Source organism: Salmonella sp. SJTUF15570 (genome assembly GCF_043357055.1).
Taxonomy (GTDB): domain Bacteria; phylum Pseudomonadota; class Gammaproteobacteria; order Enterobacterales; family Enterobacteriaceae; genus Salmonella; species Salmonella enterica.
In genome coordinates this window covers 457,368-563,820 of record NZ_JBEUKJ010000002.1, presented here as the reverse complement: position 1 = coordinate 563,820, position 106,453 = coordinate 457,368, and the positions used below count along the sequence as shown (strand labels likewise).

Sequence of the window (106,453 nt, the reverse complement as noted above, 5' to 3'; positions counted from 1 at the left end):
CCCGCTTCCGGGATATTGGAGAGCAGGCCGCCGAAGCCAATCGGCAGCAACAACAACGGCTCGAACTTCTTCGCAATCGCCAGCCACAGCAGCAGGCTGACCAGCAGCATGATGGCCTGGCCTGCGCCAAGGTGCATCAGTCCCATGCCCTGAAGCAGGGCGTTCAGACTTTCCATTTCAGTTCTCCGTTACGCCAGCGTCATCAGGGTGTCGCCGACGGAAACCGCGTCCCCGGACTTCACCGCGATACCGCGTACCGTCCCGGCCTGCGCGGCGCGGATTTCGGTTTCCATCTTCATGGCTTCCAGAATCAGCAGCACGTCGCCTTCGGCCACGCTCTGGCCTTCGGTGGCAATCACCTTCCAGATGTTACCCGCCAGCGGCGCGGTGACCGGTGTGCCTGCGCCTGCCGGGGCGGCAGCCTGAACCGGTGCGGAAGACGGGGTGGCAGCAGTGAGCTGGCTGATATCGCCGCCGTCGCTGACTTTGACCACAAAGGCTTTGCCTTCCACTTCCACGGTGTAGACGCCGGAGGCGGCAGGCTTCTCTGCTTTTGCCACCGGCTGCGCGGCTTCCGCCTGCGGCAGTGGCTCAAACGCCGCCGGGTTGTGGCGGTTCTCAAGGAATTTGAGGCCGATTTGCGGGAACAGCGCCACGGTGAGCACGTCGTCGATGGCGTTTCCCGCAAGCTGAATGCCCTTCTCCTGCGCCTGGCGCCTGACGTCCGCTTCCAGTTCAGCCAGTTCCGGCTTCAGCAGGTCCGCCGGGCGGCAGGTCACCGGGGCAGCCCCTTCCAGCACGCGGGCCTGCAGTGCCGCGTTCACCGGCACCGGCGTGTGGCCGTACTCGCCCTTCAGTATCCCGGCGGTTTCCTTCGCGATGGTTTTGTAGCGCTCGCCGGTCAGGACGTTGAGCACCGCCTGGGTGCCGACAATCTGCGAGGTCGGGGTGACCAGCGGGATGAAGCCGAGGTCCTCGCGCACGCGGGGGATTTCCGCCAGCACCTGGTCGAGTTTGTCCGCCGCGTTCTGCTGCTTCAGCTGGCTTTCGAGGTTGGTGAGCATTCCGCCCGGTACCTGGGCCACCAGAATACGGCTGTCGTAGCCCTTCAGCTGGCCTTCAAAGGCGTGATACTTTTTGCGCACCTCGCGGAAGTACGCGGCGATGTTTTCCAGCTTCAGGATATCCAGCCCGGTGTCGTGCTCAGTACCTGCCAACGTCGCCACCAGCGCTTCGGTGGCCGGGTGGCCGTAGGTGGCGCTCATGGAGGAAATCGCCGTGTCCACGCCGTCAACACCCGCCTCGATAGCCTTCAGCAGGGCCATCTCCGCCATCCCGGTGGTGGCGTGGCAGTGCAGGTGCAGGCGCACGTCATAGCGTTTTTTGATTTCGCTGACCAGGTCATACGCCGCCACTGGCGTCAGGATACCGGACATATCCTTGATGGCGATGGAATCGACGCCGGTTTCCAGCAGTTGCTCCGTTAAATCCAGCCAGGTCTGCAGGGTGTGCGCCGGGCTGGTGGTGTACGAGAGCGTGCCCTGGGCGTGCGCGCCGTGGCTGCGCACCGCCTGCAGTGCGGCTTTCATATTGCGCGGGTCGTTCATGGCATCGAAGACGCGGAACACGTCCATGCCGTTTTTCACCGCGCGTTCGACGAAGCGTTCCACCACGTCATCGGCGTAGTGGCGGTAGCCGAGCAGGTTCTGGCCGCGCAGCAACATCTGCAGCGGGGTTTTGGGCATGGCTTTTTTGAGTTCGCGCAGGCGCAGCCACGGGTCTTCGCCGAGAAAGCGGATACAGGCGTCAAAGGTGGCGCCGCCCCAGCACTCCAGCGAGCCGTAGCCCACGTCATCGAGCGCGGCGGCAATCGGCAGCATGTCATCAAGGCGCAGGCGGGTGGCGAACAGAGACTGGTGGGCGTCACGCAGGACGACATCGGTAATGGCAATGGTCATGGATTCCTCCGGGAATTAAGGGTTAAGGCGGCGATGGTGGTGGATAGCGGCGGCAATCACCGGCTTGAGGCGGGCAAAGTCGTCCGCGGGCACGGCGGCGGCAGGTGCCAGTTTTGGCGCCGGAGCCGGTTCAGGGAAGAAACGGTTGACGGCGGCGGACATGCCGCGAATGGCGAAAATCAGCAGGAACAGAAACGCCAGTACGAACCCCATGCCGAGGAACATCAGAGTGAAGCCTTCACCTAATAGCACCGAACTATTCATAATAAAGTCTCAAATTTAATAATCTAAAATAGAAAAGTAATATCAGGCATTAATAGAAGGGATAAAATATCGGTAGTAAAATCATACTAACGATAAAACAAACCAAACTAATCGCCAATCCGGGTTTTAAAAAATCTTTAAATTTAACATTCCCCGGGCCAATAATCATTGAGTTTGCTGGAATAGCCATTGGGGTACAAACAGCAACACTACTCGCAATAAAAACAGCAATAACAACTGCACGAGGGTCTGCGCCAATAGACTGTGCGATAGTCCATCCTACCGGGCATAACAACGTACATGCTGCAGTGTTACTCATAACTTGAGTCAAAGCCCATGTAAGTATCCACAATGACGCCATAATAATCATAACGCCAGAATCTCCGGTTACTGAAATAACGGCATTAGCAATCATTTCTCCAGCACCAGTAGAATTAAGCGCGGCTCCTAAAGGCATCATAAACGCAAGCATGAAAACAGTTAGCGTTTCAAAAGAATTAAAAGTTTCCTTTTGTGTCAAAACGCCAGCAAATACAAGAACAATAGCCGCACAACACGCAATAATATGCATTGGAGGCAGAAACTTAATATAATCAGTTGCCACCATTCCAGCGATAGCCAGGATAAAAACGGCTAAAGTTAAATTTCTATGCCAGGCCGGAATTTGGCTATAATCCATTTGAGAATCAGATTGTGTATTTCCCTCACGATCTGCGATGAGTTTTGAACCGAAGAAATAGAGAAATATAGAGCATGCAATCAGCAAAGGAATACCAATTTTAGCGTATTCGAAAAATGGCACCGACAGACTTCCCTTACTAAAAGTTTCAATAGTATTTTTAGCAATCAGATTTCCTGGCGAACCGATAATAGAAATATCAGCACCGATTGTTGCCCCAAAAACCAGAGGCATAAGAAGTTTAATAGGCTTAATCTGACTACTGGCGGCAATACCTAAAACAATAGGAATTAGCACAGCAACTGTTCCGCTATTAGAAACAAAGGCAGACATAACTCCACCAATAAGAAAAATCAATACACTAAGGCTTCTTTCTGTTTTAGCATATTTTAGTAAAATTTTACTTGATTGCCATGCCAAACCTGTTTTAAAAAATGCCGCACCGAGTACACACATGGCGACGATAAGAATAACATTCGCATTTACGATTGAAGCAAAAATATCCTTAGCATCGATAACACCGGTAAAATAAAGTGCCATTGGGACCATAAATGCAACTAATCCCATAGGAAGACGATCGCTAACAAAGATAATTATTGCAACCACTAAAACCAACAAAGTAATAATCGCTGGTGACATGTATACGTCCTTATATTATTAGGGTACAAAAACAACTCATTACAGTCATGAATACAACTGCAACAAGCATAAATCACATGTTATACTAAAATTACATCTAATTAATTTCTATTGAGAAAGAATACACTCACATAAATAACAACACTTACCCGACAAAGGCATAACATATTCTTACTGCTTTTGTTTCTGTTTAATCAAATAATTTCCTCTTAAAATCTGTCTGTGTATAATGCTACTTATATAAATGAAACTCATCCAATGCTAATAAGGTTGCAGCTTATGCAATATCGGCATCACCTCGAACTAACATGGCTCGAAGACTGTCTGGCTCTAAAAGAAACGTTGAATTTCTCAAAAGCGTCTGCCTCAAGATATGTGACTCAACCCGCATTTAGTCGTCGGATACAATCTCTCGAAGAATGGGTGGGTACGCCCCTTTTTGAAAGAAGTAAACGGGGAGTCACCCTTACCAAGGCCGGAGAAGTATTTACAGACCAGCTTCCCGAACTGATCCACTCCTTGTACACATTGAAAAGTGATACCCTTGAGGCCGCAGGTAATAAACAACCTAGTCTTGTTTTTTCAGCAACGCATGCTTTGTCTTTCTCTTTTGTACCGCATTTGTTAAAACAGAGTGATAAAATTGCAAAATTTGGTTCATTTCGTCTTTTATCTGACTCATTGAATGCGTGCGAAAAAATGATGCGGCAGGGAGATTCACAATTTTTGCTGTGTCACCATCACCCACATATGCATCTAAATTTAAATAAAAATAACTTTATGAGCATTCGTCTTGGGTTTGATACATTAATTCCATTCAGTAAACCAGACTCAGAAACGTTAAAACCGTTGTGGAATATAAATAATAAGATTCAATTCCCTTACCTTTCTTTTTCATCACAATCAGGTCTGGGAAGAATAATAGCAAATACAGCTTCTATTAACAGAATTACCCATAATATAAATGTTGCCTTTGTGGCCGATCTGGCAGCAACACTATTGGCAATGGTCAGATCTGGCGATGGTGTTGCCTGGATACCTCAAAGCCTTGCCAGGCAAGATATAGAGGCTAAAACTATTGTTACTGCAGCGGAAAAAGAAAGCAATTTATGGGTACCCATAGAAATAAGACTTTATAGACCAGCCAAGAGAATGCCTCCAGATGCCGAAGAGCTATGGGAAATTTTTGTTGAAGAACAAATATAATTATTTAATTGTAAAATGTTCTTTAATATAATCCTCAATGAATTTAATTAACGCTCTGGTTGCATATGATAAATATTTATCTTTCTTCCAGGCCAAACCAATCGTAACATAAGTCGGCTCAGTCATGGCCTTGGTTATTACTTTTTCGGCTTTAAGATCGACAGCGTCCAAAATGAAAGAAATTCCTTCATTTTTAGCAACCAGATCTATGTTGGTTTGAATCCTGTTTGATGATAGAAAAATATGTGTATGAATTCCTCGCTTTGTACATTCTTCAATAATCGTTTTTCTATGCCAGGAATCTTTTTTCATTAGTATCAATGGCTCATATTGTAGATCTTCCCAATCGATACTATCCTTTTTTGCCAGAGGATGTTTATCTGACATACATACCACGTGCTGCTGAGTCATTAATGGTACCGTAACTAATTCTTTTGGACAGTCATTAATAATAACAATAGCAAGATCCAGCTCTCCAGCAGAAAGTTTATCATGTAAACCAAAAGTCCCCTCTTCAACAAGAGAGAGTTCCATCTCTGGATAAATCTCCCGGAAATGCTTGAAGAGCGGTGAAAAAAGAAACAAACTTATCATCGGTGGGATCCCCAAAGTTACTATGCCACCATTTTCATTACGATAATCTTTCATTTCCGCTACGCTATTTTTTAACGCAATAAGGATAGGTTCAATTTTTTGTAAGAAAAACATGCCCTCCTCAGTAAGGACAAGTTTATTTTTCTTTCTGTCAAATAATGTCACCCCTAATTCAGTCTCTAACTTCTTAATAGCAATGGTGATATTAGGTTGAGAAACAAAATGCCGCTCAGCAACTCTGGTTAAGTTACCTAACAAAGAAGCGCTTACAAAATATTCTAATTGTCTAATTTCCATCTATTTTCCACTACTATAAATAAAATTTATCATTTGATAAAAATAACATATTTCCTTCCTACAATGAATACGAATATCATGAAAATGTGATCAATGGATAAAACAATGCAACATAGCACTGGAGGGAGTATGAGTCGTATATTAAATACAGAAATTATCATTCCGGTTATCGAAAAACTTGTAAAAAAAGCTTGTTATGAACTGGATGATAATCTCATGTGTTCTTTTCGTAAAGCATATGATAAAGAAGAGTCAAAGATCGGCAAGGAAACCATTAAGATATTAATTGATAATGGAGAGTATGCAAAAAAAGAACAACTTGCATGCTGCCATGATACCGGCACTTGTATCGTTATAATGGAAATTGGACAACATGTATGCTGGGAAGGTAAGCCGCTTAAAGATCAGGTGAACCAGGGTGTTCGCCAGGGCTATGAAAATGGATACTTAAGAAAATCCATGGTTGCAGATCCATTAGAACGTATTAATACTAATGATAATACTCCTGCAATTTTACATACTGAAATTGTTGATGGTGACCGAGTGACAATTACCGTTATGCCAAAGGGCGGCGGTAGCGAAAATATGGGAACTTTTAAAACATTGCTTCCCGGCGATGGTATTGATGGTATAAAAGATTTTGTTCTGGAAACTGTCCGTCGTGTAGGAGGCAATCCATGCCCTCCTTATATTATTGGTATCGGCGTTGGCGGTACAATGGATCACTGTTCGTGGATGGCGAAGAAAGCATTATTACGCCCTCTTGGTGAGTTCAATGCTAAACCACTTTATGCCCAGCTCGAAGCTGAATTATTAGAGGCCGTGAATAATACAGGGATCGGCCCTTTAGGTATGGGCGGGCGTATTACGGCGTTAGGCGTGCATGTCGATTACTATCCTTGCCATATCACTGCACTGCCAGTCGCAATCAATTTCCAATGTAATGCAAGCCGCCACGCTAGTGAAATCATTTAATACCTGGAGAAGCTATGATGGAATTAACATTACCATTGACTAAAGAGAAAGCGAAAACTCTTAAGGTCGGCGATATATTATTTCTCACTGGATTTGCTTACACCTGCCGTGACGCCGCGCATAAAAAAATCGAAGTAGCGCTTAGTAACGGAGAAAAATCACCAGTCGATTTTCAAAACCAAACGATTTACTATGCTGGCCCCTGCCCTGCCAGACCTGGTTTACCTATTGGCTCCAACGGTCCTACAACGGCCGCGCGTATGGACCCATTTGTAGAAATGATGTTTCAACAAGGGGCAACTGCGTTTCTTGGCAAAGGCGATCGTGCTGATTATGTCGCTGAGCTTTGTAAAAAATACGGTGGGGTTTCGCTACTCGGGATTGGAGGAGCGTCTGCAATTAATACAAAACATGTTAAATCAGTAGAAATTGTTGCCTACGAAGAATTAGGAACAGAATCCATTAAGAAGTTATATTTTGACCGCTATAGAGTCATTGTAGGAATTGATTCGGAAGGAAATACTCTCCAGAAGCAGGAAGTACCTAAGTACGCCAAATAATAATACATTAATATTGGTAATATCGGTCCGGTAGACTGTTACCGGACCGATATGTTTTCTATCCTGCGCTTCACCACAGGATAGAAAATAAACTTAGCCGCGACGGGCTTTTACCGCTGCCGACAACTGACGAAGCAGCGCATCGGTATCTTCCCAGCCAATACAGGCGTCAGTAATGCTTTTACCGTAGGTCAGCGGCTGACCGCTTTCCAGACTCTGGTTTCCTTCTACCAGATGACTCTCTACCATCACGCCAATAATCGCTTTTTCACCGCCCGCTATCTGCTGACAGACATCGGCGCAAACCTCCATCTGCTTTTGAAATTGCTTACAGGAGTTGGCATGGCTGAAATCGATCATGACCTGCGGCGTCAGTCCCGCTTTGGTGAGGCCTTCTTTCACCTCAGCAACATGCTGCGCGCTATAGTTTGGCGCTTTACCGCCGCGCAGAATGATATGGCAGTCGCCGTTGCCGCTGGTATTCACAATCGCCGAATGACCCCATTTAGTGACGGAGAGGAAGCAATGCGGCGCGCCGGCGGCGTTGATGGCGTCAATGGCGACTTTAATCGTGCCATCAGTACCATTTTTAAAACCGACCGGACAAGAGAGGCCAGACGCCAGTTCGCGATGAACCTGGGATTCAGTAGTCCGCGCGCCAATGGCGCCCCAGCTCATCAGATCGGCCAGATATTGCGGCGTGATCATATCGAGGAATTCGCCGGCGGCAGGCAGGCCGCTGTCGTTAATATCCAGCAGCAGTTTGCGCGCAATACGCAGACCGTCGTTAATCTGGAAGCTGTTATCCATGTGCGGATCGTTAATCAGCCCTTTCCAGCCGACGGTGGTACGCGGTTTCTCAAAATAGACGCGCATGACAATTTCAAGCTCGCCTTGAAGCTCATCGCGTAGCGCCAGCAAACGGGCGGCATACTCTTTCGCCGCTGCCGGATCATGAATTGAACAAGGACCGATCACCACCAGCAGACGATCGTCATTGCCTTTGAGAATTTTATGGATGGCTTTGCGCGCGTGAGCAACGGTATTTGCTGCATTTTCCGTGGCGGGAAACTTTTCCAGCAGCGCGACCGGAGGTAATAACTCGTTGATTTCTTTAATGCGTAAATCGTCGTTCTGATAATTCATGTTTATTCCAGTGTTGCCGTACTTATCCCAATGAATGCAATCCCTCCAATCTATCTCTTCAATTAAATAGTGTAAACGGGCTTTTACACTTTGAACGGAATAATCCTGGAATTCAGGAAAAAAACGCACAAATGTAGCGAAAAATGGGATCTAACCTACACTTTTTAACTGTAACCACTCTGTTTATGAATTATTGCAAGATTCTCTGCTGCGTTAACCCGCGGCGGCGAACGCTTTTTATCCCTTATTTGAGGATTTGACTGACACGTGCACTGTTGGAAGAGGTTATCCGACATATCCACCATAACAGGAGCATCTTATGAAAATGACAAAACTGACTACGCTTTTACTCACCGCTACCCTCGGCCTTGCCAGCGGCGCAGCGTTAGCTGCTGAATCTAACGCGCAATCCAGTAATGGCCAGGCGAACTCAGCGGCAAATGCCGGTCAGGTTGCCCCGGACGCCCGCCAGAATGTTGCGCCGAATGATGTGAATAACAACGACATCAATACCAACGGCAACACTAACAGCACGATGCAGCATCCAGACGGTTCAACCATGAATCATGACGGAATGACCAAGGATGAAGAGCATAAAAATACCATGTGTAAAGACGGTCGCTGCCCGGATATTAATAAAAAAGTGGAAACCGGTAATGGCGTCAATAATGACGTGAATACCAAAACCGACGGTACCACACAGTAATGCAGAAAAAAGTCTGATAACGGGAGAGCTTTCGCTCTCCTTTTTATTTTGTCAGCGAAAAATCAGTATGATGTCTACAGTATTGATGAGAATAACAAAGGAATGACGTTATGGCGCACTCACACTCTCATGCCGATTCACACCTGCCGAAAGATAATAATGCTCGTCGCCTGCTTTTCGCCTTTATCGTCACTGCCGGATTTATGCTCCTTGAGGTGGTGGGCGGGATACTCTCCGGCTCTCTGGCGTTGTTGGCGGATGCGGGACATATGCTCACCGACGCGGCGGCCCTTCTCTTTGCGCTGCTGGCGGTTCAATTTTCCCGTCGTCCCCCGACTGTTCGCCACACTTTTGGCTGGCTAAGACTCACCACACTGGCGGCCTTTGTGAATGCCATTGCGTTGGTGGTCATTACCCTTCTCATTGTCTGGGAAGCGATAGAGCGCTTTTACACGCCACGTCCGGTGGCGGGCAATCTGATGATGGTGATTGCGGTCGCGGGTCTGCTGGCGAACCTGTTTGCGTTCTGGATTCTCCATCGGGGAAGCGATGAAAAAAACCTGAACGTGCGCGCTGCCGCGCTACATGTGATGGGCGATTTGCTGGGTTCCGTCGGCGCAATAGTCGCCGCGCTGATCATTATCTGGACGGGCTGGACGCCAGCGGACCCGATTCTCTCTATTCTGGTTTCGGTACTGGTGCTACGCAGCGCCTGGCGTTTGTTAAAAGATAGCGTCAACGAATTGCTGGAAGGCGCGCCGGTTTCGCTGGATATTAATGCCTTACAGCGCCATTTAAGCCGGGAAATCCCCGAAGTCCGCAACGTACACCATGTGCATGTCTGGATGGTCGGCGAAAAACCGGTCATGACATTGCACGCTCAGGTCATTCCGCCACACGACCATGATGCGCTGCTGGAACGTATCCAGGATTTCCTGATGCACGAATACCATATTGCGCACGCTACGATTCAGATGGAGTATCAAGTGTGTCACGGCCCGGACTGTCATCTGAATCAGACGCCATCCGGGCATGTTCATCACCATTAACGGGAAAGCGCGCGCGATCCTCGCTCCCGCGCGCTGTTTATCCACAGGCGGCTACCGTTCACGGCGATAAATGTCAGGATCAGATATTCCAGCGACATCGCATAGACGCCCTGCAAAGCAAAAATCACCACACTGATCACGTTGATTACCACCCACAGGAGCCAGTTTTCGACATATTTGCGTGTCATCAGAATCATCGCCGCGATAGACAGTACCATCATGCAAGAGTCCCAGAACGGGAAAGCGTCCGGTTGCAGTACAGGCATTGTCACCTGTAACCCCAGCATCTGCATAATGGCAACGGCCACGCGCGTCAGGACGGCGAATACGGGATCGATATATCGCGTCATCAAACCGATAGCTATCACACATATCGCCAGCCATGCCATTGCTTTTGGCAACGGCAGCCAGCGGATTTTAAGCTCGGCTTCATTATCCTTTGTTTGCCGCGACCACGCATACCAGCCATAAATATTGGCGGCAAAGAAAAAGAGTTGCAGCAACAGGCTGGCATAAAGCTGGATCTGAAAGAAAATAATCGCAAACAGGGTGACGTTAACCAGTCCAAAAAAGTAGTTGCTGATCTTCTCCAGACTGGCAAGCCAAATACAGAGCAGGCCGGCGATGGTTCCTACCGCTTCGATCCACGAGAGATCGTACCCGCCAGCGCCAATCGGAATATGAATCAGTATGTTGTGCGTACTAAAAAAATCCATTCTCTCCCCCCAAAGATTTCCGTCTTTACGCCCGAAGTGTAGTCGCAAAATCCAGCATCCGGTTGAGGGGCAGTAACGCGCCCTCGCGTAGCGCCGCATCAACCTGTATTTCATGCGCCGCGCCTCCCTGCTCCAGCCCTTCAGCAATGGCTTTCAGGCCATTCATCGCCATCCACGGACAGTGCGCACAGCTACGGCAGGTCGCCCCCTCGCCAGCCGTGGGCGCTTCAAGCAGCTCTTTTTCAGGCACCGCCTGCTGCATTTTGTAGAAGATGCCGCGATCGGTCGCCACGATAAGCTGTCTGTGCGGCAGCGTTTTTGCCGCCTTAATAAGCTGACTGGTGGAGCCCACCGCATCGGCCATCTCGACAATGGACTGCGGCGATTCAGGGTGAACCAGAAGAGCGGCATCGGGATAGATTTTTTTTAAACGGGTCAGCGCCTGGGTTTTAAACTCGTCATGCACGATACACGCCCCTTGCCAACACAGTACATCGGCCCCGGTCTGTTTTTGCACGTAATTCCCCAGGTGTCTGTCCGGCGCCCAGATAATTTTTTCCCCCAAACTATCCAGATGCTCAATCAGTTCTACGGCGATACTGGAGGTCACAACCCAGTCCGCACGCGCTTTAACAGCAGCCGAGGTGTTAGCATAGACCACTACGGTTCTGTCAGGGTGCGCATCACAAAAAGCGCTAAATTCGTCTATTGGGCAGCCTAAATCCAGCGAACATTCCGCCGCCAGCGTAGGCATAAGAATGTTTTTTTCCGGGCTGAGGATTTTGGCGGTTTCCCCCATAAACCGTACGCCCGCTACCAGCAGCGTGGATGCGGCGTGCTTCGCGCCGAAACGGGCCATTTCCAGTGAGTCGGAAATACAGCCGCCGGTTTCTTCTGCTAACTGTTGAATTTCCGGATCGGTGTAGTAGTGCGCCACCATGACGGCATTGCGCTCTTTGAGCAACCGCTTGATTTTCTCACGATAAAATTGCTTTTCGTCGTCGTTCAACGGCGTTGGTTTCGGCGGGAACGGGTAGATTGCGGCTTGTGGGTCAAACATTACGCTCATCGTGGCTTCTCGTTTTGCTGACTTAACGAAATAACCGAATGAAAGCGTAATAAACGCCACAATCGGTTAATTTGTTTTATATGCTAAACAAGATAGCTGATTCAATAAGGAAAGTCACAATAATTACGTAGCCCCGTATCTGATGGCGGCGTAACGTCTTATCTGGCCTACGTGAGCGGTGCCGTCTGTAGGCCTGATAAGCGCAGCGCATCAGGCAAGACCCAAACCTGCGGCAGGTTCGAATCTTCCATATTGCAGATAGCAAAAAGGCGCCGCCAGCGCCCTCTTTTACATTGATGGGTCGTGCAGGATGACTCGCTTCGCTCGCCCTTCGGGCCGTCGCCGTAAACGGCTCCGTTGTCTCACTGCGTTCGACCCGAACCTGCGGCAGGTTCGAATCTTCCATATCGCAGATAGCAAAAAAGCGCCTTTAGGGCGCTTTTTTACATTGGTGGGTCGTGCAGGATGACTCGGCTTCGCCTCGCCCTACGGGCCGTTGCTGACGCAACGTTATCCTTCACGTTCAACATCTGAGTTTGATGTTAAATTGGTGGGTCGTGCAGGATTCGAACCTGCGACCAATTGATTAAAAGTCAACTGCTCTACCAACTGAGCTAACGACCCCTTGGATAAGGGTTACTGCTTCAATCATTCAGGATGGTGGGTCGTGCAGGATGACTCGGCTTCGCCTCGCCCTTCGGGCCGTTGCTAAAGCAACGTTATCCTTCACGTTCTCTACCAGTTACCACCTTGTATATTGGTGGGTCGTGCAGGATTCGAACCTGCGACCAATTGATTAAAAGTCAACTGCTCTACCAACTGAGCTAACGACCCATACGGGTGCTGCCTGAAAGATTTTACTCGGACCATCTAAAGATGGTGGGTCGTGCAGGATGACTCGGCTTCGCCTCGCCCTACAGGTTGCTGACGCAACGTTATCCTTCACGTTCAACATCTGAGTTTGATGTTAAATTGGTGGGTCGTGCAGGATTCGAACCTGCGACCAATTGATTAAAAGTCAACTGCTCTACCAACTGAGCTAACGACCCGAGTGGTGGGTGATGACGGGATCGAACCGCCGACCCCCTCCTTGTAAGGGAGGTGCTCTCCCAGCTGAGCTAATCACCCGATACTACGCTGGATATTACTGACTAACCGTAGTTAGTGGTGGGTTGTGCAGGATGACTCGGCTTTGCCTCGCCCTACGGGCCGTTGCTGACGCAACGTTATCCTTCACGTTTTATTCTCGTTTCCACCGAACGATTGGTGGGTCGTGCAGGATTCGAACCTGCGACCAATTGATTAAAAGTCAACTGCTCTACCAACTGAGCTAACGACCCACTTTTGCGTTGCTTTCGAGTTGTTTAATATCCCGTGGCAACGGCGGCATATATTACTGATTTCAGATTTGAGCGCAACAAAAATTTCGACGCAGAGGGCTCAACTGCTTAGGAATCGCACGACGCGACCAGAAAAAAGGCGTTTTCTGGTCGCATGGTACGCATTACATCGCGTTAAGACGCTTTTGCGCCTGTTTCGCGCCATCAGTGCCAGGATATTTGTTAATCACCTGCTGATAAACCGCTTTCGCTTTTGCCGTATCACCTTTGTCCTGCATGATAACGCCAACTTTGTACATCGCGTCCGCAGCCTTCGGCGACTTAGGATAGTTTTTTACTACCGAGGCGAAATAATAGGCGGCATCATCTTTTTTACCCTTGTTGTAATTCAACTGGCCCAGCCAATAATTGGCGTTCGGCTGATAAGTAGAATCAGGGTATTTCTTGATGAAGTTCTGAAACGCCACAATCGCATCATCCTGGCGAGACTTATCCTGCACCAGCGCAATTGCCGCATTGTAATCGGTATTCGCATCGCCACTTTGTACCGGCGCCCCTGAGGTTGCCGTACCGGCATCCGGGGCGGGGGTCGCAGTGGTTGCCGTCCCGCTCTGGTCACCAGCTGCTGGCTGCGCTGCGCCGCCATTATTTAAGCTCCCCAGCTGCAGCATAATTTGCTTCTGGCGCTCCATCACCTGATTCAGTTGATACTGATTTTCCTGGATTTGGCCGCGCAAAGAATCGATATCGGACTGATTATCGGAGAGCTGCTGCTGAAGTTGGGTTAAAAGCTGGCTGTGAGCGTTAGAGATACGCTCAAGTTGAGTGACACGGTCTTCGACCGAGCCTGAGCCGACACTACTGATTGGCGCCTGAGCAAAAGCGGCCCAGGGGGCCGCTATGCCAACCAGTAACGACAGACTCAACAGGTGATGTCTGAAGTTACTGCTCATGCAATTCTCTTAGTAAACCAGTACAGCGCGACGGTTCTTAGCGTAAGCCGCTTCGTCGTGGCCCAGTACGGCAGGTTTCTCTTTACCGTAAGAAACGATGGAGATCTGGTCAGCGGAAACGCCTTTACCCTGCAGGTACATTTTAACGGCGTTAGCACGACGTTCGCCCAGGGAGATGTTGTACTCAGGCGTACCACGTTCGTCCGCGTGACCTTCTACGGTGACTTTGTAAGACGGGTTGCTACGCAGGAAGTTAGCGTGCGCATCCAGCATTGCCGCGAAGTCAGAACGGATATCGTACTTGTCGAGATCGAAGTAAACGATGTTGTTCTGTTGCAGCTGCTGCATCTGCAGACGCGCTTGCTCTTCAGATGACATGTTGCCGTTGCCGTTAGCGTCCATACCAGTGCCGGCGCCGTTCAGCATGCCGCCTTCGCTACCGTCATTGCTGGCGTTCTTGTTGGAAGAACATGCCGCGATTGCCATAACAGGCAGGGCAATCATCAGGCCCTTCAGCACTTTGTTCAGTTGCATTTCTTTAATTCCTTTAGTAATCAATTAATTATTATCACAGATACGGCGACCAGGCAGGCGATTTCACCTGACCATCAGTTGCCGGAAGACGCGCTTTGAAACGCCCATCTGTAGAAACCAAATTCAGCACAGATCCCATCCCCTGAGAAGAGCTGTAGATTACCATCGTGCCGTTAGGTGCCAGACTTGGCGTTTCATCCAGGAACGTTGACGACAGAACCTGTACGCCACCCGTCACCAGATCTTGTTTGGCAATGTGCTGCTGCCCGTTATTTGAGCTTACCATTACCATAAATTTACCGTCGCTGCTGACATCCGCATCCTGGTTTTGCGAACCTTCCCAGGTAATACGCTGCGCCGCACCGCCGTTAATGTTCATTTTATACACTTGCGGACGTCCAGCCTGGTCAGAAGTAAAGGCCAGAGTCTGGCTGTCCGGGAACCAGGTCGGCTCCGTATTGTTGCTACGCCCGTCCGTTATCTGACGAATCTGGCCGGAGGCGAGATCCATAACGTACAGGTTCAGACTTCCGGTTTTCGATAACGCGAACGCCAGTTTCGTCCCATCCGGCGAGAAGGCCGGCGCGCCGTTGTGACGCGGGAAGGACGCAACCTGACGCACTGCGCCGTTTGCCAGCGTCTGGATAACCAGCGCGGAGCGACCGCTTTCAAATGTCACGTAAGCCAGTTTTGAGCCGTCCGGAGACCACGCCGGAGACATCAACGGCTGCGGAGAACGGTGCACCACAAACTGATTGTAACCATCGTAATCCGACACACGCAGTTCATACGGGAACTGACCGCCGTTAGTCTGTACCACATAGGCGATACGAGTACGGAACGCGCCCTTAATGCCCGTCAGTTTTTCAAAGACTTCGTCACTGGCGGTATGGCCTGCATAACGCAGCCACTGCTTGTTCACTTTATAAGAGTTTTGCGCCAGTACAGTCCCCGGCGCGCCGCCAGTGTCAACCAGCTGATAAGCAACATTGTAGGAACCGTCCGGATTCGGCGTGACCTGCCCAACGACGACGGCATCAATACCCAGCGCAGACCATGCGGTAGGCTGAACTTCCTGAGCGGTGGCTGGCTGCTGCGGCAGTCGGGACCGGTCTAACGGATTAAATTTACCGCTATTGCGTAAATCTGCCGCCACGATGCCGCCGATATCTTCAGGCGCAGCGCCCGGCCCGGCCCATTTAAAAGGCACAACGCCAATCGGTCGCGCCGAGTCCACCCCCTGGGTGATCTCGATACGGACTTCTGCGTGCAGCACCGCCGCCCACAGCATCAGAAAACCAAATGCTACTCGTAATGCCTGCTTCATCATATCTCCCATACCTGGGCCTGCGACCCACGATAATTTAGCAGAATGTTAACAAACTCAAATACACAAAACCACCAGGACCAGTAACAACTCAACCGCTCCAACTTCCATAAAGAAAAGTATCTACAGTTTAAAGTCTAGTTTGGCATCCTTTATTTTCTCATAAACAGCCTGGCTTGGCGGTTTAGGAATTTTCGCGGTTTTTGCCGCCATTAACGCCGCCTGACAAAGCGCCGGATCGCCGCCCTCAGACGTAATGCTTTTTAATGAGCCATCCGGCGCCAGGCTAATATGCAAGACACATTGTTTGCCCTGATACAGGCTCGCATCATACAGACGGCTCTGAATGGCGACCTGAATCTGTTTCGCGTAGGCGCTGATATCAGCGCCTGTCGCCCCACCGTTAGCGCCCGATGTACCGCTATCTTTCGATGGCTGGCCATTCCCTTTCGCGCCGCCGCCGCCGGTTTTCGGCGCATTCTTACCCGAGCTGAGATCGCCAAGCAGATCGTCGACGCCTTCTGCGGCGGCCGCTTTTTCGGCAGCCGCTTTCTTCTTAGCGTCCGCCGCTGCTTTCGCCGCCGCGGCATCCGCTTTCTTCTTCGCCTCCGCCGCCGCTTTCGCCGCCTCGGCATCCGCTTTCTTCTTCGCCTCCGCCGCTGCTTTCGCCGCTTCGGCTTCCGCTTTCTTCTTCGCCTCCGCCGCTGCTTTCGCCGCTTCGGCCTCTGCTTTCTTCTTCGCGTCCGCCGCTGCTTTCGCCGCTTCGGCTTCCGCTTTCTTCTTCGCGTCCGCTGCCGCTTTTACCGCCTCGGCCTCTGCTTTCTTCTTCGCGTCCGCCGCCGCTTTCGCCGCCTCGGCCTCCGCTTTCTTCTTCGCGTCCGCCGCCGCTTTCGCCGCTTCTTCGGCCTGTTGCTGCTGCTGTTGCGCCAGTTTTGCCGCTTCTTCAGCCTGCTTTTGCTGCTCCTGAGCCGCTAAACGTTCTTTCTCAAGTTGTTTCAACCGCTCCTGTTCGGCAGCCTGCTTCTGCTGCAGCTCCTCTGCTTGCTGCTGTTGCAGCTTTTTACGCTCTTCTTCCGCGCGTCTGGCGCTGGCCTGTTGATCCTGCTGACGGTTGTACTGCTGCACAACGGCGCCAGGATCGACCATCACCGCGTCGATAGCGGAACCACCGCCGCCGCCGGCAGAAGCCTCTATATGCTCATCAAACGAACTCCAGATCAGCACTGCAAATAAGATGATATGCAGCACAGCTGAAATAATTATCGCCCGTTTGAGCTTGTCGTTTTGTTCGGTTGCCTTTGACACTCTCGGTTCCCAAAAAACTGTTCGCCTGTTACTCGCCGTCTTTCAAGCCAACGGGACGCAGACTTCAGATTGGCTGCGTCATTAAGCCAACCGATTTTACGCCCGCGCTGTGTAACAAGTTCAGCGCTTTAATTATTTCATCGTACGGCACCTCTTTCGCGCCGCCGATTAAAAAGACTGTTTTCGGATTAGCCTGCAGATGACGCTTTACTTCTGCGATCACCTGTTCAGACGGCAGTTGATCCATTCGATCTTTATCAACCACTACGCTGTATTGCCCTACTCCGGAAACCTCAATAATGACCGGTGGATCGTCGTTACTACTGACCGCCTGCGACTGATTCGCCTCCGGTAAGTCGACTTCCACGCTCTGGGTAATGATCGGCGCGGTTGCCATAAAGATCAGCAGCAGCACCAACAGTACGTCGAGTAGCGGTACGATATTGATTTCGGACTTAAGTTCGCGACGACCTCGTCCACGCGTTCTGGCCATGGCTTACCCCTTGTTGCTTTCGCTTACGGTAAACGCCTGGCGGTGCAGAATCGCGGTGAACTCTTCCATAAAGTTGTCGTAATTCAGTTCCAGCTTGTTCACGCGCTGATTCAGTCGGTTGTAAGCCATAACCGCAGGGATGGCGGCAAACAGACCAATCGCCGTGGCAATCAATGCTTCGGCAATACCCGGCGCAACCATTTGCAGAGTCGCCTGTTTCACCGCGCCCAGGGCGATAAACGCATGCATAATCCCCCATACGGTGCCAAACAGACCGATATAAGGACTGATAGAGCCTACCGTGCCAAGAAACGGGATATGCGTTTCCAGCGTTTCCAGCTCTCGGTTCATGGAGATGCGCATCGCACGCGACGCCCCCTCTACCACTGCCTCCGGCGCATGGCTGTTGGCGCGATGGAGCCGGACAAACTCTTTGAACCCGCTATAAAAGATTTGTTCCGAGCCCGACAGACTATCGCGTCTCCCCTGGCTTTCCTGGTACAGACGCGATAGTTCGATTCCGGACCAGAATTTATCTTCAAACGCTTCCGCCTCACGCGCAGCGGCGTTCAGGATACGCGTTCGCTGGATAATGATGGCCCAGGATGCTATTGAAAAACCAATCAAAATCAACATGATAAGTTTAACCAGAAGGCTTGCCTTCAGGAACAAATCAAGGATATTCATGTCAGTCACTGCTTAAACTCCGCGACAATAGACTTAGGAAGCGCACGAGGCTTCATTTTGAGTGGATCAACGCAAACAATCAGAACCTCTGCTTCATTTAGCAGCGTGTTCTCTGCGTTGACAATGCGTTGCGTGAAAACCAAAGCGGTGCCACGCATTGACGTAATTTCTGTTTGAACTTCAAGCATATCGTCGAGCCGCGCAGGCGCATAGTATTCCAGCGTCATCTTGCGCACCACAAAGGCGACCCGCTCCGCCAGCAGCACCTGTTGGCTGAAGTGATGGTGACGCAGCATCTCCGTGCGCGCTCTTTCATAAAAAGCGACATAGCTGGCGTGATAAACCACACCGCCGGCGTCCGTGTCTTCGTAATAAACTCGAATTGGCCATCGAAACATATACTTATTCATCCCTGCAGCCTCTTTGTTGGCGTCATCCGCTTGCCGCCGTAATGCCTCAAGAATGCCGTTGTATATCGCCTTGTATTCACTTTACATCCCGGTAATGCAACAAAAGTAGAGCTTTTAAACGTTGCTACTATACGCGTGGGAATGAGGCTTGGGAATGGGGGGAAGTTAAGGGAGAGTAAAAATATATGGGCTTATGCAAGCCCCTATATTTTTAAGGAGGTTTCTTATTCACAAGAAGAAGAAAATCAGGCCGACGATAAGGACGATATCCGCAAGGAGCGGACAAAAAATCCCTTGCCAGTGTACGGATTCAGGGCGAAAACCCACGCCGTGGATTATGCCTGCGCAAACCGCCCACATCAGCAATAATCCGTGCCAGATTTCAAGCGTGCTGGTCCTGGCGGCAAACCGTGACGGGTCCCAGAACATACATCCTGCCAGCACTATCGCCATCACGAAGGAAAGCGCCCTTAACGGGCGCTTGTCCATTACCGCATACAGTTTTGCGATAATATGGGTCATTAGCTTTCTTCTTGACCGGTTTTACCCGCTTCAACGTGCTCAAGCGCCAGGGCGGTAATGATCCCGAATGCACAGGCAAGAAGCGTTCCCAGAATCCATGCGAAATACCACATTTTAAGCTCCTTACTTAGTACAGAGAGTGGGTGTTGCTTTCAATATGTTCTTTAGTGATACGACCGAACATTTTCCAGTAACACCAGCTGGTGTAGATCAGAATGATCGGTACGAACACCGCCGCAACCCAGGTCATCAGGTTCAGCGTCATCTGGCTGGATGTCGCATCCCACATGGTCAGGCTGGCATTCATCATCGTGCTGGACGGCATCACAAATGGGAACATAGCGATACCCGCCGTCAGAATAATGCAGGCCAGGGTCAGCGAAGAGAACAGGAATGCCCACGCGCCTTTCTCCATACGGGAAGTCAGGATAGTCAGCAGCGGCAGAACCACGCCCAGAGCCGGAACCAACCACAGGATCGGAGCATTATTAAAGTTCACCAGCCAGGCGCCAGCTTCACGCGCCACTTCTTTAGTCAGCGGGTTAGAGGCGGCATGATGATCAATCGCGGATGTCACGACATAACCATCAATACCATACATTACCCAAACGCCCGCCAGCGCAAAGCACACTAATGTCACCAGCGCCGCAATCTGCGAGGTGGCGCGCGCGCGCAGGTGCAGTTCGCCAACGGTGCGCATTTGCAGGTAAGTCGCCCCCTGCGTGATGATCATCCCTACGCTTACGATACCCGCCAGCAGACCAAACGGGTTCAGCAACTGGAAGAAGTTACCGGTGTAGTACAGACGCAGATACTCATCTACATGGAACGGTACGCCCTGCAACAGGTTGCCAAAGGCCACGCCAATCACCAGCGGCGGCACAAAGCTACCGATGAACACGCCCCAGTCCCACATGTTGCGCCAGCGCGGGTCTTCAATCTTGGAACGGTAATCAAAACCGACCGGACGGAAGAACAAAGACGCCAGCACCAGGATCATCGCTACATAGAAACCGGAGAACGCCGCAGCGTAAACCATCGGCCAGGCAGCAAACAACGCACCGCCCGCGGTGATCAACCACACCTGGTTACCGTCCCAGTGCGGGGCGATAGAGTTAATCATAATTCGACGTTCGGTGTCGTTACGACCGAGGAAACGGGTGAGCATCCCCACCCCCATGTCGAACCCATCGGTGACAGCGAAACCAATTAGCAAAATGCCAACCAGCAGCCACCAGATAAAACGTAGTACTTCATAATCGATCATTTGACGACTCCTGTCTTAGCGTGCCGGCTGAGAAGTCACGGTGGACTGCTCAAAGTGATAGCGACCGGTTTTCAGGCTGCTTGGGCCAAGGCGTGCAAATTTGAACATCAGGAACAATTCTGCCACCAGGAACAGGGTATACAGGCCGCAAATCAGGAACATGGAGAACAGCAGATCGCCCACGGTCAGCGATGAGTTCGCCACGGCTGTCGGCAACACTTCGCCGATCGCCCACGGCTGACGACCATATTCGGCGACGAACCAACCTGCTTCAACCGCAATCCACGGCAGTGGAATACCGTACAGCGCCGCGCGCAACAGCCATTTTTTCTCACCGATGCGGTTACGAATCACGCTCCAGAAGGAAAGTGCGATGATCGCCAGCAGCAGGAAGCCGCACGCCACCATGATACGGAAAGCGAAGTACAGCGGCGCAACGCGAGGAATGGAATCTTTCGTCGCTTGCTGGATCTGCGCTTCGGTCGCGTCAGTCACATTAGGCGTATAGCGTTTCAGCAGCAGGCCGTAACCGAGATCTTTCTTCATGCTGTTAAACTGGTCGCGAACGGCCTGGTCGGTAGAACCGGCGCGCAGCTGCTCCAGCAGTTCATAGGCTTTCATCCCGTTACGGATACGCTCTTCATGCTGAACCATGAGATCTTTCAGACCAATAACCGGCGTGTCCACGGAACGCGTAGCGATAATGCCGAGCGCATAAGGGATCTGAATCGCCAGATGGTTTTCCTGTTTGTCCTGGTCAGGAATACCGAACAGGGTAAAGGAGGCCGGAGCAGGTTGCGTTTCCCATTCTGCTTCAATCGCAGCGAGCTTGGTTTTCTGCACGTCGCCCATTTCGTAACCGGATTCGTCACCGAGTACGATAACGGACAGTACGGCAGCCATACCGAAGCTGGCAGCAATAGCAAAGGAGCGTTTAGCAAAGGCGAAGTCACGACCTTTCAGCATGTAGTAAGCGCTAATACCGAGGATGAACATCGCGCCGGTGACATAGCCGGACGCCACAGTGTGAACAAATTTCACCTGTGCTACCGGGTTCAGCACCAGTTCAGAGAAGCTCACCATTTCCATACGCATGGTTTCGAAATTGAAATCCGCAGCGATTGGGTTTTGCATCCAGCCGTTCGCTACCAGAATCCACAACGCGGAGAGGTTGGACCCCAGAGCCACCAGCCAGGTGACGCACATATGCTGAACTTTACTCAGACGATCCCAGCCGAAGAAGAACAGACCTACAAAGGTGGATTCGAGGAAGAAGGCCATCAAACCTTCGATGGCCAGCGGCGCACCGAAGATGTCCCCAACATAGTGGGAGTAGTACGACCAGTTTGTCCCGAACTGGAACTCCATGGTCAAACCGGTAGCCACACCCAGAGCAAAGTTGATACCAAACAACTTGCCCCAGAACTTGGTCATATCTTTATAAATCTGTTTGCCGGAAAGGACGTATACCGTTTCCATAATGGCCAGCAGGAACGCCATACCGAGCGTTAGCGGCACAAACAGGAAGTGGTACATCGCGGTCAAGGCAAACTGTAAGCGCGACAGTTCGACTATATCTAACATCATGACTCCTTGCTCATCGCATGAAGACTCCGAGAGTGAACCCCGTTAGAAAGGGTCACACGCATGCCCCAATACAAATTTATTTGCGGCCTCTCATCGTACTATCCCCTCGGGAAGAAAACAGTAATGATGAAAAGTTACAAACATGTTAATAAAAAACCCAAATTGATCCCGCAAATATATTACGCCGTAAAACCCTTACAATAAACAGGTTTTTAGTGGGTCAGATTTGCTTTTTTCGACAGCGATCAATTTATGGCTAATCTATCGCTTTTCAGGGAATTTGATCACGGACAATTTAACCAGTTTTGATGCTCTTTTCCAACATTTAAATATTGATTAAAATCAATTTTTGAAGTTAATGTTAATAATGTTTATTCATTGAATGCATGGTGAATTTTTTGTTAACTTTTTGTTTTTGCAAAGAGTAATTTCAAACTCCCTGTAAAAAGAGGCTTATTCGGTAAGGCTAAACATTTTGTGCGTTTTTTACTGCCCCGCATCCAGTAAAAAACATTCCACATTGATGTTCAATTATTGCTAAATAGCTCACAGATTTTTTCTGTAGGTTATCAACACTTATTATTTTATACATTTAGTCTATTTTTATTTTACTTATAATTAACACCGCAAAGAAACTAGCTCATTGCACACGCGCCATCATCCCACCGGGATTACCCTGCCCCAACGTCCCTTTCCCGACGACTAACGGCCAGGATCATCTTGCCAGGTTATCGCCTTAATTATCGCTAATAAGCTTTCCAGATAGCCAGAAACAAACATTTTATTCGCTAATTTTTCTTTATTTTAATAACACCGTATTTGCCTCTCCATAATTATTATAGTGAAGATTCTGTTATCACCTTCACAGATTTACCCTCAATTTCTACGTCACTCATAGTAATAATTCTGTTTATTCGCAGCCATAAATACCCTTTAAACATGATTAATCACGAACGAATAGTGTCAATAAGTTCTTAATAATTTTTAAAGTTAACCTCTTTTAACCAGAAAAAGTTCATATGATTTATTAAACGATATCTTTAATACTTCAGGGAAATAATGCTGGTACTCTTATGATTAAAATAGCTGTTTTATTCTGCCATTAAACAAGCAGTCTGTGTAAGCGCGATACATCTGAGGAGACGTGTAGTTCGCGCTCAGGCAAACATGCGCGGCCACAGAGTCAAGCGTCAATTTACTATAGAGGTTAGCGTCAACATAGTGTAATGCTGCAATGCGTTTTTTTCATGGCGGAAAGCGCATAATCCGTCTCCAGTGAGGTCGGCAGGTCTTTCACTAAGACAGCATCTGTATTTGCTGAAAAAGAGTTAACCAGCAAACTGAGTAAATTTACTGCCGCAGCCAGACGGTTATTATCAATTATTTTTAGACTCCACCATGTTTTTTTAATGAGGCATTATTTTCCTATAGTTCAATATTTACAAAGCCAATAATTTTATATCCCGGATGCTTCACCCGTACTTTGCCACAAACAATAAAGCCATAAAAAAGGCCACCGTAAAGGTGGCCAACCATGTCGAAAACGGACATTTATCTGTTCCCGCAGGAACAGCGAGTTTTATTTTATAATTGCTTTCAGCGCTTCGCCGATATCGGCCAGGCTGCGAACGGTTTTCACGCCCGCGGCTTCCAGCGCGGCGAATTTTTCATCCGCAGTGCCTTTACCACCGGCAATGATGGCGCCCGCGTGGCCCATACGCTTGCCTTTCGGCGCGGTAACACCCGCGATATAGCCAACAACCGGCTTGGTCACGTGGTCTTTAATGTAAGCCGCCGCTTCTTCTTCTGCGCTACCGCCGATCTCGCCGATCATCACGATCGCTTCAGTCTGCGGATCTTCCTGGAACAGTTTCAGGATGTCGATGAAGTTAGAGCCCGGAATCGGGTCGCCGCCGATACCCACGCAGGTGGACTGGCCGAAACCGTAGTCGGTGGTCTGCTTAACCGCTTCGTAGGTCAGCGTGCCGGAACGGGAAACGATACCCACTTTACCCGGCTTATGAATGTGACCCGGCATGATGCCGATTTTGCATTCGCCCGGGGTGATCACACCTGGGCAGTTCGGGCCGATCATGCGCACGCCCGCTTCGTCCAGCTTCACTTTCACGGTCAGCATATCCAGCGTCGGAATACCTTCGGTGATGGTGATAATCAGTTTGATGCCTGCGTCAATCGCTTCCAGAATGGAGTCTTTACAGAACGGCGCCGGGACGTAGATAACGGATGCGGTCGCACCGGTGGCTTCTACCGCTTCGCGCACGGTGTTGAACACCGGCAGACCCAGATGCGTGGTGCCGCCTTTGCCCGGCGTTACGCCGCCGACCATTTGCGTACCGTAAGCAATCGCCTGTTCGGAGTGGAAAGTCCCCTGGCTACCGGTGAAGCCCTGGCAGATAACCTTGGTATCTTTATTAATTAAAACGGACATTATTTCCCCTCCACTGCGGCAACAACCTGCTGAGCTGCATCCGTCAGACTTTTCGCTGCAATAATATTCAGGCCACTGTCAGCCAGTTTCTTCGCGCCGAGTTCGGCGTTGTTGCCTTCCAGACGCACCACCACCGGAACGTTCACGCCCACTTCTTCCACCGCGCCGATGATACCGTCGGCAATCAGGTCACAACGGACGATACCGCCGAAGATGTTAACCAGAACCGCTTTCACGTTGTCATCTGAGAGGATGATTTTAAACGCTTCGGTGACGCGCTCTTTGGTTGCGCCGCCGCCCACGTCAAGGAAGTTAGCCGGTTCGCCGCCATGCAGCTTAACGATGTCCATGGTGCCCATCGCCAGGCCCGCGCCGTTCACCATGCAACCGATGTTGCCGTCCAGTGCGACGTAGTTCAGTTCCCACTGCGCCGCCTGCGCTTCACGCGGGTCTTCCTGAGACTGGTCGCGCATTTCGCGCAGATCAGGCTGGCGGAACAGCGCGTTGCCGTCAGCGCCCAGCTTGCCGTCGAGGCAAATCAGATCGCCCTGCTTAGTGATCACCAGCGGGTTGATTTCGATCAGCGCCAGGTCGCGCTCAAGGAAAATGGTTGCCAGGCCCATAAAGATTTTGGTGAACTGCTGCACCAGTTTACCTTCCAGACCCAATTTGAACGCTAGCTCCCGCCCCTGATACGGCATCGGGCCGGTCAGCGGATCGAGCGCGACTTTATGGATCAGATGCGGGGTTTCCTCCGCGACTTTTTCGATCTCTACGCCGCCTTCGGTAGACGCCATAAAGACCACGCGACGAGAACTACGGTCAACCACCGCGCCGAGGTACAGTTCTTTGCCGATGTCGGTCGCCGCTTCAACCAGAATCTGGTTTACCGGTTGGCCATTAGCGTCTGTTTGATAGGTCACCAGACGTTTGCCCAGCCAGTTTTCCGCAAAGGCGCGAATCTCTTCTTTGCTTTTTACTACCTTCACACCGCCCGCTTTGCCGCGGCCGCCAGCGTGAACCTGACATTTCACTACCCACGGGCCGGCACCGATTTTAGACGCGGCTTCTTCGGCTTCACGCGGAGTAGTACAGGCATAACCCACCGGCGCCGGTAAGCCATAGCGGGCAAAAAGTTGTTTTGCCTGATATTCATGTAAGTTCATGTGTTCTGTCCATCCTTCAGGTAATCGTTATCTTTAGACCTGTAGGCCTGAAAGCTGCGCGCCATCAGGCATTACACCATCGCCGGATGGCGGCGTGAACGCCTTATCCGGCCTACAGGTAGCAGGTGATGCTCTTGCTGACTACACGTCCAACAGCAGACGGGTCGGATCTTCCAGCAACTCTTTGATGGTGACCAGGAAGCCCACGGATTCACGACCATCGATCAGGCGATGATCGTAAGAGAGCGCCAGGTACATCATCGGCAGGATTTCCACCTTGCCATCCACCGCCATCGGCCTGTCTTTAATAGCATGCATTCCCAGAATCGCGCTCTGCGGCGGGTTGATGATCGGGGTAGACATCAGCGAACCGAATACGCCGCCGTTGGTAATGGTAAAGTTACCGCCGGTCAGGTCTTCTACGGTCAGCTTGCCGTCGCGGCCTTTGACAGCCAGTTCTTTAATTTTTTTCTCGATGTCAGCCATGCCCAGCGTATCCACGTCACGCAGGACCGGCGTGACCAGGCCGCGCGGCGTAGACACCGCCATGCTCACATCAAAGTAGTTGTGATACACCACGTCATCGCCGTCGATAGAGGCGTTCACTTCCGGATAACGCTTCAGCGCTTCCACTACCGCTTTCACGTAGAAGGACATAAAGCCCAGGCGGATACCATGACGTTTTTCAAACACTTCGCCATACTGCTTACGCAAATCCATAATCGGCTTCATGTTGACTTCATTGAAGGTCGTCAGCATGGCGGTGGAATTTTTCGCTTCCAGCAGACGCTCGGCCACGCGCTTACGCAGGCGGGTCATTGGCACGCGTTTTTCGCCGCGCGCGCCCAGAGCGGGTTGTGCTGCAGGTTCAACAGCGGGTGCTTTAGACTCGCCTTTCGCCAGATGTTTTTCCACATCTTCACGGGTCAGACGCCCACCCACACCAGTGCCTTTAATGGCGCTGGCTTCCAGATTGTGTTCAGCCAGCAGGCGACGGATCGCCGGGCTGAGCGCATCGTTGTTTTGTTCTTCCAGCGACGCCTGCTGGCGCTGTGCCGGCGTAGACGCTTTCTCTTCAGATTTCGCGCTGGTCTCTTTACCCGCGCTGTTGCCTTCACGCAGGCGACCCAGGATCTGGCGAGAGGTGACAGTCGTCCCCTCCTCTTCCAGAACCGCATCCAGAATGCCGTCCGCTGATGCCGGTACTTCCAGTACCACTTTGTCAGTTTCGATTTCTACCAGCACTTCGTCACGAACAACCGCATCGCCCGGTTTTTTATGCCAGGTGGCGACGGTCGCGTCCGCTACGGACTCAGGCAGGTCGGGAACAAGAATATCTACGCTACTCATTATTTATCCTTTATTTAATCGACGTTCAGCGCGTCATTAACCAGATCTTGTTGCTGTTTCTGGTGAACGGACATATACCCTACCGCCGGAGAGGCGGAGGCCGGGCGACCTGCATAACGCAGAGCGGCCCCAAACGGAATCACTTCACGGAAATGATGCTGGCTGCAGTACCATGCGCCCTGGTTGAGCGGCTCTTCCTGGCACCAGACAAAATCATGGACGTGAGCGTATGGTTGCAGCGCTTCCTGCACCGCTTTATGCGGGAACGGATAGAGCTGTTCGATGCGCACGATAGCGACATCTTTCTGGTCGTTTTTGCGACGTTGTTCCAGCAGGTCGTAATAAACCTTACCAGAACACATTACCACGCGTTTTACGGCTTTAGGGTCCAGCTCGTCAATTTCGCCAATGGCCGGCTGGAAGGAACCGTTCGCCAGTTCATCAAGCGTGGAAACCGCCAGCGGGTGACGCAGCAGCGATTTCGGCGACATCACCACCAGCGGACGACGCATCCCGCGCAGCGCCTGACGGCGCAGCATATGGTAGACCTGCGCCGGGGTGGACGGCACGCAAACCTGCATATTCTGCTCGGCGCAAAGTTGCAGATAACGTTCCAGACGCGCGGAAGAGTGCTCCGGCCCCTGCCCTTCATAGCCGTGCGGCAACAGCATCACCAGACCGCACATCCGGCCCCATTTCTGCTCGCCGGAGGAGATGAACTGGTCAATCACTACCTGCGCGCCGTTGGCAAAATCGCCAAACTGCGCTTCCCAGATAGTCAGGGTACGTGGTTCCGCCGTGGCATAACCGTATTCAAAAGCCAGTACCGCTTCTTCAGACAGCACGGAGTCCCAGACTTTAAACTGTCCCTGACCGCTGTGAATATGCTGCAACGGCGTATACGTTGAGCCGTTCGTCTGGTTGTGGATCACCGCATGACGATGGAAGAAGGTGCCGCGACCGGAGTCTTCCCCGGACAGGCGCACCGGAATGCCTTCATCGACCAGCGTGGCGTAAGCCAGATTTTCCGCACCGCCCCAGTCAAACAATTTCTCGCCTGCCGCCATTGCCTGACGGTCGCCATAAATTTTCGCCACGCGAGACTGCATTTCAATGGCTTCCGGCACGGTGCTGATACGTTTTGCCAGCTCCTGCAGACGCTTCATCTCAACTTTGTTCGGGTAGCTTTCGTCCCATTCGTGGTTGAGATATGGCGACCAGGTGAAGGAGTGCATGTTCATCGGACGCCACTCTTTCACTACGCACTCGCCAGCATCCAGCGCATCGCGATAGAGGTTGACCATTTCGGTGGCATCTTCCAGCGTTGCGACCTTATCAGCTTCCAGTTTGTCGGCGTAGATTTTACGCGGCGTCGGATGCTTTTTGATTTTCTGGTACATCAGCGGCTGGGTTGCGCTTGGCTCGTCGGCTTCGTTGTGGCCGTGACGGCGGTAGCACACCAGATCGATGAACACATCGCGTTTAAAGGTGTTACGGAAGTCCAGCGCCAGACGGGTCACAAAAGCGACGGCTTCCGGATCATCCGCATTGACGTGGAAAATCGGCGCCTGGACCATTTTACCGATATCGGTGCAGTAAGGCGTTGAACGCGCATCCAGTGGGTTAGAGGTGGTGAAGCCCACCTGGTTGTTGATAACGATACGTACCGTACCGCCCACTTCGTAACCGCGCGCTTTCGACATGTTCAGGGTTTCCTGAACCACGCCCTGGCCGGTCACCGCGGCGTCGCCGTGAATAGTGATCGGCAACACTTTGTTGCTGCTCGGTTCGTCCAGTCGGTCCAGACGGGCACGCACGGAGCCCATCACCACCGGGCTCACAATTTCCAGGTGCGATGGGTTAAACGCCAGCGCCAGGTGAACCAGACCGCCTTCGGTTTCGATATCTGACGAGAAGCCCATGTGATACTTCACGTCGCCGGTACCCAGATGTTCTTTATGTTTACCGGCAAACTCGTCGAACAGATCCTGCGGTTTTTTACCCAGTACGTTGATCAGCACGTTCAGGCGACCGCGGTGCGCCATCCCCAGCACCACTTCGCGAGTGCCGCTGTTACCCGCATGGCGAACCATCTCTTTCAGCATGGGTATCAGCGCATCTCCCCCCTCGAGCGAGAAACGTTTCGCACCCGGGAATTTGGCACCCAGATAACGTTCCAGCCCTTCAGCGGCGGTCAGTTCGTTCAGGAAGCGTTTTTTCTCGTCAGCGCTAAAGGCCGCACGACCGGATTCGATGCGCTGTTGGATCCAGCGTTTCTCTTCGGTGCTGGTGATGTGCATATACTCAGCGCCAATCGGGCCGCAGTAGGTCTGTTTGAGCGCGTCGAGCAGCTCGCCCAGCTTCATCGTCTCTTTGCCGCTGGCAAAGGAGCCGACATTGAAGGTTTCCTGGAAATCGGCCTCGGTCAAATCATGGAAAGAAGGATCCAGATCCGCCACGCGTTCTTGCTTCCACAGTCCCAACGGATCGAGGTTTGCATGTTGATGGCCACGGAAACGATAAGCGTTGATAAGCTGCAGGACTTTAACCTGCTTCACATTGGTGTCAGGGTCGGAAATCGTAGAAGAGTGACGTGAGCCAGCCAACGCCTGCCGCCGGAAATATTCACGTGTTTTTGAATGGAGTTGATCCGGTTTGACTCCGGTACCAGGTAACTGCTGGAACGTCAAACGCCAGTTAGCGTCTACCGAGTCAGGATCGGTTAAGAAGTCTTCATAGAGCTGTTCTATCCAGCTCTGATTCGAACCAGAGAGGTAAGAAGAGTCCAACCAGGCTTTCAAAGCGCTGTTCTGCATCGTGATCCCTTAAGCATCTTTTCTGCTTATTTAATACTCTAAATAGGTCACGTTTCAGGAAGGCGGCAAGCTTGCGAATCCCTCGGAGCTTACATCCAGTAAGTGACCGGGGTGAGCAAGTGCAGCCAATGCACATGCAACGTGAACTATGACGAGTATTTCGCCGTGGATACTAACCACGCATACGCTGTATGCGTGCCGGGGTTCACTTGTTGCGGACTGTCGTGTCATCTGCGTCCGCTAAGGAACCTTTAAAAACTGTCTAATAATCTTCGCTGTTCAGGCTACGACTGCTTTGCGGCCTTCGCTCACTCCGGTCACATAATTAACTATGCTCCCGAAGATTCGTTCAGACCGCGCCTTGTCTCGCTCTGAACATCTCGATTATTACTAATCATATGGCAGTTTTTAGAGGTTTCCTGCACTTCTATTGCCCGATGGCGCCTGGCTTATCAGGCCTACAGAATACGTAACCTGTAGGCCGGATAAGACGGTACGTCGCCATCCGGCAACCACTACAACTACTTATGCGCTACGCTGCAACAGCATCGACTTAATATGGCCGATAGCGCGCGTCGGGTTCAGTCCCTTAGGACATACACTGACGCAGTTCATAATGCTGTGACAGCGGAATACGCTGAATGCATCGCTCATCCCTTCCAGACGACTGTCAGTCTCGGTATCACGACTATCGATCAGGAATCGATACGCCGCGAGCAGCCCCGCCGGACCGATAAACTTATCCGGGTTCCACCAGAATGACGGACAGGATGTTGAGCAACAGGCGCAAAGAATACATTCATACAGCCCATCGAGTTTTTCACGCTGCTCCGGCATCTGCAGATGCTCACGAGCCGGTGGATTTTGCCCATTATTCAATAAGTAAGGCTTAATCTTCTCATATTGTGCGTAGAATTGCCCCATGTCTACCACCAAATCGCGGATCACCGGCAAACCGGGCAGCGGGCGAATCACAATCTTCTTACCCGGCTGAGTCAGCGCCGAAATAGGGGTAATACAGGCCAGACCATTCTTACCGTTCATATTCAAACCATCAGAACCGCACACACCTTCGCGGCAGGAACGGCGGAAAGAAAGGCTGGGATCTTTTTCTTTAAGCTGGATTAACGCATCCAGCAGCATCATGTCGCGCCCTTCTTCGCCTTCCAGGGTGTAATCCTGCATACGCGGAGCGTTATCGACATCCGGGTTATAACGATAAATCGAAAATTCGAGTTTCATCATCCTGTCTCCGCAATTAATAAGTACGAATCTTCGGCGGGAACGCCGGACGCAGTTTCGGCTCCATATTGACGCTTCGGCGCGTCATGGATTCCGTTTGCGGCTGATACAGGGTATGACACAACCAGTTGGCATCATCACGCTCCGGGAAATCGAAGCGGCTATGCGCGCCGCGGCTTTCCGTCCGGAAGTTGGCTGATACGGCAGTGGCGTAGGCGGTTTCCATCAGGTTATCCAGCTCCAGACACTCAACACGCTGGGTATTAAACTCGCTGGACGTGTCATCCAGACGGGCGTTTTTCAGACGCTCGCGGATCACTTTCAACTGCTCAAGCCCTTTCGCCATCGCGTCGCCTTCACGGAATACGGAGAAGTTATGCTGCATACACTCCTGCAACGCTTTGCGGATAGCCACCGGATCTTCGCCATTGCGGTTATTGTTCCAGCGATTCAGGCGCTCCAGAGAACCTTCAACGTCAGACTCGCTGGCGTCGCGCAGCACGCCCTGCTCGGCGATGGATTCCTGTAAATGCAGCCCCGCCGCGCGGCCAAAGACCACCAGATCCAGCAGTGAGTTACCGCCCAGACGGTTGGCGCCGTGAACCGATACACAGGCGATTTCGCCTACCGCAAACAGCCCCGGAATCACCACATCTTCGCCCTGCTCGTTCACGGTCAGCGCCTGACCGGTCACTTTAGTCGGAATACCGCCCATCATGTAGTGGCAGGTCGGGATAACCGGAATCGGCTCTTTCACCGGATCGACGTGAGCGAAAGTGCGGGACAGCTCCAGGATACCCGGCAGGCGAGATTCCAGCACCTCTTTACCCAGATGATCCAGTTTCAGTTTAGCGTGCGGCCCCCACGGACCATCGCAGCCGCGGCCTTCACGGATTTCGATCATGATGGAACGCGCCACCACGTCACGACCCGCCAGGTCTTTGGCGTTCGGCGCATAACGCTCCATAAAGCGCTCGCCATGTTTGTTCAACAGGTAACCGCCTTCGCCGCGGCAGCCTTCTGTCACCAGCACACCCGCCCCGGCGATGCCGGTCGGGTGGAACTGCCACATTTCCATATCCTGCACCGGGACACCGGCACGCAGCGCCATACCGACACCGTCACCGGTGTTGATGTGAGCGTTGGTGGTGGACTGGTAGATACGGCCTGCGCCGCCGGTCGCCAGCACCGTTGCGCGGGCTTTGAAGTACACCACTTCACCGGTTTCGATGCACAGTGCGGTACACCCCACCACCGCGCCATCCTGGTTTTTCACCAGATCCAGCGCATACCATTCGGAGAAAATCGTGGTGTGGTTTTTCAAATTCTGTTGATACAGCGTGTGTAGCAAGGCGTGACCGGTACGGTCAGCCGCCGCCGCGGTACGTGCCGCCTGCTCGCCGCCAAAGTTTTTCGACTGGCCGCCGAACGGGCGCTGATAGATACGTCCATCATCAAGACGGGAGAACGGTAGCCCCATGTGCTCCAGTTCCAGAATCGCTTCCGGTCCGGTCTTACACATATATTCGATGGCATCCTGGTCACCAATGTAGTCCGACCCCTTAACGGTGTCGTACATGTGCCATTCCCAGTTATCTTCATGGGTATTGCCGAGCGCCACGGTGATACCGCCCTGCGCGGAAACGGTATGGGAACGGGTCGGGAAGACTTTCGAGAGCAGCGCACAGGTTTGGCCGCTCTGGGAAATTTGCAGCGCCGCGCGCATACCTGCGCCACCGGCACCAATCACAACAGCATCAAATTCTCTGACTGGCAGTTTCATTACACACCCCACACCACAACAAATCCATAGATGACGTAAACCACCAGCGCAACAACAATAACGAGTTGCAGTATCAGACGCACTGCCAGTGGTTTAACGTAGTCGGTTAACACCTGCCACATGCCGATCCAGGCATGAATCAAGATGGAAAAAAGCGCCAGCAGGGTGAAGACTTTGGTGAAGGCCGATGAGAAGAAACCGGTCCAGGCTTCAAAGGTCAGTTCGCCGCTCGTGGCGAAAAAACCCACCATGTAGATGATGTATAACGTCAGAACGATAGCGGTAGCACGGACCAGGATGAAGTCATGTACGCCATTGCGTCCTAATGCGGAGGCGTTGCTTACCATACGAGGACTCCTGCGAGAAGTGAAAGCACGACAGTGATAACAAAAGAGATTTTGGCAGAGCGTTGACCCGCTTCGAATGTTTCTTCCAGATAGCCAAAATCCATTAACATGTGACGAATTCCCACGATGACGTGATACGCCAGCGCGGTAAGGATGCCCCACATGATAAATTTAACGATGAAGCCGTCCATGATATCGGCGGCCTGCTGGAATCCTTCCGGAGAAGAGAGGCTGGTGCCCAGTAGCCACAGTAGTATGCCGACGGCGATGAAAGTAATCACACCGGATACGCGATGGAGAATGGACGCTATCGCTGTGATGGGGAACCGAATCGTTTGTAGATCCAGATTGACAGGTCTTTGTTTTTTCACATTTCTTATCATGAATAACGCCCACATGCTGTTCTTATTATTCCCTTAAGACTTCGGTTACAGAGGTGAATCTACCTGTAGCCAGAAAGACGACGGGATTTCCTTCCTCCGGTCTGCGTGCGGGTCAGACAGCGTCCTTTCTATAACTGCGCGTCATGTAAAACACTGCTTCCAGTAGCTAAAACGACACGTTACAACGCTGGGTGGCTCGGGATTGCAGGGTATTCCGGAGACCTGGCGGCAGTATAGGACGTTCACAAAATCATTACAATTAACCTACATATAGTTTGTCAGGTTTTATCCTGAACAGTGACACAGGTCACGATAACAACATTTTTTTAATTTTCAATCATCTGATTTGACAAACATTAAACAAAATTGTTACAAACGACACCAGAAAAAGCATATAATGCGTAAAAGTTATGGGGTCACTCTTTCACCTGTTAATAAGTTATGCAACAGTACAATGATATTGACCCATTCTTTCAGGACAGTTATTAGTGATAGACAGGTTACATTACTCGGATTGCTACGTTCCTGATTTGCTGCTAATTCGAAATTAATCAAGCCGTTACCTGCAAGCGCCCATTGCTCTGTACCCAGGTCATCCCCTCTTTCACAGAGCGGCGAGCCAAATAACAAACTGGTAACGGTTGATTGATGCATACACAGAATCTTCCCTGCACTAACGACGAGGAAGATGACGTGGAGAAGGCAAGTCTGAGTTCCGGCAGTCTTAAGCAATAAGGCGCTAAGGAGACCGTAAATGGCTGATACAAAGGCAAAAATCACCCTTACTGGTGACACTGCTATTGAACTGGATGTGCTAAAAGGTACACTCGGTCAAGATGTTATTGATATTCGTAGTCTCGGTTCAAAAGGAGTTTTTACTTTTGACCCTGGTTTCACCTCTACCGCATCCTGCGAATCTAAAATCACCTTCATCGACGGCGACGAAGGCATTTTGTTGCATCGCGGTTTCCCGATTGACCAGCTTGCTACCGATTCCAACTATCTGGAAGTCTGTTACATCCTGCTGTACGGCGAAAAACCGACGCAGGAAGAGTATGACGAGTTCAGAACGACAGTCACCCGCCATACGATGATCCATGAGCAAATCACTCGCCTGTTCCATGCTTTCCGTCGCGACTCACATCCGATGGCGGTAATGTGCGGGATTACTGGCGCGCTGGCGGCGTTCTACCACGACTCGCTGGATGTGAACAATCCGCGCCACCGTGAAATCGCGGCGTTCCGCCTGCTGTCCAAAATGCCGACCATGGCGGCGATGTGTTACAAATATTCCATCGGTCAGCCGTTTGTTTATCCGCGCAACGACCTTTCCTACGCCGGTAACTTCCTGAACATGATGTTCTCCACGCCGTGTGAAACCTATGAAGTGAATCCGGTACTGGAGCGCGCGATGGACCGTATTCTGATCCTGCACGCTGACCATGAGCAGAACGCCTCTACGTCAACGGTACGTACCGCAGGTTCAAGCGGCGCCAACCCGTTCGCCTGCATTGCCGCCGGGATCGCCTCCCTGTGGGGACCCGCGCACGGCGGCGCCAACGAAGCCGCGCTGAAAATGCTGGAAGAAATCAGCTCTGTTAAACACATTCCGGAATTTGTTCGCCGTGCGAAAGACAAGAATGATTCTTTCCGCCTGATGGGCTTCGGTCACCGTGTTTACAAAAACTACGATCCGCGCGCCACCGTGATGCGTGAAACCTGCCACGAAGTGCTGAAAGAACTGGGCACCAAAGACGATCTGCTGGAAGTGGCGATGGAGCTTGAGCACATTGCGCTCAACGACCCGTACTTCATCGAGAAGAAACTGTACCCGAACGTAGACTTCTACTCCGGCATCATTCTGAAAGCGATGGGCATTCCGTCCTCCATGTTCACCGTGATCTTCGCCATGGCGCGTACCGTTGGCTGGATTGCACACTGGAATGAAATGCACACTGACGGCATGAAAATCGCCCGTCCTCGTCAGCTGTATACCGGCTACGATAAACGCGATTTTAAATCGGCGCTGAAGCGTTAATTGACAACCGGATGGCGACGCAACCCTCGCCATCCGGTACATTTTCCCTTTTTTCTTATCCTCATTATTTTATTCTTACCCCGTTACTCTCTATGATTAATTAAGGTTTCGCTAAATATCATTCAGGGAGCATGGAATGCCGATTCTGCAGTGGTTTTTGTTGTTCCTGTTATCGCTGCTCATTTCCCTTATTTTTCTCTGGCTGCACCTTCCGGCGGCAATGCTGCTCGGTCCAATGATTGCGGGTATCGTGTTGAGTTTGCGAGGTAGTACGCTACAACTTCCGCGCGGTATTTTTCTCGCCGCGCAGGCAATTCTCGGCTGTATGATCGCCCAAAATCTAACCGGTTCGATATTGACCACCCTCGCCCTCTACTGGCCGGTCGTGCTTTTAGTGTTGCTGGTGACGCTGCTTTCCAGCGCGGTAGTCGGCTGGCTGCTGGTACGTTACAGCTCGCTGCCCGGCAACACCGGCGCATGGGGGTCTTCGCCGGGCGGCGCAGCGGCAATGGTAGCGATGGCGCAAGATTACGGGGCGGATATCCGCCTGGTGGCGTTTATGCAGTATCTACGGGTACTGTTTGTGGCTGGCGCGGCGGTGCTGGTGACACGCCTGATACTCGGCGACAGCGCGGCAACGGTCAGCCAACAGGTGGTCTGGTTTCCGCCGCTTAGCGGTAATTTATTGACGACGCTGCTATTAGCGATCGTGGCGGGCATTGCCGGTCGCCTGATGCGTATCCCTTCCGGCACGATGCTGCTCCCCATGTTGGCAGGCGCGCTTCTCCATTCGCAAGGCATCATTGAGATTGAATTACCCGAATGGCTGCTGGCCGTGGCGTATATGGCGATAGGCTGGCGTATTGGGCTGGGTTTTGACAGACAGGTGTTTTTTATGGCGCTGCGGCCATTGCCGCAAATCTTATTGTCAATTTTCGCGCTGATGGCGATTTGCGCCGCGATGGCGTGGGGAATGGCTTACTACATGCAGATTGATTTTATGACGGCTTATCTTGCCACCAGTCCCGGTGGTCTGGATACGGTTGCCGCGATCGCGGCAGGAAGCAGTGCCGATATGGCGCTCATCATGGCAATGCAAACCCTACGGCTGTTCAGCATTCTGTTAACTGGGCCAGCAGTGGCCCGTTTTATATCAACCTATGCGCCCAGACAACCTTTGTAGGACTGATAAGCGTCGCGCCATCAGGCAATAGCCGCTCGCCGATGGCGGTTCCGGCTATTTCTGGCAATGCGGGCACCAGTAAAACGGGCGTGAGGACAGTGTTGTCTTTTCAATAATGCCGCCGCACCGCTCGCACGCTTCGCCGTCACGGTGGAAAACCTTAAAGCGAAACAGTGCGCCATGATACTTGTTCTCATCCGCCTGACCGCGAGTCGTGTAGGACAGGCGCGGAATATCCAACAGCGCGTGAGAAAGCGCATTCAGTTGCGCCTCGTTGAGATCTTTCGCTTTATGCTGTCCGGTTAACCCTACCTGCCAGAGGATTTCAACGCGCAGATAATTCCCCAATCCCGCCAGAAAGGCCTGATCCAGCAACAGTCCGGAAAATTGTCGGTTGCGAAAACGCGGCGACAGCAATCGAGCTTTAACCTCTTCCGGAGTGAGACGCGCGTCCAGCACATCCGGACCGACTCGCTGTAAAAAGGGGTGCGTCGTGAGCTGCTCTGCTGTCAGCATTTCGATATCAGACGCGCTATAAAGCAGTATAGTTTTATCCGCCGTTTGTAGCCTGACGCGCAATATACGCGTAGTCTGCGGTATTTCACCAGTGTCGATCACCCGCCATACGCCATAGAGTTGGTTGTGGCTGTAGAGCGTCAGGCCATTTGAAAAGTGGGTCAATAACGCTTTTCCCCGCGTCTCTATCCGGGTAACAAGTTGACCGGTAAGCTGCGATTCATACGGTTTTAACTGTGCAAAGGCGAACCAGACATCGGTTAAGGGTTTGCCTTTGATTGCCGCCTCCAGATTATCCGCCGCACGACGAATTTCCGGGCCTTCAGGCATGATAATATCCTTTGTTAACAGTTGATTAATGGACTACACCGCCTCTGACTGTCTGGAATGCACATCGAACGCCATAATGAACATCCACAGCGGATGGACAAACAGGCGGTGGTATCCAGTGATAATAACATTATCGCAGCACGAGACCACTTCCCCGTCAGGGTTAACATGATCGCGCCAGGGCATAATCGACTCAGCCCTTGTCGGGCGAGCGCCCAATAATGATTGTCTGCCTACCGGAATTAAATGACGCTTAGTTATATTTTGCCCAAAATTTTTTTCTGTTGATCCTTTTAAAGCCTTCTTTCCAATAACTGGCATTCAACTCTTTGATATAATTTTCTCCGGGAAAAAGTTTATCCTTTAAAGGCAGTTTCTTGGCTAGCACGATTCTTTCTGCGTTAGATCCCGCGGACTCTGAATGTGTGAGGGAAGATAAGGCGTCCAGTTGAGCGCTTGAGGGTCTGGCTATCAATTCAAAAAAAGGTTCTGACAATACAACACTACTAAGTGCTGCATAATTTCCTTTTTGTATGAGCGGTTTGACGTACTCAAAAAAAGAAATAATCCCTGATTGCAATCTTGCCGCTTTTTTTAAATACTCAATTTCAGAACCACTGCTATCTTCACGTACAGGAATTATTCCATTATCCGTTTTTTTATAGCCAATTGTTGACCCAGTATTATCAGCCATAGCGAACTCCATTATTTCCACCCCTCCTGATAAGAAAAGATCACACTTATCGTGGGGATGGCCATAGTTGGTTAGCCAACCAAACATCTTATTATAAATAGATCGGTTATCATTGGCGCCAGCAAAAGTTGCCAAATAAAACCCATGTATTTGTTTTTCTGCCCATTGCGCACCTAAAGAACGAGCAAATACTGATTGAATATTACCCATCCATCCTACATCGATAAGTGCTATATTTTTATAACCTTCACAGGCCGTTTTAAAGTAATCAGCGTAAACTTCCCTGTGCTGAGTATTTTTTAATAAAATATATGGAAATAATTTATTTATAAGCCAGTGAACCTTATGTTCCTCTCCTGAAACAGGAATATACTCCTCGTCAGGAAAACCAACTTGATGTATATCTGAAATATGCTCACTCGCATCTAACCCCGCGATAGCAAGTATCTTTTTAATACTTTTCTTATTCTTACCACCAAAAAGATGCCAAATCCTGTGCATCGGCCAATCAGTCATCCCCACCATATAAGCTGATGCGCGGGATATATATAAATATTCACATTTTACATGTTCTTCTGAAAAGTATTCATTATAAATTTTATAGATTAAGTGAGCATCGCGTGCTAAAAAAAGCGCTTTATCAATTTTATGAATCTTTAACTGATTCGCTAACCAGGATACATAACCTAATAATAACGGACCAAATACTTTAAATCCTATCTCGTTTAAAGGATCATTTTGATGGAAAGCAGAAACTTGTTTAAGTAATAAAGTCTTACAAATAGATTCACCAATAATATCTTTAGCTTTCCAATGATTAGATATCCCATGATTATACTCTGACCAATCAGCATGGAGAGTATTTATGCCGAGTTTTTTAGCATTCAGAATATCAGCATGAACATTGTCGCCAACATGCATCCACGATGCAATATCTACATTTTCATTTTTCTTGACTATTGAAAATAATTTACCACTATTTTTAGAGTACCGCTCTTCGCCAGATGAATAAACTGGAATGTTACTGATATCATAGCCACATGATGTTAACAACTCCTTTAATATTACTGATGGAAGGTACATATCACTAATTAAAATGACTTTGCAACCATCACTAATAGCCTTTTCAAACAAACAGCTTCCACGCGCATTTTTATATAAAACAATCTTCTCCATTTGTATTTCCAGATCGATTATCTTTTTTACTGTCGCTGGTGAAAGCTGCGGATGCTTTTTTAAAATTTCATCGTATATTTCAGATATGAGTATTTCCGGCTCACCGCCAAAACGCCTGACCCTATTCTCTCTGGCACTTACTTCCGCCTGAACTCTTATCTCTGGGAAATTATCAATAATACCAATCTCGTACGCTGATATAAAAAATTTCTCAGTTGCTAAAGTTGATTGCATTAATGAAAACAAATCTCTGGGACGGTAAATCCTCCGGCTAACCAATGTATCAAAGATATCAAAGCTTACGGTCTTGTATTTTTTAAAGTTCATATCCATATTTTATTTAATCTTATTTTCAATATAAGAGATTTTATGAAAAAGACTATTGTTAGCAATATTTGAAAGTAACACATTGAGCAATGATGAGTCATCAATACTTCTCATCATTTTATTTTCTGCAATTTTGCATTCTATATCAAATAACTCGTTGTTAATTACAGTATAATTGCCAAATTCAAAGTCATCATTTTCTCTGAAATGATAAAATGCCAGTGCTTCAGGTAAGATCCAAACATCATTTTCTGCCAGGTAATGAATAAAAAAGGCCAGAAAAATGCAGGAGAGGATAATTTATGACTTTCAATCACATCGATAACAGAATTTTTATCGAATAAACACGAGGAAAGTGGAATAGAATTCCTGTAATAAATAACATCAAAACTAACAGGGCCAGCATTTAAATAGTGGTTCCATGGTTGCGTTGAATTTATAATTATTCTATTATTTTCCGCAATCTCAGCAACTTTATTTGTATGGCATGCTATTGCATTTACAGATGAATACGTTGACTGTATATTCGCCAAAACACTGAGTAGCCTTGACACATATTCAGGGGCCCAGGAATCGTCATCATCCATAAAGCATAAATAATTAGATTCAGACATCTTAATAGCATTAAAGATACAGTTTTCGTCGTAGATAACACTATATATATTTGACAGTTCTTTCAGATAAAAATCATCCACATTGTGACATTTCAATTCTTCCTCCATGCAGAAAATGATGATATTTATTTTTTTGAACGTCTGGTCATTAATGGATTGCAAGGCCCGCATTAATAGACGAGTACGCCCAGGTTTATGTCGGACAATAACTAAAAGACTCTTTTCCATATTCTGATTTCGCGTTTTACGGTATATATAAAAATTAACACCCTATGAATGAATGCTGACATTGGGTAAGGATTATAATATTTTATTAGACTGACACCAGATAAGGTGTAGCAACAGAACCATACCTAAGATTATCATAGTCATATAATTAAAAAATCGGTATAATTCTCATCAACACCACTTACATCATGTTTAATATTTATCTTCAGATTTTTTATTGAATTTTTTATACCAAAAGAGCTTTGAGGTAAGATAGGGCAAACTATTTTTCATCTCTTTTTTTGCAGATTTAAACCGATAAAAATTTTTGACTGCCGTAAACAAACCATTAATAATAACTTTAAAAAACTCCATTTTTGAGTGGGTAAGTTTTAATAATTTGCCATTTTCTATATTTAAATGATAGATAGTAATTCTCCGGAATGAAAACTTAGTAGGGTGATAATGACGATAATCAACCACGATTGGTTTTTTAATTAAAAAGAAAGCTGGAATTAAGTGTCCATTAAGGGTTATGCATCTAAAAAATTTGTAGATGGCTTTTTCTTTACCAGAACATGGGTAATCAACACAACCATTAACAATATCAATACCTTCTACATTGAATTTTTCATTATGAGTTATTGCATTAATTCTTTTTCTTATCTCCAGAAGATCTACATTATCTTCCCAAAACTCCCGTCCAGAAAGACAATCGTTATATGACATAATCATTGCTCTGGCAAGTTCATAGCGGCATGAAAAACTCGCAAGAAAGACTTCCCGCACAAAGAAAACACTTAACAGTAGTGCAGCAAACTTTCTTTTACTAATTAATGCAGGTACAGCAACAGTCCTGAAGTTCAAATAGCTATTTAGAACCGATATTTTTCTTTCAAAATCCATTTGCCACGAAGCCACACCATTAAGTGTGACAATATTATGTTTTTTATGCATATATCCAAATAGCAGGTCATCACCACGAACAAAGAAAGGAAATGAGTAATATTCAATAGCGTTAATATTAAAGGCAAAAAACCACCATCCACCGTAGCCTATTTTTCTTTCATTATCAAAAGTATCTAAAGAATCTATTTCCCGAGCATCCAGATAATGTTTATCCGGGTAATGTAAAAAATCTCTATGCCATATGGCACCAGATTCATGTATGATTGCCGGGTTATCTTCAAAAAGCATACAGCCAGTAACAACTGTATTTTTGTCTTTAGCCATCAGTAAAAAAGCATGAGTTCGACAAATCGATTCAATTTCACATGAGCCGTCGTCATCCATAAATATGACATGTTTGATATCGTTGATTTTCCCTGCCTCTATCAAACCTCTCATAAACCCGCCTGACCCACCGAGGTTTTCATTATTGATAACCATAATGCCGTTTCCTGACGGGTGATTAATCGCCTCACCATTATTAACGACAATCAATTTAAAACGATCTTTAAATTCGCTCTGGGTTAAGAGTGTTTTATTAATTCTATTGATTGTTTTAGTAACAGCTTCTTTTCTATTATAAGTTGTTATAACTAAAGCCATAGATGATTTACTAACATGATCTTTAGTCAGAAATTCAAATCCATTTAAAACAGAGTCTTCGTCTGATTGCCACTCCACATAGATATATCCAAAATTTATTTTTGATATATCAATTTCAATCTCATCACTAATATTACATGACGAGTTAAAATCAATTTGCTTTAATACTCTAATGACACCATTCTCTTTATGCCTTACAGTTATAGTTCCGCGACCAATTATATTAACCCGCAAAAAAAGTGATGTTAAGGTTGTATATTTTTTCCATTTCTTAATTGAGAATGCATTAAAAAAAGTATCAAAATATGCAACCTTATGACGCGGAACAAGTAAGTTACGTGAGGTATAGTTATACTTCCCGCCCTGAGTTCTGAAATAAAGCTGCTCTTCCGTGCATAGATCAATGTTTGGTAAAATTACTTTTTGAAGTAAAAAATACATAACGAACCTATAAATTTATATTATCTGGGGTAACGCTATTATAAAATAGTAAATTACTCACCGCGTAGTGATATAAATACTGCAATAAGAATATTAAAATCCGCCTTTGCTAACTATCTCACCGTGCTCAAGCCTGATGAACTTATTACATACAGATTTAGCCAGTTCATCATCGTGAGTGGCCATTACCATAATGCCCGCTTTAGAGATAAAGCTATTTAATCTCATCTCTGCTTTTCTTTTAAAATCACTATCACCCACGCTCATCCATTCATCCATCAGTAAAATTTCAGGATTAATTGCAGTAGAAATAGAAAAACCAAGCCTCAGAACCATACCACTAGAATACGTTCTAACGGGGATTTTAATAAAATCACCTAACTCGCTGAACTCGATGACATCTTCTGTAATATTTTTTATTTCATTTTTTGACAGACCGAGAAATAGTCCCCTCAGTTTTATATTTTCCAGGCCTGTAAGCTCACCATCCATTCCCATCATGGGATCAATGAGGCTGGTGACTCGACCGATACATTCATACTTCCCTGAAGTTGGTTTATAGGCCCCTGCAAGTACTCTCAGAAGAGTGGTTTTGCCCGAACCATTGTGTCCGATAAGCGCAAGACGGTTACCTTCGGTAAGCGTAAAATCAATTTTTTTTTAATGCCTCTACTTCAATAATCCCGGTATTCGATGAGCCAATTCGTCCACCTGAAGCAGCCTGTAGAAAAGTTTTTTTAAATGAACGGTGGCTGGAGTTAAATATAGGGAGTATTACGCCAACGTTTTTGCAAGAGATTTTCATTAATTATAACCAGTATACGATTCTTGAGCGATATTTAGTCAACACTAAGGTTGAGACCATCAACATAATAATAGAGGTTATTATTGTGTAAAACCATATAGTTACATCTGGTACAGTTCCCATTAATGGTTTCCTGAGCATCTCCATAAAGTAATAAAAAATATTATAATCAACAAATTCCTTTCTTCCCTTTGGTAATTGTTCCGATGTCCAAATGATGGGAGTTATAAAAAAACACAACGTTACCACACTTTGAACAACCGGTCCCATATCACGATATCTTGTGCAAAAAATGGCGAGAATCATACCTGTAGAAATTAATGAGATGGATGTTATTATAATTGCAGGTATAAAAAGGAGAATATCAAGATTTACCGATGTATTGGTAAAAAAAATCACGAAAGGTATAATGATAAAATTATGCAACATAATCATAAACTGCCGATAGAAAACACGTAATATATATAAATATAGCGGAAGGTCAGATTGTTTAATAATTGATGCGGACTCATTAAATATTCCGCATGACTCATTAATAGTTGCTGATAGAAAGGCCCAAAAGATCATACCTAAAGTAAGATGCATGATAAAATTTTCGGAACCAGAACTGAACAGCGAACCGTAAAGAGGTCCCATCGCTGATATGGTGACCCCCATCGAAATCGTTATCCAAAAAGGCCCTAACACCGATCGCCGGTATCGTCCCAGGACATCATTCCAACCTAGCGAAATCCAAAGTTGGTGCCTGGCCAGAGCTTCTTTCAAATCATTCATTGTTTCCGTGTCACCTTTACCTGAAGAACTTATTCTTTAACGATATGAAAATATAACTTATTTATTTTCTATAATATTTACATACTATTTATCTAAACACTGACCTACTTCATAAGCACTTTATGGTGTTAGCAACCAATAGTGTCTTTATAAATTTGCAATGTCTTATTAATGACTAATATGCTGGAAAACAATTCCTTTACACGTTTTCTTCCATTCGCCCCCATCTCTAAGCGAATCTGTGGATTTTTTAACAAATACTCTAATTCTACCGCTAACTCCTGAGCTGAATTACTTTTCACGATCAACCCATTATAGTTATGAATAATTAAGCTATCACATCCGCCGGTATCATAAGCAATACATGCACGTCCTACAGATGATGCCTCTAATAAAAGCCGTGGTACTCCTTCCGGATAAATAGATGGTAATGCAACGATATTCGATTTCTGAATAAGCTCATATACATTCGAAGAGCGTCCCAGCCAGTTAATTAGTCCTTCATTATGCCAGTGATGAATGAGCTCCAAAGGGATAGCATCTTTATCGTCCTCGGCCAATATACCTGCAACATTTAAAACAAAATGAATATTTTTTTGTCTGAGGATCTTTTTTGCTTCAATGAGATCGCCAAGACCTTTACTCCATAACATTCGGCTTGCAAAAAGGACTATCGGTATCTCATGTTTTTTCTCTATAGAGAATTTATAAATATCCGGGTTAATTCCAGCACCTTCGATAACGATAGTTTTATGATAATCAATACCTACTAAACGCGATATTTTTCGCCGATCTTTATCATGTTCAAAAATAAAAACACCACGCTTATTACCGGCAATATATTTGTAAACCAAAACGGTTAACGCACGCAATATTCTCATTGGCACGGTATTATATAAAAAGATTCGACCAAGTCCGACAAAGCTGATAACAACTGGACTATTACTTCTTCTGGCGCTAACTCCACCAATCAGGCAAGGTTTGAGCGTAATACAATGCAATAAGTCAGGATTAATCTCCTTAATAATTTTCCGAGCGTTAAGGAATGCTCTAAAAAAAACAAACATATTAAATGACTGAGCAACAAGAGACACATTGTGACAAATAAAACCAAGCGTTTTGAATTTTTTTATAATCTCTTCACCAATAAAATGACTTATGATATGAATTTCATAACCCGCATCCCTTGCCGCTATCGCACGTTCTGTCCAGTGTAAATCAAAGTACCAGTCTGAATTCACAAAATAACATAACCTTTTCATCTCTTCGTCCTGCTAATGATATTTCCCACTAATACCTTTAAGTCCATGAAGTATTCCCTGCCAGATAAAATATAGATAACGAAATTTCTTACGCTGCCATGGTAATATGGCGAGATATTTAGAGAGGCGTAATACTATAGAAAGAACACTGAATATCCTGGGAACGGGTAAAAGTTTTCTCAGCAGCAACAAATTTCTACAAAGATAATATACTTTCCATTCGGGGCAGATACACCTTCCATGAATAGAGATATCATGAATAAATTTAATTTCTGGGGAGTAACGAATTTTCTGCCCGGACAATACTAGCTTATAACCAAAGAAAAAATCATCATAATAAAGGAAAAGTTCATCATGGATATCGTTAAGATGGTTATTCAATACCTTTCGATCAATAATCATACCAACGAATGACACAGTTTGAACATCAGTAACCTGAGTTCTTACTGGAGAATACCTCTCTGGGCGCATCGCATAATAAATAGTCTCAAACACCGTAGATGGGACCCTAATGAAAGGCAAATTCATCCGACAAGACCGCCCATAGGTGTCCTGAACTCGCGACACAAATATACGGTATCTTGAGGTATCTAATAACGAGAAATGCTTTAAAATATTAATTTCCGGGTAAGCATCATCATCATAGAAAAATACCCAATCGGCATTACTATATGAGCATATATATTGACTACCTACTTTAAATCCGCCAGCACCACCAAGATTATCTTTAAGATTAAGTATCGTGATGCCAGGTTCACTTAATGAAGAAAGCCATTCCCTTGTACCGTCGCTTGAGCCATTATTAACGATAACAATAGAGGAAAAACCCGCCTTAACAGTCTCTCGCACACTTTTTTTTAATTTTTCAAGACGGTTAAAAGTTACGATTAGCGCTGTACACTTCATCAAACGGTAACTGTAAAAGCTGGCATTTCTTTTTGTTCATATAGCGACGTTAAGTATACGTCCGCCGTCTGTAATGCTTCAGCTATCGTGATGTCCATATCGAGATAACGATAAGTGCCAAGACGACCAATGAAAGTAATATTTTTTTCTTTTTTAGCCCGCGACAGATATTTATTCAGTAAATCCATTTTATCTGCCCTGCGAACAGGATAGTAGGGTATATCACCAGCTTCACATTCCCGACTATATTCTTGATAACATATTGAAGCTTCATGTCTCTCCCACGGAGAAAAATATTTGTGCTCAGTAATCCGAGTATAAGGTGTATCTATTGAACAATAATTCATTACTGCGCATCCTTGATAATCACTCTGGCAAATTATTTTTTTAAAGTCTAATGTACGATATTCCAGTCGGCCATATTGACAGGAGTAAAAGGCATCCAGCGCGCCACTGAAAAAAACATGATCATAATTTGTCCGCATTTCCTGAGTGAAGGAGCGACATAGTTCAACAGCGATATTTTCGTGTTCGACAATGGACTTGACCATTTGTGTATAACCAAATTTTGGTATTCCCTGAAACTTATGATTGAAATAGTTATCATCATAATTAAAGCGAACAGGGATACGTTTCAATACAGAAGCGGGTAACGCGGAAGGATGAAGCCCCCATTGTTTAATGGTATAACCTTTAAAAAAGGCTTCATATAACTCTTCGCCAATGAAACGCAAGGCCTGTTGCTCAAAATTTTGTGGTTCCAGAATGGTGCTATCACATTTTTGAAGCAGTAATTTCCTGGCGTCATCAGGTGAGCAGGCGACACCAAAAAATTGATTGATGGTATGAAGATTGATAGGTAGAGAAAATACCTGACCATTTACTGTGGCCTTAACCTTATTGATATAAGGCATCATCTCAGCGTATTTATTTACATAATTCCATACAGTTTCATTATCAGTATGAAAAATATGAGGACCATAAACGTGCACCATAATACCCGTGTGCTCATCTCGGGCATCATAAGCGTTACCACCGATATGCGAACGTTGATCAATAATATTGACTACATGTCCCTGCTCGGCTAACTGGCGTGCTATTACTGCGCCTGAAAGGCCCGCACCTACAATTAGTATCTTTTTACGTTGCATTATTTTTGTCACTCTGTTCGCAGACACAGATAATATTAGATAGTTTATCCAGAACCATTTTCATTTATATCAGAAGGGTAAAGTGAAATTTACTCAACGCATCCAGATAATTCCACGCTACCGCCACAGCGCGTAAACCCTCGCACTGATTACAGATTCATTAATGTCACACGTTATGCGGTATTTCCGGACAACGATGATTGCCATATTTATTTTGTGAAGATAACTCATTCAGAACGCAACATTATGGGTCTGAATACCGCGCGGCATGATGTAAATATGCTGTCAGCATAAATCCGGTGCGTTACCGGCCCCAGTTTTTACCAACCCACTCTGTTGACTGATGTCCGGGCCGACGTCCGGTATCCTTATTCTTACCGCATCAGATAGCGGTACTCCTGTCGGGATATCCCAGCGTTGTTTCAGCGTCTGCTCCGCGAGCCAGACCTGCCTCACGCCGGTTCCCAGCATACGGGCCGTCATTTCCGGGCTACAGCCTGACAACAGTAATCCCAGCACCCGCCGTCCCTGTTTTGGCAGACGCTCTGACAGTAACCTGACCAGTGTGCGGCTGTTTATCTCCATCACCAGCTCCGGCACGCTCAACGCGCTTTTCATCTCCTCCTCGTAAGGCGATGTCTGTAGTGATGACCATATGGCAAGCTCAGCCATTCTAGCCAGAACCCTTACCGACATGGCGCGTTTAATCAGCCTCAGATGGCGGAAGTAACCTTCCACGCTGACGTCAACCGGTAAAAACGCGTTACTGCTGCAAAAAACCACTGTCCGCGGATAACGCTGAAAAACCTGTTGCCACAGCAGAAGCTGGGTTGATGGCCGTCCGGCGGATATCACCATCGCGCCGGGCCACCGACGCAACCGATCCAGCAGCCCTTCTGGTGTCCTGAGACGAACGCAGTCCTCCACGCAAAGGCCACCGGTATCCGGAAACTGCGCAGGATTTTCGCCTGACTGACAAAACATAATCAGCCGGAGAGGCGGCAGTACTCTGGTTAACGTCTGCATATCAGTACGTCAGAACCTGATACAGGCTGAACAACGCTGCGACGGTGGAGACCGCCAGCAGGAGCAAAAATATTTTCGCCCCCATACTGTACCGGCACTTACTGGTGCCCCCCCTTCCGGTGGATATTTCCGCATATTCTTGCGTCATCAGATTGTTCTCCTCTGGCCATTGCCGACCCGGCACTGCGCCAGCAACGGCAGCTTCGTGTTGTGGAAACAACATGTCCGCACCCTTTCGTGGACCGGGAGCCATTCCATGTCTGTATGAAAAATGACGTCTGGCCCTATCTAAACACAGCACTCTGACACCCTGTCCGGTTCTGCTTTTCGGCTGCACAGGCCGTCAGTCCCCCTGGTAGTACATGCTCCTGCCGCAGGGTAATTCTGCCCTGTGCGGAGTACAAAATGACAAATAGAAAACACAGTAATCTATTGATTTATATGTTGATTATGTAAATCAGCTTTCCCTGAACAGATTTCTCTGTGATTTAACAATATGATTCAAAAAGTAAAATAAAGGATTTAATTCTTTGATATGATAATTAATCAGCATTAAATATTATTTAATACGTTTTTTTAACACTTAAAATTAACATTTTGTGCAGGCAGGACAAAAATGGATACAGCATAGTGCTGGTTGGACCAGGTGAATTTTCCCTTAGTTTTTTTATTGTTATATGGATAACTCCTTAATAAGCAAGAGATTACGATTGCATGACTCTTGTGTGGAAGGGGTAAATCTGAGAGGATGATGAAAGCGCGAAGCGGACTTAACTTTTTGAATCAGAACGTACGGTTATACTCGACGTTTTTTTCGCCATATTCCATGAAAACGCCCGGCGTTACTTGCGGTGTATCTTACGGTGTGCTGGATATTCCTGTGCCCCAGATAGTCCTGTATGAGTCGTGTATCAATCCCTTTATCAGCAAGGGCGTAGCCGCAGGCATGTCGCAGCATATGAGGATGTGGCGCTATCGTTAATTCGGCCAACCGCCCTGCCTCACGAAGTATGTAAAAAAATTGTTGCCTGCTGAGCGGATGCCGTCGTAGCGACAGGAACAGCCAGTCTCCGTCAGCCCCTTTCTCAAGATACTTCCTGGCCCTGAGCCAGCTTTTCAGTACGTTATACTCATCGGGAAGGAGGGGGTGACACGTTGAAAAGCCATTTTTGAGGCGCCGGATATAAAGCTGTCTTCCTGCAAGATCAATATCCGACAAGCGCAGCCCCAGCAGCTCACTGGCCCGGAAGCCGTGAATAAACGCCATCAGGATTAAGCAGCGGTTTCTTTCCGGGAAGGGCATTCTGTCGGTCGCTGACAGCAGTTTTTCAATCTCTTCTTGCGTAAGATATTTTCTTTTCACAAAACAAATCCATCATAACAAAATGAGTAATATACTAAAAAATCACTGATCAGATGAGTTTAATTTTCGCTAAAAAAGTTGCTATGCGTAAACAGCTTAAAATCCATATAGCTGGCAATCTGGCACGCTATCCATGACGTGATAGTGAAACAGCGAATCAATCTGGCTTCAATCTCCTGATAAGTCGTCATGATGAGGAATATAAATGCTAAAAATGAGGCTATCGTGAGGTAAATCAATCAGAAAGGGGTAATAAAGAGTCAGGTAGTTTACCCGCCCCGGAGGTTTGATTAGATGGCGATAGCTAACAATATCATAATGATTTTCAAAAACTCTGCTGCTAACAGCAATAAGCTCATCATACTGGCTATTACAGCATCACTTGGTTATTTTTAAAATAATATATTATAAGGGGATTTATATAGTATTGAATAAATCCCTCTTCCTGACATTAAGAGAACAGAACACGATAATTTTTAGCAGCCGTAATATAATAGCTTCAATCGTCTGGCTCTCAGGCAATAACGTGTATATTACGCGCATTGAACGCGGCGCGTAACCTGCGAGCGAATGCAAGCGCATACTCGCCGTCGCCATGAATGCACACCGTTTGCGCCGTGACAGTCGTCCACACGCCAGTAACGCTTTTCACTCTCCCGGCTTGTACCATATCCAGCGTTTGCGCCAGCGCCTGCTCTTCGTCGTGAATCAGCGCGCCAGGTTGCATGCGCGGCACCAGGCTACCGTCGGCCTGATAGCCGCGATCGGCAAACACCTCCTGCCGCGTCACCAGGCGATGGCGCTCACCGGCCCGGATCAGCTCACTTCCCGCCAGTCCAACCAGTATCAGTGACGGATCATAGTCGTGTACCGCTTTCGCAATCGCCTGTGCCAGATGAGGATCTTTCGCCGCCTGGTTATAGAGCATACCGTGCGGTTTGACATGGCGCATCACGCCGCCTTGCGCCTGAACAATCGCCCCCAGCGCGCCGATTTGGTACAGCGTCTGGGCGTATACCGTTTCCGGCGGCAAAACCATCGCCGTCCGCCCAAAATTATCCCGATCCGGAAAGCTGGGATGCGCGCCGATTGCCACGCCGTTTTTCAGCGCCTCGCGCACACAGGTCAGCATGGTTTGCGCATCACCGGCGTGAAAACCACAGGCGATATTGGCGGAGGAGACCAGCGTTAATAATTCGCTGTCGCTGGCGCAACCTTCGCCCACATCCGCATTTAAATCAATGTTCATGCTGAAGCCGCCAGGTAAGCTGTTCCAGATAGCGCTGACGCTCATGGCGCGCGTTGAGCGCCTCTTCCAGCGAACATTGCACAAAATGGATCGGTTGTCCTAGCGGGATCTGCGCCAGATGGTACATATCTGCCTCGATGATGCAGGCAATGCGCGGATAGCCGCCAGTTGTCTGGGCATCATTCATTAGCACAATAGGTTGGCCGTTGTAAGGCACCTGCACGACACCGGGCAGCAAACCGTGCGACAGCAGTTCGCGATCCGTTGTCCGCGTTAACGATTGTCCCTGCAAACGATAGCCCATGCGATTACTTTGCGGACTGAGCTGCCACGGCGAACGCCAGAACGCTTCTTGCGAGGCGCGATCGAACTCACGGTATTCCGGCCCCGGTAGCGCACGGATGCGATTCCCCCACAGTAACTGCTTCACGCCCTGCGGCCCGCTAAACTGTCGCGATGGTTTACCCGTCGCCAGCCGATCGCCATCTTTTAGCAGCCGTCCTTCCAGCCCACCGATACCGGACTTCAGATCGGTACTACACGATCCCATCACCTCCGGCACAGCAATACCGCCCGCCACCGCCAGATAGCTACGCATCCCGTGAAGCGGTCGATGCAGCGTAAGACGTTGGCCCGCTTTTACCGGCAATCGCCAGCCTGTCCAGACCGGTTGATCATCCAACAGCGCTTCGCAGCCTGCGCCGGTAAGAGCGAACCAGGTCTCATTTTCAAATTCGACAACCAGTTGACCGAGAGTGATTTCCAGCGCCGGGGCATTCGCATCGTTCCCGACCAGGAGATTAGCGGTCTGAAAGGCGGGTTTATCCAGCGCACCGCAGTGACTCAGCCCCGACTGACGAAAGCCGTGACGCCCGCTATCCTGCACGGAGGTATAAATCCCCGCGCGAATAATATTCAGCATATTCCCTCCTTTTGCGGCACAAAGCGTACGCTATCGCCAGGGCGTAGCAGAACCGGAGGCTCCCGCATCGGATCGAATAACTTCAACGGCGTGAGGCCGATCAGCTGCCAGCCGCCCGGCGTGGATAATGGATAAATACCCGTCTGCGCGCCGCCGATGCCGACAGAACCGGCCGGAACCTGCAGGCGCGGCTCCGCACGTCTGGGCATATGGAGCGGTTCTGGTAAATTCCCAAGATAGGGAAAGCCAGGCTGAAAGCCTAAAAACCAGACGACATACTCAACGGAGGCATGTAGCTCCACGACCTGCTTTTCACTCAAACCGCTGTGCCGTGCCACCGCCGCCAGATCCGGCCCGCCTGCGCCGCCATAGATCACCGGGATCTCAACCGAACGCGAGTCCGGCTCCAGCGCCTCGCTCTCTTCCCACCAGCGCTGCAGACGCTCAATCGCATCCAGCGCCAGGGTTTGCGGTTCCCGCAAGATCACGGTGATATTGTTCATCCCGGGAATGGCTTCCACCACGTTCGGCATATCGACCAGACGCTGCGTCAGACGCCAGATGCGTTTCTGGCTCGCCAGCGTAATCGGCGGTTCAAGTTCCAGGACGACTGCCGTTTCGCCTAACAGATAACAACGCGCTCGCTGCACTTTATTACCTCTCAGTTATGCCGGGTTAGGGATATCAATAAACGTCACATCCAACGCCGTGTTTTCGTTCAACCATTCGCTCAGGGCGCGAATACCGCCGCGTTCAGTGGCATGGTGCCCGGCGGCATAAAAATGCAGCCCCTGTTCGCGCGCGGAATGAATGGTCTGTTCAGACACCTCGCCGGTAATGAAAGCATCCACGCCGAAGCGGGCGGCGCTATCAATAAAACTTTGCCCGCCGCCGGTACACCAGGCGACACGCTGCACATTCTCTGGCCCGGTATCGCCGCACCATAGCGGTTTACGCCCCAGACGCGCTTCAATCCATGAGGCCAGTTCCAGCCCCGGCACCGGCATTGAGAGTTCTCCCCACGGCACCAGCGGCTCAATTTCTCCTTTCACGGTAATGCCCAATAGCGCCGCCAACTGCGCATTGTTGCCCAGCTCAGGATGCGCATCCAGCGGCAGATGCCAACCGTAAAGGTTAATATCATTTGCCAGTAACGTTTTTAAGCGACGGCGTCTCATCCCGCGAATAACCGGAGACTCGCCTTTCCAGAAGTAACCATGATGAACAATGACCGCATCGGCCTGCAAACGCACCGCCTCATCGAGCAGCGCCTGACTTGCGGTCACGCCGGTAACGATTTTCTGTACCGTCTCTTTTCCTTCGACCTGTAAACCATTCGGCGCATAATCGCTTATTGCCGCACTGTTCAGCTTGTCGTTAATCAGTTGTTCCAGCTCGGTGTTTTTCATCATCGCTCCCTTTAACCCACGTTCTACTTTCCCGTTACGGGTTCAGTCTCCGTTAACATAGCCTCCCGTTGGCCGTTCGTCGATAAACATTTGTTTGACACATCAAGAAACAATCACCCCCGGGTTTGGCGCAAATTACTTAGCAAAACACGATCGGTTTCATGTATATTTATGCAATCAGAACGCATATTGCAGAAAAAATCAGTTCTGTATCATGTTGGTAACTTTAAGGAAACACGGCGATACGGCAGGCTTAATAAGCCCACAAAGAAAGGCATTATCTGAGAATGCCGCTTTCTTGCCGCAGCGTCTCTATCCCGGAAATACGATGAATAAACAAGCATCTCAACCCCGCGCTATTTACTACGTTGTCGCCCTGCAAATTTGGGAGTACTTCAGCTTTTATGGTATGCGCGCCCTACTGATTCTTTATCTCACCAATCAGCTAAAATACGACGATAACCACGCCTATGAGTTATTCAGCGCTTATTGTTCACTGGTCTACGTAACGCCGATTCTTGGCGGCTATCTGGCGGATAAGGTGCTTGGCAACCGAATGGCAGTCATGCTGGGCGCATTTTTAATGGCTATAGGTCATTTAGTGCTGGGCGCCAGTGAGATCGCGCCGACATTCCTTTATCTGTCGCTGGCGATCATTGTCTGCGGCTACGGCCTGTTTAAATCGAATATTAGCTGCCTGCTGGGCGAACTGTACCAGCCGGAAGATCCGCGCCGCGATGGCGGGTTCTCGCTGCTTTACGCAGCGGGTAATATTGGTTCGATCGTGGCGCCTATCGCCTGCGGCTATGTGCAAGAGGAGTACAGTTGGGCGATGGGCTTTGCGCTCGCCGCCATTGGTATGCTGGCAGGGTTAGTGATCTTCCTGTGTGGAAATCGTCATTTCACCCACACTACCGGCGTGAATAAAGCCGTGTTGTGCGCCAGAAACTACCTGCTGCCGAACTGGGGCTGGCTGTTAATTCTGCTGGTAGCGGCGCCGTTGCTGATTACCGTTCTGTTCTGGAAAGAATGGTCTGTCTATGCCTTAATCGTGGCGACCGCGATCGGCCTGGTCGTGCTGGCAAAAATTTATCGCCAGGCGCAAACGGCCAAACAACGCAAAGAACTGGGGCTGATTGTCACCCTGACCCTGTTCAGTATGCTGTTCTGGGCGTTTGCCCAGCAGGGCGGCAGTTCTATCAGCCTGTATATCGACCGCTTTGTGAACCGCAATATTCTGGGCTATTCCGTTCCTACCGCCATGTTCCAGTCGGTGAACGCCTTTGCCGTGATGCTGTGTGGGGTCGTCCTGGCCTGGCTGGTTAAAGAGAGCGTAAGCGGTAATCGCACCGTGCGTATCTGGGGCAAATTCGCGCTGGGTCTCGGTCTGATGAGCGCCGGATTCTGTATTCTGACCCTGAGCGCACGCTGGTCCGCCGCTTACGGACACTCTTCAATGCCGCTAATGGTGCTGGGACTGGCGGTGATGGGCTTTGCCGAGCTGTTTATCGACCCGGTCGCCATGTCGCAAATTACGCGCATTGATATCCCCGGCGTCACCGGCGTATTAACCGGAATTTATATGCTGCTGTCCGGCGCGATAGCTAACTATCTGGCAGGCGTCATCGCTGACCAGACCTCGCAAAGCGCCTTCGACGCCAGCGGCGCGGTTAATTACGCCATCAACGCCTATGTGGATGTTTTTGAACAGATCACCTGGGGCGCGTTAGCCTGCGTAGGGGTTGTCCTGCTGATTTGGCTGTATCAGTCCTTCAAATTCAAAAGCCGCGCGCTGGCCGTCGAATCCTGATAGCAGAATGCCCGGTAGTTTGCGCTACCGGGCCTGTATCACGCCCCTTTTCTCGCCGCCTCATAGGCGGAAAGCGTTGCGATTCTCGCCTGTTTGTGCTCCACAATAGGCCGAGGATAATCAAGCACGACTCCCGCTTTTTCCGCCCACCGCCACGGCTCGTGAATCGCTTTTCCAGGGATATCGCGTAATGCCGGTAGCCACTGGCGGATAAATTCGCCGTCGCGATCGAACCTCTCTCCCTGAGTCGTGGGATTAAAAATACGAAAATAAGGCGCGGCGTCAGTACCGGTTGAGGCGGCCCACTGCCAGCCGCCATTATTGGCGGCAAGATCGCCGTCAATAAGCTGCGACATGAAATAGCGCTCCCCCAACCGCCAGTCAATCAACAGATCTTTTACCAGAAAGCTGGCGGTAATCATGCGTAAACGGTTATGCATCCAGCCCGTCGCGTTAAGCTGGCGCATCGCCGCATCGACAATGGGATAACCGGTTTCGCCTTTCTGCCATGCCTGAAAATAGTGCGGGTTTTCCTGCCACGCGACGCGTTTTGTCCAGCGGATAAACGGCTGGTGTTTGCATAATGCCGGATACCAGGTCATTAAATGACGGTAAAACTCCCGCCAGATGAGTTCATTCAACCAGACGCTTCCCGGTCCGCCGTCCAGCGCCTGCGGCTGCTCCGCCAGTAATCGGTGCAGGCACTGTCGCGGCGACAGGCCACCCGTCGCCAGGCTGGCGGAAAGCCGACTGGTGCCGTCGACCGCAGGGAAATCCCGCCGTGACTCATACCCGTCTGCGCCCTGCGCGCAAAACTGACGTAGCTGCGCGATGACCGCGTTTTCTTCCACCGGGAAAAGCGCGGCGTCAAACGCCTGTTGCGGGTAGTTAAGCGAGACTGGCGTTAAGGGTGTAGAAAGCGCGCCGCTCACCCGGATCTTCGGGGCCGGAACGCATGGCGGAATATCCTCTTTTAGCCGTTTCAACCAGGCATTTTTAAACGGCGTAAAAACTTTATACATTTCATGATTGCCGGTCATCACCGCGCCGGGCGCCAGAATCACGCTATCGTCAAAGCCTTCGCAGATGACAGAGGGCAGCGTTTTTTCCACCGCCGCATCACGCTGACGCTCGTTAAACTCATACTGATAGTTATAAAACAGATGGCTGACGTCATGCTGTCGGCAAACGTTTTTGACCGTTTCAATACTGGCGTTAAAATCCGCCACTTCATGAAACAGCAGCGGAATGCCTTTCTCTGCAAGGGCCGCCTGTAGCGCATTGAGCTGCGCGCTGATGAATGCCGCCTGCCGCGGCGCCATATCATGGGCCTGCCACTGCGCGGGGGTGGAAATATAAAGCGCCAGCACCCGCGCGGATGCATCGCGGCAGGCGGCGGCCAGCGCAAGGTTATCCTGTAAACGCAGATCGCGCCTGAACCAGACTAAATGGGTGGGCATACAACTCCTGAAAGATGAAACGTCACGGCGAATAGCGTTAAACAGTGTAGACCCTGGCGCATAAAAAAACCGCCAGCGTGGCAGCTGACGGTTTTTCAGGCTGGTCGCGATTAATAAAAGTCGCAGGTGGCTTTTTCAGCCTGCGCCATCCATACCGGTTTATCACTGGTTTTCGACCAGACACGGTGCAGATAACTATAAAAACGCGCGCGGTCTTTCCAGAAGAGCATCACCGGCAGCGCCAGCACGCCTGCGATCACCGCGAAAGCACGACGGACAAAAATGACATGCGCCGGATAGTCTTTATAGTGTTCCATACGTTTCCCCCCTTTATACCGACGCTACCCGCCCCGGTATAGATTGAATCGGTGAATAGCACCGAAAAATTGAACCTCGTTACCTGATTAAAATAGTACCGCTTTCGGTGTAATTTTACTACTCATCCGACCACTTATTTTCACGCTTTTCCAGCAGATTTACATTCAAAGCGTAAATTAGTTACAAAAAGGTTAAATTAATACTAACCATTAGTTAAATAATGGTCTTTGCCATTTTTATACTTTTTTTACACTCCGCCCGCCAATTTTTGCGAAATCTTTGCAGCCAAAAAATTACCTTTCTCAGGAGTAAAACAATGCCACTGGAGGTGCTCTGTGAGTGCAGGCGTGATAACCGGCATCGTGCTGGTTTTCTTACTTTTAGGTTATCTGGTCTATGCCCTGATTAATGCGGAGGCGTTCTGATGGCCGCGCAAGGATTTTTACTGATCGCCAGTTTTTTACTGATTTTATTGGTACTGGCGAAACCGTTGGGTTCGGGCCTGGCAAGGCTCATCGCCGCCGTTCCGTTGCCGGGCGTGGCTGGCGTTGAGCGTATCCTCTGGCGGACTCTTGGCATTACCGACCACGAAATGAACTGGCGTCAGTATTTACTGGCGCTACTGACGCTCAATCTGCTGGGACTGGGCATCCTGTTTTGCCTGCTATTCTGGCAGGAGTGGCTGCCCTTAAATCCGCAGCGGCTACCGGGGCTGTCCTGGGATCTGGCGCTGAATACCGCCGTCAGCTTTGTCACCAATACCAACTGGCAAGCCTACAGCGGCGAAAGCACGCTGAGCTACTTTAGCCAGATGGCGGGGCTGACGGTGCAAAATTTCCTGTCGGCGGCGACCGGGATTGCGGTGGTTTTTGCACTTATCCGCGCCTTTACGCGCCAGAATGTGCACACGCTGGGTAATGCCTGGCAAGATCTGGTACGCATTACGCTATGGATATTATTTCCTGTCGCGTTAATTATCGCGCTGTTTTTTATCCAACAGGGCGTACCGCAAAACCTGTCGGCTTATCAGCCCATCACCACTCTTGAAGGCGCTAAACAACTCTTGCCGATGGGGCCGGTTGCTTCGCAGGAGGCGATCAAAATGCTTGGCACTAACGGCGGCGGTTTCTTTAACGCCAACTCTTCGCATCCGTTCGAAAACCCCACCGCGCTCACTAATCTGGCGCAGATGCTGGCGATATTTTTGATTCCAGCCGCGCTCTGTTTCGCCTTTGGCGAAGCGGCGGGCGATCGCCGTCAGGGACGCGCGCTACTGTGGGCAATGTCATTCATTTTTGTGGTCTGCGTAGCGGTAGTGATGTGGGCGGAAGTTCAGGGAAATCCACATCTGTTGGCGGCAGGCGCGGACAGTAGCGTCAACATGGAGGGTAAAGAGACACGCTTTGGCGTGCTGGCCAGCAGCCTGTTTGCCGTCGTCACGACCGCGGCGTCCTGCGGGGCGGTAAATGCCATGCACGACTCGTTTACCGCTCTGGGCGGTATGGTGCCGATGTGGCTGATGCAAATTGGCGAAGTGGTCTTTGGCGGCGTCGGTTCAGGCCTGTACGGCATGTTGCTGTTTGTCCTGCTGGCGGTGTTTATCGCGGGGCTGATGATCGGTCGCACGCCGGAGTATCTGGGGAAAAAAATCGACGTGCGCGAAATGAAAATGACCGCGCTGGCGATTCTGGTCACGCCGATGTTGGTCTTGTTGGGTTCGGCGCTGGCGATGATGACGGATGCCGGACGCAGCGCAATGCTGAACCCTGGCCCGCACGGTTTTAGCGAAGTGCTATATGCCGTCTCCTCTGCCGCCAACAACAACGGTAGCGCCTTTGCGGGTCTGAGCGCTAACTCGCCTTTCTGGAACTGTTTGCTGGCGTTCTGCATGTTCGTCGGCCGTTTCGGCGTGATTATTCCTGTCATGGCCATCGCCGGATCGCTGGTCAGTAAAAAAGTACAGCCGGCCAGTCAGGGAACGCTGGCGACCCACGGCGCGCTATTTATTGGACTGCTCATCGGCACGGTACTGCTGGTCGGCGCGCTGACGTTTATTCCTGCCCTGGCGCTTGGCCCGGTAGCGGAACATTTCTCTTTACCTTGAGCGATGCGGAGTACATTGATATGAGTCGCAAGCAACTGGCGCTGTTTGAACCTGTTTTACTTGTACAGGCGCTAACGGATGCCGTAAAAAAATTAAGCCCACGCGCCCAGTGGCGTAACCCGGTGATGTTTGTGGTCTGGGCCGGCAGCGTGCTAACCACTCTGTTAACGCTCGCTATGGTAACAGGACAAATAGCGGGAAGCGCCCTGTTTACAGGGATTATCAGTCTGTGGTTATGGTTCACCGTACTGTTCGCCAATTTTGCCGAAGCGCTGGCGGAAGGCCGCAGCAAAGCCCAGGCAAACAGTCTGAAAGGGGTGAAAAAGACCGCGTTCGCTCGCCGCCTGCGCACCCCGCGTCATGATGCGCAGGCCGATAACGTGCCCGCCGCTGAACTGCGGAAAGGCGACATTGTCCTGGTCAAAGCGGGCGATATTATTCCCTGCGATGGCGAGGTGATCGAAGGCGGCGCCTCGGTGGATGAAAGTGCGATTACCGGCGAATCTGCGCCCGTGATCCGTGAGTCCGGCGGCGATTTCGCCTCTGTCACCGGCGGCACGCGAATTCTTTCCGACTGGCTGGTGATTGCCTGTAGCGTCAATCCTGGCGAAACCTTTCTTGACCGGATGATCGCGATGGTGGAAGGCGCGCAGCGGCGGAAAACGCCTAACGAGATTGCCCTGACGATTTTGCTCATCGCCCTGACCATTGTCTTTTTACTGGCGACCGCCACCCTGTGGCCCTTCTCCGCCTGGGGCGGTAACGCGGTCAGCGTCACCGTGTTGGTGGCGTTGCTGGTGTGCCTGATCCCCACTACCATCGGCGGGCTACTCTCCGCCATTGGCGTAGCCGGAATGAGCCGAATGTTGGGCGCGAACGTCATCGCCACCAGCGGCCGCGCCGTAGAAGCCGCGGGCGATGTCGACGTGCTGCTGCTGGATAAAACCGGCACTATCACGCTCGGCAACCGCCAGGCGTCCGATTTTATACCCGCCCGAGGGGTGGACGAACGCACGCTGGCTGACGCCGCGCAGCTCGCTTCGCTGGCCGACGAAACGCCGGAAGGCCGCAGCATTGTGATCCTCGCCAAACAGCGCTTTAACCTGCGTGAACGCGATGTGCAGTCGCTTCATGCCACCTTTGTTCCGTTTACCGCGCAAAGCCGCATGAGCGGGATTAATATCGATAACCGGATGATCCGTAAAGGCTCGGTGGACGCGATTCGGCGTCATGTCGAGAGCAATGGCGGCCATTTTCCCGCCGATGTCGAGCAAAACGTTGAGAACGTAGCGCGTCTGGGCGCGACGCCGCTGGTGGTCGTGGAAGGCGCGCGCGTACTGGGTGTTATCGCCCTCAAGGATATCGTTAAAGGCGGCATTAAAGAACGTTTCGCCCAGCTACGAAAGATGGGCATTAAAACGGTGATGATCACTGGCGATAACCGCCTGACGGCGGCAGCGATTGCCGCCGAAGCCGGTGTGGACGATTTTCTTGCCGAAGCCACGCCGGAAGCCAAGCTGGCGCTGATCCGTCAATATCAGGCGGAAGGACGGCTGGTCGCCATGACCGGCGACGGCACTAACGATGCCCCGGCGCTGGCGCAGGCTGACGTCGCGGTGGCGATGAACTCCGGCACCCAGGCGGCGAAAGAAGCCGGTAATATGGTGGATCTGGACTCTAACCCGACCAAGTTGATTGAAGTGGTGCATATCGGTAAGCAGATGCTGATGACGCGCGGCTCGCTCACCACTTTCAGTATCGCGAATGATGTAGCGAAATATTTCGCCATTATTCCCGCCGCGTTTGCCGCTACCTATCCGCAGCTAAACGCGCTCAACGTGATGGGGCTGCATTCGCCGAACTCCGCCATTCTGAGCGCGGTGATCTTTAACGCCCTGATTATTATTTTTCTGATCCCGCTGGCATTAAAAGGCGTGAGTTATAAGCCGCTTTCCGCATCGGCCATGCTGCGCCGTAATTTATGGATCTATGGTCTGGGTGGTCTGGTGGTGCCGTTTATTGGCATCAAAGTGATTGATGTGCTGCTGACCCTGCTGGGTCTGGCATGAGGTGTATGATGATCGGTTTACGTCCTGCTTTTTCGACAATGTTATTTCTGCTGTTATTGACCGGCGGCGTGTATCCGCTTCTGACCACGGCGCTGGGGCAGTGGTGGTTTCCCTGGCAGGCTAATGGCTCGCTGATTCATAAAGACAATGTGATACGCGGCTCAGCGCTTATCGGACAATCGTTTACCGCCGCGGGTTATTTTCATGGCCGGCCCTCCGCCACCGCCGATACGCCTTATAATCCACTGGCGTCGGGCGGAAGCAACCTGGCCGCCAGCAATCCCGAACTGGATGCGCAAATACAGGCCCGCGTCGCCGCGCTACGCGCCGCTAACCCCCAGGCGAGTTCCGCGGTTCCGGTTGAGCTGGCGACGGCCTCGGCAAGCGGGCTGGATAATAATCTGACGCCCGGCGCCGCGGCATGGCAAATCCCCCGCGTGGCGGCGGCTCGCCAGCTTCCCGTTGAACAGGTCGCGCAACTGGTTGCAGAATATACGCACAGGCCGCTGGCGCGCTTTCTTGGGCAACCGGTGGTGAATATTGTTGAGCTTAATCTGGCGCTGGATGCGCTACAGGGACACAGAGCGAAATGAACGACGAACCCTTGCGTCCTGATCCGGATCGCTTGTTGGAACAAACGCCCCCGCCCCACCGGGGGAAGTTGAAAATTTTCTTCGGCGCCTGCGCAGGCGTCGGAAAAACCTGGGCGATGCTGGCGCAAGCGCAGCGGCTGCGAGCGCAGGGACTGGATGTGGTGATCGGCGTGGTAGAGACGCATGGCCGTAAAGAGACCGCCGCGCTACTTGACGGGCTGACCATTCTGCCGCCAAAACGTCACTCGCACCGGGGGCGGCAAATTCGCGAATTTGACCTGGATGCCGCCCTCGCCCGGCGTCCGGCGCTGATTTTAATGGATGAGCTGGCGCACAGTAACGCGCCTGGCTCACGCCATCCTAAGCGCTGGCAGGATATTGAAGAGCTGCTGGAAGCGGGAATCGACGTTTTCACCACCGTGAACGTACAACATCTGGAAAGTCTGAACGATGTGGTGAGCGGCGTCACGGGGATTCAGGTGCGCGAAACCGTCCCCGATCCCTTTTTTGATGCCGCTGATGAAGTCGTACTGGTCGATCTGCCGCCCGACGATCTGCGCCAACGGCTCAACGAAGGTAAAGTGTATATCGCCGGCCAGGCGGAACGCGCTATTGAACATTTTTTCCGCAAGGGCAATCTGATCGCCCTCCGCGAGCTGGCGCTACGCCGGACAGCCGATCGCGTGGACGATCAGATGCGCGCCTGGCGCGCGCATCCGGGCGAAGAAAAAGTATGGCATACCCGCGATGCGATTTTACTGTGTATCGGGCATAACACCGGCAGCGAAAAACTGGTGCGTACCGCGGCGCGTCTGGCCTCCCGGCTCGGCAGCGTCTGGCACGCCGTCTATGTCGAAACGCCAACGTTACACCGCTTACCGGAAAAACAACGGCGGGCCATTTTAAGCGCGCTGCGCCTGGCGCAGGAGCTTGGCGCGGAAACCGCCACCCTGTCCGATCCCGCCGAAGAGAAAGCGGTCGTGCGCTATGCCCGCGAACATAATCTGGGGAAAATCGTCATGGGCCGCCCGGCGTCGCGACGCTGGTGGCGACGTGACGCTTTCGCCGACCGTCTTGCCAGGCGCGCGCCGGATCTCGATCAGGTGATCGTCGCGCTGGAAGAGCCGCCAGCCCGCGCATTGGCGCAAACGCCTGATAACCGACCTTTTAAAGAGAAATGGCGTGGGCAGATTCAGGGCTGTCTGGTCGCCGTGGCGCTTTGCGCCATCACCACGCTTATCGCTATGCAGTGGCTTGTCACCTTCGACGCCGCCAATCTGGTAATGCTCTATTTGCTGGGCGTAGTGGTGATTGCGCTGCTTTACGGACGCTGGCCGTCGGTGGTGGCGACGGTGATTAACGTGGCGAGTTTCGATCTCTTTTTTATCGCGCCACGCGGTACGCTCGCCGTTTCGGACGTGCAGTATTTGCTGACCTTTGCCGTGATGCTGACGGTTGGTCTGGTGATTGGCAATCTTACTGCCGGGGTGCGCTATCAGGCGCGCGTCGCCCGTTATCGGGAACAGCGTACCCGCCATTTATATGAAATGTCTAAAGCGCTGGCCGTCGGGCGTAGCGAACATGATATCGCCGCTACCAGCGAGCGGTTTATCGCCTCGACGTTCCAGGCGCGCAGCCAAATTTTGTTACCTGATGCTAACGGTAAGTTGCTGCCTCTCACCCACCAGCAAGGCATGACGCCGTGGGACGACGCAATTGCGCGCTGGAGTTTTGATAAAGGCCAGCCTGCCGGCGCAGGCACCGATACCCTCCCTGGCGTACCTTATCAAATCCTGCCGCTGAAAAGCGCCGATAAAACGTACGGTCTGGCTATCGTCGAACCGGGTAATTTGCGTCAGTTAATGGTGCCGGAGCAGCAACGCCTGCTGGAAACATTCACTCTGCTTGTCGCCAACGCGCTGGAACGACTGACGCTGACCGCCAGCGAAGAACAGGCGCGTCTCGCCAGCGAGCGCGAAAGTATTCGCAACGCTCTGCTGGCGGCGCTGTCGCATGATTTACGCACGCCGCTGACGGTATTGTTCGGCCAGGCGGAGATTTTGACGCTGGATTTAGCCAGCGCAGGATCGCCCCACGCGCGTCAGGCCAGTGAAATCCGCCAGCATATTCTCAACACCACCCGGCTGGTGAATAATTTGCTGGATATGGCGCGTATTCAGTCCGGCGGGTTTAATCTTAAAAAAGAGTGGCTGACGCTGGAAGAGGTCGTCGGGAGCGCGTTACAGATGTTAGAGCCGGGTTTATTGCATCCGATTACATTGTCGCTGCCGCAACAGTTAACGCTTATCCATGTCGATGGCCCCTTATTTGAGCGCGTCCTGATCAACTTGCTGGAAAACGCCGTTAAGTACGCCGGGCCGCAGGCCAGTATCGGCATTGATGCTGCGGTTAAGGACGATCGTTTACAACTGGATGTCTGGGATAACGGGCCGGGTATTCCTGCGGGGCAAGAACAGAAGATTTTCGATAAGTTCGCCCGCGGCAACAAAGAGTTCGCCGTCCCTGGCGTGGGGCTGGGGCTGGCGATTTGCCATGCTATCGTAGAGGTACACGGCGGCACGCTTACCGCCTATAATCGACCGCAGGGCGGCGCCTGTTTCCGTGTGACGCTGCCGCAAGGAAAGCCACCTGAACTTGATGATTTTCATGAGGATATGTGACAAACGTTCTGATTGTTGAAGATGAACAGGCCATCCGCCGCTTTCTGCGCGCCGCGCTGGAAGGCGACGGCCTGCGCGTGTATGAAGCTGAAACATTACAACGTGGTTTACTGGAAGCCGCCACGCGAAAGCCCGATCTGATTATTCTCGATCTCGGCCTGCCGGACGGCGACGGAATCGATTTTATTCGCGACCTGCGTCAGTGGAGCGCAATACCGGTGATTGTCCTTTCCGCCCGCAGCGAAGAAAGCGATAAGATTGCCGCGCTTGACGCCGGAGCTGATGATTACCTGAGCAAGCCATTCGGCATTGGCGAGCTGCAGGCGCGTTTGCGCGTCGCGCTGCGACGGCACGCCGCCAGCCCTTGCGCCGATCCGATCGTCCGCTTTTCCGGCGTGACGGTCGATCTCGCCGCACGGTTGATCCACCGTGGCGACGAAGAAATCCATCTGACGCCGATTGAGTTCCGCCTGCTGGCGGTATTACTCAATAATGCCGGCAAGGTATTAACCCAACGGCAGTTATTAAACCAGGTCTGGGGCCCTAACGCCGTGGAGCATAGCCACTATTTGCGCATCTATATGGGACATTTACGCCAGAAACTGGAACAAGATCCCACCCGCCCACGCCATTTTATTACCGAAACTGGAATTGGCTATCGCTTTATGCCGTGAATAGCTATTCATTATTTTTAAATAACTTCTAATTTTTATGTCATTTATTTTCGGCGTCGCGAATAATTATTTTCGCGGCGATATTATATTTTATGGAGAATATAAAAAACATATAATTAACATTTAAGAAACAATCCGTTATTTCACAGCACGATATGCATAATCGCCGACTAATTATTTTTCAAATGATCGTTTTTTGTTGATCTGGTTCACAGATTGCTGGCGCTTCCTGGATAAAATATCCATGCTTTCAATAAATCAATGAAAGGACCTCAAAATGGAAAATAATAATCGTTTTATGCCCCATATAAGGCGGACAACGCATATTATGATGTTTGCCCACCGTAATAGTTTCGACTTTCATTTCTTTAATGCCCGGTAGTTTTTCTGCTACGGGTACTTCAGCATACAGGTCTTTCCGACCCTTATGTCATTCAGGTCTATTGCCTAAATAACTCGAATTGTTAAAAGCGACAGTACGGTAATTCCTTTACGCCCAGCCAGCTAACCATGTGGTTTGACAGAAGAAATTCCGACTCAGCGCAATTTTAGTTATCGCGGTTTCTGCCTGTATATCGTAGTACTCAACTCCTTAAATCCTGAATTTCCTGCAACCGGACGGGTTGGGATTTATTACATCTAAAATAAAGCTAATTTACTGATTTTTTTATCAGCGGGATAGCTTTGATTTTTTCCGGAAGAATCAGTTTCTCATGCGAGAAATTGAGGGCCTGCTATTACCTGAAATAAAGAGATGAAAAATGTCAGAATTAAAAATTGCCGTTAGCCGTCATTGCCCGGATTGTTTTTCTACACACCGTAATATTGTAAATGTTGATGAGAGTCGTTTCATCGACGTGGCTGCCATCGTGTTATCCATCGACGACATTGAACACGGAAAACTCGATGAAATCGACGCAACGGGTTACGGTATTCCCGTGTTTGTCGCGACTCATGACGAAGGGCGCGTACCGCCTGAGTATTTGCCGCGTATCTCTGGTGTATTCGAATATAATGAATCCCGTACTGCCTTCTATGGTCGCCAGTTGGAAACCGCAGCAAGCCACTACGAAACGCAGTTACGTCCGCCGTTTTTCCGCGCGCTGGTGGATTATGTCAACCAGGGCAACAGCGCATTTGACTGCCCGGGGCATCAGGGCGGCGAATTCTTCCGCCGTCATCCTGCCGGTAATCAGTTCGTGGAATACTTTGGCGAAACGCTCTTCCGCTCCGACCTATGCAACGCGGACGTGGCGATGGGCGATCTGCTGATTCACGAAGGCGCGCCTTGCATTGCGCAGCAACATGCGGCGAAAGTCTTTAACGCCGATAAGACCTACTTTGTGCTGAACGGGACCTCCTCCTCTAACAAAGTCGTACTCAACGCGCTGTTAACGCCGGGCGATCTGGTTCTGTTTGACCGTAACAACCACAAATCTAACCACCACGGCGCATTATTGCAGGCGGGCGCAACGCCAGTTTATCTGGAAACCGCGCGTAACCCGTATGGTTTTATCGGCGGGATCGACGCTCACTGCTTCGAAGAAGATTACCTGCGCGAGCTGATTAGCGAAGTCGCGCCGCAGCGCGCCCGCGAAGCACGTCCATTCCGTCTGGCCGTCATCCAGTTAGGCACCTACGACGGTACCATTTATAACGCCCGTCAGGTCGTCGATAAAATTGGTCATCTGTGCGACTACATCCTGTTTGACTCCGCCTGGGTCGGCTATGAACAATTTATTCCGATGATGGCCGATTGTTCGCCGCTGCTGCTGGAACTGAACGAAAACGATCCGGGTATTCTGGTGACGCAGTCCGTTCACAAACAACAAGCCGGTTTCTCCCAGACCTCGCAGATCCATAAAAAAGATAGCCATATCAAAGGGCAATCGCGCTACGTTCCGCATAAGCGCATGAACAACGCCTTTATGATGCACGCCTCCACCAGCCCGTTCTATCCGCTGTTCGCCGCGCTGGACGTTAACGCCAAAATGCACGAAGGCGTCAGCGGTCGCAATATGTGGATGGATTGCGTGGTTAACGGCATCGATGCCCGTAAATTGATCCTCGAAAACTGTCATCACATCCGTCCGTTCGTACCGGAACTGATTGATGGTAAGCCGTGGCAGTCATACCCGACGTCAGAGATCGCCAGCGATCTACGCTTCTTCCACTTCGTTCCGGGAGAACACTGGCATGCGTTTGAAGGCTATGCCGAACATCAGTACTTTGTCGACCCTTGCAAACTGCTGCTCACCACACCGGGCATTAATGCAGCGAGCGGCGAATATGAAGACTTTGGCGTTCCTGCCACGATCCTCGCCAACTTCCTGCGCGAGAACGGCGTTGTGCCGGAAAAATGCGACCTCAACTCCATTCTGTTCCTGCTGACGCCGGCAGAAGACATGGCGAAGTTACAACAGCTTGTCGCCCTGCTGGCTCGTTTCGAAAAACTGCTGGAAGCTGATGCGCCGTTAGCGGAAGTATTACCGTCCATCTACAAACAGCATGAAGCGCGTTATGCCGGCTATACCCTGCGTCAGCTTTGCCAGGAGATGCACGATCTCTATGCGCGGCACAACGTGAAACAACTGCAAAAAGAGATGTTCCGTAAATCGCATTTCCCGAAAGTCAGTATGAATCCGCAAGAGGCCAACTATGCCTATCTGCGCGGCGAGGTCGAACTGGTTCGCCTGCCGGAAGCGGAAGGTCGTATCGCGGCTGAAGGCGCTCTGCCTTACCCGCCGGGAGTGCTGTGTGTAGTTCCGGGTGAAATCTGGGGCGGTTCTGTCCTGCGTTACTTCAGCGCCCTGGAAGAAGGGATCAACCTGCTGCCGGGCTTTGCGCCTGAACTGCAGGGCGTTTATATCGAAGAACACGACGGCCGTAAGCAGGTCTGGTGCTACGTCATTAAACCTCGTGACGCGCAGCGCTCCCTGCTGAAGGAGGAAAAATTATGAGTAAACCTAAATCCAATAAAATGGGTGTCGTGCAGCTCACAATTCTGACTATGGTCAACATGATGGGCTCCGGGATCATCATGCTACCGACCAAACTGTCTGAAGTCGGCACGATATCCATTATCTCCTGGCTGGTCACCGCCGTCGGCTCGATGGCGCTGGCCTGGGCGTTTGCGAAATGCGGTATGTTTAGCCGTAAATCCGGCGGCATGGGCGGTTACGCCGAATATGCCTTCGGTAAATCCGGCAACTTTATGGCGAACTATACCTACGGCGTCTCGCTGCTGATCGCCAACGTGGCTATCGCCATCTCTGCTGTCGGCTATGGCACCGAACTGTTCGGCGCCGCGCTGACGCCGCTCCAGATCGGCCTGGCGACTATCGCCGTATTGTGGGTTTGTACTATCGCAAACTTTGGCGGCGCGCGTATTACCGGACAGATCAGTAGCGTTACCGTTTGGGGCGTCATCATTCCGGTTGTCGGCCTGTGCATCATTGGCTGGTTCTGGTTTAGCCCCAGCATGTACGTAGCGTCATGGAACCCGCACCATGTTCCGTTCTTTAGCGCGGTCGGTTCTTCCATCGCCATGACGTTGTGGGCATTTCTTGGACTGGAATCCGCCTGCGCCAACGCAGACGTGGTCGAGAATCCGGAAAAGAACGTCCCCATTGCGGTACTGGGCGGTACGCTGGGCGCGGCGGTCATCTATATCGTTTCGACTAACGTGATTGCCGGGATTGTGCCGAACATGGATCTGGCGAACTCCACGGCGCCGTTTGGTCTGGCGTTTGCACAGATGTTCACGCCTGCGGTAGGTAAAGTGATCATGGCGCTGATGGTAATGTCCTGCTGCGGCTCGCTGCTGGGCTGGCAGTTCACTATCGCTCAGGTCTTTAAATCCTCCGCTGACGAAGGCTATTTCCCGAAAGTCTTCTCTCGTGTAACGAAAGTCGACGCGCCGGTTCAGGGGATGTTGATTATTGTGATTATTCAGACTGGCCTGTCGCTGATGACCATTAGCCCGTCGCTGAATAGTCAGTTTAACGTCCTGGTTAACCTGGCGGTGGTGACGAACATTATTCCGTATATTCTGTCGATGGCCGCGCTGGTTATCATTCAGAAAATGGCGAATGTGCCGTCATCAAAAGCGAAAGTCGCTAACTTCGTGGCCTTCGTTGGCGCCATGTATAGCTTCTACGCGCTATATTCCTCCGGTGAAGAAGCCATGCTGTACGGCTCAATTGTGACCTTCCTCGGCTGGACGTTATACGGCCTGGTCTCACCGCGTTTTGAATTGAAAAATAAACACGGCTGATGGCGCGCCCGGGCTGCGGTAACGGTAGTCCGGGCATTTTCACTCTTTGAATAAGATAATAGAAATGAGTAATCCAGAACGGGAAGTCACTGATATAGCAGAAATACTGGCTATTCTCAGTAAACACGAAGTGTGTCGGATAGGGTTTAATGACAATCTCTGTCCGTATGTTGTCCCCGTAAATTTTGGCTACGAGTATCAGAACGGACGCTGGATATTTTATTTTCACGGCGCACGCACCGGGAAAAAGATGCGTCTGTTACGTAAGAACCCGGCAGTATGCATTGAAATGGACGGCGACCATGCATTACTACGTGCCGATGACCCCTGTGATTATAGCTACGCCTACACCAGCGTTTTCGCCACCGGACTGGCATCGATATTGCAAACACGCGAGGAGATGCGCCACGGCCTGGACGTCATTATGCGTCAGACCGATCCGGGAAAAACCTTCAGTTATCGGGAAGATATGATGAAAGCGGTTTGCGTGGTGCGTATCGAATGCGACGCCCTCACCTGCCGCCGACATCTGGCGACTCAGAGCGAATAAGTCAGATATCACAAGCGCCTTATCCGGCCTGGAGGCGATTTACAGGCCTGATAAGCGCAGCGCCGTTAATATAAAAAAGGAGCCTTACGGCTCCTTTTTCTTCCATATCGCCCATCAGGCGTTTTTCAATACTTCGCTAACGATTTCAACGGCTTCTTTCTCAATCTGCTTGCGATGTTCTTCCCCCAGGAAGCTTTCGCAATAGATCTTGTAAGCGTCTTCCGTACCGGATGGACGCGCGGCGAACCAGCCGTTATCGGTCATTACCTTCAGGCCGCCAATCGATGCGCCATTACCCGGCGCTGCGGTAAGACGCGCGGTGATCGGGTCGCCCGCCAGCGTGCTGGCGCTTACCATTTCCGGAGACAGTTTAGACAATGCCGCTTTCTGGGCCGAGGTCGCTGCCGCCTGCAGACGGTTATAGCTCGGCGCGCCAAAACGCGCTGCCAGTTCATTGTAATGCTCTTGCGGGTTTTTCCCGGTAACGGCGGTGATTTCCGCCGCCAGCAGGCACATGATGATACCGTCTTTATCGGTAGACCACGGCGTACCGTCGAAACGCAGGAACGAAGCGCCCGCGCTCTCTTCCCCGCCGAAACCAAAGCTGCCGTCGAACAAACCGTCAACAAACCATTTGAAGCCTACCGGCACTTCCACCAGCTTGCGTCCCAAATCATTCACCACGCGGTCAATCATCGCGGAAGAGACCAGCGTTTTACCGACAGCCACGTCTTTGCCCCACAGCGGACGATGCTGGAACAGATAGTTAATGGCGACCGCCAGATAATGGTTCGGGTTCATCAGCCCTGCAGGCGTCACGATGCCATGACGGTCGTAGTCCGGGTCGTTGGCGAAGGCCAGATCAAACTTGTCACGCAGCGCCAGCAAACCCGCCATCGCGCATTCGGAGGAGCAATCCATACGGATCGCGCCGTCTTTATCAAGGTGCATAAAGCGGAAGGTTTGATCAACCTGATCGTTAACTAACGTCAGGTTAAGCTTGTAATGCTCAGCGATACGTTTCCAGTATTCAATACCGGAGCCGCCCAGCGGATCGACACCCAGCGTCAGACCGGCTTTCTGAATCGCCGCCATATCAACGATATCCGCCAGCCCTTCGACAAACGGCTGTACCAGATCTACCGCTTTAACGTGGCCCGAGGCCATTGCCGCATCCAGAGAGATGCGCTTAACGCCTTGCAGGCCGCCCGCCAGCAGCGCATTGGCGCGATCTTCTACCACTTTAGTGACGTTGGTATCCGCCGGGCCGCCATTGGGCGGATTATATTTAATACCGCCATCTTCCGGCGGGTTGTGCGACGGCGTAATGACAATACCATCAGCCAGCGGGCCGCCTTTTTTGTTATGGACCAGGATAGCATTTGACACGGCAGGCGTTGGCGTGAAGCCATTATTTTCCTGCACGATAACGTCTACGCCGTTTGCCGCCAGCACTTCCAGCACGGAAATGAAGGCCGGTTCCGAGAGCGCATGGGTGTCTTTCCCCACATAGCAGGGGCCGGTAATGCCATTTTTCGCCCGCTCTTCAGCAATCGCCTGGGCGATCGCCAGAATATGCGGTTCGTTGAAACTGTGACGACCTGCGCTGCCGCGATGGCCGGAAGTGCCAAATTTCACGGCATGTTCTGCATTCCCTGCCTCCGGTTTCAGTACATAATACTGCGCCGTCAGTTGGGCGACGTTAATCAAATCACTCTGTTGCGCGGGTTGTCCTGCGCGGTTGTGGATTGCCATTGCCTGGTCCTTCTAATGCAAGGATTAAATTGTTCCGCAAACCTTTTCAATCAATTCCGCCGGGAATTGCATTGACTGCATGATGTGTTCGATCATGCTGCATTTACGGCCGGTGTTGGTGTTGGTGATCACCCAGTACGGCGTGCCGGGAACGTGCTTAGGTTTAGTTTGATTCCCATTTTTCAGCAGCGTTTGTTCATCCGCCGCAAAATAGACGCGCGTGCGGCCATGCAACGACTCCGTCGCCTCCGCAAACGCGTGGTGATCCAGTGAATAGAGTGTAGTCAGAATCAGCATAAAGCGGTTGACCGCTTTTTTCTGCTCGGCATATTCGTCAGACAACAACAGCTCACGCATCGCGCGAACTTTGTCTTTTACCGGGTTAACCGGTTTCGCTTCGGCAACGGGTTGCGCCGCAGGCGTCCCCTTCACCGCTGAAGCCGTTGGCTGTGTCGTGGCGGAAAACTTCAACATACGCCGTAAAATGTCGGATGCGCTCTCGCCGATATGCTTGGTGTGGCTGGCAATATAGCTATAGAGTTCATCATCAACTTCAATCGTTTTCATCTTAATCCAGTGCGATGTCTTTGCTGAATACAAGTCATTGGGATTATAGGAACAAATCCCAACAGCGGATAGCGTTAAGCCCGGCTGACAAAAAAACTCGGAGTAAACCTTAGAGGTTGCAGCCCAGTGGCAGAATGGTCAACATAATACCCTAACCCGACAGAGCGAAAAAAAGAACTTTGCCATGAAATTAAACATCCGAGCGCAATCTGCACAAAACCTGCACAATAATTCCCCCATCGTTCTCGTTCATGGTCTGTTTGGCAGCCTGGACAACCTCGGCGTACTGGCGCGCGATCTGGTGACCGATCACGACATTATTCAGGTCGATATGCGCAATCATGGTTTATCGCCGCGCGATCCGGTCATGGATTATCCGGCAATGGCCCAGGATCTTCTGGATACGCTTGACGCGCAGCAGATTGAAAAAGCGACGTTTATTGGTCATTCCATGGGCGGAAAAGCGGTAATGGCGCTGACGGCGCTGGCGCCCGATCGCATCGATCGTCTGGTCGCGATTGATATCGCACCCGTGGATTATCACGTTCGCCGCCACGATCGTATTTTCGCGGCCATTAACGCCGTCAGCGAATCCGACGCGACATCCCGCCAACAGGCGGCAGGGATTATGCGCCAGCACCTCAACGAAGAAGGCGTGATCCAGTTTCTGTTAAAATCCTGGGCTGAAGGCGAATGGCGTTTTAATGTTCCGGTATTATGGGAGCAGTATCCGCATATCGTCGGCTGGGAAACCATTCCGCCCTGGGAACATCCGGCGCTGTTTATTCCAGGCGGTAACTCGCCGTACGTGACCGAAGCGTACCGCGACGCGCTGCTGGCGCAATTCCCTCTGGCGCGCGCGCATGTGATCGCCGGCGCGGGCCACTGGGTACATGCCGAAAAACCAGAGGCGGTTCTGCGCGCCATCCGCCGTTATCTGCACGATAAACGCTAACTGATTAAAAACTCATCGCCTGTGCGCGATTACGCGCGCGGGCGTTGGCGTCGCTTCCTCGCTGATGTATGATGGCGCGCTATCCATCCGGGCATAAGCCTGGCTGATTGTTTCCCCCGAAGTCACCAAAATCATGGCCAAAGAACAAACGGACCGTACGACATTAGATCTGTTCGCGCACGAGCGTCGCCCGGGACGACCTAAAACGAATCCGCTTTCGCGCGATGAACAGTTACGCATCAACAAGCGCAACCAGTTAAAACGCGACAAAGTTCGTGGCCTCAAGCGTGTCGAATTAAAACTCAGCGCACAAGCGGTTGACGCGCTGAATGAGCTGGCCGAAGCGCGCAACATTAGCCGCAGCGAGCTCATTGAAGAAATATTAATGAAGCAGCTTATGGCGCTGCGCGGCCAGGGTTTAGTCTGAAAATAAGTTTTGTTTCATATTTCGTGTAGCAGAGCGTGCAGTCCCGCGTGATTGCTGTTTCCGCATATCTGCCTGTTCTGCTATGATTGCCCTTATCCGTGGGCAATTCGCCACCACCATTTCAATAAGTTTCAAGAGGTTATTTTACTCATGGCAATCACTGGCATCTTTTTCGGCAGCGACACCGGTAATACCGAAAATATCGCAAAAATGATTCAAAAACAGCTTGGTAAAGACGTTGCCGATGTGCATGACATTGCAAAAAGCAGTAAAGAAGACCTGGAAGGGTATGACATTCTGCTGCTGGGCATCCCAACCTGGTACTATGGCGAAGCGCAATGTGACTGGGATGACTTCTTCCCGACTCTCGAAGAGATTGACTTTAACGGTAAGCTGGTGGCGCTATTTGGCTGTGGCGATCAGGAAGACTACGCGGAATACTTCTGTGATGCGCTGGGCACGATTCGCGACATTATTGAGCCGCGCGGCGCCACAATTGTGGGTCACTGGCCAACCGCAGGCTATCATTTTGAAGCCTCTAAAGGTCTGGCTGACGACGATCATTTTGTCGGTCTGGCGATTGACGAAGACCGTCAGCCTGAACTAACCGCCGAGCGTGTTGAAAAATGGGTTAAGCAAGTTTCGGCTGAATTGCACCTCGACGACATCCTCAACGCCTAATCTTATGCGGCGCAGCGTTATATCTGCGCCGCATCAATAGACAAGACCAATCAAAATAATTGCTACAAATTTGTAACTTTCGCACCCATCCCTGTACAATGTCCGGGTGTAATCAGGTGGCGCCAAAATTTGCAGGCAAAACCACAGTTTTATTAATATCTGCGAGAGACTTGCGGTTTTCATTTCGGCATGGCAGTCCTATAATGATACGCATTATCTTGAGTGCAATTTCTGTCACTTCTCTAATGAAGTGAATCGTTTAGCAACAGGACAGATTCCGCATGACTGACAACAATACCGCATTAAAGAAGGCTGGCCTGAAAGTAACGCTTCCTCGTTTAAAAATTCTGGAAGTTCTTCAGGAACCAGATAACCATCACGTCAGTGCGGAAGATTTATACAAACGCCTGATCGACATGGGTGAAGAAATCGGTCTGGCAACCGTATACCGTGTGCTGAACCAGTTTGACGATGCCGGTATCGTGACCCGCCATAATTTTGAAGGCGGTAAATCCGTTTTTGAACTGACGCAACAGCATCATCACGACCATCTTATCTGCCTTGACTGCGGAAAAGTGATTGAATTTAGTGATGACTCTATTGAAGCGCGCCAGCGTGAAATTGCGGCGAAACACGGTATTCGTTTAACTAATCACAGCCTCTATCTTTACGGCCACTGCGCTGAAGGCGACTGCCGCGAAGACGAGCACGCGCACGATGACGCGACTAAATAAGTGTAAATCTTTCGAAGAGCCAACCGCCCGGTTGGCTTTTTTATATCCTCCCCTTTCCTGCCGCTTGATGTTGATTTAATGTAAAAAACGCTATCGTATCTCAGGAGAGCAGGAATGGAGCTTCGCCAGTTACGCTATTTCGTGCGTATTATTGAAACCGGCAGTATGGGCAGCGCCGCACAGGATCTTGATATTGGCGTTTCAGCCTTAAGTCAACAGATGTCCCGTCTGGAAAACGAGCTTGCTATCCGTCTGCTGCAGCGCACCTCGCGCGGCGTAACGCCAACCAACGCCGGGCTGGCCTTTTATTCACAGGCGCAACTCGCCCTGCGTCATGCCGACGACGCGATTCTCGCCGCCAGAGAAGCGCGCCTTTCCGGTCATGTGAGCGTAGGAATGGCCCCCAGTACCGCCTCCATACTGGGTATACCGTTTATCCATGCCATGCAGGAAAACTATGCCGATGTCCGACTGCATGTGGTGGAAAGCTTGTCCGGTAATCTGGAAAGAATGATCAATACCCGCCAGATTGATTTAGCCGTTGTCTTTCAAAAAGATAAAATCCTGCGCTGGAGCGCCAGACCGATCCTTGAAGAACAGCTTTTTCTGATTGGCTCCCATGCCCTGCTGGCGGCGCTTCCTGATAACCCGATCACACCTGAACAACTGGCAGGCATTCCGCTCATTATGCCAAGCCAGGGACATGGGCTGCGCGGCAGGCTGGACGCTGTCTGCCAGGAACATGCGCTTAACGTTGAAATCGTCGCGGAAATTGACGGCCTGGCGTTGTTGATGCGCGCCGTGCGCGACGGTCTTGGCGCCACGTTGCAGCCCGGCGCGGCGATTTCTCATCTGGATAACGACGCGCTACGCGTGATCGGCGTCCATAATCCGGTACTCAGCCGCCCCAATTTTTTAGTCAGCCTGTCGGATGATGAACTGACGCCCGCCGGCCTTGCCGCCAGAGTAGTCCTTACCAAAGTTATGCGTCAGTTAGTCGACGCCGGTGAATGGCCAGGCGCAACCCTTTACGCTTACTAAACCCCTGTTTAGCGCTACCTGATAGCGCGCCGCTTATTTATCCGTATACATTTCAATTACAAATTTAACAAATAGTTAAATGGTACGGGAGTATAAGATGGTTGATGTACTGGTGATAGGCGGAGGCAATGCCGCATTATGCGCCGCCCTGACCGCACGGGAAGCGGGCGCATCGGTTCTGCTGCTGGAGGCTGCCCCGCGAGAATGGCGCGGCGGAAATTCTCAGCACACACGAAACCTGCGCTGTATGCATGATGCGCCGCAGGATGTGCTGGTAGAAAGCTATCCTGAAGAGGAATTCTGGCAGGATCTGTGGCGAGTCACCGACGGCAACACCAACGAGGCGCTGGCGCGGCTGGTCATTCGCACCTCTTCGCAATGCCGCGACTGGATGCGCAAACATGGCGTTAACTTTCAACCGCCACTATCTGGGGCGCTCCACGTTGCGCGCACCAATGCGTTTTTTATGGGCGGCGGGAAAGCGCTCGTCAATGCCTATTACCGTAGCGCCGAACGGCTGGGCGTACAGATTCGCTATAACACGCCGGTTCACGCGCTTGAACTTCATGACGGCGAATTCGTGGCAGCGCTGGCGGGTAGCGAACGTATTACCGCCAAAGCCTGCGTATTAGCGGCTGGCGGTTTCGAATCAAACCGTGAATGGCTGCGGGAGGCCTGGGGAGAAAACGCCCGCGGCGAATGGCCCGCGGATAATTTCCTGATTCGCGGCACGCGTTTTAACCAGGGCGTATTACTCAAATTTATGATGGATGCTGGCGCGGATATCATTGGCGATCCGTCCCAGTCGCACTGCGTAGCGATTGATGCCAGGGCGCCGCTGTACGACGGCGGTATTTGTACTCGCGTGGATTGCGTATCGCTGGGTATTGTCGTGAATCGCGACGCCGAACGTTTTTATGATGAAGGCGAAGATTTCTGGCCGAAGCGTTACGCCATTTGGGGGCGGCTGGTGGCTCAACAGCCAGGACAAATTGGCTATTCGATTATTGACAGCAAAGCCATCGGCCACTTTATGCCGCCGGTTTTTCCTGGCGCGCAGGCCAATACGCTGGCTGAGCTGGCCTGCCAGTTGGGGCTGGACGCGGAAAAATTTACCCATACCGTCACGCAGTATAACCAGGCCTGCCAGCCCGGTCATTTTGATCATACCTTGCTTGATGACTGCGCCACTAAAAACCTGACGCCGGCGAAAACCCACTGGGCGCGCCCGCTTGATGCGCCGCCCTACTACGGTTATGCGCTGCGACCCGGCATCACGTTTACCTACCTGGGTCTGAAAGTCAATGAACGTGCCGCGGTGCATTTTGCCGGTCATCCAAGCCGCAACCTGTTTGTTGCCGGCGAGATGATGGCAGGAAATGTACTGGGCAAGGGGTATACCGCAGGCGTAGGCATGTCTATCGGCACAACCTTTGGCCGCATTGCGGGAATAGAAGCCGCCCGCGCGGCGCACAAGGAGGCGCAGCATGAAACAGCTTGAAAAATTAATCATTGAGGCCACCGTGCTTACCGAACCGGAAGCCGAGGTCGAACGCGTCATGCAAGTGTGTAACGCGTGTCGCTACTGCGAAGGTTTTTGCGCGGTATTTCCGGCGATGACCCAGCGGCTCGAATTCGGTAAAGCCGATATTCATTATCTGGCGAATTTATGTCATAACTGCGGCGCCTGCCTGCACGCATGCCAGTATGCGCCGCCCCATGAATTTGCCATTAACGTGCCGAAAGCGATGGCGCAAGCCCGCCTGGAGACGTATCAACAGTATGCCCAGCCCGCCGCTTTTGGCGCGTTATACCGCCGGGCGGGGATCACCGTCGCGCTGGCGCTGATAGTCGGTCTGACGCTCTTTTTATTACTGGCGATGGCGCTGAAAGGGTCGCTGATTCATCCGCCGCTGGCCGGTGACTTCTATCAAATTTTTCCGCATAGCCTGCTGGCATGGATGTTTGGCTCAGTTTTTGTGCTGGCAATCGGTTTGCTTATGGCGGGCGTAATTCGCTTCTGGCGTGAGATCTCGCCGGGCGTACCGCGTTCGGCAGAGATTGCGGAAGCGTCGCACAATGCGTTAACGCTGAAATATCTCGACGGCGGTCACGGCAAAGGCTGTAACGAAGCGGACGATGCGTTCACGCTGCTGCGCCGTCGCTTTCATCACTTTACCTTTTACGGTTTTATGCTCTGTTTTGCCGCCACGGTCGTGGCGACGGGCTATCACTACGTCGCCGGTTGGGAAGCGCCCTACCCGTTTTTTAGCCTGCCGGTCATGCTCGGCACGCTGGGCGGTATCGGTCTGCTTATCGGCCCGGCCGGGCTACTGTGGCTCAATCTGCGGCGGTCGCCGTTACATGGCGATGCGCGCCAGAAACCCATGGATCGCGGCTTTATTCTGCTGCTGTTCTTAACCAGTCTGACCGGGCTGGCGCTGCTGGCAGGCAGAGACACCAGCGGAATGGGCATACTGCTGGCGCTCCATTTAGGCGTGGTGATGGCGCTCTTTCTCACCCTTCCCTACGGAAAATTCGCCCACGGATTTTTCCGCTGCGCGGCCTTACTCAAATGGGCAGTTGAGAAGCGACGCGGAAAACATGCGGGGGATACAGGCAACTGACCCGCAACATCTTACCCATAAAACAATAAAGACAGTGGAGAGCAAACCCTATGGCACAACACACACCTGCAACATCGCGCGCCGGCACGTTCGGCGCAATACTGCGCGTGACAAGCGGCAATTTTCTTGAACAGTTTGATTTTTTCTTGTTCGGATTTTACGCCACCTATATCGCCAGAACGTTTTTTCCGGCGGAAAGCGAATTTGCCTCATTAATGTTGACCTTTGCCGTCTTTGGCTCCGGTTTTTTAATGCGCCCCGTCGGCGCGATTGTGCTTGGCGCCTATATTGACAGAATCGGACGTCGTAAAGGGCTGATGGTGACGCTGGCGATTATGGGCTGCGGTACGTTGCTCATCGCCCTCGTCCCCGGCTACCAAACGATCGGCCTGGCAGCGCCTGCGTTGGTGCTGTTGGGCCGGTTATTACAAGGATTTTCTGCGGGCGTTGAGTTAGGCGGCGTCTCAGTCTATCTGTCCGAAATCGCAACGCCAGGCAATAAAGGGTTTTATACCAGCTGGCAATCTGCCAGTCAGCAGGTCGCGATCGTTGTCGCCGCGTTGATTGGTTATAGCCTGAATATCACGCTGGGACACGACGCGATATCGGAGTGGGGCTGGCGAATTCCGTTCTTTATCGGCTGTATGATCATTCCGCTGATTTTTGTTTTACGTCGTTCATTACAAGAAACAGAAGCGTTTTTACAACGCAAGCATCGCCCCGACACCAGGGAAATTTTTGCAACTATCGCCAAAAACTGGCGCATTATTACAGCCGGAACGCTGCTGGTGGCAATGACCACCACTACGTTTTATTTTATCACCGTTTATACGCCGACCTATGGCAGAACCGTGCTTAATCTCAGCGCGCGGGACAGTTTGATCGTCACCATGTTGGTGGGGGTGTCCAATTTTATCTGGTTACCCATTGGCGGCGCGATTTCCGACCGGATTGGCCGTCGCGCCGTATTAATGGGCATTACGTTGCTGGCGCTGATCACCACCTGGCCCGTCATGCAATGGCTGACCGCCGCGCCCGACTTTACCCGCATGACGCTGGTACTGCTGTGGTTCTCTTTCTTTTTTGGCATGTATAACGGCGCAATGGTCGCGGCGTTAACCGAAGTGATGCCAGTCTATGTGCGTACCGTTGGTTTCTCGCTGGCCTTTAGCCTGGCGACGGCAATTTTTGGCGGCCTGACGCCGGCCATCTCTACCGCGCTGGTAAAGTTAACCGGCGATAAAAGCTCGCCCGGCTGGTGGCTGATGTGCGCAGCGTTATGTGGACTTGCCGCGACGGCGATGCTGTTTGTACGTCTGAGTCGCGGCTATATCGCGGCAGAAAATAAAGCCTGAAAAAACCACGGGCGGAAAACATTCGCCCGTGGGTGGCAAGGCAGGGTTTTATTGCACGTTATTATGACTGCGAATTTCCTGCCAGACCTTATCGCAGTCAGCCTTGACCGCCTGATCGTTACCCGTGCGCGTCGCCTGAATGCACTGCTGATAGTCCAGTACCCGCACGCTTTCTTCGTTAGCAAATTGCTGATGTTTGCGCTCTTTTTTAAGGACATTCAGTACGCTTTGGCAGGCCTCTATCTTCTCAGGCGAGCCCTGTGCGGTATTGATACAGGCGCTGTACGCCTCTTTCAGCCGGCTATCTTCTTCCGGCGCGGGTGATGACGCGCAGGCCGTCAAACCGGCGGTCATGCTGGCGATGAGTAAAATTTTTTTCATAGGTCGTTCCTCAACAGCGCAGCAGACCGGCAGCCTGCCGCATCTGACATCAGAAAATAGTGAATGGCGCAATAACGATAAATTTCACGTCACGTTCATCCTGGAAGATGTTGCCGTAACCACCGCCCCAGCTTGGAATATTGGAGTGGTTGTCATATTCGGTGAAGTGCAGTTTGAACATGGTGCCTTTGGCACGCCCCTCCTGCAGGGTATAGACCGCATCCAGACTGTATGAGGACTCTTCGATAGTGCGGTTTTTGTCGTAGTAAGCATCCGGGTTACTTTGCCAGGTTGCCGGTTTAGCATCCCAGGCGTAAACGTAAGACGCGCCCACAGCCCAGCCCGGCAGATTCCAGTTTTTCAGGTCATACATCGCGCCGAAGAAAACCGCCTTTTCACCGTTAGCGTTAAAGTCGGAGCGGTTATCCCACCAGATATCCAGACGACCGTTTGAAGAGGCGTAGGTTGGCGTCATACGTTGCAGAAAATAGCCCTGCTGACCGTCCGCTTTCACCCAGGTGCCTTCCAGACGCAGGTCAACCACTTCCGCGACTTTGTAGCCGAAGGTCAACGCCTGCAGCCAGGCCGTACCGTCGTAAATATCATTCACGCTGCGATCGTCTACTTTGTCGCGCGCGCCGTAGAACTGGTAACTGGTGGTGAACGGATTGCCGCCTAAATCAAATTTATAGCTGGCCTTCGCGAAATATTGATCGACATAGCCTTCGGACTGACCAAACGCCGCTTCCAGCACCAGATCATTTTTGAAGTCGTACTTCGCGCCGATGGAGTGGAGATAATCTACATTGGTTTTTTTATCCGCCTGATAAAACTTATCCATTTCGGTATGCCACGGCGCTTTATATTCGTTAGTCCACATGTAGGAAAAACTTAACGCGCCCGCATCGCCATAGTCAAAACTGGCGCCGGCTTCCGCACCCTGATAAGTACCCGGCATAAAACTCCAGTGCGGCGCTAACAGCGTCTGACCGGTAGGCTGAATATAACCGGCGCGCGCCCAGACCGGGCCATATTTAAATTTCGCTGCGGCTTTATAAAGACTGATACCGCTCTTATCGCCGGAATAGTCTTCGTCGTAGCCTTTATTCTTTTTCGAGAAGGCAATTTCGTTTGGATGACCGCTGTCGCCGTTTTCTGCCATTTCAATCGCGGTAAACGCCGCGATATCCAGACCGAACATATCCGCAGCGTAACCAGACTGAAAATCCAGGTTAGCGTTCCAGGTCGCATGAGAAAGGTTAGTTTTATATTTGTCGCCGTCGGTCACATCTTTGCGATCGCGTTCACGCTGCCAATAATAGATGCCGCCCGTTAACGTGGAGTCGTCGAAAAAGCCGGAGGCTTGCGCCTGCGGAACAACGATCCACCCCGACATTGCTGTGATACCGGCGATAGCCAGAGCCAGCGTACTACGTTTGCCACTAAACGTACGCATAAGTTAATCCTCTTTGACGTATAAATTGCTGCCGACAAAAGCGAACAGCGAAAAAATAAAAATAAAAAGTAGCGCTGAGAAACCTCATTTACTACGTTAAATAGACTATTTTTCGCGATGCGAATTATCAATCTCTTTCTGTAACCAGTATGTAATAATATGAGCAACCGCACATATTTAATTGCTTTCTGTTACATTCGGCTGCTGGTGGGGGAAGCAGACCGCCAGAAAGAAAATTGACTTGTTTTCCATAGGCATGAAAATAATTGTCTCCTGTTGACCTGACGCTTATAACATTTAGATTAATAATCATTTATCAGATCAATAATTTTCAGAGAATAATTAATTCGCCTCGCAAAAAAGAGAATCGACTTAGAGCCTATCCCACCAGGCGTTATTGGCGCAGCCAGTTTGGACACGGACAGCGCGCAAAAACCGGAGCGTACACGTAGTACGTGAGGTTTGACTCGCTACGCTCGCCCTTCGGGCCGCCGCTAGCGGCGTTCAAAACGCTAACGCGTTTTGGCGAGCACTGCCCAGGTCCAAAATGGCAAGTAAAATAGCCCTAATGGGATAGGCTCTTGGAAATGCAGAGAAAAAACGCCGCAAAACGCGGCGTTGACAAGGTATTTTTACAGCATTCGCCTGTTGGCGCAGTGCTTATTCGCCCGCTTTCGCCCAGGTATCACGCAGGCCCACGGTACGGTTAAAGACCAGCTTATCGGCCGTTGCATAGCGGCTGTCGAGGCAGAAGTAGCCTTCACGTTCAAACTGGAAAGCTTTCCCTGCTACCGCCGCTTTCAGCGACGGCTCGCCATACCCCTGCTTAATCACTAATGATTCGGGGTTGATAACAGACAGGAAGTCCTCCGCGGCGCCCGGGTTCGGCACGCTGAACAGACGGTCGTAGAGACGAATTTCAATCGGCAGCGCATGTGCTGCGCTAACCCAGTGGATTACGCCTTTCACTTTACGCCCGTCAGCCGGATCTTTACTCAGCGTATCAGCATCATAGGTACAGAAGATGGTGGTGATATTCCCTTCGGCATCCTTCTCTACGCGCTCCGCTTTAATGACGTAGGCATTACGCAGACGTACTTCTTTGCCCATCACCAGACGCTTGTACTGCTTGTTCGCTTCTTCGCGGAAATCCGCGCGATCGATCCAGATCTCACCGCTAAACGGCACTTCACGGCTGCCCATCTCCGGTTTATTCGGATGGTTAGGCATGGTAACCATTTCGCTCTCACCCTGCGGGTAGTTTTCGATAACCAGTTTTACCGGATCGATTACCGCCATTGCGCGCGGCGCGTTTTCGTTCAGATCTTCGCGAATGCAGGATTCCAGCGACGCCATCTCAATGGTGTTGTCCTGCTTGGTGACGCCGATGCGTTTGCAGAACTCCCGAATGGAGGCCGCGGTATAGCCGCGACGGCGCAGACCGGAAATAGTCGGCATACGCGGATCATCCCAGCCTTCGACGTGTTTGTCGGTCACCAGCAGGTTCAGCTTACGCTTGGACATCACGGTGTATTCCAGATTCAGGCGCGAGAATTCGTACTGGCGCGGGTGAACCGGAATGGTGATGTTGTCCAGCACCCAGTCGTACAGACGACGGTTATCCTGGAACTCCAGCGTACACAGAGAATGAGTAATGCCTTCCAGCGCATCGCTGATGCAGTGAGTAAAGTCGTACATCGGATAGATGCACCACTTGTTGCCGGTCTGATGATGCTCGGCGAATTTAATGCGATACAGCACCGGATCGCGCATCACGATAAACGGCGACGCCATGTCGATTTTAGCGCGCAGACAGGCTTTACCCTCTTCAAAGCCGCCGGTACGCATTTTTTCAAATAGCGCGAGGTTTTCTTCCACGCTGCGATCGCGGAACGGGCTGTTTTTACCCGGCGCGGTCAGCGTACCGCGGTATTCGCGGATCTGCTCCGGCGTCAGCTCATCAACGTAGGCCAGGCCTTTATTGATCAGCTCGACCGCATAGGCGTGCAGTTGGTCAAAGTAATCGGAGGAGTAGCGAATATCGCCAGACCAGTGAAAGCCTAACCACTCGACGTCGTTTTTGATCGAATCAACGTACTCGATATCTTCTTTTACCGGGTTGGTGTCATCGAAACGCAGGTTGCACTGGCCCTGATAATCTTGCGCGATGCCAAAGTTCAGGCAGATAGATTTCGCGTGGCCGATGTGCAGATAGCCATTCGGCTCCGGCGGAAAACGGGTATGGACAGTGGTATGTTTACCACTCGCCAGATCTTCATCAATAATCTGACGAATAAAGTTAGTCGGGCGGGCTTCAGCCTCACTCATCGTGGATTCCTCAAAGCGTAAACAACGTATAACGGCATATGATCTTATAAGCCGGACAGACTGACAACCTTTAGTTACTTAAAAAGTGGCTTTGCAGAAAATATTGGGGCTAATTGCGGTAAAAAAAAGCGGCGAAGGTTTCCCTCTGCCGCTTATGTTTCCTGTGATATCGCCGGATGGCGTCTTACGCCTTATCCGGCCAGGAAGCGATTATTTGCTCTTGATCTCGTACAGTGGCGTTTGACCCGCTACCACGTGACCATCCGCTTTGATGACCAGAGCGCTGAAGTCATCGCTATTGCTGCAAACAACCGGGCTTATCATGGAGCGCGCATTGGCATTCAGGAAGTCCAGATCCAGTTCCAGCACCGGCTGACCCGCCGTGACTTCCGCACCCTCTTCTACCAGACGCTTGAAGCCCTGACCGTTCAGCGCGACGGTATCGATACCCATATGGACAACGATCTCCGCGCCTTTTTCGGTTTCCAGACAGAACGCGTGGTTAGTGTTGAAGATTTTCACGATAGTACCCGCCGCCGGAGAAACCACGGTTTTATCGGTGGGTTTCACCGCCACGCCGTCGCCGACCGCTTTGCTGGCAAACGCTTCATCCGGTACCTGATCCAGCGCCACTACCTCACCGGTAATCGGAGAGACCAGTTCAACGATAGTCACCGCATTCGGCACCGCCTGGGGTTTGGCCGCCGGAGCAGGTGTCGCAACGTGAACCGCATCAGCAGACGCTGCCGCGACCGGCCCCCGCGCCACCACTTTCTTCATTTCATCGCCAATCGATTCCGCTTTCGCGCCGACAATAACCTGAATGGTCTGTTTGTTCAGTTTCACCACGCCGGAAGCGCCGAGGCGTTTGCAGGCCGCATCGTTGACGCGAGCAGAGTCATTCACGGTCAGGCGCAGACGGGTAATACACGCATCGATCGCTTTCAGGTTGTCCGTACCGCCAACCGCAGCAATATAGCTGGTCGCCAGTTGCGTTAACCCTTCTTCGGTGTTGCTGTTGGCTTCTTCCGTTACCATCTCATCAACTTTATCTTCGCGGCCCGGCGTTTTCAGGTTAAACATACGAATAACCGCGCTGAACAGCAGGAAGTAGATGATAAAGAATACAACGCCCATCACCAGCAACATCCAGACGTTATTGCTGGCCGCTGGCAGGTTATACATCAGAACATAGTCGATCGCGCCTGCCGAGAAAGAGAAGCCCGCATGGATACCCAGCAACGTCGCGACGAACAGGCTGATACCGGTCAAAATGGCGTGCAGGAGGTACAGCAGCGGCGCCAGGAACATAAACAGGAATTCCAGCGGCTCGGTTACGCCGGTCAGAAACGCGGTGATCGCGACAGACAGCAGCATACCGCCCACCATCGGACGACGTTCTTTCGGCGCGGCGAAATACATCGCCAGAGCGGCGCCCGGCAGACCAAACATCATGATCGGGAAGAAGCCGGACATAAACATCCCCGCCGTGCCGTCGCCAGCATAGAAGCGGTTGATGTCGCCGTGGAATACAGTGCCTGCGGCATTGGTGAATTCGCCAATCTGGAACCAGGCGATGGTGTTCAGTACCTGATGCAGACCGGTGGGGATCAGCAGACGGTTGATGAAGCCAAAGATACCGGAACCCAGCGCGCCTGCGGAAACGATCCATTCACCGCCCGCATGGATGCCATGCTGTACCGGCGGCCAGACGTAACCGAAAATAGCGGCCAGCACCAGACAGAAAAAGCCCGTTGCGATCGGCACAAAACGTTTTCCACCGAAGAAACTGAGAAAATCAGGCAGTTTGATACCAGACCAGCGATTATAAACCGCGCCGCCGACCAGACCGGTAATAATCCCCGCCAGCACGCCCATGTTGATTTCCGGGTTAATCGTCACCATCGCTTTGGTCATGACGAAGTAACCCACGGCTCCCGCCAGCGCTGCCGCGCCTGCGCTATCTTTAGACCAACTGGAGGCCACGCCGATAGCGAAAACCAACGCCAGGTTATCGAAAATAGACCCGCCCGCTTGCGCGATAAACGGCATATTCAGCAAATCTGGTTGGCCGAATCGCAGCAACAACGCTGCCACCGGCAACACGGCGATAGGGAGCTGCAACGCCCTACCCAGCCGCTGGAAAAAACCTAAAATATTCATCTTATTCCCCCTACGAGACGCCGATATGGCTTCTTTGAAGCCGTTTTTTATTGTGCTGCAAACGTTAAAAACGTGATGTTCTGTAATCGAACGGTGAGATCATCTTCTGCAGAGTGTGTGGAAAATTAATTCGCCTCGCAAATTAAACGGGTGTTTTTTGTGATTATAATCACTAAATATCGTAATTACCCCCACCATCTACTGGCTAACACGGAAAACTTATTTTATGATTCAAAAAATCAGGACGGATTGAACACGAACCCTGGATATCCAGGTTACGCTTAATACGATCCGCCAAATTTTGACATTGATTATTGAGGTGAAGAATGAGACTGATCCCCCTGAGTACCGCAGAACAGGTTGGCAAATGGGCCGCTCGCCATATCGTTAACCGTATTAATGCGTTCAAACCGACCGCCGATCGTCCGTTTGTCCTTGGGCTGCCTACCGGCGGCACGCCGCTAACGGCGTACAAAGCGCTGGTTGAGATGCACAAAGCGGGCGAGGTCAGCTTTAAGCATGTGGTCACCTTTAATATGGACGAATATGTTGGCCTGCCGAAAGAGCACCCGGAAAGCTACCACAGCTTTATGCATCGTAACTTTTTCGATCACGTTGATATTCCAGCAGAAAACATCAATCTTCTCAACGGTAACGCACCGGATATCGATGCGGAATGCCGTCAATATGAAGAAAAAATTCGTTCTTACGGTAAAATCCATCTGTTTATGGGCGGCGTCGGCAACGACGGTCACATCGCCTTTAACGAACCGGCGTCTTCCCTGGCTTCCCGTACCCGTATCAAAACGTTAACCCATGATACTCGCGTAGCGAACTCCCGCTTCTTTGACGGTGACGTAAACCAGGTGCCGAAATACGCGCTGACGGTAGGCGTAGGCACGCTGCTGGATGCGGAAGAAGTGATGATTCTGGTGCTGGGCCATCAGAAAGCCCAGGCGCTGCAGGCGGCGGTTGAAGGCAACGTCAACCACATGTGGACCATTAGCTGCCTGCAACTCCATCCGAAAGCGGTTGTGGTATGCGATGAGCCGTCCACAATGGAACTTAAAGTTAAAACATTGAAATATTTCAATGAATTAGAAGCAGAAAATATTAAAGGTCTGTAATGTTGTCTCCGCCCCGCCAGTCAATGCGGGGCGGTAAATTTTTGATATCGGGGGTCGGAATGTATGCTTTAACCCAGGGCCGGATCTTTACCGGTCACGAAATTCTTGATGACCATGCGCTTGTTGTCGCTAATGGCCTGATTGACCGCGTTTGTCCGATGGCCGAACTGCCGCCGGGAATAGAACAACGCTCATTGAATGGGGCCATTCTCTCCCCCGGTTTTATTGATGTGCAGCTAAACGGCTGCGGCGGCGTGCAGTTTAACGATACCGCAGAAGCCGTCAGCGTTGAAACGCTGGAAATTATGCAGAAAGCCAATGAAAAATCGGGCTGTACTAACTTTTTGCCAACGCTTATCACTACCAGCGACGAATTGATGAAACAGGGCATTCGCGTCATGCGCGAATACCTGGAAAAACATCCGCACCAGGCGCTGGGTCTCCACCTGGAAGGCCCCTGGCTTAATCTGGTAAAAAAAGGCACCCATAATCCTGATTTCGTGCGTAAACCAGACGCTGCGCTGGTCGATTTCTTATGCGATAATGCCGACGTCATCACCAAAGTCACTCTCGCGCCGGAAATGGTGCCTGCTGACGTAATCGCAAAACTGGCGAATGCGGGCATTGTGGTTTCCGCAGGCCACTCCAACGCGACGTTAAAAGAGGCAAAAGCGGGCTTCCGCGCCGGGATTACCTTTGCGACTCACCTGTTTAACGCGATGCCGTACATTACAGGGCGTGAGCCGGGCCTTGCTGGCGCTGTTCTGGACGAAGCGGATATTTATTGCGGCGTTATCGCCGATGGTCTGCATGTCGACTACGCCAACATTCGCAATGCCAAACGCCTGAAAGGCGACAAACTTTGTCTGGTGACAGACGCCACCGCACCGGCGGGGGCCAATATTGAGCAGTTCATTTTCGCAGGTAAAACAATATACTACCGCAATGGACTGTGTGTGGATGAAAACGGTACGTTGAGCGGTTCGTCCTTAACCATGATTGAAGGCGTACGCAACCTGGTCGCGCATTGCGGCATCGCGCTGGATGAAGTGCTGCGCATGGCAACGCTCTATCCGGCACGCGCTATCGGCGTTGATAAACATCTCGGTAGCATTGCGCCGGGTAAAGTCGCCAACCTGACCGCGTTCACCCACGATTTTAAAATTATCAAGACCATCGTTAATGGTGACGAGGTCGTTGACTTGAGTAAGTGAGAATATGACACCAGGCGGACAAGCTCAGATAGGTAACGTTGATCTCGTAAAACAGCTTAACAGCGCGGCCGTTTACCGCCTGATTGACCAGCATGGTCCTATCTCGCGCATACAAATTGCCGAGCAAAGCCAGCTTGCTCCCGCCAGCGTAACGAAAATTACGCGTCAACTCATTGAACGCGGGCTGATCAAAGAAGTCGATCAGCAGGCCTCTACCGGAGGCCGCCGCGCTATCTCTATCGTCACGGAAACCCGTAACTTCCACGCCATTGGCGTTCGCCTGGGCCGTCATGACACCACTTTAACGCTCTACGATCTGAGCAGTAAAGTGGTCGCTGAGGAGCATTATCCGCTACCGGAGCGCACCCAGGAGACGCTGGAACATGCGCTGCTCAACACTATCGCCGTCTTTATTGATAGCTGTCAGCGTAAAATTCGTGAATTGATCGCTATCTCGGTGATCCTGCCAGGGCTTGTCGATCCGGAAAGCGGCGTGATTCGTTACATGCCGCACATTCAGGTTGAAAACTGGGGACTGGTTGAAGCGCTGGAAAAACGGTTTCACGTTACCTGTTTCGTGGGACACGATATCCGTAGCCTGGCGCTGGCGGAACACTACTTCGGCGCCAGTCAGGATTGCGAGGACTCGATTCTGGTGCGCGTTCATCGTGGTACAGGCGCCGGGATTATCTCCAACGGACGCATCTTCATTGGCCGTAACGGCAACGTCGGTGAAATTGGGCATATTCAGGTGGAGCCGCTGGGCGAGCGCTGCCACTGCGGTAATTTCGGCTGTCTGGAAACCATTGCCGCCAATGCGGCGATTGAACAACGGGTGCTGAATTTGCTTAAACAAGGGTATCAAAGCCGTGTTCCGCTTGACGACTGCACGATTAAAACCATCTGTAAGGCGGCAAACCGGGGCGACAGCCTGGCCTCGGAAGTCATTGAGCATGTTGGTCGCCATTTGGGCAAAACGATCGCCATTGCTATCAACCTGTTTAACCCGCAAAAAATCGTCATTGCCGGCGAGATCATTGAAGCCGATAAAGTCCTGTTGCCCGCTATCGAAAGCTGTATCAATACGCAGGCGTTAAAGGCATTTCGCAAAAATTTGCCGGTGGTACGCTCCACGCTGGATCACCGTTCTGCTATCGGCGCATTTGCCTTAGTTAAACGCGCCATGCTCAACGGAACATTGCTGCAACGTTTGCTGGAAAGTTGATGCGCTCTTATAGTATCGGATTATTCACAAATTCCCTGGGTAGTTCATGACCATCAAGAATGTAATCTGCGATATCGACGGCGTGCTGATGCACGACAACGTAGCCGTACCCGGTGCGGCGGAATTTCTGACGGGGATTCTGGAAAAAGGTCTGCCGCTGGTGCTGCTGACCAATTACCCGTCGCAAACCGGCCAGGATCTGGCGAACCGTTTTGCTACCGCTGGCGTTAACGTGCCGGACAGCGTGTTTTATACGTCAGCAATGGCGACAGCCGATTTTCTGCGCCGTCAGGAAGGTAAGAAAGCGTATGTCGTGGGCGAAGGCGCGCTCATTCACGAGCTCTATAAAGCGGGTTTTACCATTACCGATGTGAACCCTGATTTTGTCATCGTTGGAGAGACCCGCTCCTACAACTGGGACATGATGCATAAAGCGGCATTTTTCGTCGCCAATGGCGCGCGCTTTATCGCTACCAACCCGGATACTCACGGTCGCGGCTTTTATCCGGCCTGCGGCGCGCTGTGCGCAGGCATTGAAAAAATTTCCGGCCGGAAGCCGTTTTATGTCGGCAAACCCAGCCCGTGGATCATCCGCGCGGCGTTAAACAAAATGCAGGCGCACTCGGAAGAGACCGTTATCGTCGGCGACAACCTGCGCACCGACATTCTGGCGGGGTTCCAGGCCGGTCTGGAGACCATTCTGGTACTTTCAGGCGTATCAACAATCAATGATATTGACAGTATGCCGTTCCGCCCAAGCTGGATTTACCCTTCCGTCGCCGAGATAGACGTTATCTAAACCTGTCCCCTGCCCGATGACGCGCCGCTTTCAGGCCTACGGTTCGAACAACATTGTAGGCCTGATAAGCGAAACGTCATCAGGAAAAACATAATTCAATTAAACCACGATAAAACTGAAGATCCATCAATAAATCCGCGCAATACGTAATCATTTTTCACTAATCAACAATGACGATTGCATTTTTCATTTTTCAGACCGTAATCCCCTTGCGCCTTCCACGCCTTTGCGGCATTTTTTAGTCAAGCAAACACAAAAAGTACGACGCAACAGATTAACGGAGAAGGCTATGTGTTCTATTTTCGGCGTATTCGATATCAAAACAGATGCAGCGGAACTGCGTAAAAAAGCCCTTGAACTGTCACGCCTGATGCGCCATCGCGGCCCGGACTGGTCCGGCATCTACGCTTGCGATAACGCGATTCTCGCACATGAACGTTTGTCGATTGTTGATGTTAACGCCGGCGCCCAGCCCCTGTATAACGCCAGAAAAACCCACGTGCTGGCGGTGAACGGTGAAATTTATAACCATCAAACGTTACGCGCGGAGTATGGCGATCGTTACGCGTTCCAGACAGGCTCCGACTGCGAAGTTATTCTCGCGCTATATCAGGAAAAAGGGCCGGATTTCCTTGACGATTTACAGGGGATGTTCGCCTTCGCCCTGTATGACAGCGAAAAAGACGCTTATCTGATTGGTCGTGACCATATCGGTATTATTCCGCTCTATATGGGCTATGACGAATTCGGCAACTTCTACGTAGCGTCAGAAATGAAAGCGCTGACCCCGGTCTGCCGCACCATTAAAGAGTTCCCGGCGGGCAGCTACCTGTGGAGCAAAGACGGCGAAATTCGTCAGTACTATCAGCGCGACTGGTTTGAGTTCGATGCGGTAAAAGACAACGTCACCGACAAAAACGCGCTGCGTCAGGCGCTGGAAGAATCCGTGAAAAGCCACCTGATGTCCGACGTCCCTTACGGCGTGCTGCTCTCCGGCGGTCTGGACTCGTCGATTATCTCGGCTATCACCAAAAAATTCGCCGCCCGTCGCGTCGAAGATCAGGAGCGCTCCGAAGCCTGGTGGCCACAGTTGCACTCTTTTGCGGTCGGTCTGGAAGGTTCGCCTGACCTGAAGGCGGCCCAGGAAGTGGCTAACCACCTCGGCACCGTGCACCATGAAATTCACTTCACCGTGCAGGAAGGCCTTGATGCCATTCGTGATGTTATCTATCACATTGAAACCTATGACGTGACCACTATCCGCGCCTCAACGCCAATGTATCTGATGTCGCGTAAGATCAAAGCGATGGGCATCAAAATGGTGCTCTCCGGCGAAGGTTCCGATGAGGTGTTTGGCGGCTACCTGTACTTCCATAAAGCGCCGAACGCCAAAGAGTTACATGAAGAGACGGTCCGTAAGCTACAGGCGCTGCATATGTATGACTGCGCCCGCGCCAACAAAGCGATGTCCGCTTGGGGCGTGGAAGCGCGCGTACCGTTCCTGGATAAAAAATTCCTCGACGTGGCGATGCGTATCAACCCACAGGATAAAATGTGCGGCAACGGCAAGATGGAAAAACACGTGCTGCGCGAGTGCTTCGAGTCTTATCTGCCAGCAAGCGTCGCGTGGCGTCAGAAAGAGCAATTCTCTGACGGCGTAGGCTACAGCTGGATCGATACGCTGAAAGAGGTGGCGGCGAAACAGATTTCCGATCAACAACTGGAAACCGCCCGCTTCCGCTTTCCATACAACACGCCATCGTCTAAAGAGGCGTACTTGTACCGGGAAATTTTTGAAGAATTGTTCCCGGTGCCGAGCGCGGCGGAATGCGTACCCGGCGGCCCGTCCGTGGCCTGTTCTTCCGCCAAAGCCATTGAGTGGGATGAAGCATTCAAAACGATGGATGACCCGTCAGGCCGCGCGGTCGGCGTGCATCAGTCGGCGTACCAGTAAATTAACGATGGCGAAAGAGCCCTTAGGGGCTCTTTTTTTATAGCAAACCACTTTCGGAAAAACGATTAATAACCAATAATTGCCGAATATTGCGCCACGCTGTTCGCAACCTAACCAAACAGACACTTTCCGACGTTTTTCGATGAAAAAGAGGTTGACGCTTCAAGGCTCAATACGCATAATGCGCCCCGCAACGCCGATAAGGTAACGCGAAAAAAGATGGCTACGTAGCTCAGTTGGTTAGAGCACATCACTCATAATGATGGGGTCACAGGTTCGAATCCCGTCGTAGCCACCATCTTTTTTGCGGGAGTGGCGAAATTGGTAGACGCACCAGATTTAGGTTCTGGCGCCGCAAGGTGTGCGAGTTCAAGTCTCGCCTCCCGCACCATTCACCGATAAGCGTTGTACGGATGGGGTATCGCCAAGCGGTAAGGCACCGGTTTTTGATACCGGCATTCCCTGGTTCGAATCCAGGTACCCCAGCCATATTTCTTCGAGTTTGCGGTTCACCGCGACGGTATTGGGGTATCGCCAAGCGGTAAGGCACCGGTTTTTGATACCGGCATTCCCTGGTTCGAATCCAGGTACCCCAGCCATCGAAGAAATCATCTGGCTACGTAGCTCAGTTGGTTAGAGCACATCACTCATAATGATGGGGTCACAGGTTCGAATCCCGTCGTAGCCACCATATTCAGAACGCGTCGAGGTATTCGACCGGTTCGAAAATAATTTGTTGGGGTATCGCCAAGCGGTAAGGCACCGGATTCTGATTCCGGCATTCCGAGGTTCGAATCCTCGTACCCCAGCCAGTTTTAAAGACGCTCTGCTAACGAGCGCAAGAAGTACGACAATTGGGGTATCGCCAAGCGGTAAGGCACCGGATTCTGATTCCGGCATTCCGAGGTTCGAATCCTCGTACCCCAGCCACCTTTAAAAAGCTCGCTTCGGCGAGCTTTTTGCTTTTCTGGCAATTCGGACTGCCTGATGGCGCTACGCTTATCAGGCCTACGGGCGAATACAGGCCGGGTAAGGTATCCGCCACCCGGCATAACACAAACTACAACCCCAACGCATACTTCAGCGCCTGACGTTTTAGCACGCCTGCGCGCTGCGCCGCCATCAGCCCCATATTGCGTAAAATACGCAGCGGCGGCAGTTCATTGCTGAACCCGGCATAAAACAGATCCATTCCACTTTGCATCATAAAATTATCTGCCATGCGCCGCGTCTGATAGCGTTTCAACACCGAATGGCTGGCCCAGGACTCGCCATAGCTACGGGCACTCGCCAGCACATCAATCAACGCATCAACATCCCGATACCCCAGGTTGACGCCCTGCCCGGCCAGCGGATGAATGGTATGCGCCGCGTCGCCTACCAGCGCCAGCCCCGGTTGCGCATACTGCAACGCGTGACGACGGGTTAGCGGAAACGCGCCCGCCGCGACAGGCATCACCGCCCCCAGACGCGCCGGAAAGTGCTGGTTAATTTCCACCTGCAATTGCGTCATCGATAAACTCTGTAGCTGGCGAATACGTGCCGGAGCGTCATACCACACCAGCGACGCCCAATCGTCGAACAGCGGCAAAAAGGCGCGCGGCCCCGTTGGCGTAAACTGCTGCCAGGTGCTGTCGCCTGGCGCATTTTCACACTTGACGGTGATAAGCATACACGACTGCGCATATTGCCAGGCATGAATGCCAATTCCCGCCATTTGCCGAACCTGCGAATTCGCGCCATCGGCGCCAATCACTAACTTCGGCGTTACCCATTCGCCGTCGGCCAGTTCCAGCGCATAACCATCGCGGCGGCGGTGCAATGCCGCCAGTGAAGCCGGAACGCGCAGCGTCACGCCGGGGTGCGCTTCCAGCGCCTGCCACAGCGCCTGTTGCAGGACGTGGTTCTCTACCATATAGCCTAACAGCGGCAGCTTGAGTTCAGCGGCGTCGAACACCACATGGGCGTTTTCCCACTCCCAGGTCTCCAGTCGCCGATAAGGATGGCTACGCATCCCCTGCACCGCCTCCCAAACGCCCAGTCCCTTGAGCAGCGCCACGGATGCCGCGCTAATGGCCGAAATCCGCACGTCAGGCTGGCTGTCAGCCACAAACGGCGCAGGCGCGGCATGTTCTATTACCATCACCGTAAACCCTTGCTGCGCCAGACCCAGCGCCAGCGCGCCGCCGACCATTCCCCCGCCGACAATGGCAATTTCCGTTGGTTGATTTGTCATGGTCATTCATCCTGTTACGTTTTAGACAAGTTTACAGGATTTTTTACCCATTAGGGCTGACGTCAGTCATACTGGTCACAACCGCGCCAAAGCATTACACTATGCGCCCTGCTTTTCAGCCACTATTTCGCAAGAGCAAGTCGATGACTAAAAAACTCCATATTAAAACCTGGGGCTGTCAGATGAACGAGTACGATTCATCGAAGATGGCCGATCTGCTGGACGCCACCCACGGCTATCAACTGACCGACGTGGCGGAAGAGGCGGATGTGCTGCTGTTGAATACCTGCTCAATCCGCGAGAAGGCTCAGGAAAAAGTCTTCCATCAATTAGGTCGCTGGAGACTGTTAAAAGAGAAAAATCCCGATCTGATTATCGGCGTCGGCGGCTGCGTGGCTTCCCAGGAAGGCGAGCACATTCGTCAACGCGCCCATTACGTCGACATTATTTTTGGCCCGCAAACCTTACACCGCCTGCCGGAGATGATTAACTCCGTGCGTGGCGACCGTAGCCCGGTGGTCGATATCAGCTTCCCGGAAATCGAGAAGTTCGACCGTTTGCCGGAACCGCGCGCAGAAGGCCCGACCGCTTTCGTTTCTATCATGGAAGGCTGCAATAAATATTGTACTTACTGCGTGGTACCGTATACCCGCGGTGAAGAAGTCAGCCGTCCCTCAGACGATATCCTGTTCGAAATCGCCCAGTTAGCGGCGCAGGGCGTGCGTGAGGTCAACCTGTTGGGCCAGAACGTTAACGCCTGGCGCGGAGAAAACTACGACGGCACCACTGGCACCTTTGCCGATCTGCTGCGTCTGGTTGCCGCCATCGACGGCATTGACCGTATTCGCTTTACCACCAGCCATCCGATTGAGTTCACCGACGATATTATCGAGGTGTACCGCGATACGCCGGAGCTGGTCAGTTTCCTGCATCTGCCGGTACAGAGCGGTTCCGATCGCGTGTTGAATCTGATGGGGCGCACCCACACTGCGCTGGAATATAAAGCAATCATCCGTAAACTGCGCGCGGCGCGGCCGGACATTCAGATAAGCTCTGACTTTATCGTCGGTTTCCCAGGCGAAACTACCGATGATTTCGAAAAAACCATGAAGCTTATCGCTGACGTCAACTTTGATATGAGCTACAGCTTTATCTTCTCTGCGCGTCCGGGAACGCCGGCTGCCGATATGGTTGATGACGTACCGGAAGAAGAGAAAAAGCAGCGTCTGTATATTCTGCAAGAGCGTATCAATCAGCAGGCGATGGCATGGAGCCGCCGTATGCTCGGCACGACACAGCGCATTCTGGTGGAAGGCACGTCACGTAAAAACATTATGGAACTGTCTGGCCGTACCGAAAACAATCGGGTGGTGAACTTTGAAGGCACGCCGGAGATGATTGGTAAGTTTGTCGATGTGGAAATTACTGACGTCTATCCGAACTCCCTGCGCGGAAAAGTGGTGCGTACCGAAGATGAAATGGGGCTGCGCGTCGCCGAAACGCCGGAGTCCGTCATTGCCCGTATCCGTAAAGAAAATGAGCTGGGCGTAGGATTCTACCAGCCTTAATCCTGCAGGAAAGGCAATAATGCCCGATGGTGCTACGCCTGTCGGGCTTCCTGGTCATGGCCTGTCGCCCGACGGGCCTTGCAATTTTCTCTCTTCATCCCCATCTTCATTGCAATGCTTGCGCCTTTTCCCTATGGCGTGAATAATTTCCTTAGATGCCGGTAAATGTTCAGCGTCCGGCGATACAGACACAAGAGGAACAGTTTGAATATAGACACTCGCGAAATTACCCTTGAGCCCGCAGACAACGCCCGTCTGTTGAGCCTTTGCGGGCCGTTTGATGACAATATTAAACAGCTCGAACGTCGTCTCGGTATTGAAATCAACCGCCGTGACAATCACTTTAAACTGACCGGTCGTCCGATTTGCGTGACCGCGGCGACAGATATTTTGCGAAGTCTGTATGTCGATACCGCACCGATGCGCGGCCAGACTCAGGATATCGAACCGGAACAAATTCATCTGGCGATCAAAGAAGCGCGGGTGCTGGAACAGAGCGCGGAAAGCGTGCCTGACTATGGCAAAGCTATTAATATCAAAACCAAGCGCGGCGTGATTAAACCGCGTACCCCGAACCAGGCGCAGTACATCGCCAATATTCTCGATCATGATATTACCTTTGGCGTCGGCCCGGCGGGTACCGGTAAAACTTATCTTGCGGTCGCCGCTGCGGTAGACGCCCTGGAGCGCCAGGAGATTCGCCGTATTCTACTGACCCGTCCGGCGGTGGAAGCGGGCGAAAAACTCGGCTTTCTGCCAGGCGATTTAAGTCAGAAGGTGGACCCGTACCTGCGTCCGCTGTATGACGCGCTGTTCGAAATGCTCGGTTTTGAAAAAGTCGAGAAGCTAATTGAGCGCAATGTGATTGAAGTCGCGCCGCTGGCCTATATGCGCGGACGCACATTAAACGACGCCTTTATCATTCTGGATGAAAGCCAGAACACCACTATCGAACAGATGAAGATGTTCCTGACGCGTATCGGCTTTAACTCGAAAGCGGTGATCACCGGCGACGTGACGCAGATTGACCTGCCACGCAACACCAAATCCGGCTTGCGTCATGCCATTGAAGTGCTGGCGGAAGTCGATGAAATCAGTTTCAACTTCTTCCACAGCGAAGACGTGGTGCGCCATCCGGTCGTTGCCCGCATTGTGAACGCCTATGAAGCCTGGGAAGAGGCCGAACAAAAACGCAAAGCGGCGTTGGCGGCGGAGCGTAAGCGTGAAGCCCAGGAGCAGGAACAGAAATGAGCCAGGTGATCCTCGATTTACAGTTGGCCTGTGAAAACCACGCGGGCCTGCCGGATGAAGCTCAGTTTCAACGCTGGCTGGACGGCGTTATTCCGCAGTTTCAGGAAGAGGCGGAAGTCACAATCCGTCTGGTGGATGAGGCCGAAAGCCACAACCTTAATTTGACGTACCGCGGGAAAGATAAACCCACTAATGTTCTCTCCTTCCCGTTTGAAGCGCCCCCCGGCATTGAAATGCCGCTACTGGGCGATCTGATTATTTGCCGTCAGGTCGTGGAGCAGGAAGCGCAGGAACAGAGCAAGCCGCTGGAGGCGCACTGGGCGCACATGGTCGTGCACGGTAGCCTGCATTTGCTGGGTTACGATCATATCGACGATGACGAAGCGGAAGAGATGGAGTCTCTCGAAACGGAGATTATGCTTGCTATGGGCTATGAGGATCCGTACATTGCCGAGAAGATTGCAGAATAGTAGCTTGCCGGATGGCGACGCTTGCGCCTTATCCGGCCTACATTCATGCCTTTTGTAGGCCTGATAAGCGTAGCGCCATCAGGCAAAACATGCCGTCACAGCTGAGTATACGCATGACGAGCTTTGTATTAACTAACATGAGAACCCATACGACGCCATGAGCGACGACAATTCACACAGTAGTGACACAGTAAACAGTAAAAAGGGATTTTTTTCCCTGCTACTCAGCCAGCTTTTCCACGGTGAACCTAAAAACCGCGATGAGTTGCTGGCGCTGATCCGTGATTCCGGGCAGAACGAGCTTATCGATGAAGATACGCGCGATATGCTCGAAGGCGTAATGGACATCGCCGACCAGCGCGTACGCGATATTATGATCCCGCGCTCCCAGATGATTACCCTGAAACGCAACCAGACGCTGGACGAATGTCTCGATGTTATCATCGAGTCCGCCCACTCGCGTTTTCCGGTGATCAGCGAAGATAAAGATCACATTGAAGGGATTCTGATGGCCAAAGATTTGCTGCCGTTTATGCGCAGCGATGCCGAAGCCTTCAGCATGGACAAAGTGTTACGCACCGCGGTTGTCGTACCGGAAAGCAAACGGGTTGACCGTATGCTCAAGGAGTTCCGCTCCCAGCGTTACCATATGGCGATCGTGATCGATGAGTTTGGCGGCGTTTCCGGCCTTGTGACTATCGAAGACATCCTCGAACTGATTGTCGGTGAAATTGAAGATGAGTATGACGAAGAAGACGATATCGACTTCCGTCAGCTTAGCCGCCATACCTGGACGATTCGCGCGCTGGCGTCGATTGAAGACTTCAATGACGCTTTCGGCACCCACTTCAGCGATGAAGAAGTCGATACCATCGGCGGACTGGTGATGCAGGCGTTCGGCCATTTACCGGCCCGCGGCGAAACCATTGACATTGATGGTTACCAGTTCAAAGTGGCGATGGCCGATAGTCGTCGCATTATTCAGGTGCATGTCAGGATCCCGGATGACTCGCCCCAGCCAAAACTGGACGAATAACAGCAATAGTGGACTAAAAATGGCATTTGCCTCGTTAATTGAACGCCAGCGTATTCGCCTGCTGCTGGCGTTATTATTCGGCGCCTGCGGAACACTGGCTTTCTCTCCGTATGACGTCTGGCCCGCAGCGATAGTGTCGCTTATCGGGCTGCAGGCCTTAACGTTTAATCGCCGCCCGCTCCAGTCTGCCGCCATCGGCTATTGCTGGGGACTCGGACTTTTCGGTAGCGGGATTAACTGGGTTTATGTCAGTATCGCGCAGTTTGGCGGCATGCCGGGCCCGGTTAACGTTTTTCTGGTGGTGCTGCTTGCAGCTTATCTCTCGCTGTATACCGGACTGTTTGCCGGGATTTTGTCGCGCCTGTGGCCAAAAACCAACTGGCTGCGCGTCGCTATTGCCGCGCCTGCAATATGGCAAATCACCGAATTTTTACGCGGCTGGGTGCTGACCGGCTTCCCCTGGCTGCAATTTGGCTATAGTCAGGTCGACGGCCCGCTAAAAGGCCTGGCGCCGGTAATGGGCGTCGAAGCGATCAACTTCCTGCTGATGATGGTCAGCGGCCTGTTAGCGCTGGCACTGGCGACGCGGAACTGGCGTCCGCTGGCTGTCGCCGTGATTCTGTTTGCTTTGCCCTTTCCGCTACGTTATATCCAGTGGTTTACGCTGGAACCTACCAAAGCGACCCAGGTATCGCTGGTGCAGGGCGATATTCCGCAGTCGCTGAAGTGGGACGAAAACCAGCTACTGAATACGCTAAAAATTTATCTCAACGAAACTCGCCCAGAGTTAGGCAAATCACAGATTATTATCTGGCCTGAGTCGGCGATTCCGGATCTCGAAATCAATCAGCAGCCTTTCCTTCGTTCGCTGGACGAGATGTTACGCGAAAAAAATAGCACGCTGATCACCGGTATTGTCGATGCGCGTCTCAATAAACAGAATCGATACGACACCTACAATACGATTATTACGTTGGGCAAGGATAATCCATACAGTTATGACTCGCCCAATCGCTACAATAAAAATCACCTTGTGCCCTTTGGCGAGTTCGTTCCGCTGGAGTCTATCCTGCGTCCGCTGGCGCCGTTCTTCGATCTGCCCATGTCCTCCTTTAGCCGCGGCCCTTATATCCAGCCGCAGTTACATGCGCACGACTATAAGCTGACGGCGGCAATCTGCTATGAAATTATTCTTGGCGAACAGGTGCGGGATAACTTCCGCCCGGACACCGACTATCTGCTGACGATTTCTAACGACGCCTGGTTTGGTAAGTCCATAGGCCCGTGGCAACATTTCCAGATGGCGCGGATGCGTTCGCTGGAGCTGGCGCGTCCGTTGCTGCGCAGTACTAATAACGGTATTACGGCGGTGATTGGCCCTCAGGGCGAGATTCAGGCGATGATCCCGCAGTTCACACGCCAGGTACTGACCACCAATGTCACGCCAACCACGGGGTTAACTCCCTATGCCCGTACCGGCAACTGGCCGCTATGGGTACTGACCGCGCTGTTTGCTTTTGGCGCGGTAGTGATGAGTCTGCGACAACGACGGAAATAATCTCTCCCCAGGCCGGATAGCACTTCATTTATCCGGCCTGAAAATCCTCCTTTTTTCCCTCATTCTGGCACGTCTATTGCTTTGTTAAACATGGCAAACCTGTTCTGGCTGCTTGTGCAACCTGGTCGCACCAAAATCGATCATCGGTAGCACCTGAACGGTGCAATGTAGGATTTTTGCCTCTGAACGGTGCGGCGCACTTCGCAAAAATAAACAATATCGCAGCAAAATATTTACAACAAGCCACACTAAATGTTAACAAACACACATAACACTGCACGCGCAAGTTGCAGGCAATAACAACATCACAATAGCTATCAATGCGTCGACGGCGCAGATGATAAAGGAGTTGGATATGCAATTACGTAAGCTAACCACAGCAATGCTGGTCATGGGACTGTCTGCGGGCCTTGCGCACGCAGAAGATGGCGCGCCTGCCGCTGGTAGCACCCTGGACAAGATCGCTAAAAATGGCGTGATCGTCGTCGGGCATCGCGAATCTTCTGTGCCCTTTTCTTATTACGACAACCAGCAGAAAGTGGTCGGCTATTCCCAGGACTACTCCAACGCCATTGTGGAAGCGGTAAAAAAGAAACTTAACAAGCCCGATCTGCAGGTGAAGCTGATCCCGATCACCTCGCAAAACCGTATTCCGCTGTTGCAAAACGGAACCTTCGATTTTGAATGTGGTTCAACGACTAACAACCTTGAGCGCCAGAAACAGGCCGCCTTCTCCGATACGATTTTCGTCGTCGGGACGCGACTGCTGACTAAAAAAGGCGGCGATATTAAAGATTTCCCGGATCTGAAAGGCAAAGCGGTCGTCGTCACCTCCGGGACGACCTCTGAAATTCTGCTGCATAAGCTTAACGAAGAGCAAAAGATGGGGATGCGTATTATTAGCGCGAAAGACCACGGTGACTCGTTCCGCACCCTGGAAAGCGGTCGCGCCGTCGCCTTTATGATGGATGACGCGCTGCTGGCCGGCGAGCGCGCCAAAGCCAAGAAACCGGATAACTGGGAGATTGTCGGTAAACCGCAGTCCCAGGAAGCCTACGGCTGTATGCTGCGTAAAAACGACCCTGAGTTTAAAAAGCTGATGGACGATACCATCGCCCAGGCGCAAACCTCCGGCGAAGCGGAAAAGTGGTTTGATAAGTGGTTTAAAAATCCGATCCCACCGAAAAACCTGAACATGAATTTCGAGTTGTCTGACGAGATGAAAGCCCTGTTCAAAGCACCGAATGATAAAGCGCTTAACTAACTAAAACTAAATGGGACGGGACTCCTGTCCTCTCGATTGTCGCTCAGCACGGACAGACTATAAGCCTGATGGTCGTTCCCCATCGGGCCTGAAGCCGCAAATCGCCGGGCAACAATCTTCGAGGGTAGCGCTGCTACCCTTTTTTTTCGGAGTAGATGTATGTCAATAGACTGGAACTGGGGTATTTTTTTACAGGAAGCCCCCTTCGGCAATACCACCTATCTCGGCTGGCTATGGAGTGGTTTTCAGGTCACCGTCGCCCTTTCGATTACCGCCTGGATTATCGCTTTCCTGGTAGGATCTATTTTCGGCATTTTACGTACCGTTCCCAACCGTTTCCTCTCCGGACTGGGCACGTTGTACGTAGAACTGTTCCGTAATGTGCCGCTGATCGTGCAATTCTTCACCTGGTACCTGGTGGTGCCTGAACTGTTGCCGGAAGATCTTGGCATGTGGTTTAAGGCGGAACTCGATCCCAATATTCAGTTTTTCCTCTCCTCAATGATCTGTCTGGGACTGTTTACCGCCGCCCGCGTTTGCGAACAGGTGCGCGCCGCGATTCAGTCTCTGCCTCGCGGGCAGAAGAACGCGGCGCTGGCGATGGGGCTAACGCTGCCGCAGGCTTATCGCTATGTCCTGCTGCCGAATGCCTATCGCGTTATCGTACCGCCAATGACGTCAGAGATGATGAACCTGGTGAAAAACTCGGCTATTGCCTCAACCATCGGCCTGGTGGATATGGCGGCGCAGGCAGGCAAACTGTTGGATTACTCGGCGCACGCCTGGGAATCCTTCACCGCCATTACGCTGGCCTATGTGCTGATTAACGCCGTTATCATGCTGGTCATGAGCCTGGTTGAACGCAAAGTCCGCCTGCCGGGCAACGTGGGGAGCAAATAATGTACGAATTTGACTGGAGTTCGATTATCCCCTCACTGCCTTACCTGCTGGCCGGGTTGGTCATCACGCTGAAGATCACCGTCACCGCCGTTATCGTGGGGATAGTCTGGGGAACCATTCTGGCCGTCATGCGCCTCTCAAGCTTCGCCCCTATCGCCTGGTTTGCTAAAGCGTATGTTAACGTTTTCCGTTCCATCCCGTTGGTGATGGTCTTGCTGTGGTTCTATCTGATTGTACCCGGCTTTCTGCAAAACGTGCTGGGACTATCGCCGAAAACCGATATCCGCCTGATCTCCGCGATGGTGGCATTCTCTATGTTTGAAGCGGCCTACTATTCCGAGATTATTCGCGCCGGTATTCAAAGTATTTCCCGCGGGCAGTCCAGCGCCGCGCTGGCGTTGGGGATGACCCACTGGCAGTCGATGAAGCTCATTATTCTGCCGCAGGCGTTTCGGGCGATGGTGCCGCTGTTGCTTACGCAGGGCATCGTGCTATTTCAGGACACCTCTTTAGTTTATGTACTCAGCCTGGCGGACTTCTTCCGCACCGCGTCGACTATCGGCGAGCGTGACGGTACTCAGGTCGAAATGATTCTGTTCGCCGGCGCCGTTTATTTTGTTATCAGCCTGAGCGCGTCGTTGCTGGTCAGCTATTTGAAGAAAAGGACAGTTTAATGATTACCCTGAAAAATGTTTCAAAATGGTATGGTCACTTTCAGGTGCTGACCGATTGTTCAACAGAAGTGAAAAAAGGTGAAGTGGTGGTAGTCTGCGGACCATCGGGTTCCGGTAAATCCACGCTGATTAAGACCGTCAACGGTCTGGAACCGGTGCAAAAAGGCGAAATTACCGTTAACGGCATTATTGTGAACGACAAAAAAACCGATCTGGCGAAACTGCGTTCCCGCGTAGGCATGGTATTCCAGCACTTCGAACTGTTTCCCCACCTGTCGATCATCGAAAACCTGACGCTGGCGCAGGTGAAAGTGCTGAAACGCGATAAGGCCGCCGCCCGCGATAAAGGCCTGAAGCTGCTGGAGCGCGTTGGCCTGTCTGCGCATGCCAACAAGTTCCCGGCGCAGCTTTCCGGCGGTCAGCAGCAGCGTGTCGCCATCGCCCGTGCGCTGTGCATGGACCCCATTGCCATGTTATTCGATGAACCGACTTCCGCGCTCGATCCGGAAATGATCAACGAGGTGCTGGACGTGATGGTCGAACTGGCGAACGAAGGGATGACCATGATGGTGGTGACGCACGAAATGGGCTTTGCCCGTAAAGTGGCTAACCGGGTGATCTTTATGGATGAAGGTAAAATCGTCGAAGATTCGCCAAAAGAGGAGTTCTTCGCTAACCCCAGTTCCGATCGCGCAAAAGACTTCCTTGCGAAAATCCTGCACTAATCTTCCCGGCGCGCACGTCAGAGTGCGCGCTATCTCACGCTTTACCGCTTCGCTTCTCGAAACGTATCCAGCCGGGCGTTAACCTTGTCACAAAGTACCGCTTACAAGGAGCCACAATGGCACTGCCCATTATTATTGATTGCGATCCGGGTCATGATGACGCGATCGCCCTCGTTCTCGCCCTCGCCTCCCCTGAACTGGAAGTGAAAGCGATCACCTCTTCCGCCGGTAACCAGACGCCAGAGAAGACCCTGCGCAACGTGCTGCGGATGCTGACACTGCTCAAACGCCCGGATATTCCGGTGGCGGGCGGCGCGGTGAAACCTCTCATGCGCGAACTGATTATCGCCGATAACGTTCACGGCGAAAGCGGCCTCGACGGCCCGGCGCTGCCCGAGCCGTCATTCGCCCCGCAAAGCGGCACTGCCGTTGAGCTGATGGCAAAAACGCTGCGCGAGAGCGCACAACCGGTCACCATCGTCTCCACTGGCCCACAGACCAACGTGGCGCTGCTGCTGAATAGCCATCCGGAACTGCATACGAAAATCGCCCGCATTGTGATCATGGGCGGCGCGATGGCGCTGGGTAACTGGACGCCCGCTGCGGAATTTAATATTTACGTCGACCCGGAAGCGGCAGAAATTGTCTTCCAGTCAGGCATTCCGGTGGTGATGGCCGGGCTGGACGTCACTCATAAGGCACAGATTCACGCCGCCGATATCGAACGCTTTCGCGCCATCGGTAACCCGATTTCCACCATCGTCGCCGAACTGCTGGACTTCTTTATGGAGTACCACAAAGACGAAAAATGGGGATTTGTCGGCGCACCGCTGCACGACCCGTGCACCATCGCCTGGCTGCTCAAGCCCGAGATTTTCACCACCGTTGAGCGTTGGGTCGGCGTGGAAACCCAGGGGAAATACACCCAGGGGATGACGGTGGTGGATTATTATTTCCTGACGGGGAATAAGCCGAATGCGACGGTGATGGTCGATGTAGACCGCCAGGGATTTGTCGATTTGCTGGCGGAACGGCTGCAATACTACGCATAAAGCGCAAAGTAGAATCCAGGGATGAACAGCGATGTTTTGGCGTAACAATAGACCTGAAATCAGCCTGCTACAGCACGACGTAGCCCATATTACGTTTTCAGTACGTAACGGAAAAGCATTGCTTCGTCCCTGCATTATCCACGATCCCGACTCTTACGCCGGTATTCATACGCTTTCCTGGCATGGCTCGCCGCTGATTCGTTTTTACACTGAAGCCTGGTGCCCAACCTGCGCAGAATTTGTTTATGCCGGTTTTAGCAATGATGATGAAGGCGCCGCGCAGTTTTTATCCTCACTTGCCGAGTGGAATCAGCCAGGAGTCGGGTTGAACGAAGCATTTACCGCCCTGACGCCGCTGTTTTCACTCTTTGCCGATGGCTATTACCGGCTGGAAGAACGCGAACTTTATCCCACAGATGGCAACGGACATTTTTTCTGGGCGGTGGGTAACGAAAAACAACCGAATCCCGCGACCACAGGGCAGTGGATTGCTGACGTGGACTATCACTACCAGTCCGGCGAACCCTGTTTTTTACTGCCAGGCCAGCCCCCATCGCGATTTAACCCACAACGCGCCGGGTATTACCGCGATAAGCCAGAGAGCCACGCGCTGGCCTGGCATATGAATGACA

General features: G+C 51.2%; 95 protein-coding genes, 12 tRNA genes, 1 other RNA gene and 3 pseudogenes (1 of these 111 running past the window's edge). 50 read left to right on the top strand and 61 right to left on the bottom strand.

What is annotated here, in order from left to right:
* The 4 genes from ABVN44_RS06330 to ABVN44_RS06315 form a co-directional block, all read right to left on the bottom strand.
* Positions 1-176 (bottom strand): sodium ion-translocating decarboxylase subunit beta (locus ABVN44_RS06330; protein WP_393954250.1); only part of this gene is annotated, 176 nt, incomplete at its 3' end.
* Between the two features lie 12 nt (positions 177-188).
* Positions 189-1,958 carry a sodium-extruding oxaloacetate decarboxylase subunit alpha gene (gene oadA, locus ABVN44_RS06325; RefSeq protein ID WP_048348940.1) on the bottom strand — a complete coding sequence of 590 codons (1,770 nt, stop codon included), beginning with the start codon at positions 1,956-1,958 and terminating at the stop codon, positions 189-191.
* Between the two features lie 15 nt (positions 1,959-1,973).
* Positions 1,974-2,222, bottom strand: a complete 249-nt coding sequence (locus ABVN44_RS06320) for an oxaloacetate decarboxylase subunit gamma (protein ID WP_023232566.1) — start codon at positions 2,220-2,222, stop codon at positions 1,974-1,976.
* A gap of 49 nt (positions 2,223-2,271) precedes the next feature.
* A complete protein-coding gene (locus ABVN44_RS06315) occupies positions 2,272-3,540 on the bottom strand; it encodes an SLC13 family permease (RefSeq protein ID WP_023232565.1) in 1,269 nt (422 codons plus the stop codon).
* Between the two features lie 222 nt (positions 3,541-3,762).
* Here ABVN44_RS06315 and ABVN44_RS06310 point away from each other — a divergent pair, with 222 nt between their 5' ends.
* On the top strand, positions 3,763-4,746 hold the full coding sequence (locus ABVN44_RS06310) for a LysR family transcriptional regulator (protein WP_000282119.1): 984 nt from the start codon (positions 3,763-3,765) through the stop codon (positions 4,744-4,746).
* Here ABVN44_RS06310 and ABVN44_RS06305 read toward each other — a convergent pair whose 3' ends face one another.
* On the bottom strand, positions 4,747-5,637 hold the full coding sequence (locus tag ABVN44_RS06305; protein WP_000405924.1) for a LysR family transcriptional regulator: 891 nt from the start codon (positions 5,635-5,637) through the stop codon (positions 4,747-4,749). It lies immediately after the preceding gene.
* A gap of 129 nt (positions 5,638-5,766) precedes the next feature.
* Here ABVN44_RS06305 and ABVN44_RS06300 point away from each other — a divergent pair, with 129 nt between their 5' ends.
* The gene (locus tag ABVN44_RS06300; RefSeq protein ID WP_000086831.1) at positions 5,767-6,612 is read left to right on the top strand and encodes a fumarate hydratase; all 846 of its coding nucleotides are present in this window, start codon (positions 5,767-5,769) and stop codon (positions 6,610-6,612) included.
* Between the two features lie 14 nt (positions 6,613-6,626).
* Positions 6,627-7,172 carry a FumA C-terminus/TtdB family hydratase beta subunit gene (locus ABVN44_RS06295; RefSeq protein WP_000970374.1) on the top strand — a complete coding sequence of 182 codons (546 nt, stop codon included), beginning with the start codon at positions 6,627-6,629 and terminating at the stop codon, positions 7,170-7,172.
* A 93-nt stretch (positions 7,173-7,265) separates the two neighbouring features.
* Here the strand turns inward: ABVN44_RS06295 and aroG are convergent, their stop codons facing one another.
* The gene (aroG, locus tag ABVN44_RS06290; RefSeq protein WP_001109234.1) at positions 7,266-8,318 is read right to left on the bottom strand and encodes a 3-deoxy-7-phosphoheptulonate synthase AroG; all 1,053 of its coding nucleotides are present in this window, start codon (positions 8,316-8,318) and stop codon (positions 7,266-7,268) included.
* Positions 8,319-8,637: 319 nt separating this feature from the next.
* Between aroG and ABVN44_RS06285 the strand changes: the two genes are divergently transcribed.
* Together ABVN44_RS06285 and zitB are read left to right on the top strand one after the other, a co-directional pair.
* The gene (locus tag ABVN44_RS06285) at positions 8,638-9,024 is read left to right on the top strand and encodes a YbgS-like family protein (RefSeq protein ID WP_000784380.1); all 387 of its coding nucleotides are present in this window, start codon (positions 8,638-8,640) and stop codon (positions 9,022-9,024) included.
* A 110-nt stretch (positions 9,025-9,134) separates the two neighbouring features.
* Positions 9,135-10,073 (top strand): CDF family zinc transporter ZitB, encoded by a 939-nt coding sequence (zitB, locus tag ABVN44_RS06280; protein ID WP_000951250.1) that lies wholly within the window; start codon positions 9,135-9,137, stop codon positions 10,071-10,073.
* Here the strand turns inward: zitB and pnuC are convergent.
* The 28 genes from pnuC to ABVN44_RS06140 all read right to left on the bottom strand — a co-directional run bounded on the left by pnuC (position 10,070) and on the right by ABVN44_RS06140 (position 34,473).
* The gene (gene pnuC / locus ABVN44_RS06275; RefSeq protein WP_001728872.1) at positions 10,070-10,789 is read right to left on the bottom strand and encodes a nicotinamide riboside transporter PnuC; all 720 of its coding nucleotides are present in this window, start codon (positions 10,787-10,789) and stop codon (positions 10,070-10,072) included. The two genes, zitB and pnuC, sit on opposite strands and share 4 nt — an antisense overlap.
* Positions 10,790-10,814: 25 nt before the next feature.
* The gene (nadA, locus tag ABVN44_RS06270) at positions 10,815-11,858 is read right to left on the bottom strand and encodes a quinolinate synthase NadA (RefSeq protein ID WP_023232564.1); all 1,044 of its coding nucleotides are present in this window, start codon (positions 11,856-11,858) and stop codon (positions 10,815-10,817) included.
* Positions 11,859-12,152: 294 nt separating this feature from the next.
* Positions 12,153-12,278, bottom strand: a non-coding RNA gene (locus ABVN44_RS06265) — RtT sRNA.
* A 128-nt stretch (positions 12,279-12,406) separates the two neighbouring features.
* Positions 12,407-12,482: transfer RNA gene (locus ABVN44_RS06260), tRNA-Lys, on the bottom strand.
* 134 nt (positions 12,483-12,616) lie between these two features.
* Positions 12,617-12,692, bottom strand: a tRNA-Lys gene (locus ABVN44_RS06255).
* 139 nt (positions 12,693-12,831) lie between these two features.
* Positions 12,832-12,907, bottom strand: a tRNA-Lys gene (locus ABVN44_RS06250).
* Positions 12,908-12,910: 3 nt separating this feature from the next.
* Positions 12,911-12,986 (bottom strand) — tRNA-Val (locus tag ABVN44_RS06245).
* A 136-nt stretch (positions 12,987-13,122) separates the two neighbouring features.
* Positions 13,123-13,198 (bottom strand) — tRNA-Lys (locus ABVN44_RS06240).
* Positions 13,199-13,362: 164 nt separating this feature from the next.
* Positions 13,363-14,151 (bottom strand): cell division protein CpoB, encoded by a 789-nt coding sequence (gene cpoB / locus ABVN44_RS06235; protein WP_000097553.1) that lies wholly within the window; start codon positions 14,149-14,151, stop codon positions 13,363-13,365.
* A gap of 9 nt (positions 14,152-14,160) precedes the next feature.
* Positions 14,161-14,685, bottom strand: coding sequence for a peptidoglycan-associated lipoprotein Pal (pal, locus tag ABVN44_RS06230; RefSeq protein WP_001176621.1), 525 nt, complete (start codon positions 14,683-14,685; stop codon positions 14,161-14,163).
* 34 nt (positions 14,686-14,719) lie between these two features.
* The gene (gene tolB, locus ABVN44_RS06225; protein ID WP_001562341.1) at positions 14,720-16,012 is read right to left on the bottom strand and encodes a Tol-Pal system beta propeller repeat protein TolB; all 1,293 of its coding nucleotides are present in this window, start codon (positions 16,010-16,012) and stop codon (positions 14,720-14,722) included.
* Positions 16,013-16,135: 123 nt separating this feature from the next.
* Positions 16,136-17,317, bottom strand: coding sequence for a cell envelope integrity protein TolA (gene tolA, locus ABVN44_RS06220; protein WP_048348939.1), 1,182 nt, complete (start codon positions 17,315-17,317; stop codon positions 16,136-16,138).
* Between the two features lie 64 nt (positions 17,318-17,381).
* Positions 17,382-17,810, bottom strand: coding sequence for a colicin uptake protein TolR (gene tolR / locus ABVN44_RS06215; protein ID WP_000124676.1), 429 nt, complete (start codon positions 17,808-17,810; stop codon positions 17,382-17,384).
* A 3-nt stretch (positions 17,811-17,813) separates the two neighbouring features.
* Positions 17,814-18,506 (bottom strand): Tol-Pal system protein TolQ, encoded by a 693-nt coding sequence (tolQ, locus tag ABVN44_RS06210; protein WP_000131318.1) that lies wholly within the window; start codon positions 18,504-18,506, stop codon positions 17,814-17,816.
* On the bottom strand, positions 18,503-18,907 hold the full coding sequence (gene ybgC / locus ABVN44_RS06205) for a tol-pal system-associated acyl-CoA thioesterase (RefSeq protein WP_001046240.1): 405 nt from the start codon (positions 18,905-18,907) through the stop codon (positions 18,503-18,505). The genes tolQ and ybgC overlap by 4 nt, the downstream gene beginning before the upstream one ends.
* A 228-nt stretch (positions 18,908-19,135) precedes the next feature.
* On the bottom strand, positions 19,136-19,429 hold the full coding sequence (ybgE, locus tag ABVN44_RS06200) for a cyd operon protein YbgE (protein ID WP_000148790.1): 294 nt from the start codon (positions 19,427-19,429) through the stop codon (positions 19,136-19,138).
* Positions 19,429-19,542, bottom strand: a complete 114-nt coding sequence (gene cydX, locus ABVN44_RS06195) for a cytochrome bd-I oxidase subunit CydX (RefSeq protein ID WP_000270278.1) — start codon at positions 19,540-19,542, stop codon at positions 19,429-19,431. Before cydX ends, ybgE begins: the two co-directional genes overlap by 1 nt.
* Before the next feature lie 14 nt (positions 19,543-19,556).
* On the bottom strand, positions 19,557-20,696 hold the full coding sequence (cydB, locus tag ABVN44_RS06190) for a cytochrome d ubiquinol oxidase subunit II (RefSeq protein ID WP_000568258.1): 1,140 nt from the start codon (positions 20,694-20,696) through the stop codon (positions 19,557-19,559).
* Between the two features lie 15 nt (positions 20,697-20,711).
* Positions 20,712-22,280, bottom strand: a complete 1,569-nt coding sequence (gene cydA / locus ABVN44_RS06185) for a cytochrome ubiquinol oxidase subunit I (RefSeq protein ID WP_000884369.1) — start codon at positions 22,278-22,280, stop codon at positions 20,712-20,714.
* 1,582 nt (positions 22,281-23,862) lie between these two features.
* A complete protein-coding gene (gene sucD, locus ABVN44_RS06180) occupies positions 23,863-24,732 on the bottom strand; it encodes a succinate--CoA ligase subunit alpha (protein ID WP_000114631.1) in 870 nt (289 codons plus the stop codon).
* Positions 24,732-25,898: an ADP-forming succinate--CoA ligase subunit beta gene (gene sucC, locus ABVN44_RS06175; protein WP_001048590.1), complete on the bottom strand. Its 1,167-nt coding sequence runs from the start codon at positions 25,896-25,898 to the stop codon at positions 24,732-24,734. Before sucC ends, sucD begins: the two co-directional genes overlap by 1 nt.
* Positions 25,899-26,039: 141 nt before the next feature.
* Positions 26,040-27,248 (bottom strand): 2-oxoglutarate dehydrogenase complex dihydrolipoyllysine-residue succinyltransferase, encoded by a 1,209-nt coding sequence (gene odhB / locus ABVN44_RS06170; protein WP_000099858.1) that lies wholly within the window; start codon positions 27,246-27,248, stop codon positions 26,040-26,042.
* 14 nt (positions 27,249-27,262) lie between these two features.
* The gene (sucA, locus tag ABVN44_RS06165; protein ID WP_001181504.1) at positions 27,263-30,064 is read right to left on the bottom strand and encodes a 2-oxoglutarate dehydrogenase E1 component; all 2,802 of its coding nucleotides are present in this window, start codon (positions 30,062-30,064) and stop codon (positions 27,263-27,265) included.
* Between the two features lie 525 nt (positions 30,065-30,589).
* Positions 30,590-31,306 carry a succinate dehydrogenase iron-sulfur subunit SdhB gene (gene sdhB / locus ABVN44_RS06160; protein ID WP_001537859.1) on the bottom strand — a complete coding sequence of 239 codons (717 nt, stop codon included), beginning with the start codon at positions 31,304-31,306 and terminating at the stop codon, positions 30,590-30,592.
* Between the two features lie 16 nt (positions 31,307-31,322).
* Positions 31,323-33,089, bottom strand: a complete 1,767-nt coding sequence (sdhA, locus tag ABVN44_RS06155) for a succinate dehydrogenase flavoprotein subunit (RefSeq protein WP_000775561.1) — start codon at positions 33,087-33,089, stop codon at positions 31,323-31,325.
* Entirely contained in the window at positions 33,089-33,436 is a 348-nt protein-coding gene (gene sdhD, locus ABVN44_RS06150; RefSeq protein ID WP_000254356.1) for a succinate dehydrogenase membrane anchor subunit, read from the bottom strand. Before sdhD ends, sdhA begins: the two co-directional genes overlap by 1 nt.
* Positions 33,430-33,834 carry a succinate dehydrogenase cytochrome b556 subunit gene (sdhC, locus tag ABVN44_RS06145; protein ID WP_000263340.1) on the bottom strand — a complete coding sequence of 135 codons (405 nt, stop codon included), beginning with the start codon at positions 33,832-33,834 and terminating at the stop codon, positions 33,430-33,432. The genes sdhD and sdhC overlap by 7 nt, the downstream gene beginning before the upstream one ends.
* Before the next feature lie 393 nt (positions 33,835-34,227).
* Positions 34,228-34,473 (bottom strand): hypothetical protein, encoded by a 246-nt coding sequence (locus ABVN44_RS06140; RefSeq protein WP_001539488.1) that lies wholly within the window; start codon positions 34,471-34,473, stop codon positions 34,228-34,230.
* A gap of 100 nt (positions 34,474-34,573) precedes the next feature.
* On the opposite strand from ABVN44_RS06140, the gene ABVN44_RS06135 reads away from it, so the two are divergent.
* Together ABVN44_RS06135 and ABVN44_RS06130 are read left to right on the top strand one after the other, a co-directional pair.
* A complete protein-coding gene (locus tag ABVN44_RS06135; protein WP_000785811.1) occupies positions 34,574-35,857 on the top strand; it encodes a citrate synthase in 1,284 nt (427 codons plus the stop codon).
* 136 nt (positions 35,858-35,993) lie between these two features.
* Entirely contained in the window at positions 35,994-37,040 is a 1,047-nt protein-coding gene (locus tag ABVN44_RS06130) for an AbrB family transcriptional regulator (RefSeq protein ID WP_001749106.1), read from the top strand.
* Positions 37,041-37,094: 54 nt separating this feature from the next.
* On the opposite strand, the gene nei is transcribed toward ABVN44_RS06130, so the two are convergent.
* From nei to ybgI, 18 genes and pseudogenes are all read right to left on the bottom strand, one after another.
* Entirely contained in the window at positions 37,095-37,886 is a 792-nt protein-coding gene (gene nei / locus ABVN44_RS06125; RefSeq protein ID WP_023231355.1) for an endonuclease VIII, read from the bottom strand.
* 33 nt (positions 37,887-37,919) lie between these two features.
* Complete coding sequence (locus ABVN44_RS06120) at positions 37,920-38,072, bottom strand: hypothetical protein (RefSeq protein ID WP_001145918.1); 153 nt, start codon at positions 38,070-38,072, stop codon at positions 37,920-37,922.
* A 67-nt stretch (positions 38,073-38,139) separates the two neighbouring features.
* A complete protein-coding gene (locus ABVN44_RS06115; RefSeq protein ID WP_077248408.1) occupies positions 38,140-40,035 on the bottom strand; it encodes a glycosyl transferase in 1,896 nt (631 codons plus the stop codon).
* Between the two features lie 57 nt (positions 40,036-40,092).
* Positions 40,093-40,925, bottom strand: a pseudogene (locus ABVN44_RS06110) (glycosyltransferase family A protein).
* Positions 40,926-41,117: 192 nt separating this feature from the next.
* The gene (locus ABVN44_RS06105) at positions 41,118-42,896 is read right to left on the bottom strand and encodes a glycosyltransferase (RefSeq protein WP_000273746.1); all 1,779 of its coding nucleotides are present in this window, start codon (positions 42,894-42,896) and stop codon (positions 41,118-41,120) included.
* Between the two features lie 93 nt (positions 42,897-42,989).
* A pseudogene (locus tag ABVN44_RS06100) lies at positions 42,990-43,701 on the bottom strand (ABC transporter ATP-binding protein).
* 3 nt (positions 43,702-43,704) lie between these two features.
* Positions 43,705-44,475, bottom strand: a complete 771-nt coding sequence (locus ABVN44_RS06095; protein WP_000998822.1) for an ABC transporter permease — start codon at positions 44,473-44,475, stop codon at positions 43,705-43,707.
* A gap of 128 nt (positions 44,476-44,603) precedes the next feature.
* Positions 44,604-45,737 carry a glycosyltransferase family 4 protein gene (locus tag ABVN44_RS06090; RefSeq protein ID WP_000824901.1) on the bottom strand — a complete coding sequence of 378 codons (1,134 nt, stop codon included), beginning with the start codon at positions 45,735-45,737 and terminating at the stop codon, positions 44,604-44,606.
* 12 nt (positions 45,738-45,749) lie between these two features.
* A complete protein-coding gene (locus ABVN44_RS06085) occupies positions 45,750-46,646 on the bottom strand; it encodes a glycosyltransferase (protein ID WP_165381675.1) in 897 nt (298 codons plus the stop codon).
* Entirely contained in the window at positions 46,643-47,794 is a 1,152-nt protein-coding gene (gene glf, locus ABVN44_RS06080; protein ID WP_023231358.1) for a UDP-galactopyranose mutase, read from the bottom strand. The genes ABVN44_RS06085 and glf overlap by 4 nt, the downstream gene beginning before the upstream one ends.
* 285 nt (positions 47,795-48,079) lie before the next feature.
* Positions 48,080-48,820, bottom strand: coding sequence for a hypothetical protein (locus ABVN44_RS06075; protein ID WP_001194237.1), 741 nt, complete (start codon positions 48,818-48,820; stop codon positions 48,080-48,082).
* Between the two features lies 1 nt (position 48,821).
* A complete protein-coding gene (locus ABVN44_RS06070) occupies positions 48,822-49,157 on the bottom strand; it encodes a hypothetical protein (protein WP_001182680.1) in 336 nt (111 codons plus the stop codon).
* A gap of 459 nt (positions 49,158-49,616) precedes the next feature.
* Entirely contained in the window at positions 49,617-50,183 is a 567-nt protein-coding gene (locus ABVN44_RS06065) for a tyrosine-type DNA invertase (RefSeq protein WP_000824704.1), read from the bottom strand.
* A 59-nt stretch (positions 50,184-50,242) separates the two neighbouring features.
* Entirely contained in the window at positions 50,243-50,374 is a 132-nt protein-coding gene (locus ABVN44_RS06060; RefSeq protein ID WP_001521652.1) for a hypothetical protein, read from the bottom strand.
* 323 nt (positions 50,375-50,697) lie between these two features.
* Positions 50,698-51,432 carry a 5-oxoprolinase subunit PxpA gene (gene pxpA, locus ABVN44_RS06055; protein WP_001017922.1) on the bottom strand — a complete coding sequence of 245 codons (735 nt, stop codon included), beginning with the start codon at positions 51,430-51,432 and terminating at the stop codon, positions 50,698-50,700.
* Complete coding sequence (gene pxpC, locus ABVN44_RS06050; protein WP_023231359.1) at positions 51,422-52,354, bottom strand: 5-oxoprolinase subunit PxpC; 933 nt, start codon at positions 52,352-52,354, stop codon at positions 51,422-51,424. The genes pxpA and pxpC overlap by 11 nt, the downstream gene beginning before the upstream one ends.
* Positions 52,348-53,004 (bottom strand): 5-oxoprolinase subunit PxpB, encoded by a 657-nt coding sequence (gene pxpB / locus ABVN44_RS06045; RefSeq protein WP_001188371.1) that lies wholly within the window; start codon positions 53,002-53,004, stop codon positions 52,348-52,350. Before pxpB ends, pxpC begins: the two co-directional genes overlap by 7 nt.
* Positions 53,005-53,019: 15 nt before the next feature.
* Positions 53,020-53,763 (bottom strand): radiation resistance protein YbgI, encoded by a 744-nt coding sequence (gene ybgI, locus ABVN44_RS06040; protein WP_000798855.1) that lies wholly within the window; start codon positions 53,761-53,763, stop codon positions 53,020-53,022.
* A 328-nt stretch (positions 53,764-54,091) separates the two neighbouring features.
* Here ybgI and ABVN44_RS06035 point away from each other — a divergent pair, with 328 nt between their 5' ends.
* On the top strand, positions 54,092-55,573 hold the full coding sequence (locus ABVN44_RS06035) for an MFS transporter (RefSeq protein ID WP_023231360.1): 1,482 nt from the start codon (positions 54,092-54,094) through the stop codon (positions 55,571-55,573).
* 38 nt (positions 55,574-55,611) lie between these two features.
* On the opposite strand, the gene phrB is transcribed toward ABVN44_RS06035, so the two are convergent.
* Together phrB and ABVN44_RS06025 are read right to left on the bottom strand one after the other, a co-directional pair.
* Positions 55,612-57,033 (bottom strand): deoxyribodipyrimidine photo-lyase, encoded by a 1,422-nt coding sequence (gene phrB / locus ABVN44_RS06030; protein ID WP_001142011.1) that lies wholly within the window; start codon positions 57,031-57,033, stop codon positions 55,612-55,614.
* Between the two features lie 110 nt (positions 57,034-57,143).
* Entirely contained in the window at positions 57,144-57,350 is a 207-nt protein-coding gene (locus tag ABVN44_RS06025; protein ID WP_000401437.1) for a YbfA family protein, read from the bottom strand.
* Between the two features lie 336 nt (positions 57,351-57,686).
* Between ABVN44_RS06025 and kdpF the strand changes: the two genes are divergently transcribed.
* The 10 genes from kdpF to ABVN44_RS05975 all read left to right on the top strand — a co-directional run bounded on the left by kdpF (position 57,687) and on the right by ABVN44_RS05975 (position 70,298).
* The gene (gene kdpF / locus ABVN44_RS06020) at positions 57,687-57,776 is read left to right on the top strand and encodes a K(+)-transporting ATPase subunit F (RefSeq protein WP_001670793.1); all 90 of its coding nucleotides are present in this window, start codon (positions 57,687-57,689) and stop codon (positions 57,774-57,776) included.
* Positions 57,776-59,455, top strand: coding sequence for a potassium-transporting ATPase subunit KdpA (kdpA, locus tag ABVN44_RS06015; RefSeq protein ID WP_000730078.1), 1,680 nt, complete (start codon positions 57,776-57,778; stop codon positions 59,453-59,455). The genes kdpF and kdpA overlap by 1 nt, the downstream gene beginning before the upstream one ends.
* Before the next feature lie 20 nt (positions 59,456-59,475).
* Positions 59,476-61,524, top strand: coding sequence for a potassium-transporting ATPase subunit KdpB (gene kdpB, locus ABVN44_RS06010; RefSeq protein ID WP_023231362.1), 2,049 nt, complete (start codon positions 59,476-59,478; stop codon positions 61,522-61,524).
* An 8-nt stretch (positions 61,525-61,532) separates the two neighbouring features.
* Positions 61,533-62,117 carry a potassium-transporting ATPase subunit KdpC gene (gene kdpC / locus ABVN44_RS06005; RefSeq protein WP_000579804.1) on the top strand — a complete coding sequence of 195 codons (585 nt, stop codon included), beginning with the start codon at positions 61,533-61,535 and terminating at the stop codon, positions 62,115-62,117.
* A complete protein-coding gene (kdpD, locus tag ABVN44_RS06000; protein ID WP_023231363.1) occupies positions 62,114-64,798 on the top strand; it encodes a two-component system sensor histidine kinase KdpD in 2,685 nt (894 codons plus the stop codon). Before kdpC ends, kdpD begins: the two co-directional genes overlap by 4 nt.
* Positions 64,795-65,472 carry a two-component system response regulator KdpE gene (kdpE, locus tag ABVN44_RS05995; protein ID WP_000186053.1) on the top strand — a complete coding sequence of 226 codons (678 nt, stop codon included), beginning with the start codon at positions 64,795-64,797 and terminating at the stop codon, positions 65,470-65,472. Before kdpD ends, kdpE begins: the two co-directional genes overlap by 4 nt.
* Positions 65,473-65,749: 277 nt before the next feature.
* A complete protein-coding gene (gene speFL, locus ABVN44_RS05990) occupies positions 65,750-65,854 on the top strand; it encodes a leader peptide SpeFL (protein WP_015632840.1) in 105 nt (34 codons plus the stop codon).
* A gap of 379 nt (positions 65,855-66,233) precedes the next feature.
* Positions 66,234-68,432: an ornithine decarboxylase SpeF gene (gene speF, locus ABVN44_RS05985; protein ID WP_001292402.1), complete on the top strand. Its 2,199-nt coding sequence runs from the start codon at positions 66,234-66,236 to the stop codon at positions 68,430-68,432.
* Positions 68,429-69,748, top strand: a complete 1,320-nt coding sequence (gene potE, locus ABVN44_RS05980; RefSeq protein ID WP_000042658.1) for a putrescine-ornithine antiporter — start codon at positions 68,429-68,431, stop codon at positions 69,746-69,748. The genes speF and potE overlap by 4 nt, the downstream gene beginning before the upstream one ends.
* 64 nt (positions 69,749-69,812) lie before the next feature.
* Entirely contained in the window at positions 69,813-70,298 is a 486-nt protein-coding gene (locus ABVN44_RS05975; RefSeq protein WP_000070053.1) for a pyridoxamine 5'-phosphate oxidase family protein, read from the top strand.
* 114 nt (positions 70,299-70,412) lie between these two features.
* On the opposite strand, the gene pgm is transcribed toward ABVN44_RS05975, so the two are convergent.
* On the bottom strand, positions 70,413-72,053 hold the full coding sequence (pgm, locus tag ABVN44_RS05970; RefSeq protein WP_000974385.1) for a phosphoglucomutase (alpha-D-glucose-1,6-bisphosphate-dependent): 1,641 nt from the start codon (positions 72,051-72,053) through the stop codon (positions 70,413-70,415).
* Between the two features lie 24 nt (positions 72,054-72,077).
* A complete protein-coding gene (seqA, locus tag ABVN44_RS05965; protein ID WP_000848395.1) occupies positions 72,078-72,620 on the bottom strand; it encodes a replication initiation negative regulator SeqA in 543 nt (180 codons plus the stop codon).
* Between the two features lie 184 nt (positions 72,621-72,804).
* On the opposite strand from seqA, the gene ybfF reads away from it, so the two are divergent.
* The 9 genes and pseudogenes from ybfF to tcuC all read left to right on the top strand — a co-directional run bounded on the left by ybfF (position 72,805) and on the right by tcuC (position 80,440).
* Positions 72,805-73,575, top strand: a complete 771-nt coding sequence (ybfF, locus tag ABVN44_RS05960) for an esterase (RefSeq protein ID WP_000773245.1) — start codon at positions 72,805-72,807, stop codon at positions 73,573-73,575.
* A 133-nt stretch (positions 73,576-73,708) separates the two neighbouring features.
* The gene (ybfE, locus tag ABVN44_RS05955; protein ID WP_023231365.1) at positions 73,709-74,002 is read left to right on the top strand and encodes a LexA regulated protein; all 294 of its coding nucleotides are present in this window, start codon (positions 73,709-73,711) and stop codon (positions 74,000-74,002) included.
* Positions 74,003-74,152: 150 nt separating this feature from the next.
* Positions 74,153-74,683, top strand: coding sequence for a flavodoxin FldA (fldA, locus tag ABVN44_RS05950; protein WP_001018621.1), 531 nt, complete (start codon positions 74,153-74,155; stop codon positions 74,681-74,683).
* A gap of 203 nt (positions 74,684-74,886) precedes the next feature.
* Positions 74,887-74,972: pseudogene (locus tag ABVN44_RS05945) on the top strand (ryhB-regulated fur leader peptide).
* Positions 74,965-75,417, top strand: coding sequence for a ferric iron uptake transcriptional regulator (fur, locus tag ABVN44_RS05940; RefSeq protein WP_000131699.1), 453 nt, complete (start codon positions 74,965-74,967; stop codon positions 75,415-75,417). Before ABVN44_RS05945 ends, fur begins: the two are co-directional and overlap by 8 nt.
* Before the next feature lie 114 nt (positions 75,418-75,531).
* Positions 75,532-76,458, top strand: a complete 927-nt coding sequence (tcuR, locus tag ABVN44_RS05935; RefSeq protein WP_000423371.1) for a tricarballylate utilization LysR family transcriptional regulator TcuR — start codon at positions 75,532-75,534, stop codon at positions 76,456-76,458.
* 97 nt (positions 76,459-76,555) lie between these two features.
* Complete coding sequence (tcuA, locus tag ABVN44_RS05930) at positions 76,556-77,959, top strand: FAD-dependent tricarballylate dehydrogenase TcuA (RefSeq protein WP_000228705.1); 1,404 nt, start codon at positions 76,556-76,558, stop codon at positions 77,957-77,959.
* On the top strand, positions 77,946-79,085 hold the full coding sequence (tcuB, locus tag ABVN44_RS05925) for a tricarballylate utilization protein TcuB (RefSeq protein ID WP_000811134.1): 1,140 nt from the start codon (positions 77,946-77,948) through the stop codon (positions 79,083-79,085). The genes tcuA and tcuB overlap by 14 nt, the downstream gene beginning before the upstream one ends.
* A gap of 50 nt (positions 79,086-79,135) precedes the next feature.
* The gene (gene tcuC, locus ABVN44_RS05920; RefSeq protein ID WP_000057014.1) at positions 79,136-80,440 is read left to right on the top strand and encodes a tricarballylate/proton symporter TcuC; all 1,305 of its coding nucleotides are present in this window, start codon (positions 79,136-79,138) and stop codon (positions 80,438-80,440) included.
* A gap of 48 nt (positions 80,441-80,488) precedes the next feature.
* Here the strand turns inward: tcuC and chiQ are convergent, their stop codons facing one another.
* From chiQ to nagE, 4 genes are all read right to left on the bottom strand, one after another.
* A complete protein-coding gene (gene chiQ, locus ABVN44_RS05915; RefSeq protein WP_000722260.1) occupies positions 80,489-80,821 on the bottom strand; it encodes a ChiQ/YbfN family lipoprotein in 333 nt (110 codons plus the stop codon).
* A 49-nt stretch (positions 80,822-80,870) separates the two neighbouring features.
* Positions 80,871-82,277, bottom strand: a complete 1,407-nt coding sequence (gene chiP / locus ABVN44_RS05910; protein ID WP_001258803.1) for a chitoporin — start codon at positions 82,275-82,277, stop codon at positions 80,871-80,873.
* Positions 82,278-82,937: 660 nt separating this feature from the next.
* Positions 82,938-84,605, bottom strand: a complete 1,668-nt coding sequence (gene glnS, locus ABVN44_RS05905) for a glutamine--tRNA ligase (RefSeq protein ID WP_001287181.1) — start codon at positions 84,603-84,605, stop codon at positions 82,938-82,940.
* A gap of 210 nt (positions 84,606-84,815) precedes the next feature.
* Positions 84,816-86,768 carry a PTS N-acetyl glucosamine transporter subunit IIABC gene (gene nagE, locus ABVN44_RS05900; RefSeq protein ID WP_023202197.1) on the bottom strand — a complete coding sequence of 651 codons (1,953 nt, stop codon included), beginning with the start codon at positions 86,766-86,768 and terminating at the stop codon, positions 84,816-84,818.
* A gap of 326 nt (positions 86,769-87,094) precedes the next feature.
* On the opposite strand from nagE, the gene nagB reads away from it, so the two are divergent.
* The 12 genes from nagB (at position 87,095) to ABVN44_RS05840 (ending at position 94,017) form a co-directional block, all read left to right on the top strand.
* Positions 87,095-87,895: a glucosamine-6-phosphate deaminase gene (gene nagB, locus ABVN44_RS05895; RefSeq protein ID WP_001237059.1), complete on the top strand. Its 801-nt coding sequence runs from the start codon at positions 87,095-87,097 to the stop codon at positions 87,893-87,895.
* A gap of 59 nt (positions 87,896-87,954) precedes the next feature.
* Positions 87,955-89,109, top strand: a complete 1,155-nt coding sequence (nagA, locus tag ABVN44_RS05890) for an N-acetylglucosamine-6-phosphate deacetylase (RefSeq protein ID WP_000271186.1) — start codon at positions 87,955-87,957, stop codon at positions 89,107-89,109.
* A gap of 4 nt (positions 89,110-89,113) precedes the next feature.
* A complete protein-coding gene (nagC, locus tag ABVN44_RS05885) occupies positions 89,114-90,334 on the top strand; it encodes a DNA-binding transcriptional regulator NagC (RefSeq protein WP_000187578.1) in 1,221 nt (406 codons plus the stop codon).
* 46 nt (positions 90,335-90,380) lie between these two features.
* Positions 90,381-91,133 carry a ribonucleotide monophosphatase NagD gene (gene nagD, locus ABVN44_RS05880; RefSeq protein ID WP_000153143.1) on the top strand — a complete coding sequence of 251 codons (753 nt, stop codon included), beginning with the start codon at positions 90,381-90,383 and terminating at the stop codon, positions 91,131-91,133.
* A 289-nt stretch (positions 91,134-91,422) separates the two neighbouring features.
* Positions 91,423-93,087 (top strand): asparagine synthase B, encoded by a 1,665-nt coding sequence (gene asnB, locus ABVN44_RS05875; RefSeq protein ID WP_000337039.1) that lies wholly within the window; start codon positions 91,423-91,425, stop codon positions 93,085-93,087.
* Positions 93,088-93,308: 221 nt separating this feature from the next.
* Positions 93,309-93,385, top strand: a tRNA-Met gene (locus ABVN44_RS05870).
* Positions 93,386-93,393: 8 nt separating this feature from the next.
* Positions 93,394-93,478 (top strand) — tRNA-Leu (locus tag ABVN44_RS05865).
* A gap of 23 nt (positions 93,479-93,501) precedes the next feature.
* Positions 93,502-93,576: transfer RNA gene (locus tag ABVN44_RS05860), tRNA-Gln, on the top strand.
* Positions 93,577-93,611: 35 nt separating this feature from the next.
* Positions 93,612-93,686: transfer RNA gene (locus ABVN44_RS05855), tRNA-Gln, on the top strand.
* A gap of 15 nt (positions 93,687-93,701) precedes the next feature.
* Positions 93,702-93,778 (top strand) — tRNA-Met (locus ABVN44_RS05850).
* A 46-nt stretch (positions 93,779-93,824) separates the two neighbouring features.
* A tRNA-Gln gene (locus ABVN44_RS05845) sits at positions 93,825-93,899 on the top strand.
* Between the two features lie 43 nt (positions 93,900-93,942).
* A tRNA-Gln gene (locus ABVN44_RS05840) sits at positions 93,943-94,017 on the top strand.
* A 130-nt stretch (positions 94,018-94,147) separates the two neighbouring features.
* Here ABVN44_RS05840 and ubiF read toward each other — a convergent pair.
* Positions 94,148-95,323, bottom strand: coding sequence for a 3-demethoxyubiquinol 3-hydroxylase (ubiF, locus tag ABVN44_RS05835; protein ID WP_023231441.1), 1,176 nt, complete (start codon positions 95,321-95,323; stop codon positions 94,148-94,150).
* A 143-nt stretch (positions 95,324-95,466) separates the two neighbouring features.
* Here ubiF and miaB point away from each other — a divergent pair, with 143 nt between their 5' ends.
* The 11 genes from miaB to ABVN44_RS05780 form a co-directional block, all read left to right on the top strand.
* Entirely contained in the window at positions 95,467-96,891 is a 1,425-nt protein-coding gene (gene miaB, locus ABVN44_RS05830) for a tRNA (N6-isopentenyl adenosine(37)-C2)-methylthiotransferase MiaB (protein WP_023231442.1), read from the top strand.
* A gap of 204 nt (positions 96,892-97,095) precedes the next feature.
* Complete coding sequence (locus ABVN44_RS05825; RefSeq protein ID WP_001018045.1) at positions 97,096-98,142, top strand: PhoH family protein; 1,047 nt, start codon at positions 97,096-97,098, stop codon at positions 98,140-98,142.
* Positions 98,139-98,612, top strand: a complete 474-nt coding sequence (ybeY, locus tag ABVN44_RS05820; RefSeq protein ID WP_000084479.1) for an rRNA maturation RNase YbeY — start codon at positions 98,139-98,141, stop codon at positions 98,610-98,612. Before ABVN44_RS05825 ends, ybeY begins: the two co-directional genes overlap by 4 nt.
* Positions 98,613-98,769: 157 nt before the next feature.
* The gene (gene corC, locus ABVN44_RS05815; protein ID WP_001278615.1) at positions 98,770-99,648 is read left to right on the top strand and encodes a CNNM family magnesium/cobalt transport protein CorC; all 879 of its coding nucleotides are present in this window, start codon (positions 98,770-98,772) and stop codon (positions 99,646-99,648) included.
* 19 nt (positions 99,649-99,667) lie between these two features.
* Complete coding sequence (gene lnt / locus ABVN44_RS05810; RefSeq protein WP_001623116.1) at positions 99,668-101,206, top strand: apolipoprotein N-acyltransferase; 1,539 nt, start codon at positions 99,668-99,670, stop codon at positions 101,204-101,206.
* A gap of 355 nt (positions 101,207-101,561) precedes the next feature.
* The gene (locus tag ABVN44_RS05805) at positions 101,562-102,470 is read left to right on the top strand and encodes an amino acid ABC transporter substrate-binding protein (protein ID WP_001518176.1); all 909 of its coding nucleotides are present in this window, start codon (positions 101,562-101,564) and stop codon (positions 102,468-102,470) included.
* Positions 102,471-102,629: 159 nt separating this feature from the next.
* Positions 102,630-103,370 (top strand): glutamate/aspartate ABC transporter permease GltJ, encoded by a 741-nt coding sequence (gene gltJ, locus ABVN44_RS05800; RefSeq protein WP_000020930.1) that lies wholly within the window; start codon positions 102,630-102,632, stop codon positions 103,368-103,370.
* Positions 103,370-104,044: a glutamate/aspartate ABC transporter permease GltK gene (gene gltK, locus ABVN44_RS05795; protein WP_000272794.1), complete on the top strand. Its 675-nt coding sequence runs from the start codon at positions 103,370-103,372 to the stop codon at positions 104,042-104,044. The genes gltJ and gltK overlap by 1 nt, the downstream gene beginning before the upstream one ends.
* On the top strand, positions 104,044-104,769 hold the full coding sequence (gene gltL, locus ABVN44_RS05790; RefSeq protein WP_000631369.1) for a glutamate/aspartate ABC transporter ATP-binding protein GltL: 726 nt from the start codon (positions 104,044-104,046) through the stop codon (positions 104,767-104,769). Before gltK ends, gltL begins: the two co-directional genes overlap by 1 nt.
* Positions 104,770-104,885: 116 nt before the next feature.
* Entirely contained in the window at positions 104,886-105,821 is a 936-nt protein-coding gene (gene rihA / locus ABVN44_RS05785; RefSeq protein ID WP_001207422.1) for a pyrimidine-specific ribonucleoside hydrolase RihA, read from the top strand.
* A 31-nt stretch (positions 105,822-105,852) separates the two neighbouring features.
* Positions 105,853-106,453 carry the beginning of a hypothetical protein gene (locus tag ABVN44_RS05780; RefSeq protein ID WP_023231443.1) on the top strand. The gene runs 638 nt beyond the window's last position, so only the first 601 of its 1,239 coding nucleotides appear in the window; its start codon is at positions 105,853-105,855; the stop codon falls past the right edge of the window.

Coding starts and splice junctions, on each gene's coding strand:
- oadA (WP_048348940.1), bottom strand. CDS start 1,958: ATGACCATTGCCATTACCGATGTCGTCCTGCGTGACGCCCACCAGTCT.
- ABVN44_RS06320 (WP_023232566.1), bottom strand. CDS start 2,222: ATGAATAGTTCGGTGCTATTAGGTGAAGGCTTCACTCTGATGTTCCTC.
- ABVN44_RS06315 (WP_023232565.1), bottom strand. CDS start 3,540: ATGTCACCAGCGATTATTACTTTGTTGGTTTTAGTGGTTGCAATAATT.
- ABVN44_RS06305 (WP_000405924.1), bottom strand. CDS start 5,637: ATGGAAATTAGACAATTAGAATATTTTGTAAGCGCTTCTTTGTTAGGT.
- ABVN44_RS06300 (WP_000086831.1), top strand. CDS start 5,767: ATGAGTCGTATATTAAATACAGAAATTATCATTCCGGTTATCGAAAAA.
- ABVN44_RS06295 (WP_000970374.1), top strand. CDS start 6,627: ATGATGGAATTAACATTACCATTGACTAAAGAGAAAGCGAAAACTCTT.
- aroG (WP_001109234.1), bottom strand. CDS start 8,318: ATGAATTATCAGAACGACGATTTACGCATTAAAGAAATCAACGAGTTA.
- ABVN44_RS06285 (WP_000784380.1), top strand. CDS start 8,638: ATGAAAATGACAAAACTGACTACGCTTTTACTCACCGCTACCCTCGGC.
- zitB (WP_000951250.1), top strand. CDS start 9,135: ATGGCGCACTCACACTCTCATGCCGATTCACACCTGCCGAAAGATAAT.
- pnuC (WP_001728872.1), bottom strand. CDS start 10,789: ATGGATTTTTTTAGTACGCACAACATACTGATTCATATTCCGATTGGC.
- nadA (WP_023232564.1), bottom strand. CDS start 11,858: ATGAGCGTAATGTTTGACCCACAAGCCGCAATCTACCCGTTCCCGCCG.
- cpoB (WP_000097553.1), bottom strand. CDS start 14,151: ATGAGCAGTAACTTCAGACATCACCTGTTGAGTCTGTCGTTACTGGTT.
- pal (WP_001176621.1), bottom strand. CDS start 14,685: ATGCAACTGAACAAAGTGCTGAAGGGCCTGATGATTGCCCTGCCTGTT.
- tolB (WP_001562341.1), bottom strand. CDS start 16,012: ATGAAGCAGGCATTACGAGTAGCATTTGGTTTTCTGATGCTGTGGGCG.
- tolR (WP_000124676.1), bottom strand. CDS start 17,810: ATGGCCAGAACGCGTGGACGAGGTCGTCGCGAACTTAAGTCCGAAATC.
- ybgC (WP_001046240.1), bottom strand. CDS start 18,907: ATGAATAAGTATATGTTTCGATGGCCAATTCGAGTTTATTACGAAGAC.
- ybgE (WP_000148790.1), bottom strand. CDS start 19,429: ATGACCCATATTATCGCAAAACTGTATGCGGTAATGGACAAGCGCCCG.
- cydX (WP_000270278.1), bottom strand. CDS start 19,542: ATGTGGTATTTCGCATGGATTCTGGGAACGCTTCTTGCCTGTGCATTC.
- cydB (WP_000568258.1), bottom strand. CDS start 20,696: ATGATCGATTATGAAGTACTACGTTTTATCTGGTGGCTGCTGGTTGGC.
- cydA (WP_000884369.1), bottom strand. CDS start 22,280: ATGTTAGATATAGTCGAACTGTCGCGCTTACAGTTTGCCTTGACCGCG.
- sucD (WP_000114631.1), bottom strand. CDS start 24,732: ATGTCCGTTTTAATTAATAAAGATACCAAGGTTATCTGCCAGGGCTTC.
- sucC (WP_001048590.1), bottom strand. CDS start 25,898: ATGAACTTACATGAATATCAGGCAAAACAACTTTTTGCCCGCTATGGC.
- odhB (WP_000099858.1), bottom strand. CDS start 27,248: ATGAGTAGCGTAGATATTCTTGTTCCCGACCTGCCTGAGTCCGTAGCG.
- sucA (WP_001181504.1), bottom strand. CDS start 30,064: ATGCAGAACAGCGCTTTGAAAGCCTGGTTGGACTCTTCTTACCTCTCT.
- sdhB (WP_001537859.1), bottom strand. CDS start 31,306: ATGAAACTCGAATTTTCGATTTATCGTTATAACCCGGATGTCGATAAC.
- sdhA (WP_000775561.1), bottom strand. CDS start 33,089: ATGAAACTGCCAGTCAGAGAATTTGATGCTGTTGTGATTGGTGCCGGT.
- sdhD (WP_000254356.1), bottom strand. CDS start 33,436: ATGGTAAGCAACGCCTCCGCATTAGGACGCAATGGCGTACATGACTTC.
- sdhC (WP_000263340.1), bottom strand. CDS start 33,834: ATGTGGGCGTTATTCATGATAAGAAATGTGAAAAAACAAAGACCTGTC.
- ABVN44_RS06140 (WP_001539488.1), bottom strand. CDS start 34,473: ATGCATCAATCAACCGTTACCAGTTTGTTATTTGGCTCGCCGCTCTGT.
- ABVN44_RS06135 (WP_000785811.1), top strand. CDS start 34,574: ATGGCTGATACAAAGGCAAAAATCACCCTTACTGGTGACACTGCTATT.
- ABVN44_RS06130 (WP_001749106.1), top strand. CDS start 35,994: ATGCCGATTCTGCAGTGGTTTTTGTTGTTCCTGTTATCGCTGCTCATT.
- nei (WP_023231355.1), bottom strand. CDS start 37,886: ATGCCTGAAGGCCCGGAAATTCGTCGTGCGGCGGATAATCTGGAGGCG.
- ABVN44_RS06120 (WP_001145918.1), bottom strand. CDS start 38,072: ATGCCCTGGCGCGATCATGTTAACCCTGACGGGGAAGTGGTCTCGTGC.
- ABVN44_RS06105 (WP_000273746.1), bottom strand. CDS start 42,896: ATGTATTTTTTACTTCAAAAAGTAATTTTACCAAACATTGATCTATGC.
- ABVN44_RS06095 (WP_000998822.1), bottom strand. CDS start 44,475: ATGAATGATTTGAAAGAAGCTCTGGCCAGGCACCAACTTTGGATTTCG.
- ABVN44_RS06090 (WP_000824901.1), bottom strand. CDS start 45,737: ATGAAAAGGTTATGTTATTTTGTGAATTCAGACTGGTACTTTGATTTA.
- glf (WP_023231358.1), bottom strand. CDS start 47,794: ATGCAACGTAAAAAGATACTAATTGTAGGTGCGGGCCTTTCAGGCGCA.
- ABVN44_RS06075 (WP_001194237.1), bottom strand. CDS start 48,820: ATGCAGACGTTAACCAGAGTACTGCCGCCTCTCCGGCTGATTATGTTT.
- ABVN44_RS06060 (WP_001521652.1), bottom strand. CDS start 50,374: ATGACGACTTATCAGGAGATTGAAGCCAGATTGATTCGCTGTTTCACT.
- pxpA (WP_001017922.1), bottom strand. CDS start 51,432: ATGAACATTGATTTAAATGCGGATGTGGGCGAAGGTTGCGCCAGCGAC.
- pxpC (WP_023231359.1), bottom strand. CDS start 52,354: ATGCTGAATATTATTCGCGCGGGGATTTATACCTCCGTGCAGGATAGC.
- ybgI (WP_000798855.1), bottom strand. CDS start 53,763: ATGAAAAACACCGAGCTGGAACAACTGATTAACGACAAGCTGAACAGT.
- ABVN44_RS06035 (WP_023231360.1), top strand. CDS start 54,092: ATGAATAAACAAGCATCTCAACCCCGCGCTATTTACTACGTTGTCGCC.
- phrB (WP_001142011.1), bottom strand. CDS start 57,033: ATGCCCACCCATTTAGTCTGGTTCAGGCGCGATCTGCGTTTACAGGAT.
- ABVN44_RS06025 (WP_000401437.1), bottom strand. CDS start 57,350: ATGGAACACTATAAAGACTATCCGGCGCATGTCATTTTTGTCCGTCGT.
- kdpA (WP_000730078.1), top strand. CDS start 57,776: ATGGCCGCGCAAGGATTTTTACTGATCGCCAGTTTTTTACTGATTTTA.
- kdpB (WP_023231362.1), top strand. CDS start 59,476: ATGAGTCGCAAGCAACTGGCGCTGTTTGAACCTGTTTTACTTGTACAG.
- kdpC (WP_000579804.1), top strand. CDS start 61,533: ATGATCGGTTTACGTCCTGCTTTTTCGACAATGTTATTTCTGCTGTTA.
- kdpD (WP_023231363.1), top strand. CDS start 62,114: ATGAACGACGAACCCTTGCGTCCTGATCCGGATCGCTTGTTGGAACAA.
- speFL (WP_015632840.1), top strand. CDS start 65,750: ATGGAAAATAATAATCGTTTTATGCCCCATATAAGGCGGACAACGCAT.
- speF (WP_001292402.1), top strand. CDS start 66,234: ATGTCAGAATTAAAAATTGCCGTTAGCCGTCATTGCCCGGATTGTTTT.
- potE (WP_000042658.1), top strand. CDS start 68,429: ATGAGTAAACCTAAATCCAATAAAATGGGTGTCGTGCAGCTCACAATT.
- ABVN44_RS05975 (WP_000070053.1), top strand. CDS start 69,813: ATGAGTAATCCAGAACGGGAAGTCACTGATATAGCAGAAATACTGGCT.
- pgm (WP_000974385.1), bottom strand. CDS start 72,053: ATGGCAATCCACAACCGCGCAGGACAACCCGCGCAACAGAGTGATTTG.
- seqA (WP_000848395.1), bottom strand. CDS start 72,620: ATGAAAACGATTGAAGTTGATGATGAACTCTATAGCTATATTGCCAGC.
- ybfF (WP_000773245.1), top strand. CDS start 72,805: ATGAAATTAAACATCCGAGCGCAATCTGCACAAAACCTGCACAATAAT.
- ybfE (WP_023231365.1), top strand. CDS start 73,709: ATGGCCAAAGAACAAACGGACCGTACGACATTAGATCTGTTCGCGCAC.
- fldA (WP_001018621.1), top strand. CDS start 74,153: ATGGCAATCACTGGCATCTTTTTCGGCAGCGACACCGGTAATACCGAA.
- fur (WP_000131699.1), top strand. CDS start 74,965: ATGACTGACAACAATACCGCATTAAAGAAGGCTGGCCTGAAAGTAACG.
- tcuR (WP_000423371.1), top strand. CDS start 75,532: ATGGAGCTTCGCCAGTTACGCTATTTCGTGCGTATTATTGAAACCGGC.
- tcuA (WP_000228705.1), top strand. CDS start 76,556: ATGGTTGATGTACTGGTGATAGGCGGAGGCAATGCCGCATTATGCGCC.
- tcuB (WP_000811134.1), top strand. CDS start 77,946: ATGAAACAGCTTGAAAAATTAATCATTGAGGCCACCGTGCTTACCGAA.
- tcuC (WP_000057014.1), top strand. CDS start 79,136: ATGGCACAACACACACCTGCAACATCGCGCGCCGGCACGTTCGGCGCA.
- chiQ (WP_000722260.1), bottom strand. CDS start 80,821: ATGAAAAAAATTTTACTCATCGCCAGCATGACCGCCGGTTTGACGGCC.
- chiP (WP_001258803.1), bottom strand. CDS start 82,277: ATGCGTACGTTTAGTGGCAAACGTAGTACGCTGGCTCTGGCTATCGCC.
- glnS (WP_001287181.1), bottom strand. CDS start 84,605: ATGAGTGAGGCTGAAGCCCGCCCGACTAACTTTATTCGTCAGATTATT.
- nagE (WP_023202197.1), bottom strand. CDS start 86,768: ATGAATATTTTAGGTTTTTTCCAGCGGCTGGGTAGGGCGTTGCAGCTC.
- nagB (WP_001237059.1), top strand. CDS start 87,095: ATGAGACTGATCCCCCTGAGTACCGCAGAACAGGTTGGCAAATGGGCC.
- nagA (WP_000271186.1), top strand. CDS start 87,955: ATGTATGCTTTAACCCAGGGCCGGATCTTTACCGGTCACGAAATTCTT.
- nagC (WP_000187578.1), top strand. CDS start 89,114: ATGACACCAGGCGGACAAGCTCAGATAGGTAACGTTGATCTCGTAAAA.
- nagD (WP_000153143.1), top strand. CDS start 90,381: ATGACCATCAAGAATGTAATCTGCGATATCGACGGCGTGCTGATGCAC.
- asnB (WP_000337039.1), top strand. CDS start 91,423: ATGTGTTCTATTTTCGGCGTATTCGATATCAAAACAGATGCAGCGGAA.
- ubiF (WP_023231441.1), bottom strand. CDS start 95,323: ATGACAAATCAACCAACGGAAATTGCCATTGTCGGCGGGGGAATGGTC.
- miaB (WP_023231442.1), top strand. CDS start 95,467: ATGACTAAAAAACTCCATATTAAAACCTGGGGCTGTCAGATGAACGAG.
- ybeY (WP_000084479.1), top strand. CDS start 98,139: ATGAGCCAGGTGATCCTCGATTTACAGTTGGCCTGTGAAAACCACGCG.
- corC (WP_001278615.1), top strand. CDS start 98,770: ATGAGCGACGACAATTCACACAGTAGTGACACAGTAAACAGTAAAAAG.
- lnt (WP_001623116.1), top strand. CDS start 99,668: ATGGCATTTGCCTCGTTAATTGAACGCCAGCGTATTCGCCTGCTGCTG.
- ABVN44_RS05805 (WP_001518176.1), top strand. CDS start 101,562: ATGCAATTACGTAAGCTAACCACAGCAATGCTGGTCATGGGACTGTCT.
- gltJ (WP_000020930.1), top strand. CDS start 102,630: ATGTCAATAGACTGGAACTGGGGTATTTTTTTACAGGAAGCCCCCTTC.
- gltK (WP_000272794.1), top strand. CDS start 103,370: ATGTACGAATTTGACTGGAGTTCGATTATCCCCTCACTGCCTTACCTG.
- gltL (WP_000631369.1), top strand. CDS start 104,044: ATGATTACCCTGAAAAATGTTTCAAAATGGTATGGTCACTTTCAGGTG.
- rihA (WP_001207422.1), top strand. CDS start 104,886: ATGGCACTGCCCATTATTATTGATTGCGATCCGGGTCATGATGACGCG.